This is a genomic window from Enterococcus sp. AMC1251 (genome assembly GCF_058216535.1).
In genome coordinates this window covers 2,882,159-2,997,501 of the sequence record NZ_CM177098.1, presented here as the reverse complement: position 1 = coordinate 2,997,501, position 115,343 = coordinate 2,882,159, and the positions used below count along the sequence as shown (strand labels likewise).

104 protein-coding genes and 4 pseudogenes (1 of these 108 cut by a window edge) are annotated in these 115,343 nt (G+C 34.9%); 83 read left to right on the top strand and 25 right to left on the bottom strand.

The window, feature by feature from the left end:
- From AC4BBR_RS14140 to lepB, 22 genes are all read left to right on the top strand, one after another.
- Positions 1-321: the 3' portion of a PRD domain-containing protein gene (locus AC4BBR_RS14140; RefSeq protein ID WP_490460140.1), read on the top strand. Its footprint begins 18 nt before the window's first position; only the last 321 of its 339 coding nucleotides appear in the window; its start codon lies off the left edge, out of view; it ends in the stop codon at positions 319-321.
- A 59-nt stretch (positions 322-380) separates the two neighbouring features.
- Entirely contained in the window at positions 381-734 is a 354-nt protein-coding gene (locus tag AC4BBR_RS14135) for a glycine-rich SFCGS family protein (RefSeq protein ID WP_490460139.1), read from the top strand.
- Between the two features lie 27 nt (positions 735-761).
- Positions 762-1,136, top strand: a complete 375-nt coding sequence (locus tag AC4BBR_RS14130; RefSeq protein ID WP_490460138.1) for a DUF4312 family protein — start codon at positions 762-764, stop codon at positions 1,134-1,136.
- Positions 1,137-1,919, top strand: a complete 783-nt coding sequence (locus tag AC4BBR_RS14125; protein ID WP_208930306.1) for a DUF4311 domain-containing protein — start codon at positions 1,137-1,139, stop codon at positions 1,917-1,919. It abuts the gene before it with no gap.
- A 24-nt stretch (positions 1,920-1,943) separates the two neighbouring features.
- Positions 1,944-2,606 carry a DUF4310 family protein gene (locus AC4BBR_RS14120; RefSeq protein ID WP_490460137.1) on the top strand — a complete coding sequence of 221 codons (663 nt, stop codon included), beginning with the start codon at positions 1,944-1,946 and terminating at the stop codon, positions 2,604-2,606.
- 125 nt (positions 2,607-2,731) lie between these two features.
- Positions 2,732-4,051: a PTS sugar transporter subunit IIC gene (locus tag AC4BBR_RS14115; protein WP_490460136.1), complete on the top strand. Its 1,320-nt coding sequence runs from the start codon at positions 2,732-2,734 to the stop codon at positions 4,049-4,051.
- Between the two features lie 308 nt (positions 4,052-4,359).
- Positions 4,360-5,448, top strand: coding sequence for a DUF871 domain-containing protein (locus tag AC4BBR_RS14110; RefSeq protein WP_490460135.1), 1,089 nt, complete (start codon positions 4,360-4,362; stop codon positions 5,446-5,448).
- A gap of 8 nt (positions 5,449-5,456) precedes the next feature.
- The gene (locus AC4BBR_RS14105; protein WP_490460134.1) at positions 5,457-6,566 is read left to right on the top strand and encodes an amidohydrolase/deacetylase family metallohydrolase; all 1,110 of its coding nucleotides are present in this window, start codon (positions 5,457-5,459) and stop codon (positions 6,564-6,566) included.
- Positions 6,556-7,659, top strand: coding sequence for a DgaE family pyridoxal phosphate-dependent ammonia lyase (locus AC4BBR_RS14100; protein WP_490460133.1), 1,104 nt, complete (start codon positions 6,556-6,558; stop codon positions 7,657-7,659). The genes AC4BBR_RS14105 and AC4BBR_RS14100 overlap by 11 nt, the downstream gene beginning before the upstream one ends.
- A gap of 19 nt (positions 7,660-7,678) precedes the next feature.
- Positions 7,679-8,422: a 2-dehydro-3-deoxy-phosphogluconate aldolase gene (gene dagF, locus AC4BBR_RS14095; RefSeq protein ID WP_490460132.1), complete on the top strand. Its 744-nt coding sequence runs from the start codon at positions 7,679-7,681 to the stop codon at positions 8,420-8,422.
- 380 nt (positions 8,423-8,802) lie between these two features.
- A complete protein-coding gene (locus AC4BBR_RS14090; protein WP_490460131.1) occupies positions 8,803-9,813 on the top strand; it encodes a hypothetical protein in 1,011 nt (336 codons plus the stop codon).
- A gap of 31 nt (positions 9,814-9,844) precedes the next feature.
- On the top strand, positions 9,845-10,291 hold the full coding sequence (locus AC4BBR_RS14085; protein WP_490460130.1) for a YaiI/YqxD family protein: 447 nt from the start codon (positions 9,845-9,847) through the stop codon (positions 10,289-10,291).
- A gap of 375 nt (positions 10,292-10,666) precedes the next feature.
- Entirely contained in the window at positions 10,667-11,743 is a 1,077-nt protein-coding gene (locus tag AC4BBR_RS14080) for a D-alanine--D-alanine ligase (protein WP_490460129.1), read from the top strand.
- A gap of 107 nt (positions 11,744-11,850) precedes the next feature.
- Positions 11,851-13,218 carry a UDP-N-acetylmuramoyl-tripeptide--D-alanyl-D-alanine ligase gene (locus AC4BBR_RS14075; protein ID WP_490460128.1) on the top strand — a complete coding sequence of 456 codons (1,368 nt, stop codon included), beginning with the start codon at positions 11,851-11,853 and terminating at the stop codon, positions 13,216-13,218.
- A gap of 333 nt (positions 13,219-13,551) precedes the next feature.
- Positions 13,552-15,093, top strand: coding sequence for a degradosome RNA helicase CshA (cshA, locus tag AC4BBR_RS14070; protein WP_490460127.1), 1,542 nt, complete (start codon positions 13,552-13,554; stop codon positions 15,091-15,093).
- Between the two features lie 488 nt (positions 15,094-15,581).
- Positions 15,582-15,935: a holo-ACP synthase gene (gene acpS, locus AC4BBR_RS14065; RefSeq protein WP_490460126.1), complete on the top strand. Its 354-nt coding sequence runs from the start codon at positions 15,582-15,584 to the stop codon at positions 15,933-15,935.
- Positions 15,936-16,018: 83 nt separating this feature from the next.
- Positions 16,019-17,137, top strand: a complete 1,119-nt coding sequence (gene alr / locus AC4BBR_RS14060) for an alanine racemase (protein WP_490460125.1) — start codon at positions 16,019-16,021, stop codon at positions 17,135-17,137.
- A 15-nt stretch (positions 17,138-17,152) separates the two neighbouring features.
- The gene (locus AC4BBR_RS14055) at positions 17,153-17,533 is read left to right on the top strand and encodes a type II toxin-antitoxin system PemK/MazF family toxin (RefSeq protein ID WP_490460124.1); all 381 of its coding nucleotides are present in this window, start codon (positions 17,153-17,155) and stop codon (positions 17,531-17,533) included.
- A gap of 411 nt (positions 17,534-17,944) precedes the next feature.
- Positions 17,945-18,646, top strand: coding sequence for a hypothetical protein (locus tag AC4BBR_RS14050; protein WP_490460123.1), 702 nt, complete (start codon positions 17,945-17,947; stop codon positions 18,644-18,646).
- A gap of 33 nt (positions 18,647-18,679) precedes the next feature.
- Positions 18,680-20,032, top strand: coding sequence for a hypothetical protein (locus AC4BBR_RS14045; RefSeq protein WP_490460122.1), 1,353 nt, complete (start codon positions 18,680-18,682; stop codon positions 20,030-20,032).
- Between the two features lie 32 nt (positions 20,033-20,064).
- A complete protein-coding gene (locus AC4BBR_RS14040; protein ID WP_490460121.1) occupies positions 20,065-20,469 on the top strand; it encodes a LysM peptidoglycan-binding domain-containing protein in 405 nt (134 codons plus the stop codon).
- 156 nt (positions 20,470-20,625) lie between these two features.
- Positions 20,626-21,462, top strand: coding sequence for a signal peptidase I (gene lepB / locus AC4BBR_RS14035; RefSeq protein WP_490460120.1), 837 nt, complete (start codon positions 20,626-20,628; stop codon positions 21,460-21,462).
- 465 nt (positions 21,463-21,927) lie between these two features.
- On the opposite strand, the gene AC4BBR_RS14030 is transcribed toward lepB, so the two are convergent.
- Positions 21,928-23,409, bottom strand: coding sequence for an AcpB/EbpR/MafR family transcriptional regulator (locus AC4BBR_RS14030; RefSeq protein ID WP_490460119.1), 1,482 nt, complete (start codon positions 23,407-23,409; stop codon positions 21,928-21,930).
- 189 nt (positions 23,410-23,598) lie between these two features.
- Here AC4BBR_RS14030 and AC4BBR_RS14025 point away from each other — a divergent pair, with 189 nt between their 5' ends.
- From AC4BBR_RS14025 to AC4BBR_RS13995, 7 genes are all read left to right on the top strand, one after another.
- Entirely contained in the window at positions 23,599-24,942 is a 1,344-nt protein-coding gene (locus AC4BBR_RS14025) for an FAD-dependent oxidoreductase (protein WP_490460118.1), read from the top strand.
- A 595-nt stretch (positions 24,943-25,537) separates the two neighbouring features.
- Entirely contained in the window at positions 25,538-25,765 is a 228-nt protein-coding gene (locus tag AC4BBR_RS14020) for a hypothetical protein (protein WP_490460117.1), read from the top strand.
- A 244-nt stretch (positions 25,766-26,009) separates the two neighbouring features.
- On the top strand, positions 26,010-28,697 hold the full coding sequence (locus AC4BBR_RS14015) for a YhgE/Pip domain-containing protein (RefSeq protein ID WP_490460116.1): 2,688 nt from the start codon (positions 26,010-26,012) through the stop codon (positions 28,695-28,697).
- A gap of 254 nt (positions 28,698-28,951) precedes the next feature.
- On the top strand, positions 28,952-30,115 hold the full coding sequence (locus tag AC4BBR_RS14010; RefSeq protein ID WP_490460115.1) for a cation diffusion facilitator family transporter: 1,164 nt from the start codon (positions 28,952-28,954) through the stop codon (positions 30,113-30,115).
- Between the two features lie 151 nt (positions 30,116-30,266).
- On the top strand, positions 30,267-31,928 hold the full coding sequence (locus tag AC4BBR_RS14005; RefSeq protein WP_490460114.1) for a MutS-related protein: 1,662 nt from the start codon (positions 30,267-30,269) through the stop codon (positions 31,926-31,928).
- A 255-nt stretch (positions 31,929-32,183) separates the two neighbouring features.
- Complete coding sequence (locus AC4BBR_RS14000) at positions 32,184-34,007, top strand: APC family permease (RefSeq protein WP_490462132.1); 1,824 nt, start codon at positions 32,184-32,186, stop codon at positions 34,005-34,007.
- Between the two features lie 139 nt (positions 34,008-34,146).
- On the top strand, positions 34,147-35,055 hold the full coding sequence (locus tag AC4BBR_RS13995) for a prenyltransferase (RefSeq protein ID WP_490460113.1): 909 nt from the start codon (positions 34,147-34,149) through the stop codon (positions 35,053-35,055).
- A 170-nt stretch (positions 35,056-35,225) separates the two neighbouring features.
- On the opposite strand, the gene AC4BBR_RS13990 is transcribed toward AC4BBR_RS13995, so the two are convergent.
- From AC4BBR_RS13990 to AC4BBR_RS13975, 4 genes are read right to left on the bottom strand one after another with little or no spacing between them, the layout of a single operon-like run.
- Positions 35,226-35,900, bottom strand: a complete 675-nt coding sequence (locus AC4BBR_RS13990; RefSeq protein WP_490460112.1) for an ABC transporter permease — start codon at positions 35,898-35,900, stop codon at positions 35,226-35,228.
- Positions 35,900-36,832 carry an osmoprotectant ABC transporter substrate-binding protein gene (locus tag AC4BBR_RS13985; protein WP_490460111.1) on the bottom strand — a complete coding sequence of 311 codons (933 nt, stop codon included), beginning with the start codon at positions 36,830-36,832 and terminating at the stop codon, positions 35,900-35,902. Before AC4BBR_RS13985 ends, AC4BBR_RS13990 begins: the two co-directional genes overlap by 1 nt.
- Positions 36,832-37,467, bottom strand: a complete 636-nt coding sequence (locus AC4BBR_RS13980; protein WP_490460110.1) for an ABC transporter permease — start codon at positions 37,465-37,467, stop codon at positions 36,832-36,834. Before AC4BBR_RS13980 ends, AC4BBR_RS13985 begins: the two co-directional genes overlap by 1 nt.
- Before the next feature lie 4 nt (positions 37,468-37,471).
- Positions 37,472-38,659, bottom strand: a complete 1,188-nt coding sequence (locus AC4BBR_RS13975) for a betaine/proline/choline family ABC transporter ATP-binding protein (RefSeq protein ID WP_490460109.1) — start codon at positions 38,657-38,659, stop codon at positions 37,472-37,474.
- 549 nt (positions 38,660-39,208) lie between these two features.
- Here AC4BBR_RS13975 and AC4BBR_RS13970 point away from each other — a divergent pair.
- The 3 genes from AC4BBR_RS13970 (at position 39,209) to AC4BBR_RS13960 (ending at position 41,414) form a co-directional block, all read left to right on the top strand.
- Positions 39,209-39,331, top strand: a complete 123-nt coding sequence (locus tag AC4BBR_RS13970) for a hypothetical protein (RefSeq protein ID WP_490460108.1) — start codon at positions 39,209-39,211, stop codon at positions 39,329-39,331.
- Positions 39,332-39,540: 209 nt separating this feature from the next.
- Positions 39,541-39,858, top strand: coding sequence for a PadR family transcriptional regulator (locus AC4BBR_RS13965; RefSeq protein WP_490460107.1), 318 nt, complete (start codon positions 39,541-39,543; stop codon positions 39,856-39,858).
- A gap of 8 nt (positions 39,859-39,866) precedes the next feature.
- Positions 39,867-41,414, top strand: a complete 1,548-nt coding sequence (locus AC4BBR_RS13960; RefSeq protein ID WP_490462131.1) for a DUF4097 family beta strand repeat-containing protein — start codon at positions 39,867-39,869, stop codon at positions 41,412-41,414.
- 783 nt (positions 41,415-42,197) lie between these two features.
- Here the strand turns inward: AC4BBR_RS13960 and AC4BBR_RS13955 are convergent.
- Positions 42,198-43,091, bottom strand: coding sequence for a VOC family protein (locus tag AC4BBR_RS13955; protein WP_490460106.1), 894 nt, complete (start codon positions 43,089-43,091; stop codon positions 42,198-42,200).
- A gap of 161 nt (positions 43,092-43,252) precedes the next feature.
- Between AC4BBR_RS13955 and queA the strand changes: the two genes are divergently transcribed.
- Entirely contained in the window at positions 43,253-44,284 is a 1,032-nt protein-coding gene (queA, locus tag AC4BBR_RS13950) for a tRNA preQ1(34) S-adenosylmethionine ribosyltransferase-isomerase QueA (protein WP_490460105.1), read from the top strand.
- A 150-nt stretch (positions 44,285-44,434) separates the two neighbouring features.
- Here the strand turns inward: queA and spx are convergent, their stop codons facing one another.
- Both spx and AC4BBR_RS13940 read right to left on the bottom strand, forming a co-directional pair.
- Complete coding sequence (gene spx / locus AC4BBR_RS13945) at positions 44,435-44,833, bottom strand: transcriptional regulator Spx (RefSeq protein WP_490460104.1); 399 nt, start codon at positions 44,831-44,833, stop codon at positions 44,435-44,437.
- Between the two features lie 1,017 nt (positions 44,834-45,850).
- Positions 45,851-46,105, bottom strand: a complete 255-nt coding sequence (locus AC4BBR_RS13940) for a helix-turn-helix transcriptional regulator (protein WP_490460103.1) — start codon at positions 46,103-46,105, stop codon at positions 45,851-45,853.
- Positions 46,106-46,794: 689 nt separating this feature from the next.
- Here AC4BBR_RS13940 and AC4BBR_RS13935 point away from each other — a divergent pair.
- The 14 genes from AC4BBR_RS13935 (at position 46,795) to AC4BBR_RS13870 (ending at position 63,745) form a co-directional block, all read left to right on the top strand.
- Positions 46,795-49,431 (top strand): calcium-translocating P-type ATPase, PMCA-type, encoded by a 2,637-nt coding sequence (locus tag AC4BBR_RS13935; RefSeq protein WP_490460102.1) that lies wholly within the window; start codon positions 46,795-46,797, stop codon positions 49,429-49,431.
- Positions 49,432-50,085: 654 nt separating this feature from the next.
- Entirely contained in the window at positions 50,086-52,095 is a 2,010-nt protein-coding gene (locus AC4BBR_RS13930; protein WP_490460101.1) for a KUP/HAK/KT family potassium transporter, read from the top strand.
- A 121-nt stretch (positions 52,096-52,216) separates the two neighbouring features.
- Positions 52,217-53,521, top strand: coding sequence for a hemolysin family protein (locus AC4BBR_RS13925; RefSeq protein ID WP_490460100.1), 1,305 nt, complete (start codon positions 52,217-52,219; stop codon positions 53,519-53,521).
- 172 nt (positions 53,522-53,693) lie between these two features.
- Positions 53,694-54,290: a lactate/malate family dehydrogenase gene (locus AC4BBR_RS13920; protein ID WP_490460099.1), complete on the top strand. Its 597-nt coding sequence runs from the start codon at positions 53,694-53,696 to the stop codon at positions 54,288-54,290.
- Positions 54,287-54,388 (top strand): hypothetical protein, encoded by a 102-nt coding sequence (locus AC4BBR_RS13915; protein WP_490460098.1) that lies wholly within the window; start codon positions 54,287-54,289, stop codon positions 54,386-54,388. Before AC4BBR_RS13920 ends, AC4BBR_RS13915 begins: the two co-directional genes overlap by 4 nt.
- A 56-nt stretch (positions 54,389-54,444) precedes the next feature.
- On the top strand, positions 54,445-55,170 hold the full coding sequence (locus AC4BBR_RS13910; protein WP_490460097.1) for an epoxyqueuosine reductase QueH: 726 nt from the start codon (positions 54,445-54,447) through the stop codon (positions 55,168-55,170).
- A gap of 741 nt (positions 55,171-55,911) precedes the next feature.
- On the top strand, positions 55,912-56,805 hold the full coding sequence (locus AC4BBR_RS13905) for a signal peptidase I (protein WP_490460096.1): 894 nt from the start codon (positions 55,912-55,914) through the stop codon (positions 56,803-56,805).
- Between the two features lie 73 nt (positions 56,806-56,878).
- Positions 56,879-58,126 (top strand): hypothetical protein, encoded by a 1,248-nt coding sequence (locus tag AC4BBR_RS13900; RefSeq protein WP_490460095.1) that lies wholly within the window; start codon positions 56,879-56,881, stop codon positions 58,124-58,126.
- A 37-nt stretch (positions 58,127-58,163) separates the two neighbouring features.
- A complete protein-coding gene (locus AC4BBR_RS13895; RefSeq protein ID WP_490460094.1) occupies positions 58,164-58,898 on the top strand; it encodes an LPXTG cell wall anchor domain-containing protein in 735 nt (244 codons plus the stop codon).
- A 16-nt stretch (positions 58,899-58,914) separates the two neighbouring features.
- Positions 58,915-59,757, top strand: coding sequence for a BsaA family SipW-dependent biofilm matrix protein (locus AC4BBR_RS13890; protein ID WP_490460093.1), 843 nt, complete (start codon positions 58,915-58,917; stop codon positions 59,755-59,757).
- A 13-nt stretch (positions 59,758-59,770) separates the two neighbouring features.
- On the top strand, positions 59,771-60,391 hold the full coding sequence (locus tag AC4BBR_RS13885; protein WP_490460092.1) for a hypothetical protein: 621 nt from the start codon (positions 59,771-59,773) through the stop codon (positions 60,389-60,391).
- 159 nt (positions 60,392-60,550) lie between these two features.
- The gene (locus AC4BBR_RS13880; RefSeq protein WP_490460091.1) at positions 60,551-62,737 is read left to right on the top strand and encodes a MucBP domain-containing protein; all 2,187 of its coding nucleotides are present in this window, start codon (positions 60,551-60,553) and stop codon (positions 62,735-62,737) included.
- A 64-nt stretch (positions 62,738-62,801) separates the two neighbouring features.
- Positions 62,802-63,035 carry a hypothetical protein gene (locus tag AC4BBR_RS13875; protein WP_490460090.1) on the top strand — a complete coding sequence of 78 codons (234 nt, stop codon included), beginning with the start codon at positions 62,802-62,804 and terminating at the stop codon, positions 63,033-63,035.
- 2 nt (positions 63,036-63,037) lie between these two features.
- Positions 63,038-63,745 (top strand): recombinase family protein, encoded by a 708-nt coding sequence (locus tag AC4BBR_RS13870; RefSeq protein ID WP_490460089.1) that lies wholly within the window; start codon positions 63,038-63,040, stop codon positions 63,743-63,745.
- A gap of 70 nt (positions 63,746-63,815) precedes the next feature.
- Here the strand turns inward: AC4BBR_RS13870 and AC4BBR_RS13865 are convergent, their stop codons facing one another.
- The 3 genes from AC4BBR_RS13865 to AC4BBR_RS13855 form a co-directional block, all read right to left on the bottom strand.
- Complete coding sequence (locus AC4BBR_RS13865) at positions 63,816-64,967, bottom strand: pyridoxal phosphate-dependent aminotransferase (RefSeq protein ID WP_490460088.1); 1,152 nt, start codon at positions 64,965-64,967, stop codon at positions 63,816-63,818.
- A 100-nt stretch (positions 64,968-65,067) separates the two neighbouring features.
- Positions 65,068-65,790: an amino acid ABC transporter ATP-binding protein gene (locus AC4BBR_RS13860; protein WP_490460087.1), complete on the bottom strand. Its 723-nt coding sequence runs from the start codon at positions 65,788-65,790 to the stop codon at positions 65,068-65,070.
- Positions 65,783-67,246: an ABC transporter substrate-binding protein/permease gene (locus AC4BBR_RS13855; protein WP_490460086.1), complete on the bottom strand. Its 1,464-nt coding sequence runs from the start codon at positions 67,244-67,246 to the stop codon at positions 65,783-65,785. Before AC4BBR_RS13855 ends, AC4BBR_RS13860 begins: the two co-directional genes overlap by 8 nt.
- A gap of 223 nt (positions 67,247-67,469) precedes the next feature.
- Between AC4BBR_RS13855 and AC4BBR_RS13850 the strand changes: the two genes are divergently transcribed.
- The 8 genes and pseudogenes from AC4BBR_RS13850 to AC4BBR_RS13815 all read left to right on the top strand — a co-directional run bounded on the left by AC4BBR_RS13850 (position 67,470) and on the right by AC4BBR_RS13815 (position 75,753).
- Complete coding sequence (locus AC4BBR_RS13850; protein ID WP_490460085.1) at positions 67,470-68,558, top strand: iron-containing alcohol dehydrogenase family protein; 1,089 nt, start codon at positions 67,470-67,472, stop codon at positions 68,556-68,558.
- Between the two features lie 168 nt (positions 68,559-68,726).
- A complete protein-coding gene (tgt, locus tag AC4BBR_RS13845) occupies positions 68,727-69,872 on the top strand; it encodes a tRNA guanosine(34) transglycosylase Tgt (protein WP_490460084.1) in 1,146 nt (381 codons plus the stop codon).
- Between the two features lie 82 nt (positions 69,873-69,954).
- Complete coding sequence (gene yajC, locus AC4BBR_RS13840) at positions 69,955-70,326, top strand: preprotein translocase subunit YajC (protein WP_490460083.1); 372 nt, start codon at positions 69,955-69,957, stop codon at positions 70,324-70,326.
- An 80-nt stretch (positions 70,327-70,406) separates the two neighbouring features.
- Entirely contained in the window at positions 70,407-70,688 is a 282-nt protein-coding gene (locus AC4BBR_RS13835) for a post-transcriptional regulator (protein ID WP_490462130.1), read from the top strand.
- Positions 70,689-70,876: 188 nt separating this feature from the next.
- On the top strand, positions 70,877-73,474 hold the full coding sequence (gene adhE, locus AC4BBR_RS13830) for a bifunctional acetaldehyde-CoA/alcohol dehydrogenase (protein ID WP_490460082.1): 2,598 nt from the start codon (positions 70,877-70,879) through the stop codon (positions 73,472-73,474).
- Positions 73,475-73,566: 92 nt separating this feature from the next.
- Complete coding sequence (locus tag AC4BBR_RS13825; RefSeq protein WP_490460081.1) at positions 73,567-73,995, top strand: GNAT family N-acetyltransferase; 429 nt, start codon at positions 73,567-73,569, stop codon at positions 73,993-73,995.
- Between the two features lie 70 nt (positions 73,996-74,065).
- Positions 74,066-74,776, top strand: a pseudogene (gene map / locus AC4BBR_RS13820) (type I methionyl aminopeptidase).
- A gap of 120 nt (positions 74,777-74,896) precedes the next feature.
- Positions 74,897-75,753: pseudogene (locus AC4BBR_RS13815) on the top strand (VOC family protein).
- A 304-nt stretch (positions 75,754-76,057) separates the two neighbouring features.
- On the opposite strand, the gene AC4BBR_RS13810 reads toward AC4BBR_RS13815, so the two are convergent.
- Positions 76,058-76,861 (bottom strand): helix-turn-helix domain-containing protein, encoded by an 804-nt coding sequence (locus tag AC4BBR_RS13810; RefSeq protein WP_490460080.1) that lies wholly within the window; start codon positions 76,859-76,861, stop codon positions 76,058-76,060.
- A 116-nt stretch (positions 76,862-76,977) separates the two neighbouring features.
- Here AC4BBR_RS13810 and AC4BBR_RS13805 point away from each other — a divergent pair, with 116 nt between their 5' ends.
- Entirely contained in the window at positions 76,978-78,168 is a 1,191-nt protein-coding gene (locus tag AC4BBR_RS13805; RefSeq protein ID WP_490460079.1) for an MFS transporter, read from the top strand.
- Between the two features lie 267 nt (positions 78,169-78,435).
- Here the strand turns inward: AC4BBR_RS13805 and fni are convergent, their stop codons facing one another.
- The 8 genes from fni to AC4BBR_RS13765 form a co-directional block, all read right to left on the bottom strand.
- Positions 78,436-79,482, bottom strand: a complete 1,047-nt coding sequence (gene fni, locus AC4BBR_RS13800) for a type 2 isopentenyl-diphosphate Delta-isomerase (protein WP_490460078.1) — start codon at positions 79,480-79,482, stop codon at positions 78,436-78,438.
- Complete coding sequence (locus tag AC4BBR_RS13795; protein ID WP_490460077.1) at positions 79,466-80,563, bottom strand: phosphomevalonate kinase; 1,098 nt, start codon at positions 80,561-80,563, stop codon at positions 79,466-79,468. The genes fni and AC4BBR_RS13795 overlap by 17 nt, the downstream gene beginning before the upstream one ends.
- Positions 80,560-81,558 (bottom strand): diphosphomevalonate decarboxylase, encoded by a 999-nt coding sequence (mvaD, locus tag AC4BBR_RS13790; protein ID WP_490460076.1) that lies wholly within the window; start codon positions 81,556-81,558, stop codon positions 80,560-80,562. Before mvaD ends, AC4BBR_RS13795 begins: the two co-directional genes overlap by 4 nt.
- Entirely contained in the window at positions 81,558-82,502 is a 945-nt protein-coding gene (gene mvk / locus AC4BBR_RS13785; protein WP_490460075.1) for a mevalonate kinase, read from the bottom strand. The genes mvaD and mvk overlap by 1 nt, the downstream gene beginning before the upstream one ends.
- A gap of 17 nt (positions 82,503-82,519) precedes the next feature.
- On the bottom strand, positions 82,520-83,878 hold the full coding sequence (locus AC4BBR_RS13780) for a tripartite tricarboxylate transporter permease (RefSeq protein ID WP_490460074.1): 1,359 nt from the start codon (positions 83,876-83,878) through the stop codon (positions 82,520-82,522).
- Complete coding sequence (locus AC4BBR_RS13775) at positions 83,878-84,105, bottom strand: hypothetical protein (RefSeq protein WP_490460073.1); 228 nt, start codon at positions 84,103-84,105, stop codon at positions 83,878-83,880. The genes AC4BBR_RS13780 and AC4BBR_RS13775 overlap by 1 nt, the downstream gene beginning before the upstream one ends.
- A 285-nt stretch (positions 84,106-84,390) precedes the next feature.
- The gene (locus AC4BBR_RS13770) at positions 84,391-85,026 is read right to left on the bottom strand and encodes a pentapeptide repeat-containing protein (RefSeq protein WP_490460072.1); all 636 of its coding nucleotides are present in this window, start codon (positions 85,024-85,026) and stop codon (positions 84,391-84,393) included.
- Positions 85,027-85,042: 16 nt separating this feature from the next.
- Positions 85,043-86,101, bottom strand: a complete 1,059-nt coding sequence (locus AC4BBR_RS13765) for an FUSC family protein (protein ID WP_490460071.1) — start codon at positions 86,099-86,101, stop codon at positions 85,043-85,045.
- Between the two features lie 334 nt (positions 86,102-86,435).
- Between AC4BBR_RS13765 and AC4BBR_RS13760 the strand changes: the two genes are divergently transcribed.
- Entirely contained in the window at positions 86,436-88,112 is a 1,677-nt protein-coding gene (locus tag AC4BBR_RS13760; protein WP_490460070.1) for a peptide ABC transporter substrate-binding protein, read from the top strand.
- Between the two features lie 258 nt (positions 88,113-88,370).
- On the opposite strand, the gene AC4BBR_RS13755 is transcribed toward AC4BBR_RS13760, so the two are convergent.
- Positions 88,371-88,718, bottom strand: coding sequence for a DUF3899 domain-containing protein (locus tag AC4BBR_RS13755; RefSeq protein WP_490460069.1), 348 nt, complete (start codon positions 88,716-88,718; stop codon positions 88,371-88,373).
- Between the two features lie 81 nt (positions 88,719-88,799).
- Here AC4BBR_RS13755 and opp1B point away from each other — a divergent pair, with 81 nt between their 5' ends.
- The 9 genes from opp1B to rplT all read left to right on the top strand — a co-directional run bounded on the left by opp1B (position 88,800) and on the right by rplT (position 97,058).
- Positions 88,800-89,741 (top strand): oligopeptide ABC transporter permease Opp1B, encoded by a 942-nt coding sequence (gene opp1B, locus AC4BBR_RS13750; RefSeq protein WP_069646331.1) that lies wholly within the window; start codon positions 88,800-88,802, stop codon positions 89,739-89,741.
- Positions 89,741-90,793 (top strand): oligopeptide ABC transporter permease, encoded by a 1,053-nt coding sequence (gene opp3C / locus AC4BBR_RS13745; RefSeq protein ID WP_490460068.1) that lies wholly within the window; start codon positions 89,741-89,743, stop codon positions 90,791-90,793. The genes opp1B and opp3C overlap by 1 nt, the downstream gene beginning before the upstream one ends.
- A 5-nt stretch (positions 90,794-90,798) precedes the next feature.
- On the top strand, positions 90,799-91,860 hold the full coding sequence (gene opp1D, locus AC4BBR_RS13740) for an oligopeptide ABC transporter ATP-binding protein Opp1D (protein WP_490460067.1): 1,062 nt from the start codon (positions 90,799-90,801) through the stop codon (positions 91,858-91,860).
- Complete coding sequence (locus AC4BBR_RS13735; RefSeq protein ID WP_490460066.1) at positions 91,860-92,819, top strand: ABC transporter ATP-binding protein; 960 nt, start codon at positions 91,860-91,862, stop codon at positions 92,817-92,819. Before opp1D ends, AC4BBR_RS13735 begins: the two co-directional genes overlap by 1 nt.
- Positions 92,820-92,948: 129 nt before the next feature.
- Complete coding sequence (locus tag AC4BBR_RS13730) at positions 92,949-94,073, top strand: RNA-guided endonuclease TnpB family protein (protein WP_490460065.1); 1,125 nt, start codon at positions 92,949-92,951, stop codon at positions 94,071-94,073.
- A 547-nt stretch (positions 94,074-94,620) separates the two neighbouring features.
- Positions 94,621-95,421 (top strand): Cof-type HAD-IIB family hydrolase, encoded by an 801-nt coding sequence (locus tag AC4BBR_RS13725; protein ID WP_490460064.1) that lies wholly within the window; start codon positions 94,621-94,623, stop codon positions 95,419-95,421.
- Positions 95,422-95,726: 305 nt separating this feature from the next.
- On the top strand, positions 95,727-96,248 hold the full coding sequence (gene infC, locus AC4BBR_RS13720) for a translation initiation factor IF-3 (RefSeq protein ID WP_490460063.1): 522 nt from the start codon (positions 95,727-95,729) through the stop codon (positions 96,246-96,248).
- 111 nt (positions 96,249-96,359) lie between these two features.
- Entirely contained in the window at positions 96,360-96,560 is a 201-nt protein-coding gene (gene rpmI / locus AC4BBR_RS13715) for a 50S ribosomal protein L35 (protein ID WP_010762697.1), read from the top strand.
- A gap of 138 nt (positions 96,561-96,698) precedes the next feature.
- Positions 96,699-97,058, top strand: a complete 360-nt coding sequence (rplT, locus tag AC4BBR_RS13710) for a 50S ribosomal protein L20 (protein ID WP_490460062.1) — start codon at positions 96,699-96,701, stop codon at positions 97,056-97,058.
- On the opposite strand, the gene AC4BBR_RS13705 is transcribed toward rplT, so the two are convergent.
- A complete protein-coding gene (locus AC4BBR_RS13705; protein ID WP_490460061.1) occupies positions 97,036-98,214 on the bottom strand; it encodes a tyrosine-type recombinase/integrase in 1,179 nt (392 codons plus the stop codon). The genes rplT and AC4BBR_RS13705 overlap by 23 nt on opposite strands.
- Positions 98,215-98,851: 637 nt before the next feature.
- Here AC4BBR_RS13705 and AC4BBR_RS13700 point away from each other — a divergent pair.
- The 8 genes and pseudogenes from AC4BBR_RS13700 (at position 98,852) to AC4BBR_RS13665 (ending at position 104,092) form a co-directional block, all read left to right on the top strand.
- Positions 98,852-99,109 (top strand): hypothetical protein, encoded by a 258-nt coding sequence (locus AC4BBR_RS13700; protein ID WP_490460060.1) that lies wholly within the window; start codon positions 98,852-98,854, stop codon positions 99,107-99,109.
- A gap of 203 nt (positions 99,110-99,312) precedes the next feature.
- Complete coding sequence (locus AC4BBR_RS13695; RefSeq protein ID WP_490462129.1) at positions 99,313-99,948, top strand: replication initiation factor domain-containing protein; 636 nt, start codon at positions 99,313-99,315, stop codon at positions 99,946-99,948.
- A gap of 41 nt (positions 99,949-99,989) precedes the next feature.
- Positions 99,990-100,373, top strand: a complete 384-nt coding sequence (locus AC4BBR_RS13690; protein WP_490460059.1) for a hypothetical protein — start codon at positions 99,990-99,992, stop codon at positions 100,371-100,373.
- 147 nt (positions 100,374-100,520) lie between these two features.
- A pseudogene (locus AC4BBR_RS13685) lies at positions 100,521-101,354 on the top strand (ABC transporter transmembrane domain-containing protein); the annotation flags it as partial.
- An 81-nt stretch (positions 101,355-101,435) separates the two neighbouring features.
- Positions 101,436-102,122 carry an ATP-binding cassette domain-containing protein gene (locus AC4BBR_RS13680; protein ID WP_490462128.1) on the top strand — a complete coding sequence of 229 codons (687 nt, stop codon included), beginning with the start codon at positions 101,436-101,438 and terminating at the stop codon, positions 102,120-102,122.
- A 22-nt stretch (positions 102,123-102,144) separates the two neighbouring features.
- A complete protein-coding gene (locus tag AC4BBR_RS13675) occupies positions 102,145-102,474 on the top strand; it encodes a PadR family transcriptional regulator (RefSeq protein WP_490460058.1) in 330 nt (109 codons plus the stop codon).
- 3 nt (positions 102,475-102,477) lie between these two features.
- Entirely contained in the window at positions 102,478-103,308 is an 831-nt protein-coding gene (locus tag AC4BBR_RS13670) for a DUF1700 domain-containing protein (RefSeq protein WP_490460057.1), read from the top strand.
- Between the two features lie 115 nt (positions 103,309-103,423).
- Positions 103,424-104,092 (top strand): CPBP family intramembrane glutamic endopeptidase, encoded by a 669-nt coding sequence (locus AC4BBR_RS13665; protein ID WP_490460056.1) that lies wholly within the window; start codon positions 103,424-103,426, stop codon positions 104,090-104,092.
- 67 nt (positions 104,093-104,159) lie between these two features.
- Here the strand turns inward: AC4BBR_RS13665 and celB are convergent, their stop codons facing one another.
- Both celB and AC4BBR_RS13655 read right to left on the bottom strand, forming a co-directional pair.
- Positions 104,160-105,482 carry a PTS cellobiose transporter subunit IIC gene (gene celB / locus AC4BBR_RS13660; protein ID WP_490460055.1) on the bottom strand — a complete coding sequence of 441 codons (1,323 nt, stop codon included), beginning with the start codon at positions 105,480-105,482 and terminating at the stop codon, positions 104,160-104,162.
- A gap of 203 nt (positions 105,483-105,685) precedes the next feature.
- A complete protein-coding gene (locus AC4BBR_RS13655) occupies positions 105,686-106,414 on the bottom strand; it encodes a TraX family protein (RefSeq protein ID WP_490460054.1) in 729 nt (242 codons plus the stop codon).
- 380 nt (positions 106,415-106,794) lie between these two features.
- On the opposite strand from AC4BBR_RS13655, the gene psiE reads away from it, so the two are divergent.
- A complete protein-coding gene (gene psiE, locus AC4BBR_RS13650; RefSeq protein ID WP_490460053.1) occupies positions 106,795-107,247 on the top strand; it encodes a phosphate-starvation-inducible protein PsiE in 453 nt (150 codons plus the stop codon).
- Positions 107,248-107,326: 79 nt separating this feature from the next.
- Here psiE and AC4BBR_RS13645 read toward each other — a convergent pair whose 3' ends face one another.
- On the bottom strand, positions 107,327-108,373 hold the full coding sequence (locus tag AC4BBR_RS13645) for a YeiH family protein (protein WP_490460052.1): 1,047 nt from the start codon (positions 108,371-108,373) through the stop codon (positions 107,327-107,329).
- A gap of 110 nt (positions 108,374-108,483) precedes the next feature.
- Here AC4BBR_RS13645 and AC4BBR_RS13640 point away from each other — a divergent pair, with 110 nt between their 5' ends.
- The 8 genes and pseudogenes from AC4BBR_RS13640 to AC4BBR_RS13605 all read left to right on the top strand — a co-directional run bounded on the left by AC4BBR_RS13640 (position 108,484) and on the right by AC4BBR_RS13605 (position 115,196).
- The gene (locus AC4BBR_RS13640; RefSeq protein ID WP_490460051.1) at positions 108,484-109,308 is read left to right on the top strand and encodes a LysR family transcriptional regulator; all 825 of its coding nucleotides are present in this window, start codon (positions 108,484-108,486) and stop codon (positions 109,306-109,308) included.
- Between the two features lie 200 nt (positions 109,309-109,508).
- Positions 109,509-109,865 carry a DUF7006 family protein gene (locus tag AC4BBR_RS13635; RefSeq protein WP_490460050.1) on the top strand — a complete coding sequence of 119 codons (357 nt, stop codon included), beginning with the start codon at positions 109,509-109,511 and terminating at the stop codon, positions 109,863-109,865.
- Positions 109,866-110,086: 221 nt separating this feature from the next.
- Positions 110,087-110,302 (top strand): annotated as a pseudogene (locus AC4BBR_RS13630) (MepB family protein); the annotation flags it as partial.
- Positions 110,303-111,263: 961 nt separating this feature from the next.
- Positions 111,264-111,470 carry a hypothetical protein gene (locus tag AC4BBR_RS13625; protein WP_490460049.1) on the top strand — a complete coding sequence of 69 codons (207 nt, stop codon included), beginning with the start codon at positions 111,264-111,266 and terminating at the stop codon, positions 111,468-111,470.
- Positions 111,471-111,609: 139 nt separating this feature from the next.
- Entirely contained in the window at positions 111,610-112,284 is a 675-nt protein-coding gene (gene sapR, locus AC4BBR_RS13620) for a two-component system response regulator SapR (RefSeq protein ID WP_490460048.1), read from the top strand.
- Between the two features lie 14 nt (positions 112,285-112,298).
- The gene (sapS, locus tag AC4BBR_RS13615; protein WP_490460047.1) at positions 112,299-113,324 is read left to right on the top strand and encodes a two-component system sensor histidine kinase SapS; all 1,026 of its coding nucleotides are present in this window, start codon (positions 112,299-112,301) and stop codon (positions 113,322-113,324) included.
- A 685-nt stretch (positions 113,325-114,009) separates the two neighbouring features.
- Positions 114,010-114,219, top strand: coding sequence for a helix-turn-helix transcriptional regulator (locus AC4BBR_RS13610; protein ID WP_490460046.1), 210 nt, complete (start codon positions 114,010-114,012; stop codon positions 114,217-114,219).
- Between the two features lie 101 nt (positions 114,220-114,320).
- The gene (locus AC4BBR_RS13605; protein WP_490460045.1) at positions 114,321-115,196 is read left to right on the top strand and encodes a GRP family sugar transporter; all 876 of its coding nucleotides are present in this window, start codon (positions 114,321-114,323) and stop codon (positions 115,194-115,196) included.
- The last annotated feature ends 147 nt before the right edge of the window (positions 115,197-115,343 follow it).

Here is a 115,343-nt window from a genome sequence, read left to right as displayed (position 1 = left end):
GCTAAAAAAATCATTGATGAAAGTCCGAATAAAGTTAAGTTAGAGGCAGCACTTGAGCAAATTAGTGGGCTGTTGCAGGAAGAAACAATCCAACCGACTGAATTACAATGGACGATCTTGATCAATCACGTCAATGAAATGATTAAACGCTCGATCGCTGGAGAAAAAATGTCTGGTGTTGATCCGATAATGTTTGAAGAAGTATCGAAAGAGGCCTTAACAATTGCTGATAAAGTTGTTCAGCACATTGGAAATCTGCCGCAAGATGAAATGTACGTATTATCGATTCATTTTGAAGCAGCAAGACAAAACGAAATCTAGTAAGAAGAATTGAAGTAAGGACTGTGTAGTGTTTAAATAAAAAAATGGAGGAATAGATGATGATAACAGTAGTAATCGCAGATCGTTTAGGTAAAGGACAAAATGTAGCAAAAGGTGTAGAGGCAGCAGGAGGCAAAGCGGTTGTTGTACCAGGAATGGGTGCAGATATGCGTTTAGGAGATGTCATGCAGCAAGAAAATGCTGATTTAGGTATTTCATTTTGCGGAAGCGGCGGTGCAGGAGCCTTAACAGCTGCTACAAAATATGGCTATCCAGAACGTCACGGTATGCGCTCAATCGACGAAGGTGTAACTGCGATCAATGATGGGAAAATCGTTTTAGGCTTTGGTTTTATGGATCAAGAAGAATTAGGGAAACGTATAGTAGAAGCGTACCTGAAAAAGAACGCCTAACCACTAAAGTAGTAGGAGGAAAACCAAATGGAGAAAGTAACAGTAAAAAAACGTCAAGTCATTCAAGTCGAAGGAACAGGGAAAGAAAAAAACCTGGCTTTCGCCAATGCACTAAATCAAATCCATAATCGTGTATTAAAAGAAAAGGATGATGTAATCGTTCGAATTGAACCATTGGATATTCAGGTCGTAAGAGCAGATCAAGAAACCTTCACAGAACGTTTTTTCTTTTTCTTTTTACCCCGTACACGTACAGATTATCGTGTACTACTGGATGTTGAAGTTGAGATCACGCTGATTGAGATGGAAACGATTCCGTTTGTAGAAAAAAGAGTTGCCGATCCAAATGGTTTTCCTATCCCTTTTGGAAAGAAAAAAAGAATGCATAAGGAGGCAAATTAGATGGATGTTTTAGTCGTTTTACTCAAGTCATTATTGATTGGGGGAGTTGTTGGTTTTGCAGCAGGAGCAGGAGCTGCAAGGATGTTTCATGCGCCAAGCACACAAGGGCTAGGTGCTTTTAGAACATTAGGTGAAATGAACGCTTGTGAAGGAGATGCAGCTAGTCATTTTTCCTTTGGATTAGGGTTCTTCTTCAATGCTTGGGCATCAACGGTTGGAGCTGGGGCATTTACACAAGACGTGGATCATCGTGTCATTCCTAACTGGGCAGCAGCAGCTTTACTAGTAAAAAATAAAAATGTTGCAGAAACGATGCACAATCCTAAAAAAATGGGAATTTCAGGAGCGATTATCGGGATGTTAGTTGTGGCTTTTTTAAATACAACTGCTTCGGCAATTCCAGAATCACTGCAAGTAACGGCGGTTGCAGTTTTAGTACCTGCAGCGAATCTTTTAATTAATACTGTAATGCCAGTGCTATTCTGGTTAGCGGCAATCGATGCTGGAAAACGTTCTGGACTTTGGGCAACGATTTTCGGAGGTCTTGCGACAATGATTATGGGTAATGCAGTTCCAGGTGTTGTATTGGGAATTCTAATCGGTAAAGGTGTCGATGAGATCGGTTGGAACAAAGTAACTAAAAGTATGATGGCAGCAGTAATCCTATTGTTTGTATTTAGTGCTTTTTTCCGAGGCTTCGATTTACAAATGATTGAAAGTTTCCGTTTGCAGATTCCAGGTTGGCTGCAAAACATGCATGATGTTTTTAGCATTGGCAAATAATTAAGTAGAGAGTGAGGAACTGTGATGGATGAGATAGTAGAATTAGAAAAAAAGAATTTTTGGTTTGCTGACTGGTCATTCCCGATTTTAGTCGGTTTATTGTCAGCGGGCGTATTTGCTGGAACCCATATGTACATGGAGCATGGCGTTGGAGCATTTAATGAAGTGGCAATCGTTGCTATGTTGAAAGCTGGTATGGACGGTGGTTCATATGGGGCTGCGGCTGCATTTGGTGCAAGTTTCTTATTTGCACGTATTTTAGAAGGATCATTAGTTGGTATTTTGGATATTGGTGGCGCGATTTTAACAGGAGTTGGTATTGGAGTTCCAGCAATTCTTTTAAGTATGGGGATCACAGCGCCTGTTGAAAACTTTGGACTTTCTTTATTAACTGGAATGGTTCTTGGTTTGATTATCGGTGGAATTATTATTATGATTCGCAAATTTACAATTAATCAGTCAAATTCTACATTTGGTGCAGATATTATGATGGGCGCTGGGAATGCTTCTGGTCGTTTCTTGGGTCCATTGATCATTATCAGTGCGTGTGGCGCTTCTGCTCCAATCGGTATTGGATCAATTATTGGTGCTGTGATTTTCTACGTGTGGAAAAAACCAATTGCTGGTGGCGCGATTTTAGGCGCAATGATCTTTGGCGCAATATTCCCAGTTGATTTGCCTAGTTAAAACTCAATAAAGCCGGACTACCTCCTTTCAAAAAGCGTTTACATCATAATGTTATCATGTTATTATGGGTGGGAAATCATTTGATATTTTATTCATACTAATTTTTTGAATGGAGGACAAAAGAAATGAATGGATTTGTGCAGTGGATCGAAGTAAAACTGATGCCAATCGCCAATAAATTGGGTTCTCAAAGACATATGATGGCGATTCGAAAAGGACTTATCGCAACAATGCCTTTAACGATCGTAGGCGCTTTTTTCACAATATTTCAGAATATTCCAATTGATGCCTATATGAAGTTTATCGAACCTTATCAGGCAGTTTTGGACATTCCATCACGATATACGATGGGGATTTTAGCTTTATATGCAACATTTGGGATTGCTTCTTCTTTAGCAACGAGTTATAGGTTAGATTCTTTAACATGCGGGATCTTAGCAGTTATGGCGTTTTTGGTAACAGCTGCGCCCCCGATAAGGGTTTTTGAAGATGTGAAGGATGTTATTGGTGCTGGGCGATATATCAATTTGGCGAATATTGGTTCTGCATCATTATTTGGTGCAATAGTGACAGCGCTCGTTTCTGTAGAAATTTATCGTTTTTTTATTCAAAAGAATATTACAATTAAAATGCCTGAAGGTGTTCCACCAGAAGTTACTAATTCGTTTATTGCCTTGATTCCAGGAGCTGTGATTTTACTACTATTCTGGGTAATTAGACATGTTTTAGGTTTTGATTTAAATGGTTTCTTGAGTACTTTACTAATGCCTTTGAAAGATACATTAGCAGGAAACAGCTTATTTGGCGGGCTGCTTACAGTCTTCTTGATTTGTTTCTTCTGGGTTTTAGGGATTCACGGACCAGCAATCATGGGGCCTGTCATCAGACCATTTTGGGATATGTCGATTGCTGAGAATACACTGGCTTTCCAAGAAGGCGGATCTGTTCATCATTTGCCTAATATCTTTACTGAACAATTTTTACAATGGTTTATCTGGATCGGTGGCGCCGGTACTACTTTAGCTTTAGTCGTTTTAATGATGTTTTCTAAATCAACATACTTGAAAAGTTTAGGGCGTTTGTCCTTCTTGCCAGGATTATTTAATATTAATGAACCAGTGATTTTTGGTACACCGATCGTAATGAACCCAATTTTAGGGATTCCGTTTATCGTCGCACCGTTGATCACAACAACATTTTCTTATTTCTTAACTGTGACAAATGTCATTCCAATGATGGCAGCGCGTTTACCATTTGCAATACCTGCGCCGATTGCTGCTTGGATGAGCACAAACTGGAGCGTTCCAGCAGCACTGCTTGTTTGCGTCAACTTCGCGATTACTTTGGCGATATACTACCCATTCTTCAAAGTATATGAAAAACAGCAGTTAGACAAAGAAGCAGAAGAGTTGGTAGCTGAACAAAAAGCAAAAACAGCTGCTTAATTAAGAAGAAAGAGAGGGTAGTAGCGTTACTATCCTCCTTGGTGATAAGATCATGATCATTTGGTTTGTTGTATTTTTTATTCTTAGTCAAGTAATGATTGAAAAAAAAAGCTACCTGTAAAATTTATGGAATTAAGATTACTACATTTGTGCATAGCTTCGATTGGGTTGATTTTTTTATCGATCGTGGTTGGAAGTTTGATCAAACAACCGCTATTCATAGTAGGAACCGTAACCATATTGTGTAGTTCAGTACTTTCTTTTAAATATCGTAATAAATTCGACCATATAAAGTGAGGCTAAAAGTCATGAAAAGAGCATTAGGTGTATCTGTTTATCCAGATCATAGTGATATAGACAAAGATAAAGCGTATTTAAAAAAAGCTAGTGAATGTGGTTTTTCGCGAATCTTTATGAGTATGTTAGAAGTTTTAGAAGGAAAAGAGGCTGTAAAAGAAAAATTTAAATCTTTGATCACTTATGCAAAAAATTTAGGCTATGAAACGATATTAGATGTTGCACCTAATATTTTTGATGAGCTGAAAATTTCATATGATGATTTAACTTTCTTTTATGAAACGGGAGCTGATGGAATTCGTTTAGATGCTGGATTTGATGGCAGCAAAGAAGCGAAGTTAACGTTTAATCCATTTGATTTAGCGATCGAATTGAATATGAGTAATGACGTAGCATATCTAGATAATATTTTGACGTATGAACCAAATGTTCCATTTCTTTATGGCTGTCACAATTTTTATCCACAAGAAGGGACAGCCTTGCCGTATGATTTCTTTGAACGTTGCAGTATTCGCTATAAAAAACATGGAATACGTACAGCTGCATTTATTAACTCACAAGTTGGAACAATCGGGCCTTGGGACGTGAACGATGGCTTACCAACATTAGAAATGCATCGACATTTACCTGCGGATATCCAAACAAAACATTTATTTGCAACAGGATTGATCGATGACGTGATTATTGGGAATGCCTATGCCTCAGATGAAGAGTTAGAATTATTAGGCCGTTTAAATCGTTATCAATTAGAATTGGCGATTGAATTTACCGAAGAGGCAAATAAGATTGAAAAAAAAATCGTTTTGACGGAACAACATTTCCGGCGTGGGGATATCACAGATCAAATGGTTCGTTCCACCGAAGTTCGTAAAAAATATAAAAACCAAGCTAATCCAGCACATGATAATACGCAAGAGTTTAAAATTGGAGATGTTGTGATCGGCAATGATGCATTTGGCAAATACAAAAATGAATTGCAGATTGTTTTACAACCACATTCTGATGACCGTAAAAACAAAGTAGGTCAAATAGCAGAGAAGGAATTACTATTGCTGGATTTTGTAAAACCCTGGACAAAATTTAGATTTAAAGAAAAGTAGGGGATAAAATGAATTACGACTTAATTATAAAAAATGGCAAAACTATTGAAGGTAAACCAATAGAAATAGCAATCAATGATGGGAAAATTGCTAAAGTTGCAGATAAAATTGTAGCAGATAGTGAAGAGTTGATTGAATTAGATTCTAGCGCCTATGTATCAGCCGGTTGGATTGACGATCACGTTCATTGTTTTGAAAAAATGACTTTATATTACGATTTTCCTGATGAAATTGGTGTCAAAAAAGGCGTAACAACAGTTATTGATGCAGGTACTACAGGCGCTGAAAATATTCATGAATTTTACAACTTAGCAAAACGAGCAAAAACGAACGTTTACGCATTAGTTAATATTTCAAAATGGGGTATTGTTGAGCAAGACGAGCTAGCAGATCTGAGCAAGGTGAAAGAAGAATTAGTTCACAACGTATTAACAGAACTTCCAAATTTTGTTGTGGGAATCAAAGCTCGTATGAGTAAGACTGTAATTGGCGATAATGGCATCACTCCGTTAGAGATGGCAAAAAAAATTCAAAAAAGTAATAACAATCTTCCACTGATGGTGCATATTGGTTCAGCACCTCCTAAATTGGATGAGATATTAGCCCATATGTCTAAAGGTGATGTATTAACGCATTGTTTTAATGGAAAGACTAATGGCATTTTGAATCAAAAAGCAGATAAGATCAAAGACTTTGCTTGGCTTGCCTATGATAGAGGGGTAGTTTTTGATATTGGGCATGGAACAGACAGTTTTAACTTCCATGTTGCTGAAAAAGCTTTAGAAGAAGGAATGAAAGCAAACTCGATCAGTACAGATATTTATATCCGCAATCGTGAAAAAGGCCCAGTGCATGATTTAGCAACCACTATGGAAAAAATGCGTGTCGTAGGCTACGAATGGGCTGAGATTATTGACAAAGTTACAGCTAAACCAGCTGAAAACTTCCACTTTGATACAAAAGGTCATCTGATCGAAGGATACGATGGTGACATCACGATTTTTACGATTGAAACGGGGAGAAAGACGCTGACCGATTCAAACGGCTTGACCAGAGAAGCCAAAGAATTGATTAAACCTGTAAAAACCATTATCGGAGGAACAGTTTATGACAATTAATTATGAAAAATTTAACCTAAAAGAAGTGATCAACGCATCAGGGAGAATGACGATTTTAGGAGTATCAAAAGTCTCAGAAAATGTCTTGGCTGCTCAAAAATTTGGTGGCGAACATTTTTTTGAGATGAGCGAATTAAGTATCCAAACAGGTGCGTATTTAGCGAAACTATTAAACGTCGATGATGCTCAAGTCGTTTCTTCTGCATCCGCTGGAATCGCTCAAAGCGTAGCTGCGTTAATCGGTGAAGGTTCAACATATCATGCGTATCATCCGTACACAGAAAAAATCACGAAACGCGAGATTATCTTACCAAAAGGGCATAATGTAGATTATGGTACGCCAGTTGAAGTGATGGTTGAACAAGGCGGGGGACAGGTTGTTGAAGCAGGATATGCGAATATGTGCTCACCAGAACACATCGAAATGATGATTACAGATGAAACCGCAGCGATTCTGTATATTAAGAGTCACCATACGGTTCAAAAAAGTATGTTAAATGTGACGGAAGTTGCAGCTGTGGCTAAAAAAAATAATCTTCCATTAATCGTTGATAGCGCAGCAGAAGAAGATCTATTCAAGTATATCGAAGCAGGAGCAGATTTAGTTATTTATAGTGGTGCAAAAGCAATTGAAGGCCCAAGTGCTGGTTTAGTGATCGGTAAAAAAGTCTATATTGAATGGATTCGCCTACAAGGTAAAGGAATCGGTCGTGCAATGAAGATCGGAAAAGACAATATCTTAGGCTTTACGCAAGCTGTAGAAGACTATGTGAAAAACGGCAGTGAATCAGGTGGCTCAATGCAAAGTCGTTTAGCTCCATTTATAGATGATTTAAATCAAATTAAAAACATTGAAGCTAAAATTGTTCAAGATGGTGCTGGCAGAGATATTTATCGTGCTAGTATTAAAGTTAGTGGAGAAAAATCAGCCAAAGAAATTATCAAAGAGCTAAGAGCAAAAAGTCCAGCAATCTACACCCGAGAATATCAAGCAAACAAAGGTATCATAGAATTCGATATACGTTCAGTCAATGAAGATGAAATGAACAAAATCGTGACTCGCTTGAACGAAATTATGAATAAAAAAAACTAAAAACAGGAGTGAATCAACCATGACATTAATACCAAATTATTTAGAAAACCGTATCTGCCTAAACGTTTTAGCCAACTCAGTAGAAAACGCCAAAGACTGTTACGAAGCTGCAGAAGGTCACATTGTTTTAGGCGTATTATCTAAAAATTATCCAACCGATGAAGCTGCAATCGAAGACATGAAAAAATACGCTGAAGAAACCAACAATGCTTTATCAGTTGGCCTAGGTGCGGGGGATCCAAACCAAAGTCAAATGGTTTCAAGAATATCAAAAGAGCTACAACCTCAACACGTCAATCAAGTTTTCACAGGTGTAGGGACTTCTAGGGCACTATTAGGTCAAAATGAAACCATCGTTAACGGTTTGGTTTCTCCAACAGGCAAGGTAGGTATTGTCAACATCGCCACAGGACCGCTAAGCTCTCAAACCCCTGCAGGTGAAGTCACGATCGAAACAGCGATTCGTTTATTACAAGATATGGGTGGCAGCTCAATCAAGTTTTTCCCGATGAAAGGAGTAGCTCATATCGAAGAATACAAAGCTGTAGCTAAAGCATGTGCGAAATACGATTTTTACTTAGAACCAACTGGTGGGATCGATTTAGAAAACTTTGAAGAAATCGTGCAAATTGCAGTAGATGCAGGCGTGAAAAAGATTATTCCTCACGTATATAGCTCAATCATTGATTCAACAACAGGCGACACAAGACCAGAAGATGTAAAAACATTACTTGGTATGATGGAAAATACATTAAAGAAATAACAGCTGAATAATCAACAGTTGATTGTTAGAAAAAAGAGTAGAGTAATATGTGACTGAGTCAAAACGCTTTGACTTTTATTGTAGTCAACCAAAATCCGAATAAACGGTGTGAAAAAGTCAGGCTATTCGGCAATTCGCAATAAGACCGCGCAATGCACTTTTGATGCATTGCGCGGTTTTTAGACAAATCGCTAAAGCTTAAACAACTTTTGGCACAACCTGACTTTTGTTTTCGTCTTTTTTTCATTATAATGATGAGGAACAGAGAATTCAACGAAACCATTTACGTGTCGAAGATAAATTGGTATGCTAAGGAAACAGGGCTATTATTTTGTTCGTTATCTTTATATAGAAAAGTCTGTTTACAGGAGGAGATCGATATGACCAATGAAAATATTTGGAAAGCACTAGACGATGATGTTTTAAAAGATAGTATTCGAAAACGACCAGGTATGTATATTGGTGGGATTGGTCCGACTGGCTTGGAAAGCATGGTCTTGCAAGTGCTGGATCATTTACTGCAATTAGCGGTTGATCTAAAGCAAACAGAGCTTTCAATTGAACGTTCAGATAAACAAATTATTTTTTCTTTTTTCAGTAAAAGAGGATTGTTTTTAGATAAAAGACCAGAAGAACAATATACACCGCCATATCTTTTTTTATCTGTGGTCAATGCGTTATCAGAGCAACTAGGTTTTGGTATAGAAAAATTAGGGAAGCGGACGATTCAAATTTATCAAAATGGCCAGTTGAATAAAAAAGCATTGATTCCGTCAGAAGACGAGGGTCAAAGAATAGAGCTAGCTTTTACACCTAATGAGCTATTATTTGGTGATAAGCCGATATCTTATTTTATTTTATTCAATCGTTGCCAAGAATTGGCGATGCTAAACAGTGGATTGACCATTTCATTGACAGATGGAAAAAAACAAAAAAATTATTTTCACTATGAACAAGGCCTTATTGAATATATTTTTCAAAAGGATGATAGTATTACGAGGGGCGCTCAGCCTTTGGTCATAAACACAATCAGTGAGGGCGTCTCAATCCAAGCGGTTATCTCAAAAAATGGTTCCACCAGTATTAAAGATAGTTTTGTTAATGGACATTTACCTTCCGATGGGGGGACGCATCTTGATGGATTCATTCAAGGAACAGTGGATGCCATCAATCAGTTTTTGGAGGAGACGAATCGTTTGAAGTATTTAACCGTTGACAATTTTTCAGAACGATTTGACATTGTCCTTTCAATTAGAGTCAAACGACCTAGATATACTGGAGCGATAAAAAAGAAAATTAGAAATCCTGAGTTGTATAAAATTATGAGAGAAGCCGTTTTTGCTGAAGTTTCTACTTTTTTAAAACGGCATCCGGCTTGGTATTTAAACTAAAATGATGATTTATTATTGAAAGGGTACGCGTATGAGGATGTTTATTGATGGTGATGGATCACCAGTGAAAGATACATCAATTGAGGTTGCAATAGCTTATTCGATTGAAGTCGTGATCGTAACGAGCATCGATCATTATTCGTTGAAAGAATATCCTGAAAATGTTTCTTTTGTCTATGTAGATAAAGGAGCTGATTCAGCAGATTATAAGATTGTTCAGCTTATTAAAAAAGATGATATTCTAGTGACGCAAGATTATGGGTTAGCTTCATTGGTATTGCCAAAAGGTGTTCGGGTGTTGCACCAATTAGGGTATGAATATACAGGAGAAAATATGGATGGATTGCTGGAACAACGTTATTTTAGTGCAAAGGTTCGAAAAAGTGGCGGACGTACGAAAGGTCCAAAAGCTTTTACACAGGCGGATCGTGAAAAATTTAAAGAAAACCTCGTTGAGCTGATCAAGGATACTATATAATACTGGGAAACAAGGCTTTCTCAAATGAATATCTTATTTTCTTACCTATAAAAGTGGATAAAAATGTTCATTTAGTTTGAAATGATTGTGATGAAAAATTTTTCTCTAATTTTGTGATTTGTTTCTATTCGGACTATCGCTTTTATGCTAAAATATGAAAGAGCTGTTTTGAATTTATTTATTGGACATTACAATAATGAAATTTGAAGCTGAATATGTCCATTACACATTAAAAATTATCTAGCTTTGCGGACTAACTCTTCGGAAAATAGATGGAAATTGAATGAGACCAAGAACGTCACAGTCAGTTTTTTCCTATTTTTCAGTCAGAGTTAAAGGAGCCCGCTACGCTTTAAAAATTAGGAGGAAAAGCATTTGAAGATTACATTGCTATATGGTGGGAGAAGTGAGGAACATGATGTTTCTATATTGTCTGCTTATTCCGTTTTAAATGCGATCTACTATAACTATTATCAAGTTCAACTGGTTTTCATCAGTAAAGAAGGACAATGGGTTAAAGGTCCTCTTTTATCAGAAAAGCCAGAGAGTAAAGAAGTTCTTAACTTGACTTGGTCTGAAGGTGATGAAATAGATAAATGGGGAGAATTTACGGGTCGCGTGATCATGCCTTGTGAAATCAAAGAAGAAGATACTATCGTTTTTCCAGTATTACATGGGCCTAATGGTGAAGATGGTACAATTCAAGGGTTTCTGGAAACGCTAGGTTTACCATATGTTGGTGCTGGCGTGCTTGCTAGTGCTAATGCAATGGATAAAATCATGACAAAATATTTACTGCAAACAGCAGGGATTCCACAAGTTCCGTTTGTACCTGTATTGAGAAGTGAGTGGAAAGAAAATCCCAAAAAAGTCTTTGAGCAATGTGAAGGGTCATTAATTTACCCAGTATTTGTTAAACCTGCTAATATGGGCTCAAGTGTAGGAATCAGCAAGGCTGAAAATCGTGAAGAATTACAAAATGCTTTAGAAGAAGCCTACCGTTATGATTCTAGAGCAATTGTTGAACAAGGGATTGAGGCGCGTGAGATTGAAGTCGCGATTTTAGGTAATGAAGATGTTCGAACAACATTGCCTGGTGAAATCGTCAAAGATGTTGATTTTTATGATTACAATTCAAAATATATCGACAATCAAATCACGATGCAAATTCCAGCAGAAGTGCCAGACGAGGTTTATCAAAAAGCGCAGGAATTTGCTAAAAAAGCCTATACTATTCTAGATGGTAGCGGGTTAAGCCGATGCGATTTCTTCTTGACTAGCAAAAATGAATTATTTTTAAATGAGCTAAATACGATGCCAGGTTTTACTGAATTTAGTATGTACCCACTCTTATGGGAAAATATGGGCTTGAAATATAGCGATTTGATCGAAGAATTAATTCAATTGGCTTTAAATCGTTTTAAACAAAGACAAAGTTTTTATGAAAGATAAGATGCCAAAAAGGGAGGGGATGAAACGTTTGAAGTTTTGTCTCAGCCTTTTTATGTATGGCTAGGTGTAAAAAATGAGATAATTACGTTTGAAAAGGAGAGAAACCAATGGAATTAACTTTTTGGGAAGTCGCTGAAGCGACAAAAGCTACCAATGATTGGAAACGATGGTCAGACTTTGAATTGACTGGTATTGAATTTGACAGTAGATTAATAACGCAAGGCAATCTTTTTGTTCCGTTAAAAGGTGAAAATGATGGTCATTCATTCATCGGAAATGCGATGGATAAAGGGGCAAAAGCAGCTTTTTGGAGTGCTACAGAGAAAGCACCAGATCAGTTGCCGATTTTACAAGTCACGAATACATTAAAAGCGATGCAAGAACTAGCGACTTATTATCTGAAGAAAATGAACCCCACAGTAGTTGCAATTACGGGAAGCAATGGTAAAACAACGACGAAAGATATGACAGAAGCAGTCTTAGCTCAACAATTCAAAACATATAAGACACAAGGAAATTATAATAACGACATCGGCTTACCGTACACTATTTTACATATGCCGGATGAAACTGAAAAACTGATTTTAGAAATGGGTATGGATCATGCAGATGAAATCGATTTTCTATCAAGATTAGCTCAGCCAGATGTAGCTGCAATTACAATGATTGGCGAGGCGCATATTGAAAATCTAGGATCAAGAGCAGGGATTGCGAAAGCGAAAATGGAAATCACTGCTGGATTAGCTGCTAAAGGACTGTTGATTATTCCAGCAGATGAACCATTACTAGTGCCACTAGCGAAAGAATTGCCGCAAACACTCAAAACATTTGGGTTCGAACAAGCTGATTGCAAAGCTACAATTATTGAGGAACAAAAAGAATATACCTCCTTTAAACTCAACGATTCAAACACATTATTTACTATTCCTGTTCCAGGGAAATACAATGTGGGCAATGCCTTGATCGCAATCAGTATTGCTCAATGGTTTGACGTCTCAAAAGAAAAAATCCAAGCCGGTTTGGCTGACGTTCAATTAACAAAAAATCGTACAGAATGGTTAAAAAGCAAGAGTGGGATCGAAATTTTAAGCGATGTCTATAATGCAAATCCAACAGCTATGAATTTAGTGCTGGACAGTTTTAGTCAAATGCCCGCGCAAGGAAAAAGAGTGGCTGTGTTAGGCGACATGCTTGAATTAGGACCTGATTCTGCTGTTATGCACGCTTCAGTAAACGAGCATCTAAATCCACTAGAAATAACAGAAGTCGTTCTTTATGGTGTTGAAATGCGCGTGCTGTATGATATTCTTGTAACAAAATATCAGGAAAGAAAAGTCCATTACTTTAAAAAAGAAGAAAAAGAAGCATTAACGAATACATTAAAATCAATTCTGGAATCAAAAGATATGGTTGTTTTAAAAGCAAGTAACGGTATGGGTTTGAATGAAGTCGTAACGAAACTTCTCGAAAGTTAGCAAGCTTTCATAAAACTTGCTGAAAGTATAAAACTATGCTAGAATTACCTATTGCCGGAAGATCGAAGTAGATAAATCGAAAGTACCTATTGAAGATACTTTTCTATCATATTAAAGATTAAAAAAGCTGAACGAACTCGTTTGGCTTTTCTAGTGCCTGTAGCTTCATAAGGTGGATTTTTCGGTAACACTAATTAGAAAATAAACTAAATCTATGTAGAAAATTTAGTAACTCCATGAACATTTTCGAAGTTAGTGAAAGTCAAATCACCTGCAACACTATTTTAGAAGAACCCGTTTCTTCTGCAACAAACATTATTAGGAGGATATCATTTGAAATTTAAAGAACTTGGCTTAGAACCAGAATTATTGGCAGCAATTGAACGCTCAGGATTTGAAGAAGCAACACCGATCCAAGAGGAAACAATCCCTCTAGCACTGCAAGGAAAAGATGTTATTGGACAAGCTCAAACAGGAACAGGTAAAACCGCTGCTTTTGGTCTACCTATGTTGCAAAAAATCGATACATCAAACCGTGTATTACAAGGAATCGTTATTGCACCAACACGTGAACTAGCAATCCAAACTCAAGAAGAATTATACCGTTTGGGTCGCGATAAAAAAATTCGTGTGCAAGCAGTATATGGTGGAGCAGATATCAGTCGTCAAATTCGTGGACTTAAAGAAAATCCTCATATCGTGGTCGGAACACCTGGACGTTTATTAGATCATATCAATCGTCGTACACTAAAACTAGACACGATCGAAACATTAGTTTTAGATGAAGCGGATGAAATGTTGAATATGGGATTCTTAGAAGATATCGAAAAAATTATCTCTAAAATCCCATCAAAACGTCAAACATTACTATTTTCAGCAACAATGCCGCCCGCAATTAAAACTATTGGCGTAAAATTCATGAAAGAACCAGAACACGTGAAAATCAAAGCAAAAGAAATGACTGCTGATTTGATCGATCAATACTATGTACGTTCCAAAGACTTTGAAAAATTCGATGTAATGACACGTTTATTAGACGTTCAAACACCGGAACTAACTATTGTTTTTGGTCGTACAAAGCGTCGTGTAGATGAGTTAGCTCGCGGTTTAGAAGCACGTGGCTACAAAGCAGAAGGAATCCACGGAGACTTGTCTCAACAAAAACGTATGAGTGTTTTACGTTCATTCAAGAGTGGGAATTTAGATATCTTAGTAGCAACAGATGTTGCCGCTCGTGGGTTAGATATTTCTGGTGTAACACACGTGTACAATTATGATATTCCACAAGATCCAGAAAGCTATGTTCACCGTATTGGTCGTACAGGTCGTGCTGGAAAGGGCGGAATGTCCGTTACTTTTGTTACACCAAATGAAATGGGTTATTTACATGTCATTGAAGAATTAACGAAAAAACGTATGACGCCACTACGTCCACCAAATGAGCAAGAAGCATTTAAAGGACAATTAGGAGCTGCAATCGAAACGGTCGAAGAAAAAATAGCGGAAAATGGTCTAGAGAACTACTTGCCTTCTGCTAAAAATCTTTTAGAAAAATATTCTGCTGAAGATTTAGCAGCATTATTACTAAAAACTATTTCTAAAGACCCGTCAGATGCTATACCGGTAAAAATTACACCTGAACGTCCATTGCCTTCAAATAAAAAAGGCTTCAATAAAAATAATCGTAGCGGTGGTGGTGGTAATAGCCGTAATCGCAATAAAAATAGCGGTGGTGGTTACCGTGGTAACAAAACTAACAAAGGTACTGGTGGCAGCGGAAATGGCGGCGGCTACAATAAGAGCAAAGATAATCGTTCAGCAAAACGTCACAACGATAAAAAACGTAGCTTTGTTATTAGAGATAACTCAAATTAATAAATTCATACTAAGCAGAAATAAGAATTAACTTATTTCAGTTTCACTAGTTATTGGATTTTAAGTGATGAGATAAAAGCGTTTAGTAGTAGGTGTACTGTAAGACAACAACGCATACCTCGTTGTGTTATACAGCCATAAAAAGAAAGTAGCGAACATTTTTTTTTGAATTTTTGCGAATTTCAGCTTATTACCGAAGAGTTGTTATTATCTTGCCGTTTATTCGTATTTAGGGTGTGAAACAAAAGTAAAGTTTACTTTTGTTTCACACTTTTTTTTAGTTAATCTAACATTTATAAACTCGCTCACTAGAAAAGAGAGAATACGAAAGAGATAAGGAGTATTTAAATCTCAGTTCCCTATTTTTCAGTCGAGAGTGACAGGATTTTTCAGCTTTTTTTTAAATTTTACATTATTATGTGGAAAAATTGCTAAAATTTGATAGAATAAGAGTAATTTATAAAATATAAAAAAGAGGTCTCAGAAGAATGATAAAAGGAATTGGTATAGATATGGTGGAACTCTCAAGGATCGAAAAAATTATTGAAAACAAATCTTCTTTTGTAAAACGAGTTCTTACTGAGGATGAACATATCCTTTTTCAAACATTACCTCACAAACGTCAAATAGAGTTTTTAGCTGGTAGATTTGCTTGTAAGGAAGCTTTTTCTAAGGCTTGGGGAACTGGGATCGGAAGTTTGGGATTAAGAGATGTTGAAATTTTGAAGGAAGAAAATGGTGCTCCAAAGATAACTAAATCTCCTCATGAAGGCAATGTATTAGTCTCTATTTCACATACAGACACCTTTGCGGTTGCTCAAATTATTTTAGAAACCGTTTAAATAGGAACTTGATTTTGAATAAAGGTTGTAGCAAAAAATTTGGATCAGATATTGTTTCGACCGTAAAAGAAAGAAGGACATATATGGCTGTAGGATGGCATCGACCCACAAAGTTAGTGATCGATACACAAGCAATTAAGGAAAATATTGACAATGAAGTAAAACGAATGCCCCAGGGCACAGAATTATTTGCGGTAGTCAAAGCAAATGGATATGGCCATGGAGCTGTTCAAACAGCTCAAGCGGCTATTGAGGGAGGTGCTACTGGATTTTGTGTAGCAATCTTAGATGAAGCTATAGAACTACGTGAAGCAGGGTTTACAGAGCCGATACTGATTTTAAGTGTCGTAGATGTTTCTTACATAGACTTGTTGCTGAAATACGATTTATCTGTCACAGTGGCAACTCAAGAATGGTTGGAGCAAGCGATTGAACAATTGAACCTTATAGAAACACAAACACCATTGAAAATACATATAAAAGTCGATACAGGTATGGGGCGTATTGGATTTACTACGCCAGAAGCCGTAAAACAAACAGTTGAATTAATACAATCAACAAAGACCCTTATTTGGGAAGGTCTATTCACGCATTTTTCTACAGCAGATGAAAAAGACACAAGCTATTTTGAAAAACAAGCATATCGTTTTAAGGCTGTTTTGTCAGCGCTTTTTGAATTGCCGAAATATGTTCACGTAAGTAATAGTGCGACAGCGCTTTGGCATCCTGATAATGTGGGAAATATGATTCGTTTTGGGATAGCTATGTATGGCTTGAATCCATCTGGGCGTGCATTATCAGAGACCTACCCACTGAAGCCTGCGCTTAGCTTAGTGTCAAAATTGATCCAAGTCAAAAAACTTTCAGCTGGAGAAGGAATTGGGTATGGGAATACCTATACTACAACTGAAAAAGAATGGATTGGTACCGTACCAATCGGTTATGCTGATGGATGGTTACGCCATTTACAGGGTTTTTCAGTGTTAGTTAATGGTGAGCAGTGTGAAATTGTTGGAAGAATTTGTATGGATCAATGTATGATTCGCCTACCCAAACAAATGCCAGTGGGGACAAAAGTTACATTGATTGGACACGATCATGGACAAACTATCACAATGCAGATGGTCGCAGATAAACTTGAAACGATCCATTATGAAGTAGCATGTACGTTTTCTGAACGTATGCCAAGGGAGTATAAATAGAATAGGAGGTTTCAAATGGTCAAAAGGGGTGACATATATTTTGCAGATTTATCCCCTGTTGTAGGATCAGAACAAGGGGGCGTACGTCCAGTACTAGTCATACAAAATAATTTAGGCAATCATTTTAGTCCAACGATTATTGTCGCTGCAATCACAGCGAAGATGGCTAAGCCGAAATTACCAACGCATATTGGAATTAATTCCGAAGAAACTGGAATTGAGCGCGATTCGGTTATTTTACTGGAACAGATCCGTACGATCGATAAAATACGATTAAAAGAAAAAGTTTGTCATTTGGGTATAGAAATAATGGACTCTGTTGACCGTGCTTTGGGAGTTAGTGTTGGAATTTCAGAAGCAGAGCTAGAGGAAGAAAATCTTGGTACATATCGTTAAAAGTATCGGGAACTTTAAATGTAGAACATAAGACATATCCTGCTCATTTCATTGCGAGGATAGTTGTTTTAGACAGCATAATTTTAAATAGTATGTCATCGTCTTTTACTTATACAATGTTATTTATTATTAGTTAGTTATTAATAATAAACATGCTGATATTAGAAAAAAAAACAGAGAATCAGTTGCTTAATCACGATTTTCTCCATTTTAAATAATAAATAAATACTAAACTTAGTAAGTAGACTCCTTGTTTTTATTGACTTTTACCTGTATTTATAAAAAAAAGTTGGCAATAACGGTGCGTAATGTTACAATAAAATATGTATAATTGGGTGGAAAGTGGATAACTTTCTAAGAAAAAGATATAGTTAGTGTTTTTTTATTAAGGGGTAAGGGAGTTTAAATTTGATGACGATTTTCATGTTTGTATTAGTGGTAATACTGTTTCTTTTTTTCAGTTATCAGTTGTATGTTCGGTTCCAACTGGAGAGCTTAGATTCTGATAGTCCTAAAATGAAACGCAAGATCAATTTTTATAAGTATCAAGAAAATAATCGATCATTATTATTTTTAATGATTGCAGCAATTATTTTTTGCCTAATATTTTTTGGGATACTGTATAATCAAAATACTTTAAGAAAAGATAATAAAGATTTAGAATTGAAGATAGAAGAAATTAGGGATACCAGAGGAGGAGCTTCTGGTGCTGGAATTGAGAGTTATAAGGAAAATTCTTTAAAACTAACTGAGTTCCCTTGGAAGAAAATTGTAGAAAGTCGAGATGCTCAAGCATTAGACAATTATGAACTTCAACTCCTAAGAGACTGGCAACCTTTTTTTGGAGAAGCAAATGTAGCAATTTTAATCAGTCAAAAAACGGAAACATTGACAGTATCAGTTTTCCCAACAGCTTTGACATTTAGCGATTTCCAAACAGCAGAAAAAAATATTGAAACATTTATTAAAGAGTTACAGCCAGTAAAAGAAATCAAGATGATTGATTTTGACTTTACATATCGAGATAAAACGAATAAGTTGTCTAAGCAATCGATCGTTTATACAAGAGAATCGAAAGATAGTAACTTAGCAAAAGTGGTATTAGGAAAATAAGAGTAGAGAAATAAAAGATGAGGTGCAAAACACATGGCAAAGAGACGGTTAATTAAGAAAATTAACGAGGTTTCAGAAGAAGAACTAACACAAGATGTAGATTTCAATTCGGACAATGAACAACCATCAACTGCAGTAACAGCAAAAAGTCGCGGTTTAATGGCTGAACAAGAACAAGAAATTACTCGTCTGAGAGAATTGATCGAAGAATACAGAATGCAAGAATCAGAATTTGAACAAAATAAAGAAGAAAATTTCCGTTTATCTCAACAAAATAAACAATTAGCAATCAAAGTTGAGAGTAACCAAGAAGAACTTGAATTATTAAAAGAGAAAAACGACGAATTAGCGACACAGCTTAACCAAAAAGAAACAGAGATCTTTGAACTGGAAGATGCGAACGAAGCTGCTGACTCGACAGAAGAGATTACTCGTTTAAAAGCACAAATCGAAACATTGAAAAAAGAAAATATTAGTGGACAAGAACAAATTGCTTACTTGGAAGCAGCAATTGTTGAAAAAGATAAAGCGTTGGAAACACAAATTCTTGAAAAAGAAAAAGAAATACAACAACTGCAAGCTGATTTAGCTGACTTAGGAACAATTGGAGAAAAACAAGAAGCATTGGAGACGGTGAAGATGGAATTAGAATCATTGAATGAAAAACTTCAAACTACTGATAAAGAAAATCAAGATCTTACACAAAAACTTGCTGATCTTCAAGAACAAATGCACCGTTTACAACAAGAAAACCAAGAATTAAAAGACAAAGAAATTACTTTGTTAACAAATAGTGAAGTTTCTGTTGATAATAGTCGCGTTGATGAATTGAAAAAAGAATTAGAATCAGTTATAAAAGAAAAAAGTGAATTAGAAACAACTCTTGGTCGCATCCAAGGCTTGAATGATAAATATTCTATTCAAAAAAATGTGTTTGAATCTGAATTAGCAGGCTTAAGAAGCAGCTATAAAGAAAAAGAAGAAGAGCTAGAAAACGTAAATGCTGAACTTGAATCGATGCGCAACATATCTGCAACAGGTGAAGCTAAAGGAAATCAATTAGCTGAACTATTGCAAGCGAAACAACAAATTAATGATTTATTGTTGAAAAATCAATCATTGCAAGAAGAAGCCTTAAAATCACAACAAGAGATCGGTGAAGTAATGGTTTCGGCTAAGAAAGAAGCAAATCGTATCATTAGTGAAGCGCAAGTTGAAGCGAAACACATGATTAACTCAGCTGAACTTGAAATGCTAAATATTGGAAACCGTGCGAAAAATATTTCTAATGAAGTAGAAGAATCTAAAAATGAAATAATGACGATTTATCGTGAATTAGAAGAACGTTTAAGCAAATTATCACGTTTAGATAAATCTGGAAACTAAGTGGCCACAAAAAGAATGAAGGGAAGAACAATATGAAAAAACATATCAATAAAAAAATTTCTATCCTGTTGGTTTTTTCTGCAATATTGTTTAGTACTGCTACTTACTTTATGTCTAGTTCATTGGTTTTAGGAGCAGCAGCAGGTGGAGGAGTGGCATCTGAACCAGTAACAGCTGAGGACGGAGCAGCAATCACGCCACCTATGCCAAAACCTTCCGCCACACAAGAAGAGCCAAAGAAGGAAACAACAACTGAAAATACCATCGCTGAAAATAAAGAAAAAGAAATACCTAAAGAAGTTTATGTTGTAAAAGAAGGTCAGACTTTATGGGAAATTGCTCAAGATTCAGGCCTATCAATTCAAACATTAATGAATAAAAATCAGCTTAGTAGTAGTGTCATTGTTGAAGGACAGGAATTGGTATTTGAACAATAGTAAAATTTTGATGAGTGGAGCAAAACGTTTAGAGTTTTGCCTCACTCACTTTTTTTTTAGAAGAGAATTAGTCTTTGCTGGGGTTTTATATGGAAAAATACATAGCAGTCTGTTATTCTTAATTAAGAGTATTAATTGGCATAATTGAGGTGTACTATGGATGAACTAAAAAAACGTTTTAAACGACTAAAACGACAATTAAAAAGAAAATTTAATAAAAAATTTAATAGAAAATCTAAGAATAAAAAACGTTCCCAATCTGGAGCTAAGAAGAAAGGGTCTCAATCTAGAGAGCAACGGGAATTAACAAGAGAAGAACCTAGGAGGAAATCAAGACCGAGAGACGAACTGATCAAAACCTCTGAACCAATTAATAAAAAAAGAAAAAAGAAAAAGTTAACAAAAGAAGAATTTGAAAAAAGAAAAAAGAAAAAAAGAAAAGAAAATATCGTAGAAATCATAAAATTTATGGTGCCAGTTGCGATATTTGCACTCTTTATATTTTTCTTTATCTTAAATACTTCTCCTCATATGGTTGATGGGGATTCAATGAAACCAACCTTATTGAATAGAGATCGGGTCGTTGTTCGTCGTACGAAAGAACCAAAAAGATACGAGATCATCACATTCAAGCCGCCTGTAAAAAGTGAGTTTCAGTATGTGAAACGAGTCATAGGTATGCCGGGAGATTTAATTTGGACGGAAGGGAATGACTTGTTTATCAATCATCAGGCGGAATCATTACCAAAAGCCTCAGAATTATCTGCTGCGAATGAGCTGCCAGATGGGACAATCAAAGTAAATCTGACAGAAGATAGTTTGGATCAAATGTCACAATTGAAGAAAATTCCTAAAGGACATTACTTTGTATTAGGGGATAATCGGAATAATTCTAGTGATAGTAGAAGTTTTGGATTAGTAGATGGTCAGGCTATCGAAGGCGTAGTTTCCTTTAGATTTGCGCCGTTTAATAATATTGGATGGATAAAATAAAAAAGTGATTGAGAGAAGCTTTTTGACGTTTTATTCACGTCACATTCAAATAAACGATGTGAAATTTAACAACTGCCTAAAAACAAGGCTATTATAGAAGACTTTAACTCTGAACACCGAGTAGCTAACTGAGTAATATTAATTAGTTCCTTGCTGTATTTCATAGCAATTTACGGAAGGATTACTTCTGATTTTGCATTTAGTTGTATGTAGGGTGTGAAACAAAAATGATTTTTACTTTTGTTTCACACTTGTTTTTAGTCTGGGCCCCGAACCTAAACGATTACTGTATTTAACACGTAAAGCATGCGTATTTACAACGTTTATCAAATGTGGAGACGTAAAATAGATGCTAAATCTCTGGTTATTCTCATGAAATTTAATAGATACAAAGAAAACAGAGAACATCAAGTAGATATCCTCTGTTATAATTTCAATTAATGAATAGATAAAACAAATACTACTCTATTTTGTATCAATCAACTGGACAATTAGTTCTTCAATATCAGTCATATCATAACGATTACCAATATCAGAAAAAATATAGATAAGTTCTTGTTTTTCTGATATTGTATCACTATAAATATTGGAAAGTAAGATATCGTAATGACTATCTTCCTTAAAAGCTTCTGCTTTGATTGGGTATTTGTGACCTAAAATATTTGTTAGATGCTGGATAACCAATTCGCCGATAAAAGGATTTAATGAATGATAGACACCAATAGCAATTTTTTCTTCATTTAATTCAGCAATATGATTCAGTATGATCGTATAGTGAATTTCAGTAAATTTATTTTTATAGCTTCCTTTTTCACCATCTTGATCAAATTTTTTAGTCGCGATATCCATCAATTCAAAAACTTCATTACCAGAAAATGGATGACGGTGAGCATTGACGATAGACTTTATCGTCCAACTATCAAAAGGCAAAATAAAACCGTCAAAATAATAAAGTTGTGAATGAAGTTGGAACAATAGATTTTCAATATACAGTAGTCTGGCAGATGAAGCATAGCTTGATAAATAACCTTGTTGTTTTAGGTATTTCAAGATCACTTTGTTCATATAGTTTAAATAAGAACTTTCCCTACGTTGTTTTTCTGCCAATCGAAAAGCAAAAGAAGAATTGGGCGAAAAATTATGCATAGAACAAAAAAAGTCATAAAACATGTATGCTTCATAGATAGTATATGGACGGTCGATTTTTTTCATATATGTATGTAAGGATAAGTTAATTTCTTCAAATAATGGACGATCGGGATAATCATAGTTTGGACTAATGACTGGATTGTATTCAGTCGTCAGTCGTCTAAAGGATATTTTCATCCATAATTTGATTTGAAGTACCTCGGTAGGATCAAATGCTAGATTAAGAGCTTCTCTTAAAATATCCACAAAACCAAGATATTGATTAGTGGTTTCTTTTTCCAAATTTGTTTTATCTTCAAAAAGAAACCAGAAGAAACTAAAGAAAAAATAGCGAACTTGTTTTTCTTCACCGACTAATTTTCCGCGTTTGATTTGAAGCCGAAACTCCTTTAAAAGATCATTCAGCTCAGAAATTTTACGATAATACGTTGCAGAGCTGATTGCGTAATTTAATTGAAAATAATCGCAGGTCACTTCACCTTTATCGAACAACTGATTGACCATTTGGAATTTGATTGATTTTTCTAGAAAAAGTACAACTACTTTCTTCAATGGAAATGTTGGTTGTTTTTTCAAAGAGATACTTTCGCCTTTTAATGTTATTTCTACTTGCTTGCTTACTTGATTCTCTTCAAGAAAACTTTGTAGGAAAGATAGATATTCATTTAATGTTGGTAAGCTAATTTGAAATTCATTGACTAGCTGGTTTTTTGTCGCCTTGCCTTGATTGTTGTATAAAAATAATAATATATCATTCATATAATCGAAGGGCTTTTCTAAAAAATCACGTTTTAGCATAATAGACACCTCACTTTAAGCATACTTGATTCATAAGAAAATGGCAATACGCAACTTATAAAAAGAAAGTAGCCATTTATTATTATTAAAAATATTGGAATTATCTACAATAGAGTGTAATATTATCTTTGTTGTACATTTATATTATCACAGTGATGGTTTATTCATATTGAAGGGAGAAGAACCTTATTGAAAGTAGTAATTATCGGAGCTTCACACGGTGGGCTTCATGCTGCATTAACTTTAAAAAAATTAGATCCTCAAACAGAGGTTATTCTACTTGAAAAAAGAAGTGAGGTAAGTTTTGTTTCAAGTGGAATCGTTTTGAAAATGAATCAATTGGTTGATGACTTGGATCAAGTGAGGTATCTTACTAAAGAAGAATTAGACAAAAAAGGCATATCTTTTTCGCTCAATGCAACAGTTATTAAGATCCATCAAAATAAAAAAACGATTATTTATCAGGATGCCTATAAAGAAACACACGAAGTTAGCTATGAAAAATTAATCCTCGCAACAGGTTCAAATCAGTTTTCTACAAATCTAACACTACCAAGTAAAGACAAGGTAACTGTTTTTAAAAATTATCCAAGCTCTGTCGAGGTTTTGGAAAAATTAGAAAAAGCAAAATCTATTTCGATTATCGGTGGTGGTTACATTGGTGTAGAATTGTGTGATGCTTTGAAAGGACAAGGAAAAGAAATCCATTTGATTGAAAGTGCCGACTCAGTTCTCTTTCGATATATAGGCAAGGAACTATCTTCGCTAATTGAACAAAAAATTAGGGATTCCGGAGTTAAACTTCATCTAAATGAAAGTGTCATTGGGTTTTCGAGTATAGAAGAAGAGATGTTTGTCACCAAAACAACGAATGAAGAAATCAAAAATGATTACGTGATTGTGGCAGTTAACGCTCGTCCTGATACTACATTAGTGAAGGACTTTCTAGATTTAAATACAAATGGAACAGTTCGTGTTAATGAACACATGCAGACAAGCGATCCAAATATTTTTGCTTTAGGCGATGTTATTTCTTATCCTGTCCGTAATAATTATCGCAAATCATTCATTCCACTAGTGAATAATGTCGTCCGAAGTGCAACCGTTGCAGCTATGAATGCAATGGGGCACTCAATGAAATATAATGAGACACAAAAAACAACAGCCACTAAAATATTTGACTGTTATGTTGCAAGTACAGGTTTAACAGAAGTAGAAGCTAAATTTGAAGGGCTTGAAGTGGAAAGTATTTTTTTAACATTACCATGTCAATTTCCTTATCTTGAATTACAGGAAGACGTACATATAAAAATGGTCTTTGAAAAAGGATCGCACAAATTAATTGGTGGTCAATTGATGTCTGAAAAAGACATTACTCAATCGATCGATACGTTATCATTGGCAATCAATAAAGAATTAACGCTGGAAGAGTTAGTTACGATGGATTTTTACTTTAACCCAGGAATCAATCAACCGATGGGAATCATTAGTAGAACAGCCTATGAACTTTTGATTGAAAAGTATAAAGTTTAGAGTGCGTGAAGACAATACAATGATTTATTTTTGTAAAGTAAGAGAGAATAAATGAGGATTTATTCGTTTTACTTTGATTAAAACAGTTCATTTAACGTGAGCTGTTTTTTTCTATTTTTCAAATCTTATCACATAACAATGTAAGCATATTTTTGTGGAGTGAAAAATAGAAAGAGGTGACAGAGAGTAAGAAAGTGAATCAAAAAATATAGTTTAAATGTGTTAAAATTAAGTCCAACAGAAATGACCAAACGAGTGAATAATTTCAAAAAAACAGACGAGGTTATTTCACTGAAAAAAAGTGATGTTAGAATTTGGGTCTTAATCACATAGATGAGACTTTGCTGGAAGGAAGAATCAGGTGTTTTAAGTACATTGAAAGCTGAAAGTAGTAAAGGAAATAATATTATTTTCAACTTAATGAGGATACGTAGCTAAATTATTAGATGAGACGGCCTTCATCAACTGTATAATGAGTTCAGTCAAAGAATATAAAGCTTTCTTACACACTTCAATTTTTTAAAACGAAAGCAGATCACTTCTACTTATTGTTATTTAAGCTTATAATAGAATAAAATTCTAGGAGGCATAACTAATGAAAGCAGACGAGAAGAAATTTTATGAATTCATAATAGAGCGAACAAAAGTAGATCATCAAGAAGACATGAAACATTTACTAGCAGAATTGATGGAAAGAAGGGCAACAGATAAACTTGATAAGATGTATCTTATGAGTGTGGTCCCTAGAGCACTTTCTTATTTAGATCCTGATTCAGTAAATGAAGTAAAAAAAGTAGTATCAGAGTTTTCAACAAAATTATAAGTAAAAAAGACAAGCTGATTCATTCGGATGAGTTTGTTTTTTTTAGGTGTCTGAAAGCGCAATTGAAGAAATAAAACAGAGGAAAAATCAGTTAATTGAATGATATAAATAGATACATAAAAAAATCTCTACGACAGTTCAAGAAACCTGTCGTAGAAATGGACAAAAAAGGGATTTTTCATTTGTTATTGATAAAAAAATTATGCTAAAGTAAATCAGTCATTAAAAAGAATGGGTGAATAGGATGAAACATATAAAAAATACATTGAAGTTATTTAAACTAGATTGGCAACGCATTTTTAAAAATCCGATTGCAACATTTTTGATTATTGCACTGATGATTATTCCATCACTTTATGCGTGGTTCAATATCAAAGCTTTGTGGGATCCTTATGCGAATACGGGAGAATTACCGATTGCTGTATACAGTGATGACAAAACAGTGACGTTTAAAGATGAAAAAGTCAACATTGGTGATGAGGTCTTAAAAAATCTTCATGAAAACAAACAATTGGGTTGGACATTTGTTGATTCAAAAAAAGAACTGGATAAAGGCGTAAAGTCTGGTAAATATTATGCCGGTATCTATTTACCCAAAGATTTTTCTAAAGACTTATTGAGTTTTACGACAGGAGAAATTACGAAGCCTAAAATAGAATATTCAATCAATGAAAAAATCAATGCGATTGCACCAAAAATCGCAGATAAAGGGGCTTCTTCTTTACAAGCTCAGATTACAGATCAATTTACCAAAACAGCCAGCAACACCTTGGTTGGGGTATTTAACGATATTGGCTATAATTTAGATTCAAATTTAGTGAGCATTACAAAAGTAAAGAACATGATTCTTTCAACGGATGAAAATATCGATCAAATTGATCAATATACGCAAAAAGTTATAGCACTGCATGATAAAATGCCAGAACTAAAAACCAAATTATCTAAAGCCAATGAATTTGTTGACTACCTACCTGAAGTCGATGCATTAGGTGCAAAACTGGTCGATTTAAATGATAAAATGCCAACAATCAAAGAACAAGGAAAAGTTATTTTAACATTGCAGGAAAAAATTCCCGAAATTCAAAATGCTGGTAAACAATTAGCGATGATCGATGAAGATTTTACTTCTGTTGAACAAACAATGACGGAAGGAATTGACGAAGCTAAGCAAGGTTTACAGATTATTAAAGGCGTTCAGACGGCGTTGCCAGAGATTCAAAAACTAGGTGATCAAGCAGACAGTCTAGCGATTACAACATCAGAAGGTGCTGCAAAATTGCAAGAAGCGTTGCCAGGTATTACTAGTAGTATGAAAGTAACCTTACAATCTATTTCAACAATTAGCTCGAGTGTTGCATCTGTTATGGAACAATTACAAGATAATCGTTTGCCGCTAGCTGAACGAGAACAACTAAAACAACAATTATCGGATAGTTTAGGGCGTCAACAAATAGTCGTCCAACAATTGATTGAAACGCTCACTCAGATTCGGGAAGCCGCTGGAAATCAAGCTTCGCAGGAAACAATTAAAAAATTAAATGACACGATTGATAAATTATCTACAGTAAATAATATGATTGTTAACTTAAAAACAACCATTGATAATCTAGACGTAAATGCGATTACTGATGATGATCTAAATGCGATTCGAGAAGCAGCAAATCAAATTGCAAACACTGCTGAAACTATTGATGTCGATGCAGTTTCAATAATGGTCAATGATATTTTAACCAAGTTAATTGCTACAATCAGTACCGCTCAAGGATTGCTCAATCAAGCAAAACAAATCGATTTTGCTGCATTATTAAGTTCAACAGAAGCAACTGTATCCAATGCAATTGGAATTTTAGAAAAATATCAAGCAGAATTACCTGCCATCAAACAAGAAATCCATGATGCCAATATCCTATTAAATAGTCATATGAATGCAATTGTAAATGGAATCAACCAAGGAGCAGACCTATATAACAATGAACTACCAGTAATACAAGAAAAACTAAATCTCGCTGCTTCGTTCATTCAAAACGACTATCCAGCAATCAAAGAAGATATTACAGGTACGTTGAAAACGGTAAATGAAAAAATGCCTGATCTTGAGACAGCTTTGGATAAAGCCGATAATTTAATTCAAAACGATTGGCCAAACATTAAGACAGGCCTTCACAAAGCTGCCAAAGCAATTAGAAAAGGTGAAGAGAATGTTGACCTTGGTCAAGTGATAAAATTGCTTAAATTAGATGCTAACGCTGAAAGTGACTTTTTTACTACACCAGTTGAAATCTCTGAAAATAAAATTTATCCAATCGCCAATAACGGATCAGCAAGTACAGCATTTTATACTGCATTGTGTTTATGGGTGGGTGCTGTATTATTTTCAAGTGTAGCGACGACTGACTTTTATTTAGACGAAAAGGAGCGTGGCAGCTATTCTAAACGAGAACAATTTTCTGCTAGAATGTTGACATTCTTAGTGATGGGAGTAGCACAAGCGCTGATCGTTACGCTAGGAAACTATTTCTTATTAGGCGTAGATGTGAGACAACCTGTTTATAGTGTCTTATTTGCCTTGTTGATTGCCTTTACCTTTATGATGATGGTTTATGTACTGGTGGCACTATTCGGTAATGTCGGAAAAGGTGCTGCAATTATTATCTTAGTTCTATCTATTTCAGGTGGGGGAGGAAATTATCCAATCCAAGTTTCGGGTAAATTTTTCCAATTTATCAATCCGTTTTTACCCTTCACTCATGCGGTGAATTTATTGCGAGAGTCTGCTGGAGGAATTTATTGGCCGAATGCTTGGAAAGCAATCATTATTTTGAGTTCTATCGCTATCGTTTTTTGTGTATTAGGTGTTCTTTTGTATCCCTATATTGAAGAAAAAACGAAAAAATTAGCGAAAGTTTCTCATGAGAGTCATATTTTCCATTAAAAATAAATACGAATCAATAGCAAAAGATTGAGCTATTCCTATGAGGGATAGCTCAATCTTTTGCTATTGATTCGTATTGGTCGGTTTGCAGGCTTTTTTCAAGGCGTCCCTAACAAAAAAACAAAGAACTCCAATTAATCAACTTGGGATATTCTAAACAATAAAAAGTCACTAATAAATGCTATTTTTGACTATACAAATGTTTGAAATCATTTTATAGTACTAAGATATGCTAAAACGAGGTAGGGATTAGAATGATAAAATTTTTAATTGATCGTTTTGAAAAGAGACAACAAAAAAGTTCAGATACTCGAACAGCATTTGGAATTTTTGCCGGGATCATCGGCTTATTATCCAACGTGCTGCTTTTTGTCAGTAAATTATTGATTGGATTAATTTCCGGTAGTGTGTCGATTATGGCTGACGCAATGAACAACTTATCGGATACTGTGTCGTCTGTTTTAACGCTAGTTGGTTTTTATATTTCTGGGAAACCTGCGGATGAAGAACATCCATATGGTCACGAACGGTTTGAATATATTAGTGGTATGCTAGTGTCATTATTAATCACGTTTGTAGGTTTTCAGTTTTTTATGACCTCTATTGAACGAATCAAAGACCCACAAAGCATCAAGGTAACACCTATGATTTTGATCGTGTTGCTATTGTCTATTTTGATCAAAGTTTGGCAAAGTATTTTCTATAAGCGAGTAGCTAAGAAGATTGATTCTAATACGTTGATTGCGACAGCTAAAGATAGTTTAAATGATGTATTTACAACAATTGCTGTTTTAGTTTCAGCTACCATTGAAGGCCTTACTGGGCTGAAAATTGATGGAATCGTTGGCTTGGTAATTGCTTGTTACATTATTTTTAGCGGTCTTCAATTAATTCGTGAGTTTGTGAATGAATTGATGGGATTAAGACCTGATCAAGTAGCAATTGATAAAATGAAATTATATTTGTCATCTGTTTCAGAAATCATAGGCTATCACGATTTGCTGATTCATCAATATGGACCGAATAAAATGTTTGCTTCAGTACATATCGAAATTGATGACCGCTGGGATTTAACAAAAGCTCATGAAACAATCGACAAGATCGAAAAAAATTTTAAAGAACAGTTAGGCGTAGAGCTTGTTTGCCATATCGATCCAGTAAACTTACATGATCAAAGACAACAATTCATTCATCAAGAGTTGAAAAAGATCATTAAAGGGATCAATAGCGAATTAAAAGGGCATGATATTCGTTTGATAGATCATGGAGGGCAATTACGTATTCTATTTGATTTAGTTGTTCCTAATCATTTTAAGGCAACGGATCAAGAATTGAGGATTCGTTTACAAGAACAGGTGTATCGAAATATGGGGAACTATATAGTAGAAGTGACTTTTGATCACAATTATCTATTGTAACTTTGTTTTAGTGATGAAAGAGGGGGTGACTCAACTTCATTATAATAATAAAGTTATATATTATACTTGATGAAAAAAGTGTAGCCTAATTTTTTTATGGTATGTTACTTTATAAAAAACTATATTTAACTTTAAAAAGGGAGGATGTTGAATGGAAGCTCAGCTGATTGTATTGGGGTTTATTGGACTAATTGTTGTGATTCTCATCATAATAGAGATTTATAATCGTTTAAAGTTAAGGACAATGGTCAAAAATAAGTGGGGAACATTTCCCAGCGCACGTTTTTTTGATAAGGAAGAAAGTTTAAAACGAGCATGGAAAAAGGCTAAACAGTATAGAAGTTATGATAGTGAAATTGATGATATTACTTGGTATGATTTAGATGGGTTTGCTTTATTTGAGCGAATCAATGGAACGTATTCAAGTGTGGGAGCAGAAGCCTTATATCAACGATTACGAAATTTCAACTTTTCAAAAAATAGTCACGATCGTTTAGAAACATTAATCGACTACTATAAACAAAATCCTGCTATCCGAGAAAAAATTCAATTTCAATTTGCTAGTCTAGGAAAACAAGATAACAATCATGTAGAAAGTTATTTAAGCGAAACAAGAAGCCAAAAATTACCGAATACAAAATTATACTTACTTTGCGGATTATTACCGATTGTATCCCTAATTTTATTACTAGTATGGCCAAAAACACTATCAATTTTATTACTTTTAGGGTCAATATTGTTTAATGTGATCTATTATCTGATAAAAAAAGAAAAACTTCAACGTGAATTAGCATGTATGGGTTACCTAGTTCAAACAGTAGCTTGTGCGAAGAAATTAGGGAAAATTACAACGCCTTTTCAAGAAGAGTTGATTAAAAATCTTCAACCTTTGGCTTCAATGACTAAATTTGGTGTTTCCTTTCGAATGAAGTCCAATAGTGACGCTGAGGTGATGTTTGACTATTTAGCAATGATTTTTATGTTGCCATTTATTTCATATAATTTTGTTCTAGAAAAATTAACAAATTACGAGATTCAGGCAAAAGAAATGTGGCGATTACTTGGAGAATTAGAAGTTGCGGCAGCTGTTTTAAACTTTCGAACAGTCATGCCTGATACAAGTCAACCAGTCTTTTCAGAGGATATTGTAGTGACGGGAACCCAAGTATACCATCCTTTGCTAGCAACTCCAGTATCAAATGAGGTGAATTGGGAAAAAAACACACTTGTAACAGGTTCTAACGCTTCGGGCAAGTCAACGTATGTCAAAAGCGTAGCGATCAGCTGTATCCTTTCTGCGACGATTCACACAGCGTTGGCCACTAAGTTTCAATTACCATTTGGACATATCTTGACCTCGATGGCTGTTGAGGATAATATTTTTGAAGGGGATAGTTATTTTGTGGCAGAAACAAAGTCAGTTAAACGAGTACTGGATTTTGCTGAAACGAACGTTCCTTGTTTGTGTTTTATTGATGAAATATTGAAAGGTACGAACACAATTGAACGAATAGCAGCTTCATCTAGCATGATTCATTGGTTAGACCAGTATCCTTCGATAGCTTTTATTGCAACTCATGATATTGAATTGACAGAAATTTTAAAAGAATCCTGTAATAACGTTCATTTTGAAGAACAAGTAACGAAAGAGCAAGGTGTGACATTTGATTATCGCTTGAAACAAGGCCCTTCTACCACGAGAAATGCTATTGAACTTTTACACGTGTTGAATTATCCCGAAAGTGTCGTTGAGCAAGCGAAAAGCGAAGCAAATTATTTTGACGAGTATCGTACTTGGCAAATTTTAGAATAACAATTAAGGTTGGGAGAAAAGTACTGTTTACTTTTGTCTCAATCTTTTTTTTGAATAGTTAAAAAATGAGCGGGACGAAATGAAGAAAATAAAAGAGTTAAGAGTTTCTTTAATGGATAAAGAGGAAGAGATGAATATTTTAATAGTTTAGCAGATAAATTATTGACAATTATAATTTATGAGCGTAGCATATGTGATTGTTTGTGGAAAAACACTATTTTTTCTGAAAATAAAAAAGAAGGAGAAATCAAGCAAGTGGAGTATTTAAAACGATTATTTATTGGAAAACCTTTAAAATCTACTGAAAACGATGAGCATAAATTAAGTCGATTTGCAGCATTAGCTTTATTGTCTTCTGATGCCTTATCTTCTATCGCTTATGGTACGGAACAAATCGTTGTCGTACTCGTTACGCTATCTGCTGCTGCCATATGGTATTCTTTGCCGATTGCTGCTTTTGTTATTATTTTACTTATTTCATTAACGTTATCTTATCGGCAGATCATTCATGCATATCCTCATGGCGGTGGTGCTTATGTTGTTAGTAGTGAAAATTTAGGGAAGAATGCTGGATTAGTAGCTGGCGGATCATTGCTAGTTGATTATATGCTGACGGTTGCCGTTTCGGTTTCTGCAGGAGCTGAGGCGATTATTTCTGCAGTACCTGCTTTGTATGGTCATCAAGTAGTAATTTCGATCGTCATTGTTTTGTTGATTATGTTGATGAATCTACGCGGGTTAAGAGAATCGGCTAGTTTTTTGATGTTTCCTGTGTATAGTTTTATTGCTGTGATCACATTACTAATTGCAACAGGTTTATTTAAAATTGTTACTGGGGCGGTACCATTACATGCAACTGCAATACCAGGAACTGTCGTGCCAGGAATTACGATTGCCTTGATTTTACGAGCATTTTCTTCTGGTTCGTCTTCATTGACAGGTGTTGAAGCTATTAGTAATGCAGTGCCTTTTTTCAAAAAGCCTAGAGCAAAAAATGCGGCGGGAACATTGACGTTGATGGCTGGAATTTTAGGCTTTTTCTTTGTTGGGATCACATTTATTAACTATTGGTATGGAATCGTTCCTCAAAACGAGGTGACGGTGCTGGCTCAGATCGGTAAAGCAGTTTTTGGACAAAATATACTTTATTATGTGTTACAATTTTCAACGGCTTTGATTTTAGCTGTTGCCGCTAATACTGGATTTTCAGCCTTTCCAGTGCTTGCATATAATTTGGCGAAAGATAAATTCATGCCGCATATGTATATGGATCGAGGCGATCGTTTAGGATATTCAAATGGAATATTGACCCTGGCTACAGGTTCAGCCATTTTGTTATTAATCTTTAAAGGGTCAACGGAACGATTGATTCCACTGTATTCGATCGGTGTATTTATTCCATTTGCATTGTCTCAAACAGGAATGGTGCTTAAATGGCGGAAAGAGACTAAAAAATGGTTGTTAAAATCGATTGCTAACATTATTGGAGCAATGATTTCTTATGGAATTATTATTATTCTATTCATGTATCGATTAGGCGATATCTGGCCTTTCTTTATTATTATGCCAGTGCTGATTTTCATTTTTTACACTATTCATGCTCACTATAAAAATGTAGCCGAGGAACTACGCTTAGAAGAAACAGTGAAGCAACAAGAATTCTATGGTAATACAGTTATTGTTTTAGTTGGAAATGTAACGCAAGCAAATGTAGGTGCAGTAAACTATGCTCGATCGATCGGTGACTATGTAATTGCAATGCATGTGTCATTAGATGAGAATATCCAAAAAGAAAAAGAAATTGAAGCAGAATTCAAACAATATTTTCCTGATATTCGTTTTTCTGTCGTTCATTCTTCGTATCGATCAATCATGAACCCAATTCTTCGTTATGTAGACCTAGTAAGTAAAAATTCAGCGAAAAAAAAGTATACGACAACGGTGTTAATTCCTCAATTTGTCCCTAATCGACGTTGGCAAAATATTCTTCACAATCAGACAAGTGTACGCTTGCGTTTACGTCTATCTTGGCGAGAAAATATTGTTGTTGCGACCTATAGTTATCATTTGAAAAAGTAATAAAAAGTCGTAAGCTTGTTCCCTTTTAGGACAGCTTATGATTTTTTTGTTTTTCCAGAGTGTAACATTATTTTTATATCGTGAAAGAAGGTATAATCGTTTATAAGCGATAAATAGAATGCTTCAGATCGGAGAATAAATGTCCTTTAAAATGTTATGGGAATTAGGAGAAATTTATACAACGCCGTTGGATTGGTTTTTAGTTTTATTAGGAATGGCCTATGGCGGTTATACTCAAGGAAGTTTTTTCAATTGGCGGATTCTTATTTTTTTACTAATATTATTTCTGTATCATATTACGATGAACATATTTAATAATTATATGGATTACAAAAATGCAAAAGATGACAATTATAAGAAGCAAACGAGTACCATTAGTAAATGGAACCTTTCTTTAAAAGCTGTAAAAAAAATCTTTATATTATTTCTGATCCTGTCCCTGATTTTTGGTGCTATTTTGGTTTTTAGTACGGATAGGGTAGTGTTTATTTTTGGGGTTTTGGGGTATTATGTAGGGTTTGGTTATTCTTATGGGAGAAGACCGATTAATAGTTTACCGATTGCAGAGACGGTACCAGCAGTGTTAAGTGGTTTTCTGATTCCAATAATCAGTGCTTATTTAGCAAATTATGGATCCGTTAAGCTGACATTTCATTCACTTGGTGAAATGCTGATTGGTTTTATGCCGATGTTTTTCTGCATGTTTAATAACCTACTGGCAAATAATACATGTGATCTTGAGGAAGATATTAATAATGGACGTAAAACGCTTGTTTATTATATTGGTAAGAAAAATAGTGTAGGGTTACTTATTCTATTAACGTGTTTGAGCTACGTTTCAATTTTAGTAGCTGTTTATTTGAAACAAGCTCCAATCTTGACTTTAGGGATGATCTTACTGTTTCCGATCACTTTAAAAATGTTGCGACCTTATTTTAGAGAACAGATAAAAAAACAGACTTTTTCATTAGTACTGAAAGGGATGTCTTTGATTATGTTTGGTTATCCAGTTGTTTATTTGATTGGTTGTTTTATTCATTTTCAGTAAATTGAGTTAGGTATTTTTTATGATAAAATTGAATAGAAAAACGACCTCAATTCCTGTTGTGCACTTAGTATGCAGAAACGTAATTGAGGCCGTTTTTTTCGTTATCCAATTGATCTGCAGAAAAAGCATCCTGCTAGATCAAAAAACAAAGGGTAAAAGTTGGTTAATGTTCAATTCACAGAATGTTTACTCGCAGGATCTAATCGACGTTCGATCAGACCTAACACCCAGTCAGTAATGATCGCCATTAAAGCGGTCGGTAATGCGCCTACAAGAATAATCGCGGTACCATCTGTGGCATTCGTTCCGCGAATAATAATGTCACCAAGACCACCGGCACCGACAAAGGCACCGATCGCTGTGATTCCGATTGCGACAACTAAAGCATTACGAATTCCTGCCATGATTACGGAAACAGAGAGTGGCAATTCCACCATATAAAGACGTTGCCATTTTGTCATCCCCATTCCCTTGCCCACATCTAAAATATTTCTATCGACCTGAATCATTCCAGTATAGGTATTTTTGATGATCGGTAAAAGAGAATAGAGAAAGACCGTGACGATAACTGTGTTTACGCCTAGTCCAAGACCTAACATCAAAATTGAAAGCATGGCTAGAGAAGGGACTGTTTGGATCAAATTTGCGATACTTACGACCCAGCCAGCCATTTTTCTTCTACGGGCAATGAAAATGCCGATTGGTATTCCAACGATCGCGGCAAATAATACACCATAAATAGAAATTAGAAAATGTCGGATAAATTGACTCAAAACATAGCTGCCATTTTGATCAAAGTAATAGAAAAACTGCTGCAATAAATTCATATCTTGTAGATTTTGCATTATTTTCCACCTCCTTCAGATTCGAAGAAATGGTGTTCTTTCAAGAAATTTTCTGCAACTGTTTCAGGTTCCATTAAATCGTTATCTGCTTGATAATTTAGCTTTTGCATGGTTTCTGTAGTGATTTCTCCTGATAGTTTGGCAAGTACATTATTTAACTCAGGATGTTTTTTCAAGACCTCGTCTGTTGCAACTGCGCATGCATCATAAGGTGGGAAGAATTTAAGATCATCTTCTAAAATGACTAAATCATAACTACCGATTCGACCATCTGTTGAATAGCCTAAAACAACATCCATCTTATTGGCCGCAACAGCATCATAAACTAAACCGATCTGCATCGGAAAAACACGTTTAAAATCAAAGCCATACGTTTCAGTAAAACCTTTGTAACCATCACCTTTCCGATCGATCCAAGAAGTATCCACACCTGCTGTTAATTGATCGCCGACTTTTTTTAGGTCGCTGATGGTTTTTAAATTATATTTTTTAGCTGTTTCTTGTGTGACCATAAATGCGTAGGTATTGGCAAATCCATAAGAATTAAACCATTTTTGTTCAAATCTTTTTTGAAATTCAGACTGTACAACGTCAAAGGCTTTTTTAGGATCTTTGATTGGTTCTAAGTTTAATGTAGTAGTTAAATCAGTTCCTGTGTAACGGGCAGCTGAAATTTGTGCATCACCATTTATCATTGCTTGATGGTTGATCGTAGTTGTTGCCAAATTATTGATAATCGTTGTTTTTTCGTCAGTGTAATGTTCGATCATGCCAGCAACTAAACTTGCTAATATTTGTGCTTCTGATGTGATTCCGCCAGTAATGGAGATTGTCGAGTCATCAGAGTTCGAAGCGAGTCCAGGTAAAGAGCAGCCTGATACTAACAAGGCGCTACAAAACATTATGAGTAATAATTTTAATTTTCGTTTCATCATTCTGCCTCCCTTAATGCTTTAGGAGTTAATTTCTTTTCTAACAGACCAAGCAGTAAGTCTGCAGCTAAAGCTAAAATAGTAACAGGAATGGTTCCAGCAAAAATCAAATCAGGTTGATAATTATTTAATCCGCTGAAAATAAAGTCTCCAAGACCACCTGCACCGATGTAAGAAGCAAGTGTTGCCCAAGCGATTACATAGACTGCTGCAAGTCGAATTCCAGCCATAATCGTTGGCATAGCGATAGGCAATTCGACCATGAAAATCGATTGTACATTCGTCATGCCCATTCCTTTTGCAGCATCCTTATAATCGCCACTGACTTCTTTGATCCCAATATACGTATTTCGTAAAATAGGTAGTAATGAGTAAATAAACAAAGCAATGATCGCCGGAATCTTTCCAACACCAAAAATCGGGATCATCAACGCTAGTAATGCCAGCGAAGGAACCGTTTGTAATGCACTAGTCAAACCAATGACGATGGCTGCCGTCCTTTTGGTTCTTGTCAATAAAACACCAATCGGCACTGCTAACAAAATTCCTAGAAGAAGTGCGATACCAGAAATAAAAATATGTTCACCGATTTTAGTAACAAGTTCATTTCCTCTTTCTAAAAGAAACTGATTCATTTTATTACACCTCCGCTTGAGGCTGTTTGACATCAGTTGGTTCTGTTTCGTTTGAAACTTCTTCTGGGGTCTCTTCTTCACCCCAGATAACATCATAAACGATGTCAACCAATGAAGCGCGAGTTAAGATTCCGACGACTTTTTGGTTGTCATCTACAACTGGAACATATTTTAAGCCGCGTTTTAAGATACGTTGTAAGGTATCACGTAATAGAGACGATTTTTTTACAAAGAAAACTTTTGGATTCATGATGTCACTCACACTTGTTGCTTTATTTCTACGGCGGTCAAGTGTTTCTACATCGATAAAGCCCTTTAATACGCCAGCGCCATCAACAACTAATAGTGTATCTACACGTTTCTCTCTCATTAGTCTGATCGCTTCAGATAATGATTTTTCTGGTGTGATCGTGATAGCGTTATTCAACATTACTTCACCAACTGTAGTGATATCCGGTTTTGCTTGAATCAAGCGGTCTTCACCAATTAGTTCTTCAACAAATTCATTGACTGGATGACGTAAAATATTATCTGGTGTATCAAATTGAATAACTTTTCCTTCACTCATGATAGCGATTCGACTCGCCAGTTTTAGTGCTTCATCCATATCATGAGTTACAAAAACAATGGTTTTTCCTAAACGTTCTTGTAAGTCTTTGACTAGATCTTGCAAAGAATCCCTTGTGATTGGATCTAAAGCACCAAAAGGTTCATCCATTAAGATAATATCTTGATTCGCCGCAAGTGCTCGAACAACACCGATCCGTTGCTGTTGACCACCAGAAAGTTCATTTGGATAACGATCGAGCATTTCTCTAGGGAGCTCAACTAAATCAATCATTTTTTCCGCAATTTTGTTCCGTTCTTCTAGGTCGACTTTCAGTAACTTTGGTACAAGCACGATATTCTCTCTAATTGTCATGTGCGGCATTAAACCGATATTTTGAATGACGTAACCGATTTTTCTGCGTAATTCAACTGGATTTATTGTTAGAATATCTTCACCATTGATCAAGATTTTTCCTTTTGACGGATCAGTCATTCGGTTAATCATCCGCATAGAAGTTGTTTTACCGCTACCGCTAGTTCCGATGAAGCAGATAAATTCCCCTTTATCAAAAGACAAATTGATGTCATCTACCGCGATTTTACCGCCTTTGTAAATTTTTGAAACATGTTGAAATTCGATCAACTTTCTCACCCCAAATTCTTTTTTTTGTATCTCGTTTCTTAAATAATTGCAGTGTTTCCTAACAAACATTTCTACTACTAGTATGCTACAAAACAGAGAATTCGACAAATCAGATGTTTTTTTAGCCATTTTCAGTCAAAAATTATAAGGAAATCTGTTGAGTTTTATCACTTGTGAATTAAGCGCTATGAATCAGTTAATATTTTATTGACATTCGTTGAAAACCTTAGTATATTGTTGATTATCTTCTACTGTTTTATGAATAATAGGAAGTGAAAGGGAGAACGAAATGAGAAAATTTGTTTAGGTTGTTTGGTATCTAGTTAAATTGTTTTATTATTTTTATAGTAAGCAGAATAATTATTGAAAAAAGAAGAAGAAGTAAAAAAAGTGGCATGTGTTGAGAATTCAATTAAAGAAAGTTAGTGGTCAGGCTGTTGCGATTCAAGAAGTAGAAAGAGAATCAGTGATTGCGCAATTAGTCGATAGAAAAGACATGAGCATGACTTGCACTAGAAGATGGGGAAACCACTTCTGATGCCTCAGAGAATGGATAAAAAAAGGGCGAAAAAAGAGAGAGTGGGTGAGCAGTTGGTAGAGCTTAATTTGACACCAGAAGAACGTCAAGGTATCATTCAAGAGAAAAAGAATTACGACCGCAATAACCACTGATAATGGGCTGAACGCTATTTTGTTCCAAGGCGTAAAACGCTTTGATACATGGCTGATGTTGATCATTTTTTAGAAGCTAGACTTTACTTAGTATGTAGAACACTTTTTTCTAGATAAATAGTAACTGATCATAGTCATAATTGTATTTTTATCTGGTTTTGAAATAGCGGGTAATTTGTCAATCAAAACTGTGATAAGGGGATTGAGCGATGAGGGCTTCCAGCCAATTTAAAAAAGGTGCGTTAGAAATGTGTGTGCTTCATTTTATTCAAATAGAAGATCGATATGGATATGAATTAACACAACGAGTGAATCAGTTTATACCAATTACCGAAGGGGCGCTTTACCCTGTTTTGCGTCGATTAGTTAAGGAATCCTATTGTGATATTTATACGAAAGAATCACCTGATGGACCTTCCAGAAAATATTACAAAATGACGGATAAAGGAAAAGAATACTTGGAACTTTTACAATGTGATTGGGCTGAATTCGTTGAACAAGTAAGTAAATTGATGGAGGCAGACTAGTGCAAACGATGGAAGAATATTTAAATCAGCTAAAAGCTGCTTTTGCTGAAGAAGATATAGAAGATTTTAATGAGTTAAAGGAAGATTTATTAGAGCAGCTAGCCATTTGTTTAGAAGAGGGACAGACAGAAGCCGAGGTAGTTGCTAAACTTGCTTCTCCAGGAGAGATCGCGGCAGATTATTATGCTGATCTAAGTTTAGATGCAGCGATCAATGCTAAAACATCTGTTGTGCCAAGGGAAGAAATTCAAAATGTATTTATTCGAACGCAGAAAAAAAGAATACAGAAATTTGTGAAAGCGGCATTAAAAATATTAAAACCGTTAATACTCCTAGTACTATTAGGATTTCTTGCTTTCTTCTTAGTATATACAATGAAAGAGTTAAGTGCAGAACGAAATCTTGCTAGTATTCCGACGATTTTGAGCTTGTTATTGTTGGCAATTGTTTTACAATTAGTAAAAGGATGGAGTGTAAAAAAACAGAAGCTAATCAATGGTACATCAATTGGGTTATTAGTGTTAGGAATGTTCATGCTGCTGTTTTTCTCTATAACAGGTCAACTAATGTATACAGGTAGACAATATTATAAAGAGATTAGTCTAGCTTCCAGCAATCATGCGGCATTTAGTTTTGATTCAGATGCTGATGTTGAGATTACTACTATAGAAGTATCCAGTACAGATAAACCAAGCTTGATGGTCAAAGGTCGCTTTAAAGAGAGTGATATCAAAAAAATTGAAAATGGTTCATATAATCATAAGGTCAATCTAACGTTAGACAAGGAAAATATTTTTGATACATTTACTCGAACTGGACGTTCAGAAGTGATTTTCTTTATTCCAAAAGGAATGATTTTAGACGATTTTCATTTAGGATTAAGTCGTGGAGATCTGCGCTTGTTGGATATTCATACAAAGAGCTTTGATTTAGATTTAGTTACAGGTGATGTTTACGCAAAAAATATTAGTGCGGATAAAGGAAATATATTTAGTGATTACGGTGATGTAATCATAGAAGAGTCTGAAATGAATTTGAACGTCAAAAGTGATTCTGGGAAAACAGTCATTACTGGTCTGTTAGGTAACTTAACTATTGAGGGTGATAAAGGATTATCAGTTTTGAAATTCTTACGTTCAGATAACATTGTTTTAAACAATCATTCAGGTCGCATGATATTAGAAGATTCTAAGTCAAAGAAACTTATAGCGACTGCAACAGATGGTCAAGTAATTGTTAAAAGGACAAAAGGAAATCTCTTGATGGTTAATGAACATGGCAAAATAGTATCAGAAGAAAACCAAGGTACATTAGAACTGAAAAATGGATCTGGGGCAACGATTGCTATCCAAGATAGTAAGGTAAATGCTACTGTATCTAGCCAATCTGGATTCATCAAGTGGCTGCAAGATCCAAGCCAGTCGGTCAAAATCACTGCAAATACTGGAACTGGTGAATTGCGGAATGATTTTGCAAATGTACCCGATAGTAAAAACTATAAGATCGATGTGACATCCAAAACAGGAGATGTCAAAATTTTAGAAAAAGTTGAATAAATAATAAGAAGAGTTAGAGACAAAACATTTATTTTCGTAATAAAATAAGATAATTGAAAAATTTTCTGACACTTTGTTGACTATGAAATAGTTTTTCTTTAAAATGAATAATAGATAGAAACGAATAAAATAAAAAAAGGCACTTCACAGATCAGTTGGAGCTGTTCTGTGAAGTCCTGAGAAGTCAGAGTAAGCTGACCAATCAAGTTGCCCTTGTCAATGCGTAACATCGACATATTCCATTTTACTCAATTTTTGGAAAAATATCTAGAACTTTCTTTTCCAGAATTTAAGTAGCGAGTATTCGATGCCTATTTATTGAACATGCAATGGTGTTGGTAGATTTTACCAACACCATTTTTTTATTTTGTTTCTATCTAGATAAAGCAAAGAGCTGTATATCAGAGAACTATTGGCTGAAGCCGACAGTCAGAAGTTTATCTGTGAATACAATCTTTGTGATATTGAAACAATCAAAGACAAACATGTGCTAATAGAATCGTCAAAAAAGGTAATGTTCTGTTTAGTCAAAAGTAGTCTTTGGTATTTCTAGGGATATGGACAGCGGTGGATAAATAATTATAACATTGAAGCATTCTAGATAAATCAGTTTATTTTTATTTTAAGCCACTGTTTATATCTTTAAATTGTTTATGACTCGGGAATAAATAATAGTTTTTTTAACGTCAATAATTATGAACAAAGTATTATTAGAAGTTATACATAACTGAAAGAAGAAGTGGTATTTAAGGTAGACTTCTTCTTTCAGTTTTTTTAAATCAATCAAGCTCTATTTTTATAAATAGTTGCTTCGATTTTAGCTCGTTCTTTTTCCAAAAAAGGTGGTAAGGCAAGCTTCTGACCTAAAGCATTTAATGGTTCATCGATCGTAAAGCCGGGGGTTAAAGTAGCAAATTCAACACGATTGCCTCCAGGTTCTTTAATATAGAGACTTTTAAAATAACCGCGATGAACGATTTTTTCAATGTTCCAACCTTGTATTCTCGCTTTTTTATATAAATCATCTAGAGCTTCCTCATTCTTAACTGAAAAGGCAATATGATCTATACTGCCTCGCCCCATTCGTGTTTTATTTGTTGTGGAAGTTGGCAAAAACTGAATAAAATCAGTTTTATTTAGTTGGATATGGCCGTTCCTACTTTTCCAACCTAACAAACGATAGAAAAAATCAGCTGTTTTCTCAGGATCAGTCACATGAAATTCAGTAGATAATAGTCTCAGAATTTGTTTGTTTCCAGGGATAGAACGTTCAACGTTCAACGCTCTGTTTAAAGGTTCTTGCTCTACTTCAACCAAACGAAGATTCACTTGGTCTGTATCTGTAAAATGAAGTGTATTATTTTGTTTAATAAATGGAATGTGATAGTCATGTAAACGTTGTTCCCAATAAAATAGGCAGCCTTTTGGAATTTTTAATCCGATCGTACTCAAGAAATGGCTATTATCATAACGTTTAGCGAGTGAAGGAACTACAAAGAAGGTAATAACAGACCCAGGTGTTCCCGTATAATCTCCATAGTAATAGTGCAACATTTTATGATTATCTTGATTGACTGTTTTTTTCACTAAACGCAAACCAAGGATATTTGTATAAAAAAAATGATTCTCATCAACAAAACGTGTTAATAATGAAACATGGTGGATAGGTGCAAACATTATAAAACCTCCTTAGATTAGTTACTTATCAAAAGTAAGTTTATTTCTTTAAAATAGTTGTTTCAATTATTTTATCTTTTTATAAGGAATTATCTTCGTAGCCAGATAACCTAAAAAATGGTAAAATAGTTAAGACAAAACAAGTAGAGAGAGTGACAATTATGCTTAGTACAGAAGAGTTTGATTTTGAATTACCAGAAGAACTGATTGCTCAAACACCTTTGAAAGACCGAACAAGTTCGCGGCTTTTAGTTTTAAACCGTGAAACAAAAAAAATAGAAGATAAACACTTTCATGAAATTATTGATGAATTAAATGCTGGAGATGCATTAGTTATGAATGATACAAGAGTGTTGCCAGCTCGACTATATGGTGAAAAACCTGAGACAGGCGGACATTTAGAAGTGCTTCTTCTGACCAATAGAGATGGGGATACTTGGGAAACCTTGATTAAACCTGCTAAACGAGCGAAAGTCGGTACAAAAATAAGCTTTGGTGATGGGCGTTTAACAGCAACGGTTATTGAAGAATTAGAACATGGTGGTCGAATCGTGACATTTCAGTACGAAGGAATCTTTTTAGAAATCTTAGAATCGCTGGGGGAAATGCCATTGCCGCCGTACATTAAAGAACGTCTAGAAGATCCTAATCGTTACCAAACAGTCTATGCTAAAGAAAATGGGTCTGCAGCAGCTCCTACAGCGGGTTTACACTTTACTCAGGAACTACTTGCTAAAATCCAGTCAAAAGGCGTGAAGCTCGTTTATTTGACCTTACACGTCGGGTTAGGAACATTTCGTCCAGTGAGTGTAGATAATATTTCAGAACATGAAATGCATAGTGAATTTTATCGTTTAACGGAAGAGTCAGCGGCGCAATTAAATGACGTTCGTGAAAATGGCGGTAAAATTGTTGCAGTAGGCACTACCTCAATTCGAACATTAGAGACAATCGGAACTAAGTTTAATGGACAGATCAAAGCGGATAGTGGCTGGACAGATATTTTTATTACGCCAGGCTATAAATTCAAAATCGTGCAAGCTTTCTCAACCAATTTTCATCTGCCTAAGTCAACATTAGTGATGCTGGTCAGTGCATTTGCTGGAAAAGACTTAACGCTTAAAGCCTATCAGCACGCTATCGATGAACGCTATCGTTTCTTTAGTTTCGGAGATGCAATGTTTGTAAAGTAATATAAATCCAAGTATAGTAAAAACTCATTCTTTCTAACTTATTTTAGTGGGAAATAAGTACTATCTGGTTAACAGAATACCTTTATCCTACATGTTTGAGTTAGAAGTGAATGAGTTTTTGTTAGTTATTTGGCTTCGAGGTAGTAACTATTATAAACCGCTTAAAAGTAAAGTTTGGGATAATTCTCTTTTACGGACTGATCTAGGTAAAAAACAACGAATTTCATCTTCATTAAAACCAATCTGTAATCTTTTTTCATCAATCATAATTGGTCGACGAAGTAATCCTGGATTCTCTTTGACAAGCTCTAATAATACATGTAATGGTAGTTCATTAATATCTGTATCTAATTTTTGGAAGACTTTGGAACGAATCGAAATAATATCTTCTGTGCCCTCTTCCGTAAGGATTAATATATTTTTAAGTTCGTCTAATGTGATAGGAGTAGTGCCAAAATTCTTTTCTTCAAATGGAATATCATGATCAATCAGCCATCTCCTTGCTTTTCTACATGATGTACAGCTATTTGTTGTATACAATTTTAACATATTTTTCAGATCCTTTCGAAAATATTGGTACATACCTCTTAAAAACTATAATATACGAAAAGTCAAAAATTCACAAAAAAAATGCTTGCGAAGTAGCTGTTTATTTCTGTTAAAAGGAACAAATAGATTTAAAATGATGGATTATTGTTATTTTTTTTAGATTAATTGCAAGGTTAACTGTGATTTTCAGGATTTTGTCGTGTTATGTAAATTTTTTAGCTGATATAGAGAAAATGCTGGAAATTAAAGAAGTCGATACATGACTCTTCAAGTCATATCCTAACCTCGTACCAGAATAGATTAGTTACTAAAAAGACTTGTTAGTGAAAATCCAAAACAGGTGATAAACTTTGTTTAACTGTTTTAGTTGAACATCAGTTTACAAGAAGATAGCCTTTTTTATTGTTTATTTGGCTTTCCAGTGTTGAAAGGATTTAAATGTAGAAACAGAAGATTAGTTAAGACAAGTAACAAGTACGTGAAAAATTATTGAAAACGACCGATCACATTAAAGTGTTTTAAAATTATCATTTGGATGAAAGAAATTTTAGTTTGAGGCTGTTATCTTATATAGATTTGGGGGAACTATCCAAATTTACTTGGTGGTTAGAAAAAATAGATTTTATTCTTAAAAAAAAGACCTCTTTGAGGAGGTCTTTTTTTACTTTACTCTTTACAGTATTAATATACCAATTGCTTCAACGCTAGAGACTGATAAAACAAAGGAATTTAGTATTCAGTTGAAAGATACCTCATTCTTTGAAACAATCTCAAAAATAATTGCATTGTTATTCAAGAGAGATATAAAAACTACTGTAATAAGAAAAGATGAAATTGCTGTTGAAATAATTTTATTGCTATGTTCATCTTTACTTTCTTTGTCAAAGTAAAAAATAAACTGAATATACAATGAAAATAATGGACAGCATAGCGATTATTATACTGGATCAATGATTTGTCGGTAAGTTATCAAAAAAAGATTTAAGTGATTCAGTCACAACTTATCCTGTCTTCTCGTTAGTCAGCTTGTTCGCTAGTTTGCTCTTCTTCTGTCAATTTTTTGAAAGTGAAGATTTGTTCAATCGGCACTTCAAAAACGTCAGCTATGTCGTGAGCCAGTAAAAGGGAAGGATTATACCTGTTTCTTTCTAACTGAATAATTGTTTGTCTAGATACTCCCACCTTGTCAGCAAGTTCCTGTTGGGTCATGCGTTTCATGGCTCTGTAGACGTGAATGGAACTCTCAAATGATGAGTTCTTCTTTTTTGGCAATGCAAATCCCTCCAATAGTCTAATTTATGTATTAATAAAAAGCGCATAGTCAATATACCATATCTTACTTTCACTTACAAATATCTTGCAGTAAAATTATAAAGAAAAAGCCAAGCTTCTCGATGAGCTTGGCTTCTGTTTCTGGAAGGAATCAGTGTATTTAGCGATGTTTTTTTTTCCTTTAGTTATACATGCAAAGTAATTAGTTGAATTTCTAGTTCATAAACCAAATCTTGTTTTCATTACATTTTCTACATTCCATTACTTAAATTTTTTTTAAATCAAACTATCTTTATACGTGTTTTTCTATTTTAATTGGTTTAATTGATCAATATTTTACACATATTCACTATTTATTAAAGATGTTTTTATGATTTTTTACTCTACATATATAATTTTTTTTGAAAGGTGAATCGTGTTCTGCTAACAATTTTGTGTTTACTCATTTCATGCTTCGAGAAATTCTTCAATACAACTGATTATTCCTCCTTCCTTCTATAAATAGAATAGCATATATAGAAAGCGTTTTCAAGTTAAAAGTCTTTTTCGAACGAAGGAGCGATTAATTGAAAAAGTGGAAAAGAAAAATGAAAAATCAGCCATATTTATTGAAGTTTGAAAAAAAAACATGGTATAGTGAATATAGATACTATAATAATAGAAGGAAAAAATAAGAATGGGGGGATAGGATGGAAGCATACAAACAACCTATCGAGACAATTATCAAAGAAGTGAACACAAATAAAGAGCAAGGACTAACGGAACTAGAAGTAAAGAAGAGACTCGCTGAACATGGTGCTAATACGTTCCAAGAAGAGAAAAAAGATTCTATAGTAAAAAAGTTTCTTCACAGCTTATCTGATTTCACAACAATTATTTTATTAGTTGCAGCAGCTATTTCATTTTACACAGCAATTGCTACGGATCACGGAGATTATTTTGAAGGGATTTTAATCATCGCTATTGTGATCATCAATGCAGTATTAGCGATTGTTCAAGAAGGAAATGCTGAAAAATCATTGGCAGCATTGCAGGATATGAACAAACAAAGCAGTTCTGTTTTACGTGATGGTAAAGTAGAGACCATCGATGCTGAAGATGTTGTTGTTGGAGATATCCTTATATTAGAATCAGGATCAATGATTACGGCAGATGCACGTTTGATCCAAGCGTCGCAGCTTAGAGTAGAAGAATCGGCTCTCACTGGAGAAAGTGAACCAATTGAAAAAGATTCGGAATACATAGGAGAATCTGATGCACCAATCGGCGATCAGGTTAATATGGTCTTTAAAGGCTGTACAGTTTCAAACGGCCGAGGTAGAGCTATTGTTACAGCAACTGGAATGCAGACTGAAATGGGTAAGATCGCAAGCTTATTGAATAACGATGTGACACAACAAACACCGTTACAGAAACGGTTGAATCAATTAGGTAAGCGTATCAGTTTAATTGCTTTAGGCGCTGCAGCGTTAGTATTTATCATTGGTGAATTGCAAGGTGAGCCAATGTTAGAAATGTTTATGACTGCCGTCTCATTAGCGGTAGCTGCGGTACCTGAGACATTGATGGTAATCGTCACATTAACACTTGCTTATGGTGTGCAGAAAATGGCTAAGAAGCATGCAATCATTCGTCGTTTGCCAGCTGTTGAAACACTTGGGACTGCTAACGTTATTTGTTCTGACAAAACTGGAACCTTGACACAAAATAAAATGCGCGTCAGACGCGTTTGGTCTCGAGGGGACGAAGTGACGGATACAGAAGATGCAATGACTGATGAAGCGATGGAAGTCTTAAAAATGGCATCGTTATGTACAGATGTCATTGTGGACAAAGATGGCGATGACTTAGTTATTCAAGGGAATCCAACAGAAGCCGCAATCGTACGCGCGGTGGAAGAAAATTATCATACAAAAGCTGAATTAGAAGAAAAATACCCAAGAATCGGTGAAATTCCTTTTGATTCAGAGCGTAAAATGATGACGACTGTTCATAAAATGGGAAAAAAATATATTTCTGTAACTAAGGGAGCTTTTGATGTCTTGTTGACTCGTTTCCGCTTTGGTGATGTTGAACAAGCGGCCGTAGTAAATGACCGTTTTGGAAAACGCGCGTTACGCGTCATTGCAGTTGGTTATGCTATCTATGATGAGGAACCTACAGAAATAACCTCAGAGGCGTTAGAGAAGAATCTAAGACTATTAGGATTAGTTGGAATGATTGATCCGCCAAGACCAGAGAGTAAAGGTGCTATTGCTCGAGCGAAAAAAGCTGGTATCAAGACAGTGATGATCACAGGAGACCACGTAGTAACCGCAGGAGCAATTGCAAAAGAATTAGGTATCTTAACGGATAAAAGTGAAGCGTTGACAGGGTCAGAATTGCAAAAAATGTCTGATGAAGAGTTGGATTCACGAGTGAAATCTCTTTCAGTTTATGCTCGGGTAACGCCGGAAGATAAGATCCGTATCGTGAAGTCTTGGCAGCGTACTGGAGCGGTTGTTGCTATGACCGGTGACGGAGTCAATGATGCACCAGCTTTAAAAGCGAGTGATGTAGGTTGTGCTATGGGAATTACTGGGACGGATGTAGCTCAAGGTGCAGCTGATATGATTTTGACCGATGATAACTTTGCAACGATCGTCGATGCTGTAGCTCAAGGTCGAGCTGTTTATCGAAATATTCGTAAAGCAGTAAACTTTTTACTAAGCTGTAACATCTCAGAGATATTTATCGTGCTAATTGCTATGTTGCTAGGTTGGGGCGCACCATTTACAGCTGTTCAATTATTATTCGTAAACGTTGTAGCTGACGGTCTTCCTGGATTTGCTTTAGGGAAGGAACCTGTTGAAAAAGGGATCATGGATGAAGCGCCGATTCCTAGAGATGAAGGAATCTTTGCGCGTGGTTTGTGGCAAAAAATTGGAATCAATGCATTTGTTTTTACTGTAATCACCTTATTTGGTTTTTATTTAGGCGCAAATGTTGATTCTGTCTCTTACTTTTTTGAAGCAAGTCATGAAATTGGTCAGACTGTAGCATTCTTGATTTTAGCATACTCATCGATTTTACATGTTTTTAATGTGAGAAGTACAGAATCGATTTTTAGAGTTAAATTATCAACAAACAAATCACTTTTTGAAATGGCTGTGTTGGCTGTAATTATAACGACAGTCATTGCCTTATTACCATTTACACAAGAGTTGTTTGGATTAGTTCCAATCGGAATCAATCACTGGTTACTCGTAATGGGCTTATCAATTATTCCGATTTTTGTAAATGAAATGATCAAATTCCATTATTCGCCAGAAGAAGATGTTGAATAAAAGCACAATAAAAAAATGCCTGAAGTACTGATTTCTTAATAAAAATCGGTGCTTCAGGTATTCTTTTTATAAAAATTTAATAGTGAGGAAGCTTACTTTGAAAATAGTATTGAAATTATTTACACAAAAGACTTGCTAAAATGTTAAAGGAGTATTATAGTTGTTATCGAAATCAGTTGTTTAAATTTTAATCTGATATTTTTCAATAAATTATAAATAGTAACCGATATTTTTATTTGGATTTCCAAGTAAGGATCTTAGGGGAGTAGCAGCATAGTTTATCTATGTTTTTAGATCAACAACAAGTGTGGAAACACTGGTCTAAGAATGAAATTGCGAGACCTAAGTGTAAAGGCCAAGTGTCATTTCACTTAGGTCTCTTGTTTTACAATTTTGTTACCTAGCTACGTGGGCAATCTCTTCGGAAAAAAGATAAAATCTGCCTGTGACAAAAAGCGTCACAAACGGATTTTCCTATTTTTCTTTCAGAGCTGGACGAGCCCACTTCGTTTTTAGCATTATCTAGCTTCAAGAGCTAGCCTATCGGGAGAAAGATAAAGAATGATTGAGAGAAAAAACACCTCAGTCAGTCTTTCCTATTTTCTAGTCGAGGCTAAACGAGCTCTTTCAGCTTTTAAATTGGAGGAGAATATTGTGGTAGAGAAGTTGAAAGTTTCGCATCATCAGAAATTGACTGCTGCTGGTCTTTTGGTAGCAATGGGTGTCGTTTATGGAGATATCGGAACAAGTCCACTTTATGTAATGAAGGCGATCGTTGGGGATAATGGTGGTCTGCAAAATGTTTCGGAAAATTTTATTATCGGTGCAGTTTCATTGATTTTTTGGACATTAACGATTTTGACAACGATCAAATATGTTGTGATTGCTTTAAATGCGGATAATCACGGTGAAGGCGGAATTTTTTCTTTATACACGCTTGTTCGTAAAAAAGGGAAGTACTTGATCATTCCAGCTATGATTGGTGGAGCGGCATTACTTGCAGATGGTGTATTGACACCAGCAGTAACGGTGACTACAGCGATTGAAGGGTTGCGGGGAATTCCTGTCTTCTTTGATCGATTTGGTAGTGATCAAAATATTATTGTCATTATCACTTTATTTATTATTTTTATTTTGTTTTCTGTTCAACGTTTTGGAACGGATGCTGTTGGTAAAGCTTTCGGTCCAATTATGTTTGCTTGGTTTACCTTCTTAGGTGTGATGGGGCTAATTAATTTTGGTCAGGATTTGACAGTGATCCGTGCATTAAATCCTTACTATGCGATTCATCTATTATTTAGTCCAGAAAATAAATTAGGACTGTTTGTTTTAGGAAATGTTTTCTTAGCAACGACAGGGGCAGAAGCGTTGTATTCTGACTTGGGGCATGTGGGGAAACATAATATTCGTGCTAGTTGGCCATATATTAAAGTTTGCTTAGTTCTCAACTATTTAGGACAGGCGGCTTGGATTTTGAACGTGAAAAATGATCCATCTATTTTGGCTATTGAAAATCTAAATCCATTTTTCCAGATGATGCCAAATAGTATGATGCTTTTCGGTGTTATCTTTGCAACTATTGCAGCGGTGATCGCTTCTCAGGCATTGATTTCCGGTTCATTTACTTTAGTTTCAGAAGCGATTAAATTAAAACTATTACCAAGATTGAAAATCATTTATCCAGGGGCAAACATCGGTCAAATGTATATTCCAGCCGTGAATATGATGTTGTGGATCGTTTGTTCGTTGATTGTCATTACCTTTAGAACATCTACACACATGGAAGCTGCATATGGTCTTTCTATTACTGTAACAATGTTGATGACAACCGTTTTACTGATGTTTTATCTGTTGCAAAAAGGAGCGCCTCGTTGGGTTGCTTATCTAGTTTCTTTGTTTTTTGGTAGTATTGAATCGATTTTCTTTGTATCTAGTATTGCGAAATTTTTCCATGGAGGCTACGTTGCTGTCGGGATAGCCTTGTTAATCTTGGCTGTTATGACAATTTGGGAATGTGGTAATATTATCAAAGAGAAGACCTCTGACACGGTTCCATTGAAACAATATGTAGAACAATTGCGGATGCTCAAAGATGATCCAACTGTTCCAAAATCTCAAACAAATGTGGTATTTATGACACCAGATACTATTGGAGATGAAATTGGTCGTCAAATCATTTATTCGATTTTAGATAAACAACCAAAAAGAGCTAATGTTTATTGGTTTGTAAATGTTGAAGTAACGGATGAACCTTTTACTAAAGAGTATACGGTAGATATGATGGATACGGATTTTATTGTTCAAGTTCAACTTTATCTTGGTTTCCATGTAGCGCAAGAGGTTAATGTGTATATTCGGCAAATCGTTCATGACTTAATGAAAGAAGGACGTTTACCTAAACAGCCGCAGAAATATTCATTGACGCCTGGACGTGAAGTAGGTGATTTCCAATTTATTATTATTCGTGAAGAGTTATCAAAAGTAACCGAATTGAAGAAATGGGATCGACAAATCATGCAGTTAAAACTAGCAATAAAAAAAAGAACTACAACTCCAGAAAACTGGTTTGGTTTAGAGTATAGTGAAGTGAAATACGAATCAGTACCATTGATCATTGGTGATACACGAAAAACCAGATTAAGAGAAAGAAAAGCTTCATTATAGATAGGAAATCTCTAAGGCGATGCAAGGTCTTAGAGTTTTTTTATCACACAATAGTTCCTATTCGCGCTATTTTGAAAGGACAAGTATAATGAATAGATAGAAGAAAAATGAGGTGTAAAATATGCTTGCAATAAATTTTTTCATATTATTTTTAATGATTGCGATTACGGCATTTTTTGTAGCGAGTGAATTTGCTTTAGTAAAAATCCGTATGTCCAGATTGGAGCAGTTAAAAAAGGAGAATGTCAAAAATGCAGAATTGGCGATCCGTGTGACTCATCACTTAGATGCTTATTTATCAGCTTGCCAATTGGGAATCACACTGACGGGATTAATCATTGGTTGGGTCGGCGAAGGGTCCGTTGCGGCATTACTGCATCCCTTGCTGGGAGATTTGCCAATCAGTGCTACGCTTAGCCGTACAATTTCAATCATTTTAGGGTTTGCCATTGTAACGTATGTAGACGTCGTTGTTGGGGAATTATTACCGAAAAGCTACAGTATTGCTCAAGCTGAAAAAGTTGTTTTAGCGATTGTAAAACCACTACACTATTTTTACAAAGGGATGTATCCTTTTATTTGGCTACTAAACCATTCTGCAGCGAAACTCGGAAAATTATTAGGAATAAAATTAGTTTCTGAGGGCGAAGAAACGTTGACTCAAGAAGAATTGTTATATGTAGCTGTTGATTCTTATAAAAAAGGTGAACTGACTAAAGAAGAATATTATTATATGGAAAATGTGTTTGAATTTGATGATACTCTTGCTAAAGAGATTCAGGTCGATCGAACATCAATGGAGGTTTTCGGAGCTGATGAAACAGTGGAGCAGGCAATCCAACATTCTTTAAAACGAGGACATACACGCTATCCAGTGATTGAAGAATCTAAAGATAAAGTATTAGGGTATGTGACACTTCCAGCCTTAATTAAGGAGTCATTTATCAACGATCAAAGAAAAGTTAGTGAATTAGTAGAAGAGCCAATCATTGCGTTAGCGACCATTCCAATTAAAAGTTTGTTAACGATGATGCGAAAAGATGGGAAACACATTGCAATTTTAAAAGATGAATACGGTGGAACTACAGGAATGGTTACGATTGAAGACATTTTAGAAGAACTAGTTGGGGATATTAGAGATGAAACAGACTTGGAAAACGCCTTGATCGCGAAAGAATCGGATCATTCTTATATCGTTTCTGGAAAAATCACGCTTGATGATTTTGAACGTTACTTTAAAGTTAAGATTTCAACATTTGAAGACTCTGAAATGTCTACATTAGCTGGATTTATTGTGAAGCAAAAAAACAATCAAATTGCTGTAGGTGAGCAGATAAAAATTGATAGTTTCATTTTTGAAGTGATGGATTATGAACATGCTCATATAGATTACTTCAAGGTAACTGTCAATAAATCAGATGAATAAAAAATAGTAGAGAGCTCGGGATAAAAATTAGAAATTAATTTTTATCCCGAGCTCTAATTCTAAGTAAACATCTTACGGTAAATTCTTTTCTTTTGGATGAGGCAAAAAAGAGGATTGACGTAAAGGGATTATTCAGCTACGATTAAAGAAAAACCAGATAGCAAGTGTTCAAATGCGTAAGGTAGGAATCATCGGATTAGGGAATGTTGGAGCAACGCTTGCTTACACGTTAGTTTCTGAAAACTTAATCGACGAGCTGGTTTTGATCGATAAGAATGAAAAGCTCGTAATTTCTGAAGAGTATGATTTATTAGATGCGCAAGTTTTTTTGATGGGTAAAACTAAAATCACTATTCAAGGTTATCATGCATTAGAAGATGCTTCTGTTATCGTTTTCTGCGCGGGTACGATGCTAGACACAGCACGCATGAAACAGGCTGTAAGTCGTAACTTGTCTATCGACAGTCGTAATATTGGTGGCTATGTTTATGGTGAATACGGGGATTCACAGTTTGTTGCTTGGTCAAGCATGAAAGTTGGCGATCAACCACTTTTGGCTTGGGACAGAACGCTTGATTTAAAAGAGCTAGATAAAGATGTGGGTACAGGTGGTTGGAAGGCCTTTGCTGGAAAGGGTTATACTAGCTATGGAATCGCAATTTGTGCTGCTCGGCTGATTCGAATGATTTTAAATGACTCAAAAACGATCGTACCCGTTTCTGCATATAGTAAGCAATCAAATATATATATTATGCGCAACCTGCTGTGATTGGAAAAAATGGTGTAGAAGCATTGGTTGATTGTCTATTGTCGGAAAAAGAAAATAATTCTTTAGCAAGCTCCATTAAAATCATCAAAATGGACTAGCTACTGTAACGTTTAACCAATAAATTATAATGTTCTATTAATATGGAGGCAATTCATTGATAAACTTAACAGAAATAACGGAGAAAATGTCTCCAAATCAAAAAATAAATTATGATCGTGTCTTACAACAAGTGATTGCAGAATGGAAAAAAACGGGGATTCGTCCAACGATTTTACTTCACAGTTGCTGTGCTCCTTGCAGTACGTATTCATTAGAGTATTTGACACAGTATGCGGACGTTACGATTTTTTTTGCAAATTCAAACATTCATCCAAGAGCAGAATATCAGCGCCGTGAAATAGTACAGCAGAAATTTGTAGAGGATTTCAATAGGCAAACCAATAATCAGGTTCAATTTTTAGCAGCGGCATATGAACCAAATGAATTTATTCAAATGGTGCATGAAAAAGAATTAACAGAAGAATTAGAAGGTGGGCAACGTTGCTCGGCCTGTTTTCAAATGCGCTTAGACATTGTAGCAGAAAAAGCACAAGAACTAGGCTACGATTACTTTGGCAGTGCTCTAACACTATCTCCAAAGAAAAATAGCCAATTGATCAATGAAATTGGGATAGATATCCAAAAATTTTATGCAACTAATTACCTACCTAGTGATTTTAAGAAAAATAATGGGTATAAACGTTCAATCGATTTGTGTAAAGAGTATGATGTGTATCGCCAATGTTATTGTGGTTGTATATTTGCAGCGACGAAACAAGGCGTTGATCTAAAAACTGTGAATACAGAAGCAAAAAAATTTTTAGCGGAACAAGAAAAATAGTTAATTGAGACAATGATTTCTTAACATGAAGTCGTTGTCTCTTTTTTTGAAAAAGTAACATAATTTCAACTTGTATTGAACAATAGAAAGTAAGAATTACTCCTTATCTAACTTTCAAGGTAAGGTGAACGTATAAAAATGGATCATCGTTTTTTTGAGTAATAGGAATTGTGATTTACCACAGAAACATATTTTAGAGAAGAGTAGAAGAATACTAATATAGAAAGAGCTACATGATTCAATTGCTCATTTCAATGAATTTCGTCGTTTTTTTGATCTATTTTTTTATATTGTATTGGGAAACTTCTATAGATTGTTTATTAAAATTTATTATAACGAAAAAAGTTGTTATTTTTATTTTAAATAAAATAACAACTTTTTATTTTTATTTCTTCGTTTTAAAAAAGGTGTTGTTCTTTTGGAAAAACATTTTATGAATGGAATTATTTCTTTTTATTTGTTAAATTACTTTTTAACTCTAATAAAACCTTTATTTTATTAGTTTTTTTAGATTTAGATCACTTTGAGTAAAATTTGCAGATTTTATTTTCTCAATTAGTAAAAAAATAAATAAAAAAAATCCGAATAGTTATTGACTTATAAAATAACAATGTATATAGTTTTATGTAGATCGTTTATATTTTTTATATGTTCTGTATTTGTTTGCTGATGCTGTTGCATTTTATTATTTGTGACAAAAGCAGCATTAATACGATCTAGAAAAATGAAAGGAGCTTGTGTATGCCAAGAAAAATGCCTATTCAAAAAAGTGAGCGTTCTAAAGGTGAAAAGGCTAGGCAGAATACTCCGAAAAAAAGTTCAGGTTCTCGTACAGATTCTACAAGAGCATACCCGAAAAATGATAGAGCTGGACAACGTGTGGCAAAACCGAGATTGCGTTCATCAGCGCGAAGTTCACATAATGAATTCCCTAGCAAGCATAGAGGTTCTGGTTACTCAGAACCTCCTCGTCAGGTGCGTCCTCGTCGAATTGTTCAAGAACGAAGATTTAATGGGAGAGAACAAAAGCAGAGTACTAAAAGTCCAAGCTTTTTGGTGTTTTCTTTCTTAAGTAATTTGGTATTTTATGGAGTTACAATTGGAATCATTTTGATGTCAGTGATGTTTTCATTCAGTTCAAAGTCGACAGCATCGATTTTTGGTTATCGATTTTATACAGTTCTGACCAACTCTATGGCTCCTCAAGAAAATGGGCCTAAAGGCGGTTTTTATGCTGGGGATATTGTTATCGTTAAACTAACGGATGGCAAGAAAATCAAAAAAAATGATATCGTGACTTTTGCTGTTGGAGATGGTTCACGTTATTTGACTCACAGAATGATGGAACGTAAAGATGAATTGAATGGAGACAAAGGTGATTACCTTATCACTAAAGGCGACGCCAACAAAAGTAACGATCCGCCAATAACTGCAGACCGTGTCCTCGGAAAAGTAGTCTTTGCGGTACCTAAAATAGGTAGCTTAATTGAATTTACTCGAGCAGAATTTTGGGCTTGCCTAGTTTGTATTTTATCATTATATGGTTTTTTCTTAGTACTGAAAGCATATCTATTTTCATCAAAAGAAGAAATAGCTGGGAGAAAAAATGGAAGACGCCTAGCATATGAAAAATGATATTACCACTTTACCTTATCTAACCCAAGGAAAGTGAGAATATATATTATATCTTATAGGAGGATTATTAAGAATGAAGAAGAACAAAAAGAAAAAGTTGGTAGCAGCAGCGTGTCTAGCATTATTGGCCGCCGCCGCAGGCACCTTTGCATGGATCAATTCTCAAGATCAACGAATTAACCGTGTGAAATCTGCCGCAATCAAAGATGGTAGTGTTAGCGTGGAAGAAAATTGGAACCCGAAACCAATTATTCCAGGTACAGATGCAACAAAAGAAGTAGCTATCACAAATTCGGGAAATACGCCAGTTTTTGTTCGTGTTTCATATGAGGAAGTTTTGAAACATTTGACAGAAAAAGGTGCTGTGACTAATCGATCTACAGGGTTTAAAGCTAATGGAAAGCCAACTTTATCAGATGATATCCCCGTTGAATACGATGGAGAAAAGTACAAAGATGTAGGGAGCGGCTACATAGATGTAACAGCTAAAGTAAAAGATAGCTCTGCAGCAGCTCTGCCAGCAGGTGTAAAAGTTTATGCAAAGGGTTCTGTTACTAAAGATCCAGTGACTGGGGATGAAAATACAACGTTTAGTTATTCAGCATTCTTTGAATATGCACCTAGTAAGTATCAAGCGATGGAATCAGAAGTATCAGTAGCTAGCGGAAATACAGTTGGATCACCAATCGAAGCTTGGGACTTTGTGATGTCTAAAGCTGAATATTTGGTTTACAAAGGTGGATATAGCAATAAGGTAGCAAACTGGGCAGCATCTTCTTTAGAAGGGGCTTCAACAGAGGCGACTGCAGCTAAAGCTTCTCTTTTAGGGAGTGCAGGAAAAAAATATGATGTGGATTATGATTACACAATTGCTGCTTTAGGTTTAAGTGCACTTCCAGCAGTTACTCCAGCAACAGCTGCTGATCAAATTCCAGTTGCAAATGCGGAGAAAAAAGGCGTTCAAGTAGATAAAGATGCTTTGGGTGTTAGTGGAATTAAAGTAGAGTATGGCGATGACATGATTACAACCGCAGCACTAGCTAAAGACAAATGGGCTTACAATAAAGAGGATGGGTACTTCTATTTCACAAGCCCAGTTATTTCAGGTGCTACAACACCACATTTATTGAAAAAATTAGTATTTACAAACGATGTAGGAACAGAATTTACAAATGCAACATATGATTTGATTGTAAAAATGGAAGCTATTCAAGCGACTAAAGAAGCGTTAACCGATAGTACTGGTTGGAACTTAAATGGAGCAGATGGTTCAGACACTAAAAAAATTACGACTTATCTGGATGAACAAGCAGCAAGCTAATTTCTAGTGTAAGGAAATTAAAAGGAGGGGGAAAAAGATGATGAAACACCGAAGGCGAAAACGTCTACTATTTCTGGTTTCATACAGTTTATTAAGTGTTTTTATCACTTTTGCTAGTGGAACGTTACTAGCAGTTGCCAGTCAACCCCTTCCTCCAGGGGTGGTCATTGGCGATGAGACTGGAATATCTGCTTCTTCAGAAGGAGAATACTATGTTGATTTGCCAAATGTTTTACCTGGAGAAAGTTATGAAAAAACGATTACGATTCGTAGTATGGATTTAAAAGAACCTTTTGAATTAGGAATCTTAGTAACCCCAGAAGCAGCAAAAGGAGTAATCGATTTTAGTAAACAGATCACATTAACCTTGTTCATTGATGGAAAACAATTATATAAAGGTTCTTTATTGGGGAACGGAGAATTTGATTGGACAGTCCAACCGCTGATAGTAGGAACTTGTGAATATGGTAAAGACCAAATTTTGACTGCGGTATTTGAGATAGATAATAGCCTAACTCTTGAAGATTATAAAGAAGAGAGCCAGTTGCTGTATCACTGGACCTTCATTGCAACAAAAAATCAGCCAAAGACGCCAGATACTAAAGACAGCAATTCAATTTCACCAAATAAATCAAAGTCTAAAGGGATTTTTCCAATGACTGGTGAAGAAATTAAAAATTTGATTTATAAAACGTTAGCAGGGCTGTTATTAGTATTAATTGTAATTTTGTTATGGAAAAAACGTAAAGAAGAACAAGGTAAAGTAGATTAAGAGGAAGGGGAGACAAATGAGTAAAGGAAAAAAACTGTTGAAAATAATTAATCAAAATAAACCTTTTTTAGCTGTTTTTTCTGTATTTTTAAGCTTATTACTGATAGTAGGGAGTACTTACTCTTGGATTACCTATAGTGACGAAAAGATCAATAAAAGTGAGCCTAATACTAAAAAACTTTCTGCAGTAATTGATGAAGTCTTCACCCCAAATCTGCAGTGGGCATCAGGAAAGAGGACTGAAAAAGAATTACTAGTAAAAAATAACGGACAAATGCCCGCCATTGTTCGGATATCATTGTATGAATTTTTTACCCAGTTTGAGCTAGATATGACTGATGGTGCTGGTAATGGTAATCAAAGAATTGTGAGCAATTCAAGCGGATCAGATATAACAATGGAAGATACCACTACTTGGAAAAAAGGCAGTACATATAAGATTACTTCAGAAAAGTACTATGTAGCATCCGAGGTATATATAGGGGACAAAACAAATCCCGAAACGGCCTATGTCTATAAAGGAAGTCGAGCAATCGATGGGCTTAAACACTTAACGATTCAATTTAATGATAATGAGATTTATGATGAAAATAATAAACCAGCATTAGGAATAAAAAAGTATTGGTATTATTCGGATGGGTATTTTTACTATTCAGAAGTGTTGCAGCCACGAGAAAAAACAAAACTACTTATCCAAAGTATTACTTTAGATAGAGGATTACCAAATAAGTATAAGGGGTCTTTATATCAATTAATTCCAGTTATGGATGCTCACGATGTTACAAAATCTCTAATGAAGAACTGGAAAATTTCTTCTGGTTCATATTTGGAAGAGATGTATAGTGAAAAGGTTCATTAGGAGGGGATTAAAGATGAAAACTAAAAAGGAATTTTTCCGTTTTTTTTGGATATTGCCTGTACTTGCTGCATTTTTAGTTATTGGAAGTGTAGCTGCATATGCTTCAATGGTGGTGAGAGATGAGAAAGCAAATCTTTTTCAAATCGGTAATCTTCAGACTGAAGTAAAAGAAGTTTTCACTGAGCCAACAACGATTAAGCCGAATGAAACAGTGATAAAGAAAGTGGCAGTAGAAAATACTGGAACTGTTAACCAGTTTATTAGAGTTATGCTCCATCCTGAAATTCGCATAGAAAGTGGTGGAAGTACTCGATTGTTACCTTCTAAGATTGGAAAAGAGATTCTTTTAGATTTGAATAGTATGGACTGGAAGCTAGGCGAAGATGGTTATTACTACTACTTAAAAGTTTTAAAGTCAGGTGAATCCAATACTACGAAAAATTTGTTTACAGAGGTCAGACTAAAAAATGATTTAGGGATAGAGTATGCTAAAGCGGATTTCAGCTTGATGGTAAAAGTAGAAGCAATTAATTGCGCACAATACGCTTATCGTGATGCATGGTGGCAAGGAGCTGTACCCAATAGCGGAGAGCTACAAACAATTGACAAACAATTAGCCGAACAAGCAGATTAAAGATAGGCAAACATGGAATAATTATTCCATGTGCCTATCTCAATTCAACACTCATGAAATGAGTGTTTTCTAGAAAGAAATCATTGATTTGATAAGTATTGAAAAGAAGGAGATAAAATGAAAAAAAAAATACAGAAATTTGATAGTAGAAAGAACGGAATGAGCCTATTATTACTACTACTTACCCCATTTATTATTAGCGGCTATTTCTTTTTGAATCAAAGTAAGTTGAGAGCCTCTACAGTAGTGAGTAGAGGAGATTTTAGATTAAAGGCTGAAAATAGATGGAGCGGGGATGATAAAAAAAGTTATGCTTATTTAGAGTGGGATGCAGTAAGTGATTTAAGTAAGTCAGGATATCAATTATATCAATCAGAAAATGGTGATACCTGGAATGTACGTTCTTTGAATTATGGAAAGGCGATTAAAGTCTTAAATATTTATCCAAATATAGAAGGATCTAATACATTGAAAAGTTGGATGGATAGTTTAAAATTACAAAATTCTAAAGGAGAAAAATTAATTAATGTTGATGCAACGAGCCAAAAGGACTATGGAAATAATCCCATGGGGTATCTAAAGAATACACAAGGTGATTATCAGTATGACGTAATTATGTTTGGGTCTTGGGATTATAATAATCATTTAGATATTTCCCTTGCAGCTAAAAATGCTACGCAAGAATTTATTAATTCAGGAAGAGGAGTTCTTTTTGGTCATGACACTATTACGCCTAACGATAAAGGTCATACGAATTTTAATAGCTTTGCTAGTCAATTAGGTTTTAAACTGCAAGCAAGCTCTTTTCAACTTGGAAGTACAAATGTAAAAATAACCAATAATGGCTATTTAATGAAGTATCCTTTTGAGTTGCAAAATGATTTAGATTTAAAAATCCCGCTTACGCATACTTGGGGACAAGGGATTTTACCTAATTCAACGACTATAAAATGGCTAGAGTTTAAACCACCGTTTAATTGGAATAAGCCTGGAGATGGTAGTGCAGATGCAACATTTTATTTAGCTACGAATAATAATCTTGGAATGATCCAAACGGGTCATAGTAATGGGACATCTACCCCAGATGAGCGGAAAATCATTGCGAATACGTTATATAATTTAGCTCAGGTTTCTTTCGAAACAACAGCGCAAGATCAAACAGTCAAAGATGATCGAGCCCCGGAGTTAGCGAGCATAGTACAAAAAACAGGTGGTAGTGTAGATAATTTCGAGATTGAAATAGATAGCGTGGATCAAGGGAAAGAGTACCAATGGTACATTGAAGCTGATACAAAATCGAGTGGTTTAAAAAAATCGGATGTTATAAAAGAAACTATTACTAGTAATATAGCTGGTTATTTTTACGAAATTGATAATTCTGCTACGTCAGCCTTAGATATTACTGTGGAAGGGTATAAAGATGAATTTGGTCGTATTTCTTCCAGTCAATATGATATATATGTGGCTCCAATTGGTAATACAAATACTGAAGATCCGAATTATGATCCGATGCAAGACGCTAATTTAGTTAATTATAATACCAAAGGAATAGTCACTGGTATTAATGGAATAACCGATCTAAATAAATATATCCATATAGTGGCAGTTGACCGTTCAAGTAATGTAAGTAAGGTCAAAACAATTAAAATCAAAGATGTGATGAATGAATTTCGTATCTTTGAAAAATATCTTGATACGGAAGGCGTTAAAATCCATCCTGATTCTTATCAAGATGTGCCTAAAAATAGTAACTATGAAAAAGTTTTAAAAACTATTGATAATTATGCAATAGATAGTTACAAAATTGATGCTGGAACAGTTGTACACACGGGACCAGATGAACAAGTATCTATTGAAAAAGTAAACAAAAACTATACAGTAACGTACTATTATAATAAGCTGATACAATTGAATATTAGACAAGTAGTATTGTCAAGCCATAATGAAATAATCATACCAAATCAAGGGTATATTCAGGTTGATAATGGGGAGATAGAGAAAAAAAGTAATTTCTTTAATCTAGCAGTAAATTCAGGTAAAGATACTGAAAATATCGATTATTCGTCGGTGAAATTAGCTAAGAATGGTGGACATCATCAGTTATTATTGACGTTGATGCTCCCAGATTATTACCGTTATAGTGGATATGTCGTTACAACAAATAATAGTCCACATGACAGCAAAGAGAAAATAGCAGACAAAATTGATTTAGATATCAAGCAAAACGCAAATTATTGGCTAACAATATATCTGGAGCCAAGTATTGATCAAAACGTTTCTCCTACCTCATATAGCTGGGACTATGAAAAAAATCAATTAGGAAAAATTGATAATGATGGGATATGAGGAAAGCGCAATTTAAAGTGGGAAGAATGGAATTCCTGACTCTAATGGGAAAGGAAGATGCTTATTGTATTTACTATTAGTTTTTTTAGGGATAATTATTTTTATTCATAGTATACTATTTATCTTTATCATTCAAAAAAATATAGAATTAGTAAATAAAGTTGCTCAGCTTAAGAAACAAAATTTTTCTTTAAAATCCCTTGTGGAGCGAGAACGTTCCTCAAGCAAAAAACTGACAAAGTTTGACCAATTTTCAAATGAACGAAAGACTAAACCAATGAAACGAGGAAGTAGATAATAATGAATTTGGGCTATGCTCATGGAAATAAATTAAATCAGCAACTTGATTTTTTAGAAGCATATGAAGTAGATGAGATTTTTTCAGATGACGACTATAACTATGAAGTACTTCAAGATCCTGAAAGTGATTATCAAGCATTATTGAATTATACGGAGCCAGGTGATTGTTTAGTTATTGCTTTTTTGGAAGTTATCTCAAGAGATTACCAGCAATTGCTTGAATTTTTGAATGAATTAGAAGATTTAGACTTAGATTTAGTTGTATTAACCTCACCTGAGTTGACGCTAGATGATTGGCGAGAAATACTTTCTTGGGTAAATCGAAATGATCGGTTATTACATCCACGTTTGATCAAGCTAAAGTTTAGGCAAGAAAAAATTCGAAATAAAGAAACATATTCTGTATTTAGCAGAGATCCAGAAGCAAAACAATTATATCGTGATATTATTTGGCAATTGGTCGGAAAGAGTAAGCTACGAAAAATCGCAAAACAAAAAGGTATACCAGTTGAAACAATCTATCGAATTCAGCAAGAATTGAAAAGAGTAAAATTAGCAATAATTTTGGCGATTTGCTTTCTTTTAGCTATTGCTACAATCAAAATGACTGAGAATTTTTCAGATAATTTACTGATTCAAATCGTGGTTTGCGTTGTTTCAACATTAGTTATTCTCTACAATACTTTATCAGATAGTGAACAGCAGTAATGAACCATCGAATAAAATAGTTTTGCTTTTTCCGATGGTTTTTTTCAGGAAAAAGCAAAATTATTTTAGTTTAAAAAGTCATTTTTTCGATTCGATCGAATGCTTCTTTTAAAACTGTTATATCTTGCGTTGCTGCTAAGCGCACATAGTTATCGCCGGTAGTTTCACCAAAGGCCTTTCCAGGAATCATCAAAACATTCGTTTTCTTTAAGACCTGTTCAACAAATGGAACCGAAGTTAGACCTGTTTTAGAAATATTAATAAACGCATATATACTTCCTTTGACTGGGTGCAGTGAAAGAAATGAAATCTTAGCAATTCTTTGTTCTAGATATTCCAGTCGATCTTTAAAAACGGAAACAACTGTTGGTATTAGTGTTTCAGAATGGTTTAAAGCATAGATGCCTGCTTGTTGAGAAGGACTTGGGGCAGAGTATGTGATACTTTCATTGATCAATTTTGCTGCATCGTTGATATAATTAGGTGCAATCATATAACCGATACGCCAGCCAGTCATCGCAAATGCTTTTGAAAAACTGCTAAATGTAATTGTATTTTCAGGTGCAAATGTTGCCATTGGTACGAAATCATCATAGAAGCAAAAGGCTTCATAGACTTCATCAGAAAGAATATAAAAATCATGTTCAATCGCTAAATCAGCAATAGCTTTGAATGTTTCAGAAGAAAAAACAGCACCTGTCGGATTATTTGGTGAATTAATAATAATTGCTTTGGTTTTATCTGTGATAGTTGCTTTTAACACATCGATATTAAGTTGAAAACCCTCTTCTTCATAAGTTGGAACGAATACTGGTTTACCTCCAGCAAATAGAACTTGGTCTTTATACGGTGAGAAATAAGGTTCGTGAATGATTACTTCATCTTCAGGATCTAGTAAGACCTGTAATGTTAGGTACATGCCATGTAATGCACCAACTGTTGCACGTACTTGGTTGGTTTGAAAAGATAAACCATATTGTTTTTGATAAAAATTTATCACAGTATCAATGAATTCTTGACTACCGCCAGATGCAGTGTATTTTGTATGACCCTTTTTAACATCTATAAAAGCTGCTCCGATGATTCGCTCATCTGTAATTAAATCTGGATCACCAATCGATAAATCCAGTAAATCGGGCACTTGCTTCGCTAATGTAGAGATATCCATTAAGATATTCTCAGCGGGTTGCTGATGCTTTTTTGCAATGTTTGAACGATCCATGCTTTTACCTCCAATTACTTGTGCTTTTTAGTCATTCTATACTATTTTTTTAAGAGGGCAAAGCAAGTTTATTTGTCCTTGCTTTGCCCTCTTTCGATTTTTACAAAACTTTTCTTAAGAAATCCTGAGTTCTTGGGTTTTTCGGTTGGCCGAAAATCTCTTCTGGTGTGCCTTCTTCCTGAATGATTCCCGCATCCATGAAAATCACACGATCGGCCACTTCACGGGCAAACCCCATCTCATGTGTTACAACGACCATCGTCATACCTTCAACAGCTAAAGCTTTCATAACAGCTAATACTTCACCGACCATTTCTGGATCTAGTGCAGAAGTTGGTTCGTCAAAGAGCATCACATCAGGATTCATTGCCAATGCACGAGCAATTGCCACCCGTTGTTGTTGGCCACCTGATAAGCTTGAGGGATAGCTTGCAGCTTTATCTTTTAGGCCGACTTGTTCTAACAGAGCGAACGCTTTTTCTTTTGCTACTTCGACGGTTTCTTTTTTGACTTTGATTGGACTGAGTGTTAAATTATCCAAAACTGTTTTATGAGGGAATAGATTGAAATTTTGAAATACCATACCCATTTTTTGGCGAAGTGTATCAATATCTGTATCTTTATCCAATAAATTTTTTCCTTCAAATTCGATCGTTCCGTCTGTTGGTTGTTCTAATAAGTTCAAACAACGTAGAAAGGTACTTTTTCCGCTGCCGGAAGGGCCGATGATCACGACAACTTCTCCAGCATTTACATCTAAATCGATGCCTTTTAAGACTTCATTTTTCCCGAAGGTTTTGTGCAAGTTTTTAATATTAATCACTAGTGCTCATTCTCCTTTCAGCAACACCTAACAGGCGCGAAATAGTAAAGGTTAAAACAAAGTAAATCAATGATACTACGAGGTATGGTAAGAATGGTTTAAAGCTGGCTCCTTGAACATTGCCGGCTTGGAAAATCAATTCTGAAACCCCGATAACCGAAACGACAGAAGATTCTTTGATTACAGTAACAAATTCATTTCCTAAAGCAGGCAAGATATTCTTGATTGCTTGCGGTAAAATGACATAGCGCATTGCTTGGGGTTGGTTCATACCAAGAGAACGTGCTGCTTCTAATTGTCCCTTGTTAACGGCGTTGATTCCGGCACGAACGATTTCAGCAACATAAGCACCACTGTTTAAAGCAAGAGCGATACAACCAGCAGCAATTTTAGATAGATCAAGACCTAAAACTCCTGTACCGAAATAAACGATAAAGATTTGAACTAATAAAGGAGTTCCGCGAACATATTCAATATAGCAGATTGCAATACCACGTAAAAATTTTGATTTAGATAACTTCATTAAAGCAAGCAAACCACCTAAAATTGCTCCAAATAATACACCCATGAAGGCTAAGAAAATTGTATAACCAGCACCGCTGATATAGAATTTTCCGTATTTTCCAAGGAAGCTTTCATCATCAGTAAACATTAATTTCCCAGCTTCTTTTTTATAACCATCAAGTAAGTTATTGTCATTGATCGTTTTGATTGAAGCATTGACTTTTTGTTCTAAAACAGGCGCATTTTTAGGAATAGCAACGGCCGCATCCTTTTCACCTTGTTCAAATGTAACATCTGCAAATGTCAATTCTTGATCACGATCAACGTAAGCTTCTGCAACAGGACCTTCTAAAACAGCAGCATCCACTTTTTTATTTTTTAAGTTCATGATGATGTCTGGTACTTTTTGTAAAGAAGTTGGAATTGAACCAACAAGTTCTGTTTTTGCCAATTCTTCTTGAGTAGTTTGTTTTTGGACGCCAACTTTTACACCATTGAAGTCTTTTGTTGATTGGAATTGATCGTTGTCAGATTTTCTAACAACTACTTTTTGTTGAACGGTCATGTAAGGCGTTGAAAAATTAACTTCTTGTAATCGTTCAGGTGTTGGCGCCATCCCTGAAATGATCAAATCGATCTTACCTGTTTTTAAGGCACCTAATAATGCATCAAAACCCAACTCTTCGATTTTTAATTTAACACCAAGATCATCTGCGATTTTTTGTGCGATTGAGATGTCAAAACCAACGACTTGGTCTTTGCCGTCAACATCTGCATGAAATTCATAAGGTGCATAATCAGCGGACAGACCAACAATGAGTTCACCACGTTTCATAATGCGATCATAGACTGGATCAGGTTCTTCCGCAATTGCTGTAGTTACAGGAATAAAAGTGAGTAGTATCAGCAATATAGGGACAATAAGTGCTAAGGTTTTTTTACATAATTTCATTTGTTCTTCTCCTTTATGATAGAGTGATAACAGTTGAGTAAGCACAACTACCTAGATTTTCAATAAATATTCTAAAAACAGTTGATAAATGTATAAAAATTTATTGTTTTTGGATGTGTTTTATCATATCATAGATTAAGGGAAAGGAAAAGTGAATTTTATCAAAGAATTTAAAAATTTCACTTTTGCATAAAAATTAGTAAAAAATGAAAGGTCGAGAAGAATGAATCAATCATTGATAGTAAGAGGAGCGCCGCAAGAATATGAATGCCGAGTTGGTGCGTGGGATGATTTAGAAGAACATTTAAATAGAAGAAAGATCAAACGAGTAATGGTTTTACACGGGAAAGATTCATGGGAAGCAGCTAAACCTTATTTTCCTACATTAATGAATATAGATGCACACTTTACCTATTACGGAGGAGCATGTACAGATGAGCAGACGATAGCTTTAAAACAAATGTTTGAACACGAGCAGCTAGAAGGAATCATCGCTGTCGGAGGTGGAAAAATTGCTGATTTAGGTAAAGCTATAGCGAATCAGTGTAATACGCCTGTCTTGATTTTACCAACGTTAGCGGCAACTTGCGCTGCGTATACTCCATTAAGTGTAATCTACAAAAATAATGGCGCTATGGATCGCTACGATGTGTTTTCACAAAGCAACTCCCTGGTTTTGATCGAGCCTAAAGTTATTTTACATTCACCGATCGAGTTAATGATTGCAGGGATTGGCGATACTGTAGCTAAATGGTACGAAGCAGATGCAATGATCTCACAATTAGAAGTACAGCCGATCGAAATCCAAGTATCTGCTTTTGCAGCAAAAAAATGCCGAGATGTTTTGCTTTCTGACAGTCAAGAAGCGCTTGCAGCCATGGAGAGAAAAGAAATCAATCAAGCTTTTTTGAATGTTGTAGAAACGAATATTTTACTTGGCGGAATGGTTGGCGGATTCGGTGATGATTACGGGCGAACATCTGGCGCTCACTCAATTCATGATGCGTTGACTATTTTACCAAAGAGCCATCAACAGCTTCATGGTAATAAAGTGGCTTACGGTGTTTTGGTTCAGTTAGTGATCGAAAATAAATGGGCTGAAATCGAGCAACTAATTCCGTTTTACCGTGCTCTTAATTTGCCAATCTCTTTAAAAGAAATGAAGATGCGCTTATCAGAGGATGAGTACCTGAGGATTGCTGAACGTGCTGCTGAGCCGCATGAAACTATTCATTATATGAAAGAAAAGATTACGCCAAAAATTGTAAAAACAGCAATGATCGAACTTGAAACAGCAATGAGTAATAAATAAGTAAACTTAAAAAGAACAAAAGAAACTGGAGACTAAAGATTTCGAAATTTTATCTCCGGTTTTTTTATCTAAGGATATCCTAAAGAAAGCCTGTAAAACCTTGCAAATACGAATAAAAAAAAGTATGATGAGGAAAGTGTAAATTTACAAAAGAAAGTAGGAGAATGAATGTCGGAACCAGCCATTCGTTATCGTTTAATAAAGAAAGAAAAGCATACAGGCGCCCGTTTAGGGGAAATAATCACACCTCACGGTACTTTTCCAACACCGATGTTTATGCCTGTAGGAACGTTAGCGACAGTAAAAACAATGTCACCAGAAGATTTGAAAGAGATGGGCGCAGGAATTATTCTGAGCAATACGTATCATTTGTGGCTTCGTCCTGGAGATGATTTGATTGCAGAAGCAGGCGGCTTACATAAATTTATGAATTGGGACCAACCAATCTTAACAGATTCTGGCGGTTTTCAGGTATTTTCATTAAGTGATATGCGTAAAATCACAGAAGAAGGTGTTCATTTTAGACATCATTTGAATGGATCGAAATTATTCCTTTCACCAGAAAAAGCCATTAACATTCAAAATAATCTAGGCTCTGATATTATGATGAGTTTTGATGAATGTCCGCCGTTTGATGAAAGCTATGATTATGTAAAGAAATCAATCGAACGCACCTCACGCTGGGCAGAACGTGGCTTGAAAGCTCATGGTAATCCAGATCGTCAAGGATTATTTGGCATCATCCAAGGTGCCGGTTTTGAAGATTTACGTCGTCAAAGTGCGAAAGATTTAATCAGTATGGACTTTCCGGGGTATTCTATCGGTGGTTTATCTGTGGGTGAACCTAAGGCTGAAATGAACCGTGTGCTAGATTTTACAACGCCTTTGATTCCTGATAATAAACCAAGATACTTAATGGGTGTGGGAACAGCGGATTCATTGATCGATGGTGTGATTCGTGGGATCGATATGTTTGACTGTGTATTGCCAACTCGAATTGCTAGAAACGGAACTTGTATGACATCTAAAGGTCGTCTTGTGGTTAAAAATGCTCAATACGCTAGAGATTTCCGTCCCTTGGATGAAAAATGTGATTGCTACACGTGTAAAAATTATACACGTGCTTATATCCGTCACTTGATCAAAGCGGATGAAACATTTGGGATTCGTTTAACCTCTTATCATAATTTATATTTCCTATTAAATGTAATGAAACAAGTTCGTCAAGCGATAATGGACGATAATTTACTAGAATTTAGGCAAGCATTTTTTGAAGAATACGGCTTCAACAAAGAGAATGCGAAAAGTTTCTAAAAAAATGATCAAAAGACTAGTGTTGTACAAGAAATTTTGTTACAGTAAACTAGTGATTATAGGATAGAGAGGTGAATAGATAATGGGCGGAGGACTTTCGTTTATTTTACCATTAATTCTTTTAGCAGGATTGATGTTTTTTATGACTCGTTCGCAAAAGAAACAACAAAATGAACGTCAAACACTTTTGGATGCAATGAAAGTGGGTGACGGAGTTGTAACGATTGGTGGATTACACGGTGTAATTTCTGAAATCGACAATGATAAAAAAACTGTACTGATTGATTGTGAAGGAATTATCCTTGAGTTTGATCGTGCAGCAATTAAGACTGTAAAACCAGGTACCATTGTTACAAATGACAATGATGTAACTGTAGTTGAGACGAAAGAAGAACTAGTTGTTGAAGAACCAATTGCAACAGAAACTTCTGATAACAACGAAACGAAAGAATAAATTCCAGCTTGCTGGGATTTTTTCTTTCTAAACGGATAAGAAAACAACATAGATTATTTTTTAGAAAGAAGGAGAAAGCCATCGAAAAGCTATCCTGGCATCAAAAGTTTTTATTAAAAAAAGAATTAAAAGTCAAATGCCAATCTTTTCACCAACTTGGTTATTCTTCAGTCAACGAAACTGAATTAATGAACTATCTTGTTTGTTATCGTTGGAAGAAGAAATCCCCACTATCGATTAAAGCTTGTCGAGAAGATATTTTACATATTAAGCCAAATGAATTTTTTGATTATCAACAATTAATTGCTCAAACAAGTAGTTTAACAGTTAACGATTGGCATGATTTAACGGATCTATTCTAAGTTAAGAATAGGTTTTTTTTTTTTTTGCTAGATAAAAAACACTTGTGTAGCTAATTGAAAAATAATTTGAATAAATGTGAAAAAAATCACAATAAAACTATTTACAATGAAATAATAATGTTGTATGATGTGTATGTGAATTAATTAACAAACAAAAATAAATCATTTATTTTTCTAGGAGGATCACAATGGCTAAAACAATGAAGAAAGAAGATACTAAAACGACTGATGTAACAGCTATGATCGACGAGTTAGCAAAAAAAGCAAATGTTGCTTTAAAAGAAATGGAAGACTTCGATCAAGAAAAAGTTGACCACATTGTGCACCAAATGGCAATGGCTGCTTTAGATCAACATATGCCTTTAGCAAAAATGGCTGTCGAAGAAACAGGTCGTGGAATTTACGAAGATAAAGCAATCAAAAACATGTATGCTTCTGAGTATATTTGGAACAGCATTAAACATGATAAAACTGTAGGTGTGATCAATAAAGACGACCAAACAGGTTTGATCGAAATCGCTGAACCAGTGGGAGTGGTTTGTGGAGTTACACCAACAACAAACCCAACTTCAACAACGATTTTTAAAGCATTGATCTCAATCAAAACACGGAACCCAATCGTATTCGCATTCCATCCAAGTGCTCAAAAATGTTCTGCGGAAGCTGCTCGCATTGTTCGTGATGCAGCCATTAAAGCAGGCGCTCCTGAAAACTGTGTGCAATGGATCGAACAACCTTCATTAGAAGCGACTTCCGGTTTGATGAATCATCCTGGAATTGCGATTGTTTTAGCCACTGGTGGTAGCGCTATGGTGAAATCAGCGTATTCAACTGGTAAACCAGCTTTAGGTGTTGGACCAGGTAATGTTCCTTCATATATTGAAAAAACAGCAAAAATCAAACGTGCAGTTAATGACTTGATCGTGTCTAAATCATTCGATAACGGTATGATCTGTGCTTCTGAACAAGCTGTGATCGTAGATAAAGAAGTATATGCAGCTGTTAAAGCAGAATTTGAAGCACATCAAGTGTACTTTGTTAAACCAAACGAATTACAAAAACTAGAAAATGCAGTAATGAATGAAGGGAAATATGCCGTTAATCCAGCAATCGTTGGGTACTCTGCTGAACATATCGCAGAACTAGCAGGCATCAAAGTACCAAAAGGCACAAAAATCTTAATAGCTGAACTTGAAGGTGCTGGAGCGGAATACCCGCTTTCTCGTGAAAAATTGTCTCCAGTTTTAGCTATGATGAAAGCAAAAAATACAGATCATGCCTTTGACCTATGTGAAGAAATGCTTGAACTAGGCGGTTTAGGACATACTGCTGTGATCCATACAGAAGATGAAGATCTACAAGTGAAATTTGGTTTACGCATGAAAGCTTGTCGTATCTTGGTAAACTCTCCGTCAGCAGAAGGCGGAATCGGGAATATCTATAACGAAATGATTCCTTCATTAACATTAGGTTGCGGATCTTACGGTAAAAACTCAGTGTCTAAAAACGTATCTGCTGTTAACTTGATCAATGTCAAAACTGTAGCGAAACGGAGAAATAATATGCAATGGTTTAAATTACCGCCAAAAATTTTCTTTGAAAAAAATTCATTACAATATCTACAAAAAATGGAAAATGTTGAACGTGTGATGATCGTTTGTGATCCGGGAATGGTTCAATTCGGATACGCAGATACAGTTCGTAAAGAATTGCAAAAACGTAAAAATGACGTTCAAATCGAAGTATTTTCAGCTGTAGAACCAAATCCATCAACAAACACAGTGTATGCTGGAACAAAAGTCATGGTTGATTTTGAACCTGATACAATTATCGCATTAGGTGGCGGCTCTGCAATGGACGCGGCTAAAGGCATGTGGATGTTTTATGAGCACCCAGATACAGAATTCTTTGGCGCTAAACAAAAATTCTTAGATATCCGTAAACGTACGTACAAAATTGAAAAAGCAGTTAAAACTCAGTTTGTATGTATCCCAACAACATCAGGTACAGGATCAGAAGTAACACCATTTGCCGTTATTACAGACAGTGATACGCACGTAAAATATCCACTAGCTGACTATGCATTAACACCAGATGTTGCAATCATCGATCCACAATTTGTAATGTCAGTTCCAGCTTCTGTAACAGCTGATACTGGTATGGATGTTTTAACGCATGCAATAGAGTCTTACGTTTCAGTAATGGCTTCTGATTATACTCGTGGTTTAAGTTTACAAGCAATTAAATTAGTCTTTGAACATTTAGAAAACTCAGTGAAACGTCCAGATGCAGAGAGTCGTGAAAAAATGCATAACGCATCAACAATGGCTGGTATGGCTTTTGCCAATGCATTCTTGGGAATTTGTCACTCAGTAGCACACAAAATTGGTGGAGAATATGGGATTCCTCACGGACGTACAAATGCGATTTTATTACCGCATATTATCCGTTACAATGCTAAAGATCCTTCAAAACATGCAATGTTCCCTAAATATGACTACTTCCGTGCAGACACAGACTACGCTGATATTGCGAAATTCTTAGGTCTTAAAGGAAAAAATACAGCAGAATTAGTGGATGCATTAGCAACAGCTGTTTACGATTTAGGTGTATCTGTTGGAATCGATATGAACTTGAAAGCACAAGGTGTAACACAAGAAATTCTTGATTCAACGGTTGATCACATGGCGGAATTAGCTTACGAAGATCAATGTACAACAGCAAATCCAAAAGAACCATTGATCAGTGAATTAAAACAAATCATCATTGATGCCTACAATGGTTAATTAAAAAAGTGCGAAGAGCAGCGTAAAAGTTGCTCTTCTTTTTTTATGAAAAAGAGCATAATGAAGATAATCAAAAGCGGAGGGGATAGATAATGACAATTAGAGAAGCAAAACTAGAAGATATTGAAGCGATCAATCAACTAAATACGTACCCATTAAATCATGAATATCCATTGGAAGATGCCAAAAAACAGTTAAGTTATCTACTTTCATCACCGGTTAATAAATTATTTGTAAAAGAAATAGAAGGAAAAGTAGTTGGATATATTCAGCTAAGTGAATATGTATGCACCTACGGCCCCAGATTGATGAATGTTCTGGCACTTGTGGTGGGAGAAGAAATACAGAGAAAAGGAGTAGGGAAATCACTATTAAATTATGCAGAACAATGGGCAAAAGATAATGATGTGCAAGGTATCCGTTTAAACTCAGGAATAGAGCGCACCGAAGCTCATAAATTTTATGAACATCAAGGTTATGGAAAAGTGAAGAATCAAGTGAATTTCAGAAAATTATTTTAACCTAAATAAATCGAATCAAGGAAAGAGAAGATAAATGGTTACACTAAAATGAAAAAGAGAAATAGGTAAGATGGCAGAATCAGGCGCCTTATTAGCAGATGTGTACAAACAATTACGTACATTTATCAAACCTGGAATTACAAGTTGGGACAACGAAGTATTTGTTCGTCATTACATTGAAAGTCATGGTGGAGTGGCTGCGCAAATTGGAGTTGAAAATTATGAGTATGCAATGTGTTGTAGTATCAACGATGAAATCTGTCATGGTTTTCCGAGGAAAAAAATTAAAAGACGGAGACTTGATTAAAGTCGATATGTGTATTGATTTACATGGTATTATATCAGATTCTTGCTGGTCTTATACAGTGGGAAGTGCTACAGATGAAACAAGACATCTAATGGAAGTCAAAAAAAAACTTTATATTTAGGCATTGAACAAGCTCAAGTTGGTAATCGTTTTGGCGATATTGGTCATGCGATTCAAACGTATGTAGAGTCAGAAGGCTACAGTGTTGTCATAGCAAACGGAATTGATCCAACAATTCATGAAAAGCTATTTTTCGCTCATTATGGAGAGCCTGGTAAGGGTATACGACTAAAAGAAGACATGACAATAACGATAGAGCCGATGGTCAATGCTGGTTTATGGCAAATGGAACCAAAATGTTGGACTGCTAAGACAAAAGACGGTAGCTTAAGTTGTCAATATGAACATAGTTTAGCGATTACGAAAGAAGGGTCAGTGATTTTAACCTCGCAAGGTGTGGAAGGCAGTTACTAATAAGAGAGGTGTTCTTGGAACAAAATAGAAAACGAGCGTTGCTTTTTCGAATAGATCAGTTGGTGTATATAATGGCGTTAAAGTATCAGGCTTATTCTATTCAAGAAAGGATGATCGAAGATGTCCAAATTTTCTCCATGTTTATGGTTTGATGGAAAAGTAGAAGAAGCTGCTGAGTTTTATGTGAACGTATTTGAACAAAGTAAAATCAATCAGGTTGATTACTATGTAGACGGTACCAATCTAAAGGATCCGTGCTGACGATATCGTTAACACTTGCAGGACAAGAAGTTATTTTGCTAAATGGTGGACCAGAATTTAATTTTACACCCGCAATTTCATTTTTCGTAGAATGTGAGACAGAAGCGCAAATCAATCGTTTATGGGAGAAGCTAAGTCACAAAGGTGAAGTATTGATGGAATTTAGGGGTTATTCTTTCAATAAGAAATACGGTTGGTTAAAAGATCAGTATGTTGTTTCATGGCAGCTGATCTTAGGGGGAACGCCACAGTCGATTACACCAAGTTTTTTATTTACTGGAGAACAGTTTGGAAAAGCGGAAGAGGCGATGAATCAATGGATTGAGATTTTTGGTGAAGGTCAAATCAAATATGTTCAAAAAAATCTGACGGAACCGTAGCACAAGCATTATTTACAATACATGAACAATCATTTCGAGTGATGGATAGTGATGAAGTGCACAAATTTTACATTTACGATGGCGACGTCCTTGTATGTGTATTGTAAGGATCAAGCTGAAATCGACCGATTGTGGAATACGGTAACTGCCAAAGGAAAAGAATGGTCATGTGGTTGGATGGAAGATGAATACGGTATTTATTGGCAAACTGTTACTGCGGATATGGACGAACTGTTCGATAGTTCTGATCCAGATCGAGCATATCGGGTGAGGCAGGAATTGTATAAAATGAAACGAATTGAGCTAGCTGTTTTGAGGAAAGTGTATGAGGGATAGGAGGATTTTTTCTCACGTTTAGACTGAGAAGGAACAGAAGTGTTTAGCTTCAAGAAATAAAAATAAGTTCATAAAAATGACAAGAAATATGGAATTTTCAATTTCGATGGTGAATGATTCCTAATAGGTGTTCTTCAAGTCTTAGTGCTTTAGCACTTAGAATTTGATAGGATCGAAACGAAGTATAGCATTTGTTTCTTTTTTGACCATTTATTCGTATTTAGGGTGTTGAACAAAACTGAATTTCAGTTTTGTTCAACATTTTTTTATAGATTGTATTATCTGAAAATATAAAATCTTATCATTATTTTAGGTGTCTATTTAAAATAGTTACCTTATTTTGATAACCCAAATCAATTAGTTTATCAAATAAATGTTTCGTTTGATTTGTCTGATTTAAAACGAGACAATCAATAAGTAGTTCTTGAAAAAGAAGATTTTTTCTTTGGGCATCTTTTTTTCCATCAAGTAAAACTTTTTTTGCGTATTCCCAATGATTTTCTTTGATAAGCTGCATTCCGTAATTCAAAGCCAAATGAACTTTATACTCTTTAGATATTGTAGAAACATCTTGTTGAGCTAGTTTTTTAATAACTTTTTTATAGAGAATTTGATTTTCTGAAAAATCAAATAAGGATAGAAAATTATTGTATAGTTGAAGCTCTCTTTTGAACCATTGATCGCTTTTGAAAAGAAGAGGCTTGATATAATTTTTAATTTCTTTAAGTGTGAGTATTGTTTCTAATTCGTTTTTAATTAATACATATTGTGATAATAAATATAATTCGAAATAGTTGTTAGACATTCTTTTCACATTTGAGATTTTTTCATTAATTACGTTTAAATCATCTGTAGTTCCGTAATTTTCTGAGGCAACAAGTTCATTATATAGCAATTGATAATAAATATCTGTTTGTTCACTTAAAGCTAAAAACTCATCGATAGTCACGTTTAATCGGTTTAATAATTGTATAACTTTGTCGAATGCTGGGATATAATGACCATTTTCAAAATTAGATAAGTTTGATCGTGACATAATGCTAAGAGCGAGCTCAGACTGTGAGATACCTTTTGATTTTCTAATAGATTTAATTGTTTTTCCGTACATCATACCTTCTCCTTTGTTAGTATTCTAACAAAAAAAATAAGACGAGACAACTATCGTTTATACTGAAAAAAGATTGTTACTTTGTTAGAAAATAAAAGATAATAGGGGAGTTTCTTATGTCAAAAATTTCAAAATCAGCTGTCATTTTATTAGTTGGAACACTATTTTCTCGAATAGCAATGTTTATGAGTATTCCATTTCTAGCTATTTATTTAAGTGATGTCGCCATGTTGTCTCCCACACAGGTAGGCTATATCATTGGTATTAACCCATTGGTGAATGTACTGTTTTCATTAATAGCAGGTAAATTAATTGATCGTGTGCAAGCGAAAAAAATGTTAGTCATAATACCAATTATTTGGGGTGTTATTTTTATACTCTTTTCTTTCGCTAAAAATTTCCAAGATTTTATGATACTTAACGGACTAAATGGACTGTGTTATGTAATCTATGAACCTTCATGTAAAAAATCTTTGAGTTTATACACTGAAAATAAATCGAAATTACTTATTTTCAATTTGCGTTATGCAACCATCAACGTTGGAGCAGTAGTAGGACCGTTATTGAGTATGACATTGGGATTTAAATACACAATTAAACCTTATGCAATTTTGGGGATTATTTATATTTTTGTTGGACTAACTAATTTGCTTTTAAGAGAAACAGATAGGTCGAATAAAAGCAAAATTGATCATAAAGCTATAGAAGTAGAAGCTAAAAAATCTATTATTTTTGACAAAAACTTTAAACAACTAGTTTTATTAATAATTGGAGTAATGTTTTCCTATTTTGGTTATTCTCAATTTAATTCTACGATTTCGCAATATTTATCTCATGGTGCTACAGGAGGTATGAAAATGTATAGTTTCTTATTATCATTCAGTGCTTTAGCTATCATTATTTTTCAATTTCCAATGATACATTTGATCCAAAAAATTCAATCTACTTATGTTTTGATAGCTAGTAATATTCTGTTTGCTAGTTGTTTACTGATGGTTAATTTTTTTCCAAACTACGTTTCATTGCTAGTTTTTACCCTGTTATATTCTGTTGGAGAATTACTTTTAGGTGCACGATTTGATTATGCCGTTGATCAAATTGCAAATGAACAAAATAAGGGAGCCTTTTTTAGTTGGTCAGAGCTAATTAAAATTGGTTCAACTATGGGACCTATAGTTGGAGGATTACTTATCAGCAATTTAGGTTGGGAACAGCATGTACAAATATTTGGCATTTTAGGTGTGGTTACTATGATGGGATCAATTTTTATTTTATATTCAAAGGTTGGTGAAGACCAACGTTCTTAGTGTATTAGAAGTTGGACAAACATTTTTTTAGTCATCGCGGTTGTGCTTTTTTAAACAATTGAAAGATAAAAGCTTTAGTAACACTGGAGATCAACAATTCTCCCTAACTTGCAGAATAAGGTCTATTTTAAAAACCTTGTCATAGGATAAATAATTTATGACAAGGTTTTCTATTTGCAAATAATTAATTAGTGAATAAATTTGAATAATTTATATAGTGTGATTCTAAAATCCCGAATTATTGTATTATACTTATTGAGTAGTTAGTTATTTACATCTCTTCGCAAATGGTTGATAAGCAATCCCACGACTTTCACACCATTGGATAATCTCGCCAGAAAAAACAATATCCGTTGTCATAAGTTCAGCTGTTGTTTTCTTCCCAAGCAACGTATACAACAGTTTAAGCTCATCTTCCCATTGCAGAACAAGCTCGATTGTTTCATCAAGACCATTTGTCATCAGCTGGTTTAAAATAGTCCCAGCCACGCCAGCACTTTTTGCCCCTAAGCTAAGAGCTTTGACGATATCCAAGGATTGTCGAACGCCGCCAGAGGCTAAAATCGTCAAATCACGTTGCCAATTTAATGATTCTAATAACGAAAGCACTGTTGATTGTCCCCAATCAGTCAAAAATCCTAGTTCTCTTTTTTTACGGCGAGCATTTTCGATTTGGGTAAAACTTGTTCCACCTTGACCGCTAACATCAACTGCTTTGACACCACGCAAAACCAATTGTTCAATCGTTTCACTGCTCATGCCAAAACCAACTTCTTTAACAATTACAGGAACGGACAAGTGAGAGGCAATATCTTCAATAGTATCAAGCCAACCATGGAAATCTCGATCGCCTTCGGGCATTACTAACTCTTGTGGAATATTCACATGAATTTGCAGTCCGTTAGCGTGAAAAAGATCGACAGCTCTTTTCGCTTCTTCTAAAGAAAGCCCAGCACCAATATTTGCCAAAATCATACCATCGGGATTTTCTTTACGCATGATTTGATAAGTATCAGCTAAGTCAGGATTTTTTAACGCTGCATTGACCGACCCAGTTGCCACCATTACACCAGTTTCTTTAGCGATGATGCCTAGCTGTTGATTGATTTTCTTAGCTCGCGCACTACCGCCTGTCATAGCATTGATATAAAACGGTTGTTTGAAATGATAGCCAAGAAAGAAGGTTGAAATATCGACCTCGGCCATTGCAATTTCTGAAAATGAATGATGAACAAAATTCATTTGGTCGAAGTCATTCGTTTTTTCTTTATGAAAGGCTTTCGCCAAAGAGATATGCTCATCTTTTCGATTCATCTTTGTCCTTCTTTCCGTATGAATATACATGTAGTGGTAAAGGAGTAATTCCTTCTTTTTCCCAAGAACTCATTAACGGTAAAATCCCGGATTTTTGTTTAAATAAGACGATTCCGCAATCACCGCCACCTGCACCAGATGATTTCGCTGCACCGCCATAGGTTTGTGCTAAATTACATAATTTTTTTAGGGCAGGGGTTTCAATCGTAACACCTGTGATCGAGGTCAACTGTTGAAGTAATTTTCGGTTTTTTCGTATTTGCGTTTGAATCAATGCAATATTTTCCGAGTTGAAGCCTGCGATCATTGTTTCAACACAAGCTTTACTGTCAACTAAAAATCGTTGGTAAGCAGCTTCTTGTACTTCTTTTGACTGATGAACTTGATCTACCAAGTCAGAAGTAGAAGCAGGACAACCCGTCCAACCGATCAATAGACGTAGTTTTTTTGGAACAGTCAAAGGCTGGATCATTAATTTTGGCCATTGGGCATCAAGTAATGTCGTCAACGTTAGCTTTTGAACTTTTTCAAGGACCCATTGATGGTCGAAAGTTGAAAAAGCGATCCAGCCGCCGTAGCAACTTGCAGCGATATCTCCGCAAGAGCCATTTCCTTGAACTTCTAAATGAGCCAAAGCAGAAAGCTTGAATGTTTCTTCTTCAGATAATTCTAACTCATAAAAAAGACTCAATGCCTTTACCGTTGCAACAGTGACGGCACCACTAGAACCTAATCCATATTTGCGTCCATTAGAATTGTCTAATTCACTAGTGACTTTCAAATGATAGAAAGATAATTCTTTGTGTTGTTCTTGAGCATATTTTTCTGTTAAACGAATAGCAGCCAACACATAGTGAAAAGGATTTTCTCGAATATCCAGCACTAATTCATTGTGTCTTCTTGTCCAACATACCGGTAACGAGCTGAACTGAGCAGACTGAATGCTGCCGACATTTTCTGCTGTTTCAACAGTAACCGTTACAAATTGATCTACGGCAACGATGATCGCTGGATGCCCAGGTTCGACAACAGCATACTCACCCGCAATAAACAGCTTGCCTGGTGTGGAAACTTCTATCATAACTTTTCCGACCTTTCTAGAGGAAGTGTTTTAATTCCTGGTCCTGCGTTTGCTGTAATCAGCTGTTGCTCAGAAAAATGTTCCGCTAAAAAAGTTTTTAAAGCAGTCAAATTTTTCTTTTCTACTAAAACTTTAACGTTCGGTCCAGCATCCATTGTAAAGTAACAAGGCAGACCTTGTTGTCGAGCTAAGCGCACGAATTGCATGACTTCTAGACTTTCTGGTGACCAGTAAGTAAACGGAGGTATGGCTGCCAAAGTAGTACCATGCATGAGTAGTCCGTTTGCCTCAGTGACTTCACCAAGCTTAGTAAAGTCTTTTTCTTTGATTGCTTGTTTAGCTGTTGCTAAATCTACTTCAACATTTTCTAGCCAACCAGAATAAAAGCTTGATGTTTCAACAGTACGCTTCATCCCATCACGACTAGAAATATCTTTCATCCCATCATCGACTAAAACAAACAACATTGCTAATTCATCTTCCCATTTATCAGAAGGAATATTTCGAGCAAAAGAGTTCTGATCGGAGTCGCCCTTTTGCCACTCAGCAAATCCACCGAAAATACTACGACAGGCTGAACCGGAGCCACGTCTAGCTAAGCGAGATAATTCTGTTTCTGTTAATTGTAAATTTAATGCTTCGTTACATGCCCCAGCCAAAGCCGCTAAACCACTAGCTGAGGAAGCTAAACCTGCTGCTGTTGGAACAAAGTTATGGCTGTCAACGGTAGCAAATAATGCCAGATTTTGTTGTTGACGGACAAGGTCTAAGAATTTAGCTATTTTTGCTGTTTGCTTAGAGTCTTGTTTTTTCCCATCTAAAAAGAACACATCTTCAGTCAATGTTTCATCAAAATACACGCTGGTTTCGGTATAAAATGCATCTAATGTTAAAGAAAGACTACTGTTCATTGGCACTATCAGGTGCTCATCTTTTTTGCCCCAATATTTGATTAATGCAATATTTGTATAGGCTCGTGCTTTTCCAGCGTACATTAATTATTCACTCCCAATGATTGAATCCAAGTGGCTTTTGCACCAGCCGATTCCATCGCAGCAGCGATTTTTACCGCTTGCTCCTTAGAATCAGACAAAGCGATCATGCAACCGCCACGCCCGCCACCTGTTAATTTTGCTCCTAGAGCACCATTTTCCCGAGCTGTAACAACTAAGTGGTCAAGTTGCTCATTGCTGACGGTCAATGCTTTAAGCTGTTCTTGTGCTTGATTCATGACATTTCCTAAGGTAAGAACATCATCTGTTAAAATAGCTTGTTTTGCACGCTTAGTCAAGTGGCCTAACTCAGTTATATACTTCGAAATGTTTTGTTTGTTTTGATCAAAAAGGGTGGCTACATCACTGACAGCTGCTCGTGTTTGACCTTTAACACCGGTATCAGCGACGATTAAAAAAGCATTGGAAACATTCATTGGGAATGATTCCAATGGACGACCTTTTATGAAAAATAAGGATTCATTTCCGCTAGTTGCTGCCGCATCAATACCACTAGGATTTCCATGAGCAATTTTTTCAGCACGATTGACTAGAGGAAGCAGTACTTCTTGTGAGCATGGAACAGCGAAATAATCAAATAGCGCTCGAACGATAGAAACGGCTGCAGCAGCACTTGATCCCATCCCTCGTTCTGCTGGAATTGTACTAGCAATAGTGATTTTTAAGGTTATATTTTCTTGATGAAGTACACTCAAAGTTTGGATAATGACTTCTTTGACACTTTTTAATTGAGGAGGTGCTTCTGATAATTCTCCCGTAAAATAATGACAATCTAATATCATGAGAACGGCAGGTTCAACTTTTGTTGAAATGTAAGTCTCTTTAAATGGAAATGCAATCGCAGGCTCTCCATAGACGACAGAATGTTCTCCCATCAATATAATTTTTCCAGAAGCTTGCCCATGACCAGTTTTTTCTTTATTCATTATAATAAACAGTCCTTTTATTTAAGTATCAAGTGCGCAGTGATCCAAGGTGCAGCGTAAAGAATCATAAATTGAACACCATAATTGACGCCCATTTTATTAAATGTACCGCAAACGATTCCTACCAACAAAACACCAAAAATATTAATCAATCCAGCATCCATATAAGCTAATAATAATATAAAACCAATAAATAAGCCTAAGATTGCTTCATGAGGAATTTTTTTTAAGACAAAAGCTGTTACCTGACGAGCATATTTCATTGCAATAAAATAAGTAACAACAGATGCTATGATCCCAGCAAAAAGAATCGAAAAAACAAATTCACCTTTACTCAATAAATGATGGATATTATGATCTAATGTAAAAACAGGTGGGGCATTGAATAACGCATTAGCTGGTCCAACTGCTACAGGAGATAAAGGGATTCCCAAGGCTATCAGTGGAATGATCACACCAGAAAGATAGGTTGCATGGGAAAGTGCACTCATCGAAGTAATTGCTATACTAGCTCTTTTTACAGGATCTTTTTCTTTGTTTGCAACAGCCTCACCAAATAAAATTGTTAAACCAACTGGACTCAAAAAAAATAGAAAGTTTGAGAGCAGAGAAACAACTGCGCTTGTTCTAGCTTCCTTTTTTGTGATTGTTTGAAAAGGATGGAGCAAAGCTTTGGTTTCATCCACTTTGTTTAGCTTAATTTTATTTTCTTCATAACGGGGCAAAGCATCTCGGTTATGCTTGTTCAATAATTCTAATAAGGAAACTAGCAATGGCCCAATTGTGATACCAAGAAAGAAAGAAATAGTTATATTTTTTTCTTGTGGAACAACTCCGATACCCCAATACAGATAACGTAGGCCTTGAAATAGCAATCCAAGCGGAATAATACTGATCAAAGCGAGTAGTTTATTTTTGCCAATCAAAGATAAAAAGATTGCGCCAAAAACAAATAATAATGGGGCGTATTCTTTAACCGAATCAGAAAAAGGAGCTAAGATATTGGCTAAAAGTAAACTTACAGGGATTGCAACGACTGTTCCGATAATCGAACCTGTTGCCATTTTTTTGATACTGGTGGTTGCCAACCCACGTTCTTTTAGATACAACGCGTGTTCGATCATGGGTGTGGACAGTACACCACCCGGCAATCCGACCAAAGCTGTGGGAATGGCATTCATTAAATTTAAAGTGATGATCGCTGCTATAAAAAATGATAAAACAACGATCGGCTGAACTCCAGCTAAAACTACGGCTAAGGTGATTGGCATCAAAACAGACGTTTCATCGGTTCCCGGCACAAAACCGATAAATGTATATAAAATGATCGCTCCAAAGACTGCTAGAGTCATTTGTAAGAGTAGTCCAACATCCATTAGTTGTCTTCCTCCTCGATCACAATTCGTTTTGGGTTAATCAAAAGTGTACTAATAATAAAACCAAGGACAGCTCCACCCAACCCAAAAAACAATTGCTTAGTTGTATCTTGTGCAGGTGCTAAAAAGTAACTCCCCATAGTTGTCACACTGCAAATTACAATAGATAGAATTAAATCTTTTAAATCAACTACGTCGCCCCAAAGTGTAATAAGATTCTTTTTCATTTATAGTCCCTCCAATATACTGAAGTTGGAACACGAATTGGTATCCAAATACATGTCCCAGTCACTATGTTAGTTTACCAAAAAAGCACATGAAGTAAAATTTTTTAGATTCTGTTTAAGTAAAAAAGTAACTTCTTATTAATCTGCAAATAGAAAAAGTAAAACTGGAACATAACGAAAAAATAATGTTGTTTAAGGTTCTAAATGTCGGGAATTTACGATAAAAAACGGATTTATCGTAAATAACAAGCCCAACACTTTTGTCGCGGCGTTGCTCTTCTTACTTTATTCTTCAATAACTAGACCTAAACCTGCTGCAATAGTGATTGCTTGTTCTTGTGTGACTTTCAATCCTTTAAGCAGCTCTTGTGAGAAGGCAATTTTCTCAAAGGTACTCTTGGTTAGATCTAGACCAGCTAATTTTGTATGAAACCAATTGCTTCCAGTCAATGAACAGCGGTCAAATAAAAGATTATTCAGAGTGACCTCAACAAACTCGGTATCATTCAAGCTAGTTTGTTGAAATTGAATAACTTTTTGATTTGTCGCACTAAAAGAAGCGTAATCTGCCAAACAATCTTCAAAGAAACAATCTCGCAAATAACTCTCAGCAAAATTTGTTCCTGTTAACTTACACTGGCGGAAATGAACTTGGTGAAAACTAGCGCCGATCCATTCAGTATTGGAAAAGTCGCAATGATCAAAAATTACATTGCTACATTCAAAACGCTCAAGATGATTTCGATTCATCGTTATTTTCTCAAAAAGGCATTCTCTAAAAACTAGATTACGTACATCCTGATAACTAAGATCTTGGTCTTTTAATGAGCAATTTTCAATAATAATCTCATCATCTAAAGAAACAAACTCAGTTTCAGTAAGTTGAGGTAGTAAAGGTGCAATAGGCTTTTTGATTTTCATAAATAACCCCTCCAAATTATTCTATTTCCTTATCTAAATTTTCATGTAATTGATAGGCACGATTGTAAAACTTTAAACAAGTTGTTAATACAAACGCACCTAAAAGACCCAAGAGACTACCTAAAACAATCCCGATCAAACGATAGTTTAGCAAGCTCACTAAATATTGGTGCCGAGCTAAATTCGCTAATAACAAAGACATAGGAGTGGTAAAAAAATTTGCAATAGTATAATTTCGTTTAATAAAAAATTCGACAGTCAAAAAGAAAAAGCAAATCAGAAAAATGGTTTCCAATGAAGAAAATGGAATGCTTAACAAAAGAGCGGCAATTAATAAACCAATCATCGTACCAAGTATCCTTTGAATATTCCGATGCATGACTGCCCGCAAATTATCACCTTGTAAAACAGCAGCACATGAAACAATCATCCAATAAGCATTCGTCAAATGTAGAGATTGACTAATATACGTTGCCAAAAATAAAATAGCAGCATAATGTAAAGCATCAAGAAGGGAGGCTGGATCTGTGTAAAGACGCTCTTGTAAAGAAATGTTCTTTTCGGGCTCAATAGATTCCCCTTCTATAAAATACAAGATAACAGCGACAACAAGTGAAGTCAAAACACCTAGTAAAACATAACTCATCATCATCGGAACTTTTTCTAAAGGAATTTTTGTTCCACTGCCCATGGCTGTTACCATGACAATAAAAAAAGCCCCTGGCTTAGCAATTCGGTATAATCTAAAAATAATTCTGGCAAAAAACGCAATCAAAGCAATAACAATTGGAATAGTCCAAGGGATATGAGTACTAAGAACACCCACAAAATTTCCAAAAAGTAAAAACCCACCAATTGAACTCAATCGAATCAACAAATCTTTCAATGGAAGAGTTTGATAATAGAGAAAAGTAAAAATTCCAAGCGAGCCAAAACTGCCAATCAATAAATTATTCGAAAAATAGCCAATGAACAATGGTACGGCCATACAAATACCCGCGCCGATCAAGCGAAAAGGTGCTTTTTGAGGTTTATGAAACGTAGTTATTTCTTTGAAAAATGATGAAAGATACATCTAATCACTCCTTACAATTGTTATAGAACATAAAAATATTTTAAATCAGTTGATGTGAAATAGCATGAGTAAAAATTTTTTGCTAAAACCATAGCTTATTTCTTCTACTACTAATCTAACATACTTTTTTATAAGAAAACAATCGCTTTTTGCAGCTCTTTCTAAGAAAATACTTCTATAGAAAGTATAATTTAATGATGTAAGTATTAAGAGGAAATAAGATTATTCTTGATTTTTTAATTTAAAAATTGTAAACTATACCTCAGTACAATAAATAATTATTAAATTCTGATTTTTCAGAAAATACTCAAGGTCTTTTAGGGAGGAAAAAAGAATGAAGTTAAAAAAGTCATTTGCTTTTGGATTCATCACTTTATTTAGTTTAACACTTGCAGCGTGCGGTAACGGTGGCGGAAAAACAGACGATACTGGCAGCTCAAAAGCAGCCGATGGAAAACCAAGCGGAGAGCAAATTTTCCGTGTCAATGAATTACAAGAAATGCCAAGTGCTGATTTATCAGTGGCGACAGACGTTATCAGCTTTACTGCTTTAAACAATGTATATGAAGGAATCTATCGTTTGAATTTAGATAACAAGCCAGAACCTGCAGGAGCTAGTGAAGAAGCAGAAATCAGCGAAGATGGCATAACGTACAAAGTTAAATTAAACGAAAAATCTAAATGGTCAGACGGCAAACCCGTAAAAGCAGAAGACTATGTTTATGGATGGCAACGTACGGTTGATCCTGCGACAGCTTCAGAATACGCTTATCTTTATGAATCTGTAAAAAATGGTGCAGATATTGCAGCAGGCAAAAAAGACAAAGCTGAACTGGGAATCAAAGCAACTGGTGATTATGAATTAGAAATCACATTGGAAAAAGCAACACCTTATTTTGATTATCTATTAGCATTCCCGTCATTTTTCCCGCAAAGAAAAGATATTGTGGAAAAATATGGGAAAGAGTACGCTACAACTAGCGAAAATTCAGTTTATAACGGACCGTTCGTATTAGACGGATTCGATGGACCCGGAACAGATACAAAATGGTCATATAAGAAGAACAAAGATTATTGGGATGCAGATACTGTGAAATTGGATGAAGTACAAGTAAATGTTGTAAAAGAAGCGCCAACTTCATATAACTTATTCCAAGACGGACAAGCAGATGACGTTCAATTGACGGGTGAATTAGCCCAACAAGCAGCTAACGATCCACAACTTGTGATCCAAAAAGAAGCATCAACTCAATATATGGAATTAAATCAAATCGATAAAGATTCGCCGTATAGAAATGAGAACTTAAGAAAAGCTATTTCTTATTCAATCGACCGAAAAGCATTAGTTGAACAAATTTTAGGTGACGGATCAGTAGAACCGAAAGGCTTAGTGCCAGCTGATATGTCTAAATCTCCTGACGGCAAAGAAGATTTCACAGCAGCCGCTGAGGATAAAATCACTTACGATGAAGAAAAAGCGAAAGAACATTGGGAAAAAGCGAAGAAAGAATTAGGGATTAAAACATTAGATATCGACATTTTATCTTCTGATGCTGATTCATCTAAGAAAACAGTAGAATACATCCAAGGTGCGATTCAAGATACTTTAGAAGGCACAAAAGTAACTGTAAGTCCAGTACCATTTGCTGTTCGTTTAGATCGTTCAAATAAAGGTGATTTCAAAGCCGTTATTGGTGGTTGGGGAGCAGATTATGTAGATCCAAGCAGTTTCTTAGATCTATTCCAAACTGGCGTTCCTTATAATCGCGGACACTATAGTAATCCTGAATACGATAAATTATTAGAAGCAGCTTCAACAACGAATGCTAATAATCCAGAAAAACGTTGGGAAAACTTAGTTGACGCAGAGAAAACAATTATGAGCGATATGGGTGTGATTCCTATTTACCAAAAAGCTGAAGCTCACTTACGTGCTGAAAAAGTAAAAGACGTCGGCTTCCACCCAGCAGGTGCACAATATGATTATAAATGGACATACATTTCAGAATAAATTGAGATAGTTTTCTACAAAAAAGGCTAAAACAGAAGCGTTAAGCTCCGAGAATCGATTAGGTAAGATTCGTTAATGAATCGTTGCACACTTTAGGATTCGTAGGAATAAGTGGAACTACACGAAAATAGAGTTTTAATTTTTGTGAAGTTCTGCTTATTCCTAAAGGAGTTGCTTCTGTTTCGCCGTTTATTAGGGTTTGGAGAAAGATAACGAAAAAAGAGAGAATTTTATATTTCTCTCCCTTGCTATCTTTGCTCATAAAAAGTAAAATAATAAAGAAACAATCGATACAATCAGTAAAATACCTCCAGTTTCAAGCCAGTAAAGCCGATGTGCTTTGCCAATCTCTGAAAATGGGATAAATTCTTTTGGTTCATTCTTCTTTCTAAAGCGAAAGTGCATTTTCATAAAACGTTGGAAATTATCAAAAAATTCTGAGGACATGATCCAAAGCGCTAGACCAATAATCAGAAAGAATAATGAAACAATGAAGAAGGTATCAGATACAGAACGGATAGTCAGTGCCTGTTTTATCAATAGGTAAGTAAAAATACCAATGCTTGAGACCGCTGAGGTAATTAAAGGCCATTTAAAATTTTTCATGTGCTCATCCTTACTTAATTTTCTATCCTTACTTTATCGAAAAAAACTGATGAAGTCAAAATAAACTCGGAGGTGTCATTCTTGAACAGTTTTGGAAAATATTTTCTTAAACGGGTCTTTTTTATGATCATCACATTGTGGCTGATCGCAACGATTACGTTTTTCTTAATGCAATTATTACCTGGTACACCTTATACCAACCAAGAAAAACTTAGTCCAGAAACAATTGCTATGTTGAACAAACAGTCTGGGTTAGACAAACCTGTGATCGTTCAGTATGGAATTTACTTAAAAAACCTTCTAGTAGGTGATTTTGGGATTTCATTCCAATTTAAAAATCAACCAGTAGCAAAACTCTTGGCTGGTCGCATCGGACCTTCTGTCCAATTAGGAGCGCAAGCAATCGTCTTTGGAACGCTAGTAGGGATTTTGTTAGGAATCATTGCTGCGATGCGTCAAAACACTTGGGTAGATACACTGGCTACTTTAATGGCTATCTTAGGACGTTCTATTCCTAACTTTGTTTTTGCGGTATTACTGCAATATATCTTTGCTATGAAATTAAAAGTGTTACCAATTGCAATGTGGAATGGTTTTGCTTATACGATTTTACCGACAATTGCATTAGCAATGAGTCCAATGGCCGATTCCGCCAGGTTTATACGAACCGAAATGGTTGAAGTTTTACATAGTGATTATGTAGAGTTAGCACGTGCAAAAGGCTTAAGCCGCTGGCAAGTTGCCGTGAGACACGGACTTAGAAACAGTTTGATTCCTTTGATTACGTTACTCGGACCTTTAGCAGTTGGTTTGATGACTGGATCTTTAGTTGTCGAAAATATTTTCGCTATCCCAGGTATTGGGGAGCAATTTGTAAAATCAATTATGACGAATGATTATCCAACGATTATGGCAGTAACGATTTTATATTCTGCACTGTTAGTGTTCGTAATCTTGATCGTCGATTTACTTTATGGATTGATTGATCCAAGAATTCGTGTTTCAGGAGGTGCCAAAGGTTAATGGAGATAGTTGACTTAAAAAATGTCCCAGAAAAAATCAAAGAAATACCTGCAAATGAATTTCAGCCTTTGGATACATCTACAACAAAGGAACGTGAACGAATTGCAACACCGTCATTAAGTTTCTTACAAGATTCTTGGCGTCGGCTGAAAAAGAATAAAGCTGCTGTGATTTCCTTAGTATTTTTAGGAATCATTATCTTTATTTCAATTATAACGATCTGGGTGTCACCACATGATCCAACACAGCAAAATGTTGCTTACATTAACTTGCCGCCACGTATTCCGTTTTTAGATAGTATCAACGGGTTTAACGGTACAGCAAATGTTGCTGGAAAAATGGTAGACAAGTACGCTCAAGCAAATGTTCCTGATAATGTGAATTTCTACCTTGGAACAGATGGTCTAGGCCGTGACGTACTAAGCCGTTTATTCATGGGAACGCGTATCTCATTATTGATCGCATTTATCGCAGCATTACTTGATATTACGATTGGTGTAACATACGGGTTGATTTCAGGGTTATTAGGCGGACGTGTGGATACAGTGATGCAACGTATCTTAGAAGTTCTTTCTGGAATTCCTAACCTTGTTGTAATGATCTTGATGTTGACAGTTTTTGATCCAGGTATTTTATCAATCGTTTTAGCGATGGTTATTACCAACTGGATTTCAATGGCCAGAATCGTTCGGGCTCAGACCTTGAAATTAAAAGATCAAGAGTTCGTTTTAGCTGCCCAAACATTAGGTGAATCTCGTTTGAAGATCGCCATTAAACATATTTTACCGAATATTTCGAGCGTGATCATCGTTCAAATGATGTTCAGTATCCCGTCAGCAATTTTCTTCGAAGCGTTTCTAAGTTTCATCGGTTTAGGATTAAGACCGCCGACCGCTTCACTTGGAACATTATTAAATGAAGGATATAAAACGTTCCGTTTCCTTCCATATTTGATGTGGATTCCTGCCGTAACTTTGTCAGTCGTAATGATTTGTTTCAACTTGTTAGCTGACGGACTACGTGATGCCTTCGATCCTAAGATGAAAGAGTAGAGTGAATGACTATGGAAAAAGTATTAGAAGTAAAAGACTTACAGATTTCTTTTGATACGTTTGCTGGAAAAGTAAATGCTATTCGTGGTGTTAGCTTTGACCTGTTCAAAGGGGAAACTCTTGCGATCGTAGGAGAATCTGGTAGTGGTAAATCTGTAACTACTAGGAGTATCATGCGATTATTGAGCAGCAATGCAACCATCGACAATGGAGAAATTCTGTTTAAAGGTGAAGATATCGTACACAAAACGGAAAAACAAATGCAAACTATTCGTGGGAAAGAGATTGCCATGATTTTCCAAGATCCAATGACTTCATTGGACCCAACAATGCCGATCGGTAAACAAGTAGCTGAATCGTTGATCAAACACAATAAAGTGTCGAAAAAAGAAGGCTTAGATCAAGCGTTAGAATTATTAAAATTAGTAGGAATTCCAAACGCTGAAAAACGGTTGAAAAACTATCCTCATCAATTTTCTGGCGGACAACGTCAACGGATCGTTATTGCGATCGCTTTGATTTGTTATCCAGAAGTTCTAATTGCAGATGAGCCAACAACAGCTTTGGATGTAACGATTCAAGCGCAAATCTTAGAGCTATTAAAAGACTTGCAACAAAAAATCAGCACATCGATCATCTTTATCACCCATGATTTAGGTGTCGTAGCAAATGTTGCTGACCGTGTTGCCGTTATGTATGGCGGACGTTTAGTAGAAGTAGGAACATCTGAAGAGATTTTCTACAATCCGCAACATCCATATACATGGGGCTTACTAGGCTCAATGCCGACAATGGAAGGAACGGAAGATAAGCTATATGCAATTCCTGGTTCACCTCCGGATTTGCTGGATCCGCCAAAAGGGGATGCTTTCTACCCGCGTAATGAGTTTGCAATGAAGATCGACGCTGAACAAGCGCCGCCTTATTTTGAAGTATCACCAACGCATAAAGCTGCAACATGGTTATTAGCACCACAAGCACCAAAAATCACCCCTCCAGCTGAAATTGTAAGACGTTGGGCGATTTATGCTGAACGCCATAATACGACTGCAGGAGGCGTTAAATAATGAGTGATAAAAGAAAAGTACTTTTAGATGTTAAAGGTCTAAAACAATATTTTAACGTTGGGCGCCCTGACGAAGTGAGAGCAGTCGACGATATCAGCTTTCATATCTACGAAGGTGAGACTTTCGGATTGGTTGGAGAATCGGGTAGTGGTAAATCAACAACTGGACGTAGTGTCATTCGTTTGTATGATCCGACAAGTGGCGAAATCATTTTCAATGGTGACGATATCAGTAAAATTCGTTCGAAATCTGGAATGCAAGCATTCCGTCGAGAAGTTCAAATGATCTTCCAAGATCCGTATGCTTCATTGAATCCCAGAATGAAAGTAAATGATATCATCGCAGAAGGAATTGACATCAATCATTTAGCGAAAGATCCTGCTGAACGGGAAGCGAAAGTCAATGAATTACTAAAAGTGGTTGGACTTGATCCCAGTCACGGCACACGTTATCCACATGAATTTTCAGGCGGGCAACGTCAACGGATTGGGATTGCAAGAGCACTAGCTGTTGATCCACGCTTCATCATCTGTGATGAGCCGATTTCAGCTTTAGATGTATCGATTCAAGCGCAAGTTGTCAATTTATTACAAGACTTACAAAAAGATGCTGGTCTGACTTATTTGTTTATTGCCCATGATTTGTCAATGGTAAAGCACATCAGTGACCGTATCGGTGTTATGCATAGCGGTAGATTATTGGAAATGGGCTCAAGTGATGATGTGTATAACTTTGGTGTACATCCGTACACTGAAAGTCTATTATCAGCTATTCCATTACCTGATCCAGATTATGAACGTACACGTAAACGTATTGTTTATAAACCAGAACCTGAGGATAATAAAGAACGTAAACTAAGAGAAATCACTACAGAACACTATGTATATTGTTCTGAGGATGAGGTTGACGTTTACCGTAAAAAAATTGAAGAGAAAAAAGCCAGAGCGAATCACAAGTAGTCGTTTTGTAAACAAAGGACTAGCTAAGAAAAAATTGATTTTTTCTTAGCTAGGATTTTTAAAATCAGAAGTAAATGAACGTATGACTGACTTGATGTATTTCATAGGCTCTTGTTAAGGTGGTAATGTATGAAGGTTTTAAAAGCGTATAAATACAGACTTTACCCTACTTCGTTACAAGAAGTGTTTATCAAGAGAACTTTTTATTGTGTACGGCTTGTGTATAATCTTTTATTGCAGGAAAGAATTCAGCTTTATAGGAGTTTGAAAGAAAACCCTGAGTTAAAAATCAAATTGCCGACACCAGCACAATATAAAAAAGAACATCCTTGTTTAAAAGAAGTAGACAGTTTGGCATTATCAAATGCACAGGTTTACTTGGATCGAGCATTTAAAAAATTTCACAGAGAAAAAACAGTGGGATTTCCTAAACTAAAACAGAAAAAAAATTCAGTTTGCTCTTATACAACAAACAATCAAAATGGTACAATTAAAATTATTGACGAAAAATACTTAAAAGTACCTAAATTAAAAACATTGCTCAAAATGAAAATGCATCGTCCAGTAATGGGAAAAATAAAGGCAGCAACGATTTCTTTGACCCCGAGTAATAAGTATTTTGTTTCAATTTTGTGTGAAGAAGAAATGCCTCAAGTAGAAAAAACATATTCGGCGATCGGGATAACTTTAGGCGCTTCTGGATTCGCTGTTTTATCAAACGGCAGACGTATCGATAATGATAAATATACGAAAGAATTTGAACAGCGGATCACTCGAGAAGAAAGAAAGCTGATGCGGCGAAAAGAAATTGCTAAATCAAAAGGAACAGATCTCTCTCAGAAAAAAAATTATCAGAAGCAAAAAATGAAAGTAGCAAAAATGAGAGAAAAATTAATGAATCAACGAATTGATTTTCTTAATAAAATCACTACAGATATTGTTCGCAAGTATGACTTGATCTGTATAGAAGATATTCATCAAGCAGAATTTTATAGAAATAATAAGTTACATCGAGGGGTTTCTGATGTCTCTTGGGCAATGTTTGTGTCAAAATTAGAGTATAAAGCGTCATGGCATAATAAAAGAGTAATCAAGGTATCATCGTGCAAAGAATGTTCTGAACATTCAGATAATGAAAAAATAAGCCAAATATTTACAAAAGATATCGATGAAAAAAAAGGGATCAATGATTCTGAAACAGCAGCAAGTATTCACGTATTGATTCAAGGATTAAAACAAATTGAAGCTAATTGATAAGAAATAAAAGAACTGTAGGAACTACAGGGATAGCCTAGGGTATATAAGATAGAGATAGCATTTAGTTGATCATTTATCTTTTTCTAGGAAATTTCTAGCTAAATAGAAATAGTTCACTAATTATTAGTTGATTAAAAATAGAAATCGAACTTTATTCTACACGTTTAAGCAAAAAAATGTTTGAACAAAACAGAATAAAGTTCTTTACTCTATAGCTTAAAAAGTATAGTACAATAAGAGAAGATAGAACAACAACATTAGTAGCTACTGTTTTAGATAAGCTTAAAGAAAGTCACCAAGCAATTTTGAAATTAAGTAAAGCAGTATCTTATCATTAATCAACTAGAATGTTCATCAAAAGAAATTAGACAAAGTACAAAAATAATATCAATTGATTTTTATGTTAGTTCAAACGAATAATTTACTGTTTTTTGAATTGAAGTTGTCTTAAAAATGCGGATTGCTTTACGAAATCTTACGTGAATAACGGCATTTGATTTGGAGTAAAATACTTTTAATTACTAGACTGAAAGGAAGGAAAGAAATGACAATAAAAATGATTGCGGTAGACATGGATGGGACGTTTTTGAATAGCCAACAGAACTATGACCGGGAAAGATTCAGTCAGTTGTACAGACAAATGAAGCAACAAGAGGTTCGTTTTGTAATAGCTAGTGGAAATCAATATTATCAACTTAGATCCTTTTTTCCAGAAATAGCTGAAGATTTGTCGTTTGTAGCAGAAAATGGTGCTTACGTTGTTAGTGAAGGTAAGGAAATATTTACAGGAGAAATCGATCCGAACGTTATTCATGAAGTGCTAACGATTTTAGCTGATTTCACACAAGGGCACATAATCCTCTGCGGGAAAAATAGTGCCTATATTTCTAAAGATGAGCCTGAATCTTTTGTTGAGCATGCCAAGAAATATTATCATCGATTGAAAAAAGTTTCGAATTTATTTGAAGTACAAGAGGATACCTTATTCAAGTTTGCGTTGAGTTTCCCTGTTGAGCAAGTTGAGAAAGTCCTGGGACAGTTACAGGAAGCATTAGGAGATAAAGTCATCCCTGTTTCCAGTGGGCATGGTGATATTGACTTGATCATTCCAGGAATTCACAAAGCGCATGGTTTGATGAAATTACAAGAGTTGTGGGGGATAAAAAACCATGAAGTGGCAGCGTTTGGTGATAGTGGCAATGATCTGGAAATGTTGAAACATGCGGAATACAGCTATGCCATGAGCAATGGACAACCAAAAGTCAAAGTCGCCGCTAAAGAAATTATTTTATCCAATGATGAGAATGGTGTACTTGTTAAAATAGAAGAATTACTTGGGAACTAAAGAATAGAGAGTAAGACAGAAACCAGTTGTTTCAAAATGACTGGTTTTTGTCTTGAAAAAACATTGACAAAAGCAGATAAATATTATATACTGTTAAAGTTGAGAAATGAAAGCAGAAGCACCCGCTTCTCGCCTTAGCTGACATTGTCACTGGGCTAGATATAGGATTCTTTATATCATTTGATAGGAGTCTGAATCAATCGCGGGATCTGTATGCAGAGCCTGTTTTTTTATTATTTTTATGGAAGCAGACTTTGTGAAAAAGAGTTTCAGCAATGATTTTCTCTTAAAAAACTTGGAGGTGAATGACCATAGCAAAGGATATGATGGTGAACGACGGCATTCGTGCACGCGAGTTACGTTTGATCGGACACGACGGGGAACAATTAGGTGTAAAAACAAAAGTGGAAGCATTACAAATTGCTGAAACAGCCAATCTGGATTTAGTTCTAGTAGCACCCACAGCGAAACCGCCTGTTGCGCGAATTATGGATTATGGGAAATTCCGTTTTGAAACACAAAAGAAAGAACGTGAAGCTCGTAAAAAACAAAAAGTGATCAACGTAAAAGAAGTCCGCTTAAGTCCAACAATTGATTTAAATGACTTTAATACAAAACTTCGTAATGCACGTAAATTCTTAGAAAAAGGTGACAAAGTGAAAGCTTCGATCCGCTTCAAAGGCCGTGCCATTACCCATAAAGAAATTGGTCAGAAAGTTCTTGATCGCTTAGCGGAAGAAACTGCAGATATTGCTACAGTGGAACAAAAAGCGAAAATGGACGGACGCAGCATGTTCCTAACGCTGGCACCGAAGAATGAAAATTAAGCGAACAAGCTGATTACTAGTTAATAAAAATTTTTGAGGATGCTCGTTCAACTTTTTCAACTAATTTAGTTGAACTGTATGCGAAATGAAAATGTAGGAGGAAAATTAGTCATGCCAAAACAAAAAACACACCGCGGATCAGCAAAACGTTTCAAACGTACTGGTAACGGCGGGTTAAAAAGATTCCGTGCGTTTACAAGTCACCGTTTCCACGGTAAAACAAAAAAACAACGTCGTCAATTGCGTAAAGCAGGAATGGTTTCATCAGGCGATTTCAAACGTATTCGTCAACAATTAGCAAGAATGAAATAGAAAAGCGTTGGGGACTTGTCCACGAAGCTTGATTACTAAACAAAGCTTGCTGAATTTGAGAAAGCTGAAATAATTCATGTAGCAACTTAGCAATTAAAATAACTCATAGAGATAACAGATATTTAGGAGGAATTAACCATGGCACGTGTTAAAGGTGGCGTAGTAAGCCGTAAACGTCGTAAAAAGATCCTTAAATTAGCGAAAGGCTATTACGGATCAAAACATACTTTATTTAGAACAGCAAAAGAACAAGTAATGAAATCTTATAGTTATGCATATAGAGATCGTCGTCAAAAGAAACGTGATTTCCGTAAATTATGGATTGCGCGTATCAACGCAGCAGCTCGTATGAATGGCTTGAGCTATTCTAAATTAATGCACGGGTTGAAATTGGCAGAGATTGATATCAACCGCAAAATGTTAGCTGAATTAGCTGTTAACGATGCAGCAGCATTTACAGCATTAGCTGACCAAGCTAAAACAGCGTTAAATAAATAGTCTTAAAAACATTGATATAGCAACGTTTATCCCTACTCATTTGAGTGGGGATTTTTTTACCCATATTTTTACCCATATTTTTACCCAGAGATTTACCTTGCTTCATGAAAGTTGCAAAGTTGTCAGCTGTTTCCTCTTCATCTTCCTTTGTAACATGAGTATAAACGTTCATAGTAGTTTTAATAGTCGAATGTCCTAAACGAGTTTGAGCTTGCTTCATCGTTGCTCCACCAGCAAATAAAAGTGAGGCATGAGTATGTCTAAATCCATGAGGAGAAATTCTAAACATATCAGGATTTTTAATGTAGAAGCTATCTAACCAAGATAGCGGTGTTCTAGGATACATCAAATGATTATCGAATTTTGTGAAGATAAGTTGAGTTGGTTCAATCGGTATATCAAGTAATTTCAGTTCTTGGCATTGGATTGTTCGCCAATTCTTTAATAAATCAACTGTATGCTGATCGACACTAATAGTTCTATTGCTGGCTTTTGTTTTAGGAGTTTGGATAAGCAATTCTCCATGTTTTCCACTAGCTAGAGTTTTGTTGATAGTAATCTTCTTACCTACAAAATTTATATCTGCCCATTGAAGAGCTAATGCTTCGCCTTTTCGTAATCCGGAATATGCTAGTAGTGAAAAAAATGTGTATCTTACAATAGGAAATTGATTTTCCATCGGATTCGTTTTTAACTGATCAATAGAAATAGCATATTTAAAAATCATTCCCGCATAATTAATGTATCTATCATATCGTTTATTACTTTCAATCGCCCATTCATTTGCAAATTTTTGACAATGATTAGTAGAGATATTTTGAATGAAAAGATTACCAAGTTTAGGTAGGAAATGTTTTTCAAATATAAGTTTAGTATTCCAAAAAGTACTTTCTTTCACACGATGTTTGTAAACTTCATCAAACCACTCATCACAAACCTCTTTGTATTTTCTTTTTTTAGGTTTTGACTGTATTCCATTTTCTTGTATTTCAACTTCTAAGCGTGAGAGTGCAATTTTTGCTTCCTTTATTGTTTTGAAGCCACGACGAGTGGTTTCTTTTTGTTTACCAGTTAATGGATCTACTCCTAAATATTTTTTGAACATGTATGCAGTAGTAGCATTTTTTTTAGTATATTTTTTTATTGAATTGTTCATTAATTTATTCCCCTTTATGTGTGGGGCACATAGGAAAGAAAATTAAAGTAAATCTTGATTAGCTTTAATATAATCATTTTTTTTGACTAAGGAATCAATTTCATCAAAAGGAAAACTATCATCATGCCTATGCGATGATGAAAGAGGCATTGAATAGTGCGAAGGAAGAGCGAGATATTCTCAAACAAAAATACTGTGCGAAACATTTTGATGTGAGCGTAAATACCTTAAAGGATTGGGTCATACATGGCTGTCCTGAAATTCGGTTAGAGTCTGGTATGGTGCTTTACAGTAAGAAGGCGGTAAGAGAATGGTTATTAGCGTATCAGCAATAAATTGGGGCAGAAGTAACCATTGAATGGTCAGAATCGAGTTGGCGGATTGCCGTAGTCGTTCAGGCTCTCGCTTGGCAGTAGCCAAAGAGCGAGAGGGTGAATACGAATACGTGCAACCCTCTGGTTTTGAGGGACGCCAGATTCTGGATTGGCAGAAGGTGTCTTTCTAACAGCACCTTCTATTCTTACAAAAAACATCATATGAACGAGCAATCGATAGTGGAAACGACTGATGTAATAATGTTTGTAGCTTGTTTTAAAAATTGCAAAGAAGAACAAATTTTGAAGGAGGTGAAAAAGCGATGAAAGATGCAACGATGACAGAAAATGTACTTGGAAAAATCGATTGGTTACAGATTGTTTGTCAAAACATCTATTGGGAAGACCTATTTTCACAGTTGCTTCAAATTAGCCTAGATTGTGTTTCTGAGCAACTTGCCTATTTAAAACATGAAGAATACGATGTGGTCTATAGCTGTGGCGCAATCAAATATTACACGTATCGCGATGCTGAACAATCGTATCAACGAGGAACGCTCATTATGAGTGGGTACTATTAGCTTCTGACACTTCAGTACTTGCCTTTCAAACACTTGCCTGGCGATTCCACCAACAATCCCTAAATACAGATTTTACATTTGAAGTAAAACGGATGGATTTAGCCTTAGATGATTATAATCAAACTCCTTTTTTTAGCTTAGATTTAATTGTAGGGAAGGTAAAACGAAAGTAATTTTTATCTAAAGGAAGAACCACAAAACTCATTGACAGTGAATTTGATAAGCAAACTCGTGCCAAAACGCAACAAATTGGAGCAGGTGGGTCTGAATGCTTGTTTCGTTTTTATGAGAAAGCAAAAGAATTAACCAAAGGATTAAGTGGTGAAGAAGCTGAAAACTTGTTTGAACAAGCACCAACCGTTCGGTTAGAGGCAGAAACGCGTCATAATACGGCTAATCAATTATTTGGGACACTTGCTTATTTGACAAAGGAACAAGAACTAACCAACTTGATACGAGGGTTTATTCAAACAGAGCTAACTTTTTATAGCGATACTTCTTATAAAAAAGTGTGTCGTTGGTGGTTAGATTCTCTAAAACCAACGATCATCCCTGTTATTAACCGACGCTTTGAGGAATCATCATTTGACTCTACCTTAAATTGGTATCAATATCAGGGCGGATTTGCGGTGACACAAGTCATTTACTTTTTGGTTAACCATGGATTACCTATTCAACCAAAGCTTATAGGTAAAAAAGAACAGTACGTTTGGTCTCCAGAATTGGCTGAGAAGTTGATTGATTTTGTCACACAACATCAACGAATGGACTTAATTCCATTGATTCAGAACAAAACAAAAAATCGCTCCATCAAAAAGATGGAACGATCACCAAAATAAACTAAACTAATTATAGCAAATATGAAGGGAAATGACGACACATGGCAAAAATGTTGAATATGAGAGACTTTGATTTTACAGCAATTGGCACTACTTTTGAATTAGATGAGGTGACACCAAAGTTTGCGACAGAAGAACGAACAAATGACCAAGGGAAAACGATTATGGGACAAGATGGACAACCAAGAAAATTCAATACGGATGAAATTGTCGGATATAAATACTCGGTGACTATCACAGAAGGTAATTACAGAAAGAAAGCGACTCAAGTGACAGTAAATAGTTTAGACAATCCGATTACGAACAAAGAAATTTTAAAACGAGAGAGTGTGAAATGTAAATTTGTGAATTTGGAGCCTTCTATGATTGGGAATCCGATGTATTTTAAAGCGGATAAAATTCAATTAATTGAATCAGGAAAATAATTATTGCAGGTTCACATAGTTTCGATGCAATAATTATTAAATGCAAAAAAACATAGTAGGGAATAGACTATGTTTTTTTGTTTTGCATAAAAACATACTTGTCATTGCAAAGTATATTGTGTATAATTTAACAAGAGAGGTGAGGGTATGATATTTAAGAAATTTGTAAGAGCGAACTTCAAATCATTTTCAATAATAATTGTACTAATTCTTTTAAACTCAATGATATCTCTTCCATTCCCCTATATTTCAAAAATAATTATCGATAATATTTTGTTGAATGGCAGTTACAATTTAATTCCTAAAGTTGTATTATTCTTTTTTTTGTTAGTTTTATCACAAATGATTATTGGGAGATTAAATGCTTTTAAACTAGCAAATTTTTTTCAATTATTTATCAATAAGACAAGAATAAGGGTCTTTTCAAATTTTGTTGAAAATCATCATGCAGAAGAAGGTAGAGGAAAACTAGAGACAGTTGTACTGAGTGATATCGAAATGTTATCAAGTTCATATCAACAGATAATTTCAGGTGTATGTTCAAATGTAGTTCTTTTAGTAGGTTATACAGTTATTATCGTTCTTATTAATTGGAAATTAAGTATTGTTACATTCATTTTTTTACCAATGTATATTTACTAGGTGAATAAAGTAGGAAATAACATCAAAATTTTCAACGAAACAAATCAAAAATTGAAAGAAAATTTATATGCTGATATGGATAAAAGTTTAACTAATGCTTTAGTTATTAAAATTTATGATTTTTATACAATTGTAAAAGATATCTTTGAAAAGAGCGTTGAAAAAAGCGGAGAAGCTAATAAGAAACTAATTCTTTATCAGAATTTTATAAATATAGCTGCAAATGTAATTGTAATTGCTGCACAATTTATTCCGTTATTTGTAGGTATATATTTGTTTAGAAATGGGGAAGTTTCTATTGGAGCATTAATTGCATTTAATAGTTATACTTCCAACCTATTTGGTCCATTAACATCTTTAATTAGCTTATTACCAATTAAAAAAAACGCCGAAGTTTATAATCAAAGAGTATATGAATTAATGAATTCTCCAAAATATGATAAATATAAAGATAGACTTGAATTAAGTGATTCAGAATTAAAATATAATAGAGAACTACTTATTGTAAAAAACATGGAGTTGTTTTCGGAAAAGAGAAAAATATTAAATGTAAAAATGTTCTCAATCAATGAAGGAGAATTTTGCAAAATAGAGGGAAATAATGGCAGTGGTAAGAGTCTTTTCTTGAAATCTTTATGTAATATCTATTTAAACTATTCAGGAAAAGTATATATATCAGGGGAATTAGTTGATAAAGGAAAAACAATAACCAAGATATCAGAAGAAATAGTGTACGTATCAAATGATCAGGGGTTTATTTTTAATTCTATTTCGAAAGAGTTAGAAGAACTAAGTGAATCATTAGATTATGTAGATATGGAAAAAGCTTTGAGAACGGTAAATATGTTGGGGAGAGAAAAAGATTTCTCATTTAGTACAGGAGAATACCAACGCATGAGAATTGCCAGAGCTTTGATAAAAAAACAAAAAATACTAATCCTAGATGAAATTTTTTCCAATATTGATTTTGAAATGACAAGTACAATACTATCTCATCTTAGAAGTAATTATCCAGATATGGCACTAATATTTGTGGAACATCATTTTCTTGCTGAAGATTTCGATTATACTATTAAGTATATTGAGAATGAAATTTTAATTGAATAACAGTCAAAGGAATGAGAGTCATATGAAGAATATAAGGCAACAATTAAAAAAAGGTGTCTTGGAAATTATTATATTAAAAATTATTTCAATAGAAGATACTTATGGATATAAAATTGTTAAAAAACTAGAAGAATATGAAAATTTAACGATTAAGGAAGGTAGTTTATATCCAATACTTTATAGATTAGAAGATGATCAATTGATTGAAAGTAAATGGTTTGTGAATACAGATAATGGAAAACCAAAAAAATATTATTGTATTACTGAAACTGGTAAAGAAGAATTGGAAAAAATGATAGATGAGTGGTCTATTTTTTCACATGATGTAACTAAATTTTTGGGAGGAGATTAATCTATGGATAAAAAACATGAGTATTTAAATGAATTAGAATATCATTTGTCTCTTTCACCTAAAGCCTGCAATGAGTTAATCATTGACTTGTTGGAACGAATTGAAGATGAAGAAAAAGAAGGAGTCAATATAGAGGCTATATTAGAGAAAATGGGGACGCCACAAGAATTGGCAAATGAACTGAATGAAACCTATTTTACAGTAAAAGACGTAGAATACTTTGAATACAAGTCCAATAAAGAAAGTAAGTTTCCTTTAGTTCATATTGTAATAAAAAATAAGTTGAATAAAAAAGTTAATAGTAGGTCTAAAATACCCGTTGCTAGAGGAGTCATAGCTTTTGGTAGAAATGCTCAAGGAGTTATATCAATAGGTATATTCTCACAAGGCATAATTAGTTTGGGGTTGATAAGCATGGGAGTTATATCCGGTGGACCGATTTCAATAGGTGTTGTAGCTATGGGGATTTTGGCACTTGGAGGGATTTCAATAGGAACTTTAGCTATAGGAGTAATGGCATTGGGTAATTTTTTGTGTGGGTACTCAACATTTGGGAATATAGTAGTCGGAAAATTTGCCTTTGGTAATATTGTTTCGGGAGATGTTGAAGTTCCTATTGGAAATAACCCATCAATTGAACAACTTATAAATTATTTAAATGAAATTGTTGCTAAAAGTAAGGGCTATCCATTAAGTAATTCATTCTATAAAACTTTACAAAATATTGCTGAACATCCTTCTGTAATTTTACTAGCACTAATAATTATAAGTGCTATTTTACTAGGTGTATATTTTATTTACAGATTTAATTTGAAAAAAGTATATGCGAGGTAGCTCTCTCAAGATTGTTCTCCTAAGCATACTCACAATTCATTTTACTGCGTTGTCCAAGTTTGATATGATAAGAGTAGTTAGAAAAATTTATTCAATAAAAAGGAGAGTAAAAAAAATGGGGTATATTAAAAAGTTTTTTATTTTAGTTGGTTTATTTTTAGTAAGTCAGATAGGTATGACTGTATTTACAGTGTCAAAAACGCTTTCTCTAGGCATGGGAGAAAAAAAATTATCGTTACTTGTATCAATTATTTTAATCTTGATTGTGATTGGAAATATTTGGTTACTAGTTTTTTTAGGAAAGAAATTAGGTTTTTTAAATTTAAAAATGGATTTTTTTACTAAGAAAAATGTCGGGATCATTGTCGGTGGTTATATTTTGGCAAGAGTGATTGCCATTGGGGGAACGCTTTTGTTAAATACTCAAGGAACAGAGACAACAGCGAATGATGCTGTGATTCAAACGATATTTACTGGTGAAAATCCTTTGTTGATCATATTGTTGATTGGTATTTCAGCACCAATTATGGAAGAAATTGTGTTTAGAGGCGGTATTATTGGTTATTGGTTGGAACGATTTCCGATAGTTGCCATTGCACTTAGTTCGATTTCATTTGGTTTGATCCATGGACCAACCGATCTAATCAGTTTTTTGATTTATATTTTGATGGGCTTGGTTTTTTCTATGGCTTATTATAAGACTCAACGTATAGAAGTTAGCATGTCAATTCACTTTTTAAACAATATTTTAGCGGCAATCGTGCTCGCTTTTGGTAGTATTTAATACAATACAAAAAGTGAAAAGCGAAAAATCGATAGTTGATTTTTCGCTTTTTTTAGTTATTGTTAGACTAAGTTTTCTCGGCAATCTCTGCTTTAACTTCCGTGTCATAAGCTGTTTCACCTTCTATCTCAATCTTATAGGCTTTTAAATCTTCCATTTTAAAGAATGGATAATACAACCCAAAGCTCAAGAAAATCTGAACGATTTGCAAAACAGCGCCACGCCAACCGCTGACCATTAAGCCAGCAATTATTGGTGGCATGGTCCATGGTAAATTCACACCGTTAGCCAGTGGAACAAGACCAGTAGCCATCGCTGTATAGGCTAAAAGGCACATCAAAAGTGGTGCTATGACAAAGGGAATCAGCATCATTGGATTCAGCACGATTGGAATACCAAAAACTAAAGGTTCGTTGATATTAAAAATTGCTGGGGCAAAAGATAGCTTTCCTAGTGTTTTAAACTGAGAAGATTTTGCGAAAAATAGGCAAGCTATAGCTAAACCAATGGTTGCACTAGAGCCCCCAAGTTTTACAAAATTACTATAAAATTGGTAGTTTACAATATTTGGTAATTTCTCACCACTAGCAAAAGCTTGAGCATTTTCAACTGTTAGTGCTATCCAAATTGGCTGCATCACAGCACCTACAATGTTCGAACCGTGAATCCCAAAAGACCACAACAGTGCTTCAAATAATAAAATAATCAATGTTGCAGGGAGGGAGCTACCTAAAGCTAAGAGTGGTGTTTGTAGGACTTCAAAAATGAAATTTTGAGCTGTTTCATAAGCTGTGAAGGTAAAACCAATTCGAATCAAATTAAATATGATTACCACAAAAAAGCCTGGAATTAAAGCTGAAAAAGATTTTGCAACATTAGAAGGAACAGAATCAGGCATTTTGATCGTCCAACCTTTTTGCACCACCCAACGGAAAATTTCAGCCGCTAGAATTGCTGTGATCATGCCGACAAATAAACCAGAAGCACCAAAGTTACCTAATGGTAAAAACGAACCAGTATCAGTGATTGTAATTGGTGTTAAGACCAAAAATGCAACAAGAGCAATTGCTTGAATAGAACTTCGATCCACTGAATAATATTTTGCCATTTCACTAGAGATTCCTAAAATAACAAATAAGGTCATGGCATTCATCGTCATATCATTTACCTGCAAAAATAGCGACATCCAATTATCACCCAAAACAGATTTCATAAAATTAGTATACGGTTCTAACGGTAATTGTGTGACTAATAAAAACATAGAGCCAATGATTAATAAGGGCATGGCGACAAAGAAACCATTTTTGATTGCTGAAAGATAACGGTTAGAATCAAGCTTATAAGCAATTGGTCCTAATTTAGCTTGTAACTTATCTAAGAAAGTGTTCATATTATGCTCCTCCTTTATTTTTGCGAAAAAATGGAAACCCTTACATTTTTGTTGATAAAATAATTTCTTAAGTTTTGCAAGAAAAGCGAGTGACGGTTAAATTCATTTTATATTATACATTTACTAAAATCAATACACTGGAATCAATTTCTTTAGATAAAATTCTGAGTTAATCTTGCTTGTTATTTAAGACAACAAACCGATTACAACATTCCACGTATTAAGATGAGTATGACCATGTGCAATGGATAGAACAAATAAAATCCCCATTTGACCCAATTTGAAGAATAGCCACGTTCACCGTTGTAATTTGAAAGCAAAGGAATCGTTACCAAAATACCAAAAACAGAAATTAATTCATACCAAGGAACTGAACTAGGCGAAATAAGGTAAGCAATTAATAGGAATGAAAATACGAATAAAGTTGCGTAAACTGGAGGGATAATTTTCTTCCATTTAACAGTTTTAATACGGTAAAAACCAAAAATAATCAAAACACCAATTAAAGTCCAGTCAGACATAATTGTGGCGAATGAAAAGATAATAACTAATACCACGTGAATGAATTTACTTGCGGTTTTATCATATAAAGAAATTAAAATAAGTCCCATCAAAAGAGTGAAAAAAATATTATTGACAAGCTCCAGTAGACTGAAACTGTGCTCTGGATGAAATAAGGCATGGAAAGGATAAATTGAAATAATCCAGAAAAATGTCAATCGGGCTGCATATTTTTTGATATTTCGTGTATAATAAAAACCTTCAACTAATAAATAGGCCATTATAGGAAAAGTGAGTTTACCAATGAACGCTGTAAAGAAAAATAATTGATCTGAATACTTGATTATATCCAAGCCACTACCTACATGGTTGAGTAACATAGCCACGATGGCGATAACTTTTAAGTGAAAAGCATTTAATTTTATGTCCATAGATTAATTCCTCCGAATGTTCTAATAATAAAATAACATAAGTTATTTCTAGGGGTAATCGGACTTTAGTTGTATTTTTTGCTAAATCATTTTAGATTAATTCCGTGAAAAAAGATCCAGAGTAAGAGGAGAATGTAGCTTTCTTTTAAGTTTAGATTTTTACATCGCATTAAAAAAATGTTATATTATTCTTATAGGAAAAGAATAGCGAATGTTTTAGATAGACTGATGTAACAGTTTTGTACTAACTGACTTCATGGGCTAGCTCTTCTTAAAAAAGATAAAAATGGAAAGTGACGAAAAGCGACACAGTCAATTTTTCCTGTTTTTCAGTCAGAGCCAAACGAGCCCACTATGCTTTTAAATTTAGGAGGAAAAAAATGAAAGAGGAACAGAGATTTGGAATTATGAAAAAATATGTCAATTGGGTTTTGGACATTGTTTTAGGAGTACTTGCCCTACTTATTTTGATTTTTATGATTCGTCAATTGTTTGATATTGGTACATTTATTAATAAACCAATGACGCCTAAAAACTTATCTGTCGTTATGCAGGAAGTTGTGGCATTTTTCATGTTATTTGAGTTTATTATGATGGTGATTCGCTATATTCAAGAAGGTCACCATATTCCAATAAGGTATTTAATACTGATTTGTATTACAGCAATTTTAAGACAGTTAATGGTATTGCATGGCGATGCAGTTCAAACATTACTATTATCTGTATCAATTTTATCTCTGGTAATTGTATTGTTTGTGCTAAATTTAAGTGGAAATAAATCATATGCTGGGTTTAAATCTCGTGTGGATGAGAATCAACAAACAGATAAATAATAGTGGAAGAACATACTAAGACTAGAGGGGGAACTTATCCATCGATAAGTTCCCCCTCTAGTCTTAGTATGTTTTTTAGTTAAATTCTCAATAAAGAAATCAGTGCAATAGCCAAAATAATTTGAACGAGTCCGACAGACAACCCATAAATCAAGAAGCGTTTCCCTTCTTTGAAAAATTTTTGAAAATCTAAGCGTAAACCGATGGCAGCTAAAGCAGTGATTTCAAACCAACCACTAAAGAAGTGAGCCGTTTCACTTAGTTCTACTGGTAACTGAACTAGACTATTTATAACACAAAACAAAACAAATCCCACCACATACCAAGGTAAAGCGGAGTTCTTTTTCTTAGGTGTTATTTCTACAGTTGAGGAAACCTCAGATTTTTGCTGTTTGAATCTACCAAAAAGGTAAACGACGATTACAAGTAACATAATCCTCATGATTTTAAACAACATAGCAAGCTCTACGACTTGTCCACTAACCATACTTGCGCTTGCTACGACTTGTCCGACAGACTGTAGTGTTCCGCCAATCAAGGCACTTTTTGCTAAAATATCACTGCCATAAATAAGAGAGCCGATAAGAGGTAATAACAACATCAAAATTGTTCCTAGCAAATTGACTAATGTAATGATTTGTCCCTTTTCATCTTCTTTTGCTTGAATGGCAGGTGCGATCGAAGCAATTGCAGAGGAACCACAGACCGCATTTCCGCCAGCCATCAGTAGAGACATATTATCTGAAAACAGCATTTTTTTACCAAGCATATAAGAAGTTAAGATTGTCAAAGTCATTTGTGAAAAAACAAAAATTCCGCCTTTGATTCCGATTTGAGAAATGGTTTGAAACGTAACGGTGGCACCCAATAACACAACGGAAAATTCTAACAGCTTGCTTTCAGCTATTTTAGTTCCTTTTTCTAAAATTGGATTTTTCAAAAAAGTGTTGCCCAGTAAAATTCCCAATAAAATAGCAATTGTTGCAGCACCTATTGTTGGTAACCAAATTGCTGCGACTTTACTAATAATTGCTACAATAAAAGCTGTAATCAGTCCAGGTAAAATGATCCCGATTTTTGTTAAATAAAAGTATCTTGCTTTGTGATTTTTCACTGAATCAACCATCCTCTTTCCTTGATTATCTACTTATAAACTCAGTATAACGAAATAATTTGCATTTGAGAAATAAATAGTTAAAATGATATCTATAACTAAAACGAATGGAAAGGCTCTCTATGTTTAAATTACTGAAAACATTTCGTATTGTTTATGAAACAAAAAACTTTTCAAAGGCAGCGGATCAATTATTTATTTCCCAACCCGCCGTTTCTAACCAGGTCAAACAATTGGAAGAAGAGCTTGGTATCCAGCTATTTATTCGAAATGGACGGCAAGAAGTTCTTACGACAAAGCCCGCCGATATTTTATACGATCACTTACTTAATCTGTCAGATGATTGGGAAGATACCTTACAAGCTTTGAAAATACAGGAAACGCCGAGAGAAACTTGTAAAATTATTTCTTCTAATACATTTGCGGTTTATTATTTGCCAGAATTGCTGGAGCAATTGACTCAGCAATTTCATCAAGTTTCGTTTGTATTAGATATGGATAATTCTGAGCAAGTATTAGATAAAATCGAAAAGCATCAAGCACATTTTGGATTTATCGAAAAACCTTTAAGAACAACCCCGATTATTCGAAAAGAAATTTTATCTGATGAGTTAGTTCATGTTGGTGATTTTTCTGAAGAGTTATGGTTGGTTCGGGAAGAAAATTCTGGTGTTTTTCATTATACAGAACGCTATTTTTTAGAACATAATTTGATCCCCAAAAAAATGATCGTGAAAAATAATGAAATGATCGTTAAATGTTTGGAGCAAGGAATCGGTCAATCAATCCTATCGAAGAAAGCACTTACTTCCGGGATGGAATGGCATCCTCTAAGTCAAGAATATCAAAGAAGTTTTTATTTTATTAAAAGCCAACATATCGAATCTGTTCAATTACGTGAAATCGACTTGTACATCAATCAATACTATTGGAAAAAATCTTTTTAAAATATTAAAGTAGTAAAAAGTATAAAAAATAAATAATATATCATTTTTATGCAAAAAAAATATAGTTTTTGATGGAAAAAGTGAGATCATTTGTGCTATCTTAATAAGAGATATTCGATAAGGAAAATGAAATTGATTAATCAGGGATTTTCTAGAGGTAAGATTCTTAGAATGGTTGTTAAGTATTAGGAGGAAATAGTATGGAAGCATTTTTATGGAACATTCAGTTAAAAGAATATGTCGAAAAAGTAGACCCAACCATCAAAATTGATCAGGAGTTTATCGACTATTATCAGGATTTAGCAATGGAAGCCAATCAATTAGTTAAATGTGTAGATTCTACTACATTGGCTTTAACTTTACCCAAATTGATGGCAATAGATGAAAAGTGTACGCTGGTCATTTTCTATATCTTTAATGGACATGCTTTGGAAAATGATACAGCACTTGATACGATTCGCTTAATTGAACGAGAATACAAGAAAACACATAGAGAAAAATATATTTTTGATATGCCGGAGTATGAAACGTGGTCGATTTCTCAAAGAATTATCTGATTGAGATATCTATCATTACATAAGTCTGATGAAGAATAATAGAGGTATCATAATGGGATCAGTGGATTATTTATCAAAGATCTTAAAAAAATCAGTGAGTATCCTACAGAAGATTTCAAGGTGAAACAACAAAATTAGGAATATGAAGGAACAATATTTGTTATAGGAAATCATGCCTTTTGAAGTAGAAAGGCAAAAGTAACACCTAAAAACGTGAATACTTTGTTATATTTTGGGGAAAAGATAAAGCAAATAAAAATGAACCATATCATTTTAATTCAGTATCAGAAAAATTAATTATTACCATACTCGATCATGAAACGATCGGTCAATTTGTATTTCCAAAAAAGATTTTAGCAGAGCAAAAGATTTCAAATAATGGAACAAGTAACAGCAAGATGACACTATCTATATTCCTTGATTGGATAATCGAATAGAGAAGCTGCAATAAAAGTGAGTCATTCAGAGCAATTAAAAAAACTGGAAATAAGCATCATTGCTTATTTCCAGCCCTAATAGTCATCAATAAAGAAAATACAAACAATGATATTCATATAAAAGGAAGTATTGAAAAAAGGTTACATTGGTTTTGATCATTGTTATTTCTTAAAGAATACTTGGGAGTAGTAATTGACTATTAGTTTTTAAGATCACTGCTTACTCTTTAAATCATCCAGGAGAATGGGTAAAAGCTGGTTGGGATCAGCTTTAAATTTAGTCAATGGTTGGCTGACAATTATAATTTATGATCTAAAAAGTAAGCAAGTGTTCTTTTAGATAGAAACGAATACACAAAAAAATGGCGTTGGACACACATCCAACGCCATTGTAAGTTCAATAAATAAGCATAAACATATCCAAGTCAGAAAAAACTAGTATAAACCTCTAGAAATTTCTATCAAAATTGAGTAAAATGGAAGATGTCAATGTATAAGTATTGGCTTAAGCAACTTGATTGGTCAGGTGTTCACTGACTGTTCAGGGCTTCATGGTTTAGTTGGTAGCTAAACTATGAAGTGCTTTTTTTTATCTTATTCGTTTCTATCTAACATTCATTTTATAGGAAAACCCTTTTAGGGTCAATAAAGTGTTGGAAAAAAATTACGTGAATCGAAGGATTATTGTTTTTTTAGTGTAAGTTGTCTATTTCTTTAAAAGAAAAATAACGCTATTAGGAGTATTTTAGACTAAAAATAAAAAAAGGTAGAAGTACAAGTAAATCCAAATAAATTGCTAGATTTGAGTAAATAAGGCAATGAATTGATCGTATAGAAATTATTTTTTTCAAAATTTTTATGCATCAAAAAATAAGTGATTCTTTTCTTTAAAAAAGGGTCTGATTATCGTAAAATGTAAGAGTATACAAAAATATGAAAGTCGTTGCGGAGAGAAAAAATAGTGGTAGAATTAGTTATAATGCTGACAATTTTTACATATGGTAGTAATTTTATTTTGTATCTGATTCTTAGAACAAAAGAAGAGATCCAAGGAATCGAAAAATTATCGATCTTTTTTGGTGTGAATATGACGATTTTACTTTTGGATGGTATCTTTTTGTTTATTGGAAAAGCAATCGAAAATAGTGGCATTGCTATTTTAGAGTAAATTTTGAAAGAGTGAAGAAAGCGGATTTTGGTTTTACTTCATTCTTTTTTTTCTATTAAAAATTCAGCTAAAAGTCCTATATGAATGACGAAGTTTTTCTGATAAGGTACAATAGTAATAAACAACTGGAGGGAAAACGATGGCAAAAATCATGGTTATAGAAGATGAGACAACGATTCGTGAGCTAATCAGCGAAGAATTGCAGAAATGGCAGTTTGACACATTTGGAACGACGGATTTTAACAATGTTTTAGAAGATTTTCAGCGAGAAGATCCGCAACTGGTTTTGTTGGATATCAATCTTCCTGTTTTTGACGGTTACTATTGGTGTCAGAAGATCCGTGAAATTTCTAAAATTCCGATCATTTTTATCTCCAGCCGGAATACTAACATGGATATGATCATGGCGATGAACATGGGCGCTGATGATTTTGTTACGAAACCATTTCAAATCGATGTGCTGATTGCAAAAATCAATGCCTTGCTACGTCGCTCATACAATTATTCAGAAGTTGGCAGTGAGATTATGTCTCATAATGGAATTACGTTAAACGTTGATAATGGCAGTATGGAAATTAATGGAGTAGTGATCGACTTAAGCAAAAATGAGTATCGTTTACTGTATATTTTAATCAAGAAGCATGGAAAAATTTTAACGAGAGAGAAATTATTACGTGCTTTGTGGGAAGATGAACGTTTTGTAGATGACAATACGTTGACCGTCAATATCAATCGCTTGAGAAAAAAAATTGAACTGGCTGGTCTTGAAGGTTACATCGAAACTAAAGTTGGGCAAGGGTATATCGTTCCATAGAATAGGAGAATAAATTGACAATTTATAAATATTTAAAAGATCATTGGCTTCTATTAATTGGCTGGTTATTTTTTATTGGAGTGACGTGTTTTATTTTATGGCTATCTCCGGATATGGTTGTGAATCTTTCGGTAATGGGTTATTTGGTATTATTGCAGGGCTTATTTTTGCTTCTTTTTTTAGCAATCGATTATTCATTAAAAAAAAGTTGGTGGCGTTCCTTGGACATTAGCGAACAGCCTCCTTCTTTAGAGGAATATTTAAGTAAGGCTTCAAGCTCAGAGGAAATGTTAGTCCAGAATTACATCAATGGCTTGTTAGTCGAACATCAGCAAATTATGCAACAAGCGATTAATAATCAACAGGATCAAAAAGATTATATCGATTCATGGGTTCATGAAATCAAAGTCCCTTTAGCTGCTGTGAATTTGATTTTACAATCAATCGAAGATGATATTTCAGAAAAGAAGTATTATTTAGTTGAAAACGAGTTAGGAAAAATAGATGAATATGTAGAGCAGGTTCTTTATTATGCTCGGTTGGACAGTTTTTCTAGAGATTATTTGATTCAGGAATATTCGTTGAAAGAAATTGTTCAGTCTGTGATTCGTACGCAGGGAAATTATTTTATTCAAAAGAATCTGCGTTTTTCATTTGAAGGAAATGACCAACTCGTGTTAACAGATGCAAAGTGGGTTGCCTTTATTTTTAAACAATTAGTGAGTAATGCGATTAAGTATACTCCGGTAAGTGGTGAAATCACTGTTCGTTTTTCACGAACAAAAGAAGGCGTTTGGTTGTTTTTGGAAGATACCGGAATCGGTATTCCAAAAGAAGATCAACGACGTATTTTTGACAAAGGATTTACGGGAGAAAATGGTCGAACGAGTGAACAGCACTCAACAGGTTTAGGTTTATATTTAGCGAAAAGTCTTGCTGATAAGTTAGGTCATCAATTAACGATAGAATCAGTTGAAGGAGAGGGAACAACGATGAAGCTATTATTCCCGTTTTTGAGTTATTTTAATGAGAAAAGATAGACGGTAGCGTTGTACTAACAATAGGAAACTTGTATAGACAATTTATGTTGTCTATGTAAGGCTTCATCAGCAGTTTGTCGCCAGTTAGTCAAGTGTCAATTTATTTTAATATTTTATTGCGCTAAGGATGTATGAAAAAATACGAACGCACAATCTGATTTTCCTCGTAATCCTGATTAAATTATATTAACAACAGCGTCCTTATATATTAAGAAAAATGAAAAGTTTATTTACCGATTAAATGCTATTTATTTAAAAATACGCTAATTTTCATGAATGAGAGTTGATGTGGTTGGAACAAGAGTTTAACTCCAAAAAAACAAGTGGGTACTGTGCAACGTCAGTTCATTCTATTCACTGTGTTTTACAACAATGACAGCTGATTTTCGATCACATCAAATTCTAAGTGCTAAAGCACTAAGATTTGAAAGCTTCGGAAATAAATGCTTTTGTTCCAATCTCTCTGTTTAAAATTATTGACAAGTTTACTTGTCGATTTTTTTTTAACAATTATTAAAGGAGAGAACTATGAACAAAGAAGTAATGTTGGGGGAAGTGCGTAATTCAAGTAGTCAAGAAGGTGTAGAGCAATAAAGTATTTTTTAAGACAAATTATGGAGGACTGATCTTTTCGCTCGTAATCGTTTTTTTTGATCTATCCTTTACAAGGACGTGGTAATAGGTCGTGGATGAAGAATTAAAGTTTAAAAATCATTTGAAAACCATAAGAAAAGCTAAGTGTTTATCTCAAGTACAATTAACACAACTAGTAGGTGCTTCCCATAATACAATTAGTTCTATAGAAACAGGTCTGTTCAATCCAACGGCTAAGCTAACCCTCGTATTATGTATCGCTCTTGATAAAAAGTTTGAAGATATAGTTTATTTCGATTAAAAAAATAGCTTGTCTTTCTATTATTTCTTTTCATTTTTTATTGTACAGCTTGTTGCTTTATTGTTAGACTAAACCTATCATATTTTTGATAGGAGTATATTATGGAGATAATAGTGGCTTTGATTCCGATGTTTGCATGGGGGAGCATCGCTCTTTTTAGCGGGAAAATAGGCGGTAGCGCAAATCAGCAGACGCTTGGGATGACCATAGGTGCGTTGATCTTTTCGGTTATAGTCTTTTTTATTGAGCAGCCAGTAATTACTAGTGAAATGATCGCAATTGGTGTTTTGTCTGGTTTATTTTGGAGTGTTGGACAAAACCAACAATTTCATGGCATGAAGTATTTAGGGGTATCTGTAGGGTTGCCTGTTTCAACTGGAATGCAGTTGATCGTCAATACGATTGCGGGAGCTGTATTTTTTCATGAATGGAAAGGAAGTAGAGATTTTCTTTTAGGCTTTATTGCTCTAGGCTTGTTGGTGCTAGGTGCTTATTTAACAACTCGACAAGATGATGATAGTAGTGCAAAAATAAGTAATAAGATCTTTGATTTTAACAAAGGGTTGCGTGTGTTGGTCGCTTCAACGATCGGTTATGGAGCGTATACAATTATTATTAATGCGGCTGGTCTCGATCCAATGGGAATCATTTTACCTCAGAGTATTGGGATGGTAATAGGTGCTAGCTTCTTTGCATTTAAAAAGGTTAAATTGGATCGTTATGTTTGGCGAAATATGAGCTGTGGATTTTTATGGGGGTTAGGAAATGTTTGTATGTTGATGACGATGCGCCAAATTGGTTTGGCAATTAGTTTTTCATTGTCTCAAATGGGGATTATCATCTCAACGTTAGGGGGAATTTACTTACTTGGCGAGCGCAAGTCTAAAAAACAAATGAGATCTGTTGTTATTGGTTGCTTATTCGTTATTTTAGGTGGTATTCTTTTAGGGTATATGAAGAGCGTGGGACAAAACTGAAAATCAGTTTTGTTTCGCGCTTTAAATCCGAATAAACGGCGAGAAAAAAGCAGTTTATTCGGAAATAAGCTTTTGTCTCGGTCTCTATTTTTATGAGGGGATTTTTGCAATTATTAGAACTAGAAAATGGATTGATTTATTGGAGGA

Excerpts from the sequence above, each read along its gene's own strand:
- AC4BBR_RS14135 (WP_490460139.1), top strand. The coding sequence starts at position 381 with ATGATAACAGTAGTAATCGCAGATCGTTTAGGTAAAGGACAAAATGTA.
- AC4BBR_RS14130 (WP_490460138.1), top strand. The coding sequence starts at position 762 with ATGGAGAAAGTAACAGTAAAAAAACGTCAAGTCATTCAAGTCGAAGGA.
- AC4BBR_RS14125 (WP_208930306.1), top strand. The coding sequence starts at position 1,137 with ATGGATGTTTTAGTCGTTTTACTCAAGTCATTATTGATTGGGGGAGTT.
- AC4BBR_RS14120 (WP_490460137.1), top strand. The coding sequence starts at position 1,944 with ATGGATGAGATAGTAGAATTAGAAAAAAAGAATTTTTGGTTTGCTGAC.
- AC4BBR_RS14115 (WP_490460136.1), top strand. The coding sequence starts at position 2,732 with ATGAATGGATTTGTGCAGTGGATCGAAGTAAAACTGATGCCAATCGCC.
- AC4BBR_RS14110 (WP_490460135.1), top strand. The coding sequence starts at position 4,360 with ATGAAAAGAGCATTAGGTGTATCTGTTTATCCAGATCATAGTGATATA.
- AC4BBR_RS14105 (WP_490460134.1), top strand. The coding sequence starts at position 5,457 with ATGAATTACGACTTAATTATAAAAAATGGCAAAACTATTGAAGGTAAA.
- AC4BBR_RS14100 (WP_490460133.1), top strand. The coding sequence starts at position 6,556 with ATGACAATTAATTATGAAAAATTTAACCTAAAAGAAGTGATCAACGCA.
- dagF (WP_490460132.1), top strand. The coding sequence starts at position 7,679 with ATGACATTAATACCAAATTATTTAGAAAACCGTATCTGCCTAAACGTT.
- AC4BBR_RS14090 (WP_490460131.1), top strand. The coding sequence starts at position 8,803 with ATGACCAATGAAAATATTTGGAAAGCACTAGACGATGATGTTTTAAAA.
- AC4BBR_RS14085 (WP_490460130.1), top strand. The coding sequence starts at position 9,845 with ATGAGGATGTTTATTGATGGTGATGGATCACCAGTGAAAGATACATCA.
- AC4BBR_RS14075 (WP_490460128.1), top strand. The coding sequence starts at position 11,851 with ATGGAATTAACTTTTTGGGAAGTCGCTGAAGCGACAAAAGCTACCAAT.
- acpS (WP_490460126.1), top strand. The coding sequence starts at position 15,582 with ATGATAAAAGGAATTGGTATAGATATGGTGGAACTCTCAAGGATCGAA.
- alr (WP_490460125.1), top strand. The coding sequence starts at position 16,019 with ATGGCTGTAGGATGGCATCGACCCACAAAGTTAGTGATCGATACACAA.
- AC4BBR_RS14055 (WP_490460124.1), top strand. The coding sequence starts at position 17,153 with ATGGTCAAAAGGGGTGACATATATTTTGCAGATTTATCCCCTGTTGTA.
- AC4BBR_RS14050 (WP_490460123.1), top strand. The coding sequence starts at position 17,945 with ATGACGATTTTCATGTTTGTATTAGTGGTAATACTGTTTCTTTTTTTC.
- AC4BBR_RS14045 (WP_490460122.1), top strand. The coding sequence starts at position 18,680 with ATGGCAAAGAGACGGTTAATTAAGAAAATTAACGAGGTTTCAGAAGAA.
- AC4BBR_RS14040 (WP_490460121.1), top strand. The coding sequence starts at position 20,065 with ATGAAAAAACATATCAATAAAAAAATTTCTATCCTGTTGGTTTTTTCT.
- lepB (WP_490460120.1), top strand. The coding sequence starts at position 20,626 with ATGGATGAACTAAAAAAACGTTTTAAACGACTAAAACGACAATTAAAA.
- AC4BBR_RS14030 (WP_490460119.1), bottom strand. The coding sequence starts at position 23,409 with ATGCTAAAACGTGATTTTTTAGAAAAGCCCTTCGATTATATGAATGAT.
- AC4BBR_RS14020 (WP_490460117.1), top strand. The coding sequence starts at position 25,538 with ATGAAAGCAGACGAGAAGAAATTTTATGAATTCATAATAGAGCGAACA.
- AC4BBR_RS14015 (WP_490460116.1), top strand. The coding sequence starts at position 26,010 with ATGAAACATATAAAAAATACATTGAAGTTATTTAAACTAGATTGGCAA.
- AC4BBR_RS14010 (WP_490460115.1), top strand. The coding sequence starts at position 28,952 with ATGATAAAATTTTTAATTGATCGTTTTGAAAAGAGACAACAAAAAAGT.
- AC4BBR_RS14005 (WP_490460114.1), top strand. The coding sequence starts at position 30,267 with ATGGAAGCTCAGCTGATTGTATTGGGGTTTATTGGACTAATTGTTGTG.
- AC4BBR_RS13995 (WP_490460113.1), top strand. The coding sequence starts at position 34,147 with ATGTCCTTTAAAATGTTATGGGAATTAGGAGAAATTTATACAACGCCG.
- AC4BBR_RS13990 (WP_490460112.1), bottom strand. The coding sequence starts at position 35,900 with ATGCAAAATCTACAAGATATGAATTTATTGCAGCAGTTTTTCTATTAC.
- AC4BBR_RS13985 (WP_490460111.1), bottom strand. The coding sequence starts at position 36,832 with ATGAAACGAAAATTAAAATTATTACTCATAATGTTTTGTAGCGCCTTG.
- AC4BBR_RS13980 (WP_490460110.1), bottom strand. The coding sequence starts at position 37,467 with ATGAATCAGTTTCTTTTAGAAAGAGGAAATGAACTTGTTACTAAAATC.
- AC4BBR_RS13970 (WP_490460108.1), top strand. The coding sequence starts at position 39,209 with ATGGATAAAAAAAGGGCGAAAAAAGAGAGAGTGGGTGAGCAGTTGGTA.
- AC4BBR_RS13965 (WP_490460107.1), top strand. The coding sequence starts at position 39,541 with ATGAGGGCTTCCAGCCAATTTAAAAAAGGTGCGTTAGAAATGTGTGTG.
- AC4BBR_RS13960 (WP_490462131.1), top strand. The coding sequence starts at position 39,867 with ATGGAAGAATATTTAAATCAGCTAAAAGCTGCTTTTGCTGAAGAAGAT.
- AC4BBR_RS13955 (WP_490460106.1), bottom strand. The coding sequence starts at position 43,091 with ATGTTTGCACCTATCCACCATGTTTCATTATTAACACGTTTTGTTGAT.
- queA (WP_490460105.1), top strand. The coding sequence starts at position 43,253 with ATGCTTAGTACAGAAGAGTTTGATTTTGAATTACCAGAAGAACTGATT.
- spx (WP_490460104.1), bottom strand. The coding sequence starts at position 44,833 with ATGTTAAAATTGTATACAACAAATAGCTGTACATCATGTAGAAAAGCA.
- AC4BBR_RS13935 (WP_490460102.1), top strand. The coding sequence starts at position 46,795 with ATGGAAGCATACAAACAACCTATCGAGACAATTATCAAAGAAGTGAAC.
- AC4BBR_RS13925 (WP_490460100.1), top strand. The coding sequence starts at position 52,217 with ATGCTTGCAATAAATTTTTTCATATTATTTTTAATGATTGCGATTACG.
- AC4BBR_RS13920 (WP_490460099.1), top strand. The coding sequence starts at position 53,694 with ATGCGTAAGGTAGGAATCATCGGATTAGGGAATGTTGGAGCAACGCTT.
- AC4BBR_RS13905 (WP_490460096.1), top strand. The coding sequence starts at position 55,912 with ATGCCAAGAAAAATGCCTATTCAAAAAAGTGAGCGTTCTAAAGGTGAA.
- AC4BBR_RS13900 (WP_490460095.1), top strand. The coding sequence starts at position 56,879 with ATGAAGAAGAACAAAAAGAAAAAGTTGGTAGCAGCAGCGTGTCTAGCA.
- AC4BBR_RS13895 (WP_490460094.1), top strand. The coding sequence starts at position 58,164 with ATGATGAAACACCGAAGGCGAAAACGTCTACTATTTCTGGTTTCATAC.
- AC4BBR_RS13890 (WP_490460093.1), top strand. The coding sequence starts at position 58,915 with ATGAGTAAAGGAAAAAAACTGTTGAAAATAATTAATCAAAATAAACCT.
- AC4BBR_RS13885 (WP_490460092.1), top strand. The coding sequence starts at position 59,771 with ATGAAAACTAAAAAGGAATTTTTCCGTTTTTTTTGGATATTGCCTGTA.
- AC4BBR_RS13880 (WP_490460091.1), top strand. The coding sequence starts at position 60,551 with ATGAGCCTATTATTACTACTACTTACCCCATTTATTATTAGCGGCTAT.
- AC4BBR_RS13870 (WP_490460089.1), top strand. The coding sequence starts at position 63,038 with ATGAATTTGGGCTATGCTCATGGAAATAAATTAAATCAGCAACTTGAT.
- AC4BBR_RS13865 (WP_490460088.1), bottom strand. The coding sequence starts at position 64,967 with ATGGATCGTTCAAACATTGCAAAAAAGCATCAGCAACCCGCTGAGAAT.
- AC4BBR_RS13855 (WP_490460086.1), bottom strand. The coding sequence starts at position 67,246 with ATGAAATTATGTAAAAAAACCTTAGCACTTATTGTCCCTATATTGCTG.
- AC4BBR_RS13850 (WP_490460085.1), top strand. The coding sequence starts at position 67,470 with ATGAATCAATCATTGATAGTAAGAGGAGCGCCGCAAGAATATGAATGC.
- tgt (WP_490460084.1), top strand. The coding sequence starts at position 68,727 with ATGTCGGAACCAGCCATTCGTTATCGTTTAATAAAGAAAGAAAAGCAT.
- yajC (WP_490460083.1), top strand. The coding sequence starts at position 69,955 with ATGGGCGGAGGACTTTCGTTTATTTTACCATTAATTCTTTTAGCAGGA.
- adhE (WP_490460082.1), top strand. The coding sequence starts at position 70,877 with ATGGCTAAAACAATGAAGAAAGAAGATACTAAAACGACTGATGTAACA.
- AC4BBR_RS13825 (WP_490460081.1), top strand. The coding sequence starts at position 73,567 with ATGACAATTAGAGAAGCAAAACTAGAAGATATTGAAGCGATCAATCAA.
- AC4BBR_RS13810 (WP_490460080.1), bottom strand. The coding sequence starts at position 76,861 with ATGTACGGAAAAACAATTAAATCTATTAGAAAATCAAAAGGTATCTCA.
- AC4BBR_RS13805 (WP_490460079.1), top strand. The coding sequence starts at position 76,978 with ATGTCAAAAATTTCAAAATCAGCTGTCATTTTATTAGTTGGAACACTA.
- fni (WP_490460078.1), bottom strand. The coding sequence starts at position 79,482 with ATGAATCGAAAAGATGAGCATATCTCTTTGGCGAAAGCCTTTCATAAA.
- AC4BBR_RS13795 (WP_490460077.1), bottom strand. The coding sequence starts at position 80,563 with ATGATAGAAGTTTCCACACCAGGCAAGCTGTTTATTGCGGGTGAGTAT.
- mvaD (WP_490460076.1), bottom strand. The coding sequence starts at position 81,558 with ATGTACGCTGGAAAAGCACGAGCCTATACAAATATTGCATTAATCAAA.
- mvk (WP_490460075.1), bottom strand. The coding sequence starts at position 82,502 with ATGAATAAAGAAAAAACTGGTCATGGGCAAGCTTCTGGAAAAATTATA.
- AC4BBR_RS13780 (WP_490460074.1), bottom strand. The coding sequence starts at position 83,878 with ATGGATGTTGGACTACTCTTACAAATGACTCTAGCAGTCTTTGGAGCG.
- AC4BBR_RS13775 (WP_490460073.1), bottom strand. The coding sequence starts at position 84,105 with ATGAAAAAGAATCTTATTACACTTTGGGGCGACGTAGTTGATTTAAAA.
- AC4BBR_RS13770 (WP_490460072.1), bottom strand. The coding sequence starts at position 85,026 with ATGAAAATCAAAAAGCCTATTGCACCTTTACTACCTCAACTTACTGAA.
- AC4BBR_RS13765 (WP_490460071.1), bottom strand. The coding sequence starts at position 86,101 with ATGTATCTTTCATCATTTTTCAAAGAAATAACTACGTTTCATAAACCT.
- AC4BBR_RS13760 (WP_490460070.1), top strand. The coding sequence starts at position 86,436 with ATGAAGTTAAAAAAGTCATTTGCTTTTGGATTCATCACTTTATTTAGT.
- AC4BBR_RS13755 (WP_490460069.1), bottom strand. The coding sequence starts at position 88,718 with ATGAAAAATTTTAAATGGCCTTTAATTACCTCAGCGGTCTCAAGCATT.
- opp3C (WP_490460068.1), top strand. The coding sequence starts at position 89,741 with ATGGAGATAGTTGACTTAAAAAATGTCCCAGAAAAAATCAAAGAAATA.
- opp1D (WP_490460067.1), top strand. The coding sequence starts at position 90,799 with ATGACTATGGAAAAAGTATTAGAAGTAAAAGACTTACAGATTTCTTTT.
- AC4BBR_RS13735 (WP_490460066.1), top strand. The coding sequence starts at position 91,860 with ATGAGTGATAAAAGAAAAGTACTTTTAGATGTTAAAGGTCTAAAACAA.
- AC4BBR_RS13730 (WP_490460065.1), top strand. The coding sequence starts at position 92,949 with ATGAAGGTTTTAAAAGCGTATAAATACAGACTTTACCCTACTTCGTTA.
- AC4BBR_RS13725 (WP_490460064.1), top strand. The coding sequence starts at position 94,621 with ATGACAATAAAAATGATTGCGGTAGACATGGATGGGACGTTTTTGAAT.
- infC (WP_490460063.1), top strand. The coding sequence starts at position 95,727 with ATGACCATAGCAAAGGATATGATGGTGAACGACGGCATTCGTGCACGC.
- rpmI (WP_010762697.1), top strand. The coding sequence starts at position 96,360 with ATGCCAAAACAAAAAACACACCGCGGATCAGCAAAACGTTTCAAACGT.
- rplT (WP_490460062.1), top strand. The coding sequence starts at position 96,699 with ATGGCACGTGTTAAAGGTGGCGTAGTAAGCCGTAAACGTCGTAAAAAG.
- AC4BBR_RS13705 (WP_490460061.1), bottom strand. The coding sequence starts at position 98,214 with ATGAACAATTCAATAAAAAAATATACTAAAAAAAATGCTACTACTGCA.
- AC4BBR_RS13700 (WP_490460060.1), top strand. The coding sequence starts at position 98,852 with ATGAAAGATGCAACGATGACAGAAAATGTACTTGGAAAAATCGATTGG.
- AC4BBR_RS13690 (WP_490460059.1), top strand. The coding sequence starts at position 99,990 with ATGGCAAAAATGTTGAATATGAGAGACTTTGATTTTACAGCAATTGGC.
- AC4BBR_RS13680 (WP_490462128.1), top strand. The coding sequence starts at position 101,436 with ATGAATTCTCCAAAATATGATAAATATAAAGATAGACTTGAATTAAGT.
- AC4BBR_RS13675 (WP_490460058.1), top strand. The coding sequence starts at position 102,145 with ATGAAGAATATAAGGCAACAATTAAAAAAAGGTGTCTTGGAAATTATT.
- AC4BBR_RS13670 (WP_490460057.1), top strand. The coding sequence starts at position 102,478 with ATGGATAAAAAACATGAGTATTTAAATGAATTAGAATATCATTTGTCT.
- AC4BBR_RS13665 (WP_490460056.1), top strand. The coding sequence starts at position 103,424 with ATGGGGTATATTAAAAAGTTTTTTATTTTAGTTGGTTTATTTTTAGTA.
- celB (WP_490460055.1), bottom strand. The coding sequence starts at position 105,482 with ATGAACACTTTCTTAGATAAGTTACAAGCTAAATTAGGACCAATTGCT.
- AC4BBR_RS13655 (WP_490460054.1), bottom strand. The coding sequence starts at position 106,414 with ATGGACATAAAATTAAATGCTTTTCACTTAAAAGTTATCGCCATCGTG.
- psiE (WP_490460053.1), top strand. The coding sequence starts at position 106,795 with ATGAAAGAGGAACAGAGATTTGGAATTATGAAAAAATATGTCAATTGG.
- AC4BBR_RS13645 (WP_490460052.1), bottom strand. The coding sequence starts at position 108,373 with ATGGTTGATTCAGTGAAAAATCACAAAGCAAGATACTTTTATTTAACA.
- AC4BBR_RS13640 (WP_490460051.1), top strand. The coding sequence starts at position 108,484 with ATGTTTAAATTACTGAAAACATTTCGTATTGTTTATGAAACAAAAAAC.
- AC4BBR_RS13635 (WP_490460050.1), top strand. The coding sequence starts at position 109,509 with ATGGAAGCATTTTTATGGAACATTCAGTTAAAAGAATATGTCGAAAAA.
- sapR (WP_490460048.1), top strand. The coding sequence starts at position 111,610 with ATGGCAAAAATCATGGTTATAGAAGATGAGACAACGATTCGTGAGCTA.
- AC4BBR_RS13605 (WP_490460045.1), top strand. The coding sequence starts at position 114,321 with ATGGAGATAATAGTGGCTTTGATTCCGATGTTTGCATGGGGGAGCATC.